This window comes from Vibrio sp. SG41-7 (assembly GCF_014164465.1).
GTDB classification, from domain to species: Bacteria; Pseudomonadota; Gammaproteobacteria; order Enterobacterales; family Vibrionaceae; genus Vibrio; species Vibrio splendidus.
In genome coordinates, this window is the sequence record NZ_JACJFF010000007.1 from 1 (window position 1) to 99,701 (window position 99,701).

93 protein-coding genes and 4 pseudogenes are annotated in these 99,701 nt (G+C 43.6%); 58 read left to right on the forward strand and 39 right to left on the reverse strand.

Going from position 1 to position 99,701, the window contains the following annotated elements:
• Nucleotides 1–137 precede the first annotated feature (137 nt).
• The 4 genes from H5300_RS03030 to H5300_RS03045 all read left to right on the forward strand — a co-directional run bounded on the left by H5300_RS03030 (nt 138) and on the right by H5300_RS03045 (nt 6,058).
• Nucleotides 138–1,607 carry an aerolysin family beta-barrel pore-forming toxin gene (locus H5300_RS03030; protein ID WP_182795373.1) on the forward strand — a complete coding sequence of 490 codons (1,470 nt, stop codon included), beginning with the start codon at nt 138–140 and terminating at the stop codon, nt 1,605–1,607.
• Between the two features lie 176 nt (nt 1,608–1,783).
• A complete protein-coding gene (locus H5300_RS03035) occupies nt 1,784–4,087 on the forward strand; it encodes a hypothetical protein (RefSeq protein WP_182795374.1) in 2,304 nt (767 codons plus the stop codon).
• Entirely contained in the window at nt 4,077–5,696 is a 1,620-nt protein-coding gene (locus H5300_RS03040) for a M91 family zinc metallopeptidase (RefSeq protein ID WP_182795375.1), read from the forward strand. Before H5300_RS03035 ends, H5300_RS03040 begins: the two co-directional genes overlap by 11 nt.
• Before the next feature lie 179 nt (nt 5,697–5,875).
• The gene (locus tag H5300_RS03045; RefSeq protein WP_017077989.1) at nt 5,876–6,058 is read left to right on the forward strand and encodes a hypothetical protein; all 183 of its coding nucleotides are present in this window, start codon (nt 5,876–5,878) and stop codon (nt 6,056–6,058) included.
• Nucleotides 6,059–6,316: 258 nt separating this feature from the next.
• Here H5300_RS03045 and H5300_RS03050 read toward each other — a convergent pair whose 3' ends face one another.
• Nucleotides 6,317–6,838, reverse strand: a complete 522-nt coding sequence (locus tag H5300_RS03050) for a DUF2058 domain-containing protein (protein ID WP_004734880.1) — start codon at nt 6,836–6,838, stop codon at nt 6,317–6,319.
• A 401-nt stretch (nt 6,839–7,239) separates the two neighbouring features.
• On the opposite strand from H5300_RS03050, the gene H5300_RS03055 reads away from it, so the two are divergent.
• Together H5300_RS03055 and H5300_RS03060 are read left to right on the forward strand one after the other, a co-directional pair.
• Nucleotides 7,240–8,574 (forward strand): sphingomyelin phosphodiesterase, encoded by a 1,335-nt coding sequence (locus H5300_RS03055; RefSeq protein ID WP_182795376.1) that lies wholly within the window; start codon nt 7,240–7,242, stop codon nt 8,572–8,574.
• Between the two features lie 39 nt (nt 8,575–8,613).
• On the forward strand, nt 8,614–9,564 hold the full coding sequence (locus H5300_RS03060) for a chromosome partitioning protein ParA (RefSeq protein ID WP_182795424.1): 951 nt from the start codon (nt 8,614–8,616) through the stop codon (nt 9,562–9,564).
• 4 nt (nt 9,565–9,568) lie between these two features.
• Here the strand turns inward: H5300_RS03060 and H5300_RS03065 are convergent, their stop codons facing one another.
• The gene (locus H5300_RS03065; RefSeq protein ID WP_182795377.1) at nt 9,569–10,603 is read right to left on the reverse strand and encodes an AraC family transcriptional regulator; all 1,035 of its coding nucleotides are present in this window, start codon (nt 10,601–10,603) and stop codon (nt 9,569–9,571) included.
• A 169-nt stretch (nt 10,604–10,772) separates the two neighbouring features.
• Between H5300_RS03065 and H5300_RS03070 the strand changes: the two genes are divergently transcribed.
• Together H5300_RS03070 and H5300_RS03075 are read left to right on the forward strand one after the other, a co-directional pair.
• Nucleotides 10,773–11,786, forward strand: a complete 1,014-nt coding sequence (locus H5300_RS03070) for a DUF2804 domain-containing protein (RefSeq protein WP_182795378.1) — start codon at nt 10,773–10,775, stop codon at nt 11,784–11,786.
• A gap of 87 nt (nt 11,787–11,873) precedes the next feature.
• The gene (locus tag H5300_RS03075; RefSeq protein ID WP_182795379.1) at nt 11,874–12,722 is read left to right on the forward strand and encodes a sterol desaturase family protein; all 849 of its coding nucleotides are present in this window, start codon (nt 11,874–11,876) and stop codon (nt 12,720–12,722) included.
• Between the two features lie 15 nt (nt 12,723–12,737).
• Here H5300_RS03075 and H5300_RS03080 read toward each other — a convergent pair whose 3' ends face one another.
• The 4 genes from H5300_RS03080 to H5300_RS03095 are packed head-to-tail and all read right to left on the reverse strand — an operon-like array spanning nt 12,738 to nt 16,855.
• On the reverse strand, nt 12,738–15,176 hold the full coding sequence (locus H5300_RS03080) for a carboxypeptidase-like regulatory domain-containing protein (RefSeq protein WP_182795380.1): 2,439 nt from the start codon (nt 15,174–15,176) through the stop codon (nt 12,738–12,740).
• A gap of 47 nt (nt 15,177–15,223) precedes the next feature.
• Entirely contained in the window at nt 15,224–15,934 is a 711-nt protein-coding gene (locus H5300_RS03085) for a molecular chaperone (RefSeq protein WP_182795381.1), read from the reverse strand.
• On the reverse strand, nt 15,931–16,368 hold the full coding sequence (locus H5300_RS03090; RefSeq protein ID WP_182795382.1) for a DUF4402 domain-containing protein: 438 nt from the start codon (nt 16,366–16,368) through the stop codon (nt 15,931–15,933). The genes H5300_RS03085 and H5300_RS03090 overlap by 4 nt, the downstream gene beginning before the upstream one ends.
• 52 nt (nt 16,369–16,420) lie before the next feature.
• Nucleotides 16,421–16,855: a DUF4402 domain-containing protein gene (locus tag H5300_RS03095; RefSeq protein ID WP_004734871.1), complete on the reverse strand. Its 435-nt coding sequence runs from the start codon at nt 16,853–16,855 to the stop codon at nt 16,421–16,423.
• A gap of 1,060 nt (nt 16,856–17,915) precedes the next feature.
• Between H5300_RS03095 and sbcB the strand changes: the two genes are divergently transcribed.
• From sbcB to purT, 5 genes are all read left to right on the forward strand, one after another.
• Nucleotides 17,916–19,340, forward strand: a complete 1,425-nt coding sequence (gene sbcB / locus H5300_RS03100) for an exodeoxyribonuclease I (RefSeq protein ID WP_017091224.1) — start codon at nt 17,916–17,918, stop codon at nt 19,338–19,340.
• A gap of 25 nt (nt 19,341–19,365) precedes the next feature.
• Nucleotides 19,366–19,737 carry a CidA/LrgA family protein gene (locus tag H5300_RS03105; protein WP_182795383.1) on the forward strand — a complete coding sequence of 124 codons (372 nt, stop codon included), beginning with the start codon at nt 19,366–19,368 and terminating at the stop codon, nt 19,735–19,737.
• 2 nt (nt 19,738–19,739) lie between these two features.
• Entirely contained in the window at nt 19,740–20,417 is a 678-nt protein-coding gene (locus H5300_RS03110) for an LrgB family protein (protein WP_182795384.1), read from the forward strand.
• Between the two features lie 357 nt (nt 20,418–20,774).
• Nucleotides 20,775–21,662: a cytidine deaminase gene (gene cdd, locus H5300_RS03115; protein ID WP_004734864.1), complete on the forward strand. Its 888-nt coding sequence runs from the start codon at nt 20,775–20,777 to the stop codon at nt 21,660–21,662.
• 167 nt (nt 21,663–21,829) lie between these two features.
• Nucleotides 21,830–23,005 (forward strand): formate-dependent phosphoribosylglycinamide formyltransferase, encoded by a 1,176-nt coding sequence (gene purT / locus H5300_RS03120; protein ID WP_182795385.1) that lies wholly within the window; start codon nt 21,830–21,832, stop codon nt 23,003–23,005.
• Nucleotides 23,006–23,134: 129 nt separating this feature from the next.
• Here purT and H5300_RS03125 read toward each other — a convergent pair whose 3' ends face one another.
• Entirely contained in the window at nt 23,135–23,788 is a 654-nt protein-coding gene (locus tag H5300_RS03125; RefSeq protein ID WP_102568915.1) for a thiopurine S-methyltransferase, read from the reverse strand.
• 324 nt (nt 23,789–24,112) lie between these two features.
• Here H5300_RS03125 and H5300_RS03130 point away from each other — a divergent pair, with 324 nt between their 5' ends.
• Nucleotides 24,113–24,889: a RelA/SpoT domain-containing protein gene (locus tag H5300_RS03130; protein WP_048611816.1), complete on the forward strand. Its 777-nt coding sequence runs from the start codon at nt 24,113–24,115 to the stop codon at nt 24,887–24,889.
• 153 nt (nt 24,890–25,042) lie between these two features.
• On the opposite strand, the gene H5300_RS03135 is transcribed toward H5300_RS03130, so the two are convergent.
• From H5300_RS03135 to H5300_RS03150, 4 genes are read right to left on the reverse strand one after another with little or no spacing between them, the layout of a single operon-like run.
• On the reverse strand, nt 25,043–25,627 hold the full coding sequence (locus H5300_RS03135; RefSeq protein WP_182795386.1) for a cytochrome c: 585 nt from the start codon (nt 25,625–25,627) through the stop codon (nt 25,043–25,045).
• Nucleotides 25,624–26,127, reverse strand: coding sequence for a cytochrome C (locus H5300_RS03140; protein WP_182795387.1), 504 nt, complete (start codon nt 26,125–26,127; stop codon nt 25,624–25,626). The genes H5300_RS03135 and H5300_RS03140 overlap by 4 nt, the downstream gene beginning before the upstream one ends.
• Nucleotides 26,127–27,353 (reverse strand): molybdopterin-dependent oxidoreductase, encoded by a 1,227-nt coding sequence (locus tag H5300_RS03145; RefSeq protein WP_182795388.1) that lies wholly within the window; start codon nt 27,351–27,353, stop codon nt 26,127–26,129. Before H5300_RS03145 ends, H5300_RS03140 begins: the two co-directional genes overlap by 1 nt.
• On the reverse strand, nt 27,350–27,655 hold the full coding sequence (locus H5300_RS03150; protein WP_182795389.1) for a c-type cytochrome: 306 nt from the start codon (nt 27,653–27,655) through the stop codon (nt 27,350–27,352). The genes H5300_RS03145 and H5300_RS03150 overlap by 4 nt, the downstream gene beginning before the upstream one ends.
• A gap of 346 nt (nt 27,656–28,001) precedes the next feature.
• Between H5300_RS03150 and H5300_RS03155 the strand changes: the two genes are divergently transcribed.
• The gene (locus H5300_RS03155; RefSeq protein WP_048617330.1) at nt 28,002–28,991 is read left to right on the forward strand and encodes an ABC transporter substrate-binding protein; all 990 of its coding nucleotides are present in this window, start codon (nt 28,002–28,004) and stop codon (nt 28,989–28,991) included.
• Between the two features lie 199 nt (nt 28,992–29,190).
• Here H5300_RS03155 and ihfA read toward each other — a convergent pair whose 3' ends face one another.
• Both ihfA and H5300_RS03165 read right to left on the reverse strand, forming a co-directional pair.
• Nucleotides 29,191–29,487 carry an integration host factor subunit alpha gene (ihfA, locus tag H5300_RS03160; protein ID WP_004734853.1) on the reverse strand — a complete coding sequence of 99 codons (297 nt, stop codon included), beginning with the start codon at nt 29,485–29,487 and terminating at the stop codon, nt 29,191–29,193.
• A gap of 523 nt (nt 29,488–30,010) precedes the next feature.
• Complete coding sequence (locus H5300_RS03165) at nt 30,011–30,742, reverse strand: SDR family NAD(P)-dependent oxidoreductase (RefSeq protein WP_004734852.1); 732 nt, start codon at nt 30,740–30,742, stop codon at nt 30,011–30,013.
• Nucleotides 30,743–30,870: 128 nt separating this feature from the next.
• On the opposite strand from H5300_RS03165, the gene H5300_RS03170 reads away from it, so the two are divergent.
• The 4 genes from H5300_RS03170 to H5300_RS03185 all read left to right on the forward strand — a co-directional run bounded on the left by H5300_RS03170 (nt 30,871) and on the right by H5300_RS03185 (nt 33,926).
• Nucleotides 30,871–31,629: a helix-turn-helix domain-containing protein gene (locus H5300_RS03170; protein WP_004734851.1), complete on the forward strand. Its 759-nt coding sequence runs from the start codon at nt 30,871–30,873 to the stop codon at nt 31,627–31,629.
• 218 nt (nt 31,630–31,847) lie between these two features.
• Nucleotides 31,848–32,303 (forward strand): Fur family transcriptional regulator, encoded by a 456-nt coding sequence (locus H5300_RS03175; RefSeq protein WP_017092537.1) that lies wholly within the window; start codon nt 31,848–31,850, stop codon nt 32,301–32,303.
• Nucleotides 32,304–32,365: 62 nt separating this feature from the next.
• The gene (locus H5300_RS03180) at nt 32,366–32,926 is read left to right on the forward strand and encodes a carbonate dehydratase (protein WP_182795390.1); all 561 of its coding nucleotides are present in this window, start codon (nt 32,366–32,368) and stop codon (nt 32,924–32,926) included.
• Nucleotides 32,916–33,926, forward strand: a complete 1,011-nt coding sequence (locus tag H5300_RS03185; protein WP_182795391.1) for a GTP-binding protein — start codon at nt 32,916–32,918, stop codon at nt 33,924–33,926. The genes H5300_RS03180 and H5300_RS03185 overlap by 11 nt, the downstream gene beginning before the upstream one ends.
• 220 nt (nt 33,927–34,146) lie before the next feature.
• Here H5300_RS03185 and H5300_RS03190 read toward each other — a convergent pair whose 3' ends face one another.
• Nucleotides 34,147–35,043, reverse strand: coding sequence for an EamA family transporter (locus tag H5300_RS03190; RefSeq protein WP_182795392.1), 897 nt, complete (start codon nt 35,041–35,043; stop codon nt 34,147–34,149).
• Between the two features lie 103 nt (nt 35,044–35,146).
• Between H5300_RS03190 and H5300_RS03195 the strand changes: the two genes are divergently transcribed.
• Together H5300_RS03195 and cqsA are read left to right on the forward strand one after the other, a co-directional pair.
• Nucleotides 35,147–36,529: a PLP-dependent aminotransferase family protein gene (locus tag H5300_RS03195; RefSeq protein WP_182795393.1), complete on the forward strand. Its 1,383-nt coding sequence runs from the start codon at nt 35,147–35,149 to the stop codon at nt 36,527–36,529.
• 316 nt (nt 36,530–36,845) lie between these two features.
• The gene (gene cqsA / locus H5300_RS03200; protein WP_182795394.1) at nt 36,846–38,027 is read left to right on the forward strand and encodes an alpha-hydroxyketone-type quorum-sensing autoinducer synthase; all 1,182 of its coding nucleotides are present in this window, start codon (nt 36,846–36,848) and stop codon (nt 38,025–38,027) included.
• A 131-nt stretch (nt 38,028–38,158) separates the two neighbouring features.
• Here cqsA and H5300_RS03205 read toward each other — a convergent pair.
• The 4 genes from H5300_RS03205 to H5300_RS03220 all read right to left on the reverse strand — a co-directional run bounded on the left by H5300_RS03205 (nt 38,159) and on the right by H5300_RS03220 (nt 43,864).
• Nucleotides 38,159–39,363, reverse strand: a protein-coding gene (locus tag H5300_RS03205) for an IS3 family transposase (protein ID WP_182795395.1) whose coding sequence is annotated in 2 segments (ribosomal slippage) — nt 38,159–38,976 and nt 38,976–39,363 — 1,206 coding nt in all. Because the reading frame shifts where the segments join, the coding sequence is not laid out codon by codon here.
• Between the two features lie 170 nt (nt 39,364–39,533).
• Nucleotides 39,534–41,582 (reverse strand): response regulator, encoded by a 2,049-nt coding sequence (locus H5300_RS03210; protein ID WP_182795396.1) that lies wholly within the window; start codon nt 41,580–41,582, stop codon nt 39,534–39,536.
• 255 nt (nt 41,583–41,837) lie between these two features.
• Nucleotides 41,838–42,653, reverse strand: a complete 816-nt coding sequence (locus tag H5300_RS03215) for a TauD/TfdA family dioxygenase (protein ID WP_102498064.1) — start codon at nt 42,651–42,653, stop codon at nt 41,838–41,840.
• Between the two features lie 308 nt (nt 42,654–42,961).
• Entirely contained in the window at nt 42,962–43,864 is a 903-nt protein-coding gene (locus H5300_RS03220; RefSeq protein ID WP_182795397.1) for a Vmh family MBL fold metallo-hydrolase, read from the reverse strand.
• Between the two features lie 176 nt (nt 43,865–44,040).
• Here H5300_RS03220 and H5300_RS03225 point away from each other — a divergent pair, with 176 nt between their 5' ends.
• Nucleotides 44,041–44,934: a LysR family transcriptional regulator gene (locus H5300_RS03225; RefSeq protein WP_182795398.1), complete on the forward strand. Its 894-nt coding sequence runs from the start codon at nt 44,041–44,043 to the stop codon at nt 44,932–44,934.
• A gap of 166 nt (nt 44,935–45,100) precedes the next feature.
• Here the strand turns inward: H5300_RS03225 and H5300_RS03230 are convergent, their stop codons facing one another.
• A complete protein-coding gene (locus H5300_RS03230) occupies nt 45,101–46,693 on the reverse strand; it encodes a S8 family peptidase (RefSeq protein ID WP_182795399.1) in 1,593 nt (530 codons plus the stop codon).
• A 477-nt stretch (nt 46,694–47,170) separates the two neighbouring features.
• On the opposite strand from H5300_RS03230, the gene H5300_RS03235 reads away from it, so the two are divergent.
• Nucleotides 47,171–47,572 carry an ACT domain-containing protein gene (locus tag H5300_RS03235; protein WP_017065494.1) on the forward strand — a complete coding sequence of 134 codons (402 nt, stop codon included), beginning with the start codon at nt 47,171–47,173 and terminating at the stop codon, nt 47,570–47,572.
• 5 nt (nt 47,573–47,577) lie between these two features.
• On the opposite strand, the gene H5300_RS03240 is transcribed toward H5300_RS03235, so the two are convergent.
• Nucleotides 47,578–48,501 (reverse strand): LysR family transcriptional regulator, encoded by a 924-nt coding sequence (locus H5300_RS03240; protein WP_032546918.1) that lies wholly within the window; start codon nt 48,499–48,501, stop codon nt 47,578–47,580.
• A gap of 65 nt (nt 48,502–48,566) precedes the next feature.
• Between H5300_RS03240 and H5300_RS03245 the strand changes: the two genes are divergently transcribed.
• On the forward strand, nt 48,567–49,412 hold the full coding sequence (locus tag H5300_RS03245; protein WP_405055130.1) for an alpha/beta fold hydrolase: 846 nt from the start codon (nt 48,567–48,569) through the stop codon (nt 49,410–49,412).
• A 120-nt stretch (nt 49,413–49,532) separates the two neighbouring features.
• On the opposite strand, the gene H5300_RS03250 is transcribed toward H5300_RS03245, so the two are convergent.
• Together H5300_RS03250 and H5300_RS03255 are read right to left on the reverse strand one after the other, a co-directional pair.
• A complete protein-coding gene (locus H5300_RS03250; RefSeq protein WP_102511326.1) occupies nt 49,533–51,419 on the reverse strand; it encodes a methyl-accepting chemotaxis protein in 1,887 nt (628 codons plus the stop codon).
• A 357-nt stretch (nt 51,420–51,776) separates the two neighbouring features.
• Nucleotides 51,777–52,646 (reverse strand): DMT family transporter, encoded by an 870-nt coding sequence (locus H5300_RS03255; protein WP_004734832.1) that lies wholly within the window; start codon nt 52,644–52,646, stop codon nt 51,777–51,779.
• A 304-nt stretch (nt 52,647–52,950) separates the two neighbouring features.
• Here H5300_RS03255 and H5300_RS03260 point away from each other — a divergent pair, with 304 nt between their 5' ends.
• A complete protein-coding gene (locus tag H5300_RS03260) occupies nt 52,951–53,652 on the forward strand; it encodes a YafY family protein (protein WP_182795401.1) in 702 nt (233 codons plus the stop codon).
• Nucleotides 53,653–53,767: 115 nt separating this feature from the next.
• On the forward strand, nt 53,768–54,127 hold the full coding sequence (locus tag H5300_RS03265; protein ID WP_102513837.1) for a VOC family protein: 360 nt from the start codon (nt 53,768–53,770) through the stop codon (nt 54,125–54,127).
• 68 nt (nt 54,128–54,195) lie between these two features.
• Here H5300_RS03265 and H5300_RS03270 read toward each other — a convergent pair whose 3' ends face one another.
• On the reverse strand, nt 54,196–54,912 hold the full coding sequence (locus H5300_RS03270; RefSeq protein WP_182795425.1) for a DUF1826 domain-containing protein: 717 nt from the start codon (nt 54,910–54,912) through the stop codon (nt 54,196–54,198).
• Between the two features lie 291 nt (nt 54,913–55,203).
• Here H5300_RS03270 and H5300_RS03275 point away from each other — a divergent pair, with 291 nt between their 5' ends.
• The 6 genes from H5300_RS03275 to H5300_RS03300 all read left to right on the forward strand — a co-directional run bounded on the left by H5300_RS03275 (nt 55,204) and on the right by H5300_RS03300 (nt 59,781).
• Nucleotides 55,204–55,776, forward strand: coding sequence for a YceI family protein (locus tag H5300_RS03275; protein ID WP_182795402.1), 573 nt, complete (start codon nt 55,204–55,206; stop codon nt 55,774–55,776).
• A 406-nt stretch (nt 55,777–56,182) separates the two neighbouring features.
• Nucleotides 56,183–57,373 carry a YbfB/YjiJ family MFS transporter gene (locus H5300_RS03280; protein ID WP_182795403.1) on the forward strand — a complete coding sequence of 397 codons (1,191 nt, stop codon included), beginning with the start codon at nt 56,183–56,185 and terminating at the stop codon, nt 57,371–57,373.
• Between the two features lie 50 nt (nt 57,374–57,423).
• Nucleotides 57,424–58,080, forward strand: a complete 657-nt coding sequence (locus H5300_RS03285; protein WP_182795404.1) for a glutathione S-transferase family protein — start codon at nt 57,424–57,426, stop codon at nt 58,078–58,080.
• Between the two features lie 171 nt (nt 58,081–58,251).
• A complete protein-coding gene (locus tag H5300_RS03290; RefSeq protein ID WP_004734825.1) occupies nt 58,252–58,947 on the forward strand; it encodes a VC0807 family protein in 696 nt (231 codons plus the stop codon).
• Between the two features lie 371 nt (nt 58,948–59,318).
• Nucleotides 59,319–59,594, forward strand: a complete 276-nt coding sequence (locus tag H5300_RS03295) for an HU family DNA-binding protein (protein ID WP_004734824.1) — start codon at nt 59,319–59,321, stop codon at nt 59,592–59,594.
• A 40-nt stretch (nt 59,595–59,634) separates the two neighbouring features.
• Nucleotides 59,635–59,781, forward strand: a complete 147-nt coding sequence (locus H5300_RS03300; protein WP_004734823.1) for a hypothetical protein — start codon at nt 59,635–59,637, stop codon at nt 59,779–59,781.
• A gap of 97 nt (nt 59,782–59,878) precedes the next feature.
• On the opposite strand, the gene H5300_RS03305 is transcribed toward H5300_RS03300, so the two are convergent.
• Nucleotides 59,879–61,027 carry an MFS transporter gene (locus tag H5300_RS03305; protein ID WP_182795426.1) on the reverse strand — a complete coding sequence of 383 codons (1,149 nt, stop codon included), beginning with the start codon at nt 61,025–61,027 and terminating at the stop codon, nt 59,879–59,881.
• Nucleotides 61,028–61,462: 435 nt separating this feature from the next.
• Between H5300_RS03305 and H5300_RS03310 the strand changes: the two genes are divergently transcribed.
• The gene (locus H5300_RS03310) at nt 61,463–62,347 is read left to right on the forward strand and encodes a VirK/YbjX family protein (protein ID WP_182795405.1); all 885 of its coding nucleotides are present in this window, start codon (nt 61,463–61,465) and stop codon (nt 62,345–62,347) included.
• A 157-nt stretch (nt 62,348–62,504) separates the two neighbouring features.
• Here the strand turns inward: H5300_RS03310 and H5300_RS03315 are convergent, their stop codons facing one another.
• From H5300_RS03315 to pnuC, 3 genes are all read right to left on the reverse strand, one after another.
• Nucleotides 62,505–63,185 carry a Crp/Fnr family transcriptional regulator gene (locus tag H5300_RS03315; protein ID WP_102537077.1) on the reverse strand — a complete coding sequence of 227 codons (681 nt, stop codon included), beginning with the start codon at nt 63,183–63,185 and terminating at the stop codon, nt 62,505–62,507.
• Between the two features lie 125 nt (nt 63,186–63,310).
• Nucleotides 63,311–64,039: a nucleoside phosphorylase gene (locus tag H5300_RS03320; protein WP_182795406.1), complete on the reverse strand. Its 729-nt coding sequence runs from the start codon at nt 64,037–64,039 to the stop codon at nt 63,311–63,313.
• Between the two features lie 8 nt (nt 64,040–64,047).
• Nucleotides 64,048–64,782 (reverse strand): nicotinamide riboside transporter PnuC, encoded by a 735-nt coding sequence (gene pnuC, locus H5300_RS03325; RefSeq protein WP_182795407.1) that lies wholly within the window; start codon nt 64,780–64,782, stop codon nt 64,048–64,050.
• A gap of 367 nt (nt 64,783–65,149) precedes the next feature.
• Here pnuC and H5300_RS03330 point away from each other — a divergent pair, with 367 nt between their 5' ends.
• A complete protein-coding gene (locus H5300_RS03330) occupies nt 65,150–65,353 on the forward strand; it encodes a hypothetical protein (RefSeq protein WP_004734817.1) in 204 nt (67 codons plus the stop codon).
• A 43-nt stretch (nt 65,354–65,396) separates the two neighbouring features.
• Here H5300_RS03330 and H5300_RS03335 read toward each other — a convergent pair whose 3' ends face one another.
• Nucleotides 65,397–66,488 carry a transporter substrate-binding domain-containing protein gene (locus H5300_RS03335; protein ID WP_017080621.1) on the reverse strand — a complete coding sequence of 364 codons (1,092 nt, stop codon included), beginning with the start codon at nt 66,486–66,488 and terminating at the stop codon, nt 65,397–65,399.
• 217 nt (nt 66,489–66,705) lie between these two features.
• Nucleotides 66,706–67,179, reverse strand: coding sequence for a PaaI family thioesterase (locus H5300_RS03340; protein ID WP_182795408.1), 474 nt, complete (start codon nt 67,177–67,179; stop codon nt 66,706–66,708).
• A gap of 35 nt (nt 67,180–67,214) precedes the next feature.
• Here H5300_RS03340 and H5300_RS03345 point away from each other — a divergent pair, with 35 nt between their 5' ends.
• Nucleotides 67,215–67,493, forward strand: coding sequence for a DUF134 domain-containing protein (locus tag H5300_RS03345; RefSeq protein WP_004734814.1), 279 nt, complete (start codon nt 67,215–67,217; stop codon nt 67,491–67,493).
• A 67-nt stretch (nt 67,494–67,560) separates the two neighbouring features.
• On the opposite strand, the gene nqrM is transcribed toward H5300_RS03345, so the two are convergent.
• The 4 genes from nqrM to H5300_RS03365 form a co-directional block, all read right to left on the reverse strand.
• Nucleotides 67,561–67,758 (reverse strand): (Na+)-NQR maturation NqrM, encoded by a 198-nt coding sequence (nqrM, locus tag H5300_RS03350; protein WP_017094307.1) that lies wholly within the window; start codon nt 67,756–67,758, stop codon nt 67,561–67,563.
• Nucleotides 67,755–68,246 (reverse strand): NifB/NifX family molybdenum-iron cluster-binding protein, encoded by a 492-nt coding sequence (locus tag H5300_RS03355; protein WP_065605584.1) that lies wholly within the window; start codon nt 68,244–68,246, stop codon nt 67,755–67,757. Before H5300_RS03355 ends, nqrM begins: the two co-directional genes overlap by 4 nt.
• A 281-nt stretch (nt 68,247–68,527) precedes the next feature.
• Nucleotides 68,528–69,925, reverse strand: a complete 1,398-nt coding sequence (locus tag H5300_RS03360) for a cell wall metabolism sensor histidine kinase WalK (protein WP_102568893.1) — start codon at nt 69,923–69,925, stop codon at nt 68,528–68,530.
• Nucleotides 69,909–70,583, reverse strand: coding sequence for a response regulator transcription factor (locus tag H5300_RS03365; RefSeq protein ID WP_182795409.1), 675 nt, complete (start codon nt 70,581–70,583; stop codon nt 69,909–69,911). The genes H5300_RS03360 and H5300_RS03365 overlap by 17 nt, the downstream gene beginning before the upstream one ends.
• Nucleotides 70,584–70,826: 243 nt before the next feature.
• Between H5300_RS03365 and H5300_RS03370 the strand changes: the two genes are divergently transcribed.
• The 11 genes from H5300_RS03370 (at nt 70,827) to H5300_RS03420 (ending at nt 83,209) form a co-directional block, all read left to right on the forward strand.
• Nucleotides 70,827–71,324: a heme-binding protein gene (locus H5300_RS03370; RefSeq protein WP_009846975.1), complete on the forward strand. Its 498-nt coding sequence runs from the start codon at nt 70,827–70,829 to the stop codon at nt 71,322–71,324.
• 242 nt (nt 71,325–71,566) lie between these two features.
• Nucleotides 71,567–72,289: a DUF1007 family protein gene (locus tag H5300_RS03375; RefSeq protein WP_182795410.1), complete on the forward strand. Its 723-nt coding sequence runs from the start codon at nt 71,567–71,569 to the stop codon at nt 72,287–72,289.
• A gap of 77 nt (nt 72,290–72,366) precedes the next feature.
• Entirely contained in the window at nt 72,367–73,479 is a 1,113-nt protein-coding gene (locus H5300_RS03380) for a nickel/cobalt transporter (RefSeq protein ID WP_182795411.1), read from the forward strand.
• A gap of 285 nt (nt 73,480–73,764) precedes the next feature.
• Nucleotides 73,765–74,277 carry a YcxB family protein gene (locus H5300_RS03385; protein ID WP_102547839.1) on the forward strand — a complete coding sequence of 171 codons (513 nt, stop codon included), beginning with the start codon at nt 73,765–73,767 and terminating at the stop codon, nt 74,275–74,277.
• A gap of 79 nt (nt 74,278–74,356) precedes the next feature.
• Nucleotides 74,357–75,082: a metallophosphoesterase gene (locus H5300_RS03390; RefSeq protein ID WP_182795412.1), complete on the forward strand. Its 726-nt coding sequence runs from the start codon at nt 74,357–74,359 to the stop codon at nt 75,080–75,082.
• Nucleotides 75,083–75,267: 185 nt separating this feature from the next.
• Nucleotides 75,268–77,328 carry an FUSC family protein gene (locus H5300_RS03395; RefSeq protein WP_182795413.1) on the forward strand — a complete coding sequence of 687 codons (2,061 nt, stop codon included), beginning with the start codon at nt 75,268–75,270 and terminating at the stop codon, nt 77,326–77,328.
• A gap of 189 nt (nt 77,329–77,517) precedes the next feature.
• Nucleotides 77,518–78,426 carry a LysR family transcriptional regulator gene (locus H5300_RS03400; protein WP_182795414.1) on the forward strand — a complete coding sequence of 303 codons (909 nt, stop codon included), beginning with the start codon at nt 77,518–77,520 and terminating at the stop codon, nt 78,424–78,426.
• A 128-nt stretch (nt 78,427–78,554) separates the two neighbouring features.
• A complete protein-coding gene (locus H5300_RS03405; RefSeq protein ID WP_182795415.1) occupies nt 78,555–79,724 on the forward strand; it encodes an MFS transporter in 1,170 nt (389 codons plus the stop codon).
• A 249-nt stretch (nt 79,725–79,973) separates the two neighbouring features.
• Nucleotides 79,974–80,351 (forward strand): hypothetical protein, encoded by a 378-nt coding sequence (locus H5300_RS03410; RefSeq protein WP_259397548.1) that lies wholly within the window; start codon nt 79,974–79,976, stop codon nt 80,349–80,351.
• A gap of 197 nt (nt 80,352–80,548) precedes the next feature.
• Nucleotides 80,549–81,691, forward strand: a complete 1,143-nt coding sequence (locus H5300_RS03415; protein WP_182795416.1) for a diguanylate cyclase — start codon at nt 80,549–80,551, stop codon at nt 81,689–81,691.
• A 96-nt stretch (nt 81,692–81,787) separates the two neighbouring features.
• Nucleotides 81,788–83,209, forward strand: coding sequence for a hypothetical protein (locus H5300_RS03420; RefSeq protein ID WP_182795417.1), 1,422 nt, complete (start codon nt 81,788–81,790; stop codon nt 83,207–83,209).
• Between the two features lie 159 nt (nt 83,210–83,368).
• Here H5300_RS03420 and H5300_RS03425 read toward each other — a convergent pair whose 3' ends face one another.
• Together H5300_RS03425 and H5300_RS03430 are read right to left on the reverse strand one after the other, a co-directional pair.
• Nucleotides 83,369–84,115 carry a nuclear transport factor 2 family protein gene (locus tag H5300_RS03425; RefSeq protein ID WP_182795418.1) on the reverse strand — a complete coding sequence of 249 codons (747 nt, stop codon included), beginning with the start codon at nt 84,113–84,115 and terminating at the stop codon, nt 83,369–83,371.
• 197 nt (nt 84,116–84,312) lie between these two features.
• Nucleotides 84,313–84,813 (reverse strand): nuclear transport factor 2 family protein, encoded by a 501-nt coding sequence (locus H5300_RS03430; RefSeq protein WP_017068568.1) that lies wholly within the window; start codon nt 84,811–84,813, stop codon nt 84,313–84,315.
• Nucleotides 84,814–84,977: 164 nt separating this feature from the next.
• On the opposite strand from H5300_RS03430, the gene H5300_RS03435 reads away from it, so the two are divergent.
• Nucleotides 84,978–85,862 carry a LysR family transcriptional regulator gene (locus tag H5300_RS03435; protein WP_017068567.1) on the forward strand — a complete coding sequence of 295 codons (885 nt, stop codon included), beginning with the start codon at nt 84,978–84,980 and terminating at the stop codon, nt 85,860–85,862.
• Here H5300_RS03435 and H5300_RS03440 read toward each other — a convergent pair.
• Nucleotides 85,859–86,881, reverse strand: coding sequence for a DUF2955 domain-containing protein (locus H5300_RS03440; RefSeq protein ID WP_182795419.1), 1,023 nt, complete (start codon nt 86,879–86,881; stop codon nt 85,859–85,861). The two genes, H5300_RS03435 and H5300_RS03440, sit on opposite strands and share 4 nt — an antisense overlap.
• A 12-nt stretch (nt 86,882–86,893) precedes the next feature.
• Nucleotides 86,894–87,942 (reverse strand): annotated as a pseudogene (locus H5300_RS03445) (HlyD family secretion protein).
• 407 nt (nt 87,943–88,349) lie between these two features.
• Here H5300_RS03445 and H5300_RS03450 point away from each other — a divergent pair.
• From H5300_RS03450 to H5300_RS03460, 3 genes are all read left to right on the forward strand, one after another.
• Nucleotides 88,350–88,592, forward strand: a complete 243-nt coding sequence (locus H5300_RS03450; RefSeq protein WP_182795420.1) for a hypothetical protein — start codon at nt 88,350–88,352, stop codon at nt 88,590–88,592.
• Nucleotides 88,593–88,931: 339 nt separating this feature from the next.
• Entirely contained in the window at nt 88,932–89,798 is an 867-nt protein-coding gene (locus H5300_RS03455; RefSeq protein WP_102534859.1) for a DMT family transporter, read from the forward strand.
• Entirely contained in the window at nt 89,792–90,316 is a 525-nt protein-coding gene (locus H5300_RS03460; RefSeq protein WP_102503424.1) for a MerR family transcriptional regulator, read from the forward strand. Before H5300_RS03455 ends, H5300_RS03460 begins: the two co-directional genes overlap by 7 nt.
• 208 nt (nt 90,317–90,524) lie before the next feature.
• On the opposite strand, the gene H5300_RS03465 is transcribed toward H5300_RS03460, so the two are convergent.
• Complete coding sequence (locus H5300_RS03465; RefSeq protein ID WP_182795421.1) at nt 90,525–92,336, reverse strand: PLP-dependent transferase; 1,812 nt, start codon at nt 92,334–92,336, stop codon at nt 90,525–90,527.
• Nucleotides 92,337–92,478: 142 nt separating this feature from the next.
• On the opposite strand from H5300_RS03465, the gene H5300_RS03470 reads away from it, so the two are divergent.
• The 4 genes and pseudogenes from H5300_RS03470 to H5300_RS03485 form a co-directional block, all read left to right on the forward strand.
• A complete protein-coding gene (locus tag H5300_RS03470) occupies nt 92,479–92,934 on the forward strand; it encodes an Lrp/AsnC family transcriptional regulator (protein ID WP_012604166.1) in 456 nt (151 codons plus the stop codon).
• Nucleotides 92,935–93,386: 452 nt separating this feature from the next.
• On the forward strand, nt 93,387–93,695 hold the full coding sequence (locus tag H5300_RS27835) for a hypothetical protein (RefSeq protein ID WP_259397549.1): 309 nt from the start codon (nt 93,387–93,389) through the stop codon (nt 93,693–93,695).
• 159 nt (nt 93,696–93,854) lie between these two features.
• Nucleotides 93,855–94,862 (forward strand): tetratricopeptide repeat protein, encoded by a 1,008-nt coding sequence (locus H5300_RS03480; protein ID WP_108189165.1) that lies wholly within the window; start codon nt 93,855–93,857, stop codon nt 94,860–94,862.
• Nucleotides 94,863–94,993: 131 nt separating this feature from the next.
• A pseudogene (locus H5300_RS03485) lies at nt 94,994–95,080 on the forward strand (Lrp/AsnC family transcriptional regulator); the annotation flags it as partial.
• 11 nt (nt 95,081–95,091) lie between these two features.
• Here the strand turns inward: H5300_RS03485 and H5300_RS03490 are convergent.
• Nucleotides 95,092–95,718: a type II secretion system protein gene (locus H5300_RS03490; protein WP_182795422.1), complete on the reverse strand. Its 627-nt coding sequence runs from the start codon at nt 95,716–95,718 to the stop codon at nt 95,092–95,094.
• Nucleotides 95,719–96,265: 547 nt separating this feature from the next.
• Here H5300_RS03490 and H5300_RS03495 point away from each other — a divergent pair.
• From H5300_RS03495 to H5300_RS03510, 4 genes and pseudogenes are all read left to right on the forward strand, one after another.
• Nucleotides 96,266–97,021 carry a hypothetical protein gene (locus H5300_RS03495; RefSeq protein ID WP_017077918.1) on the forward strand — a complete coding sequence of 252 codons (756 nt, stop codon included), beginning with the start codon at nt 96,266–96,268 and terminating at the stop codon, nt 97,019–97,021.
• Between the two features lie 343 nt (nt 97,022–97,364).
• Nucleotides 97,365–98,045 (forward strand): haloacid dehalogenase type II, encoded by a 681-nt coding sequence (locus H5300_RS03500; protein ID WP_182795423.1) that lies wholly within the window; start codon nt 97,365–97,367, stop codon nt 98,043–98,045.
• Between the two features lie 79 nt (nt 98,046–98,124).
• A pseudogene (locus H5300_RS03505) lies at nt 98,125–98,217 on the forward strand (Lrp/AsnC family transcriptional regulator); the annotation flags it as partial.
• A gap of 431 nt (nt 98,218–98,648) precedes the next feature.
• Nucleotides 98,649–99,578, forward strand: a pseudogene (locus H5300_RS03510) (carbohydrate binding domain-containing protein); the annotation flags it as partial.
• Nucleotides 99,579–99,701 lie beyond the last annotated feature (123 nt).

A 99,701-nucleotide genomic window follows, 5' to 3' on the forward strand; every position in this document is an offset into this window, starting at 1 on the left:
GTCAACTGCTGATAATTCATGGTAGTACTGCTTGTTTCTTTGGCGAGAAGAGCGTACCACTTTCGGCAGTTGGCTTTCTCTTCTACACCTTTCCATGAATGTCGCAGTTATTATCTGAAATCGGGAGGAACTTATTAATGATTAACGTCAGTAGAACCATTCTATTTAGCACTGCCCTATCGGTAATCTCTTTTACAGCTCATGCGAAGATATACTCAGACCAAATCGTCTTAGACAAACTTGGAGAAGATATCTGTCGTTTCGACTATCGCGCTCTCAACAATTCAGAAGCTCAAGAACATAAAACAGCCCTGATATCCCGCATGAATGTTTGGGACATTGTTGGCCTTCAGCATGATTGGGTGATCATGGGCTCCGGCTATCATGGCCTCATTAAACCAGGTCAACCAAGCGACAAAACCTGGTGCTACCCTAATACACCAGAAGCGGGCTTGCCATACTACGAAGCACAAGCTATTCAAGAGAACAGTAACCTTGAAGTTCAACGAGCTTTAGTCAATGACGACACGAACTTTATCAGGCCGCTAAGTTACTTGGCTCATAGTCTTGGTTACGCTTGGGTTAGCGGCAATAACGGGCGTTACGTCGGTCAAGATATGGCAATAGAGCAACTTAACCATGGTTGGGAGATCAAAGGGAATAACAATGGAAGCTGTACCGGTGAGCGTTGTAATGAGAAGACAACCATCACTGTCGATAACTTCTCTTACGTACTCGATAACACTGCGTTTTGGCACGGCTCGGTAGAAGAAACTGACCAAGAGCTGGTCAACACCCTTACAGCTTATGCTATTAACAAGACTGATCAGCCGAAACAAATCGTCGTTGACCTTCATTTTAAACAATCCACCCAATGGAGAAAAACACAGCGCTTCGACCTTGCTGATTCAGTCGTCATTGATGAGACCTTTCATTGGCCACAAGTTGGAAAAACAGAGGTAAGAGTCGCGCTAGAAGAAGGCCAACGTTTCTCCGATACCAACAGTGGCACTCGTTTTGAGCCGACAGAACTGCAAGCCATCATTACCGTGCCTGCTCACTCCGTGCTGCCTTTTCAAGTCGAGTTCTTACGCTCTACCATCTCTTACCCATACCGCATCAAAACCAACATGAGTTACGACGTGAGCTTCACAGGTTTTCTTCGTTATAGCGGCAATGCGCTGAGCTCACATCCAACAAACCGCCCTACTGTCTCACACACCTTTACCATGGGAACCACCAGCGAAGATCAAGCCAATATCCGCTACCAATGGGACCACCGCTATATTCCTGGAGAGATGAAATGGTGGGACTGGAGTTGGGCAATCAACACCAATGGCTTGAGTAGCATGCAGTACGCCGCAGGAGCAAGTGTCCGTCCGTTCTATTCTCACGTGTCTGGTCAATTCAGTGCTGAATCTCAATATTCAGGGATGATAGATATCGGCGCTGAGCATTCTGTTGATTCATTCGATACAACGACGTTCAACAATCACGAAACCTACTACGCGGGTGATATTAAAATAGTGACTGATTTCGCCCCTGACACCCTCGCTCAACTTGGGTATCAAGATGCTCAACTTGTGATTAACCCTGTGCAGCAGTAAGCAAACTCATATTCCCCAATCTAGGTTCACCACACTGGTGGTGAGCTTTTTGCAACCCCTCAATCAAAAAAGCCAAAACACTCCTGCGTATCGGCACCCAAACGAGACTCTTGTTTATGGGTGAACCTTTATCTCGATAAATACGGCCAGCTATTCACTCCAAGAAAAAGTTAACTATGAAAAACAAAAACACGTTATGGCGGTTTGTCGCCATACTATACAGCCCCATGTCAGCCGCGCTTTGCTTAAGCAATGGAGTTCAGGATACCCAATCACTAGACACAATAAACAATGATCGTGCCTCTTTATGGTCTCGAAATGATCTTTATTTGGAACCACAGTTTGGTACTGCGTTAGGCGAACTTGAACACGATGCGCACACGCAATCTTTCACATCAGCATGGCCACAAACAGAAAAAGCGTTGGCTAACGTCCCACAAACATTCGAAAGCTCGTTGAGCCAAGAAAGCCTAATCAATAGGTTGGGTCAGGCCAGTTCTTCTACTTTGGAAGTCTTAGGGCCAATCGGAGATGCTGTTGCGGTGGGCTTTTGGGTCGACAACATGGTCCAAACATTCTCTCAGGAATCCTCAACTCGGCTCGATAAAGCGGCCTCTATCTTTTCCTTAGTTCCTCTAGTTGGTGATGAGCTAAACCTATTATCGAATGACATTAAGTACTTCGCAGCCAAAGAAAAAATCACCGAATTTGAAAACCAATCACATTACGTGTTTACCAACCACTCATCAGAATTTTCTCGTTTCCACCATAAAAAACAAGATGCAATCTCACTGATTAATAAATACGACAATCATGTGAAGCACTCTGCCTCAATGTATATCGATCACCTACTTCTTGAAGCCGACACTGAGTATCGCCGGTTAGCTTCAGCGTATGACAGGCAGTTATCTAAACAAATGGCACGAATTGATTTAGAACTGTTGAAGTCAATCGGGCATATTTCCCCTAATTCAAATCTACACCAGTCGCTATGCCAAAATGCTCAAGACTCTTTAACAGGGCTCGAACGCTGCATTCGCATTGAAGGACCAGCACGCATCGATGATCTGATTAATAAACTGAACGCAGACAACTATAACGAACTCGCTTTGAATATACATAGCAAGAAAAGAGAACTTGTTGAAATTGCTTTGCGCCGACTATCCACACATAGAGAGAACACAATTAAACGGCTCATAGAAAAGTCAAAGCCTCACGTGGTATCGATCATTACACACAGCAAAATCAACCGAAGTATATTGGAATTTCAAGTAAGACAAAGTGGATTGAGAGAGTATGCGAAAGAAATGTGGGATATCGATTACCTGAGCGAGGAACAACTCAGTACAGCAACTATAGAAGTCCGTCCCGCAAGAACTTGCTGGGGTGTTCCTTCGATTGCCCCAGGCGGTATTCAAGCTTCTCTAGATGCATGTAAAGACTCTGGCCCATTGTACGATACTTACCACCCTAAAAAGGATCCTGAGTTATCCGAATTGTTGCTAAAAAAGGTAGAATTTAATGTCGAACAGCATATTGCATCGAGGGTGGTTAATGGTTGGCCAATAGGCTTATTTAGAACTCAGCTGATCAACACAGCTAGCGCTTATATATCCGGCCAGTCATCGAATAAACTATTTGAAGAGCTAGTGTCCGAGTTAGCGAACATCGAGATTCTTAGCTACCAAACGCCTTTCAGCGAATACTTAGATAGCAAAGGAATTGACAGCTCTGATCCAAATGTTCGTAAAAGTTGGCATCAGATTAGCCGTTGGTATGAACTACTGCTAACAGAGCGACCGAGCGGCGGAGTGTTAGATCAAATCAAACAATATGAAATTTTTAAACATTTTATTCAACCTCAATTCAAGCTCGCTATTTCAATGTCTTACATCCGCTCTCTGAACTACTCGTTACCGTATCCAAGTGTATACTCTGCAGCAAACCTTAGGTTTTATGCCCCTAAAATGGCAGACATACTCGATGACGTGATGTCGCAGCCAAGCGCTCACTTTGAACGAAACTTTCAAAGCGCTATTGAAAGCATCATTGAAGAGGCAATGAAGACGACGAATGCCAACCAACTTCAATATTTATTAGGCGATCTTTCTCTCTACCTTCAAATCGCACAACATCAGCAGTCAGAATTCAATGTATCACCTAACAGCAAGCATCAGCTGTTTAACAGTACGCTTTCAACTCCTCACCTAAACTACCTTTCCAATGAGTATCAAGATGAAATGGAACAGCAGGTAGCTTATGTAGCTTATGTAGCTTCGCATGCGCTATGGAGCCAGCTAGCGGACATAAAAATAGCGTTGAACGAAGGAAGCCTTGAGTCTGCAATTGACCAACTTGGGCGAATCATTAAACAAGAAGAGCTGACTCTGCTTCCACATATCACCCATTTTCTTCTTGTAGAACTCGAAGATTGGATTGAATTACAAATAGCGTTAGAGGAGTCAGTTTATGAAAAATAGTATTATCCTAGCCCTATCAGGGTTTTTAATGCTTGTTAACTCAATAAATGCATACGCAGGAAAAGGGTCAGAATTTGGTCTTTTTTACGATGCTCCGGATGGCGTAAAAGTCATTGCTGGCTACAATTCAGACACCTACGGAAAACTCTATCGCATGTCGAGAAACCTCTATGTACAAACAAAGAGTGACGCCTACCTCTCCGATATGAGCGTATTGATCCGCAAACTGCAGCTATCGCAAACTGGACGAGAAATCTTACGACAAATAGCAACTTACACACCGGTCAATGCGCCGAATGATGGTGTTGCCCCATTAATTGAACACACGATAGGGGTCGATCAGTCTAAAGCTACTATTGTCACTGTGATAAGAGAACCAGAAGGACCAGGAAGACTCTTTGAGACGATACCCTCTATATTTGAAGATCAACAAAAGGCCTCGCTTGCTTGGCAGCGACAATTTAATGGTAAGGGGGTCTCGAATACGGTTTACTTCTCCACCACGGAGATAGTCAATATTCCAGGAACAGAGACACCGTTTGATCAAACCGTCGCATTAGGGCATGAACTCATACACGCGAGAGACTTCTCTTCTGGTGCCGTCCCTCAAGGTAATGCGCCTCTGTATCACCGACACCCAGACACCAATAAAGCGACAGAGTATGTGATTCCAAATTATGAATATCAGACCACAGGAATTACTCACTACAACAATGCTGAACACGGTCGAGATCCCGTTACGGAAATCAGTAGTGCCAGGCAGTCAATCATCAACCTTCGTGAAGAGATGTACTTCCAATGGAAAGCGCTAGGACAAGAAAAACCTAAGGCGTATTTAAAAAATGAAAAGCTCGTGAGTGAATTTCATTTGGCTGACGATTTGGGAAAAGTAAAAAGAAACACCTATTGGCCGAAAGAGCACTACGACTACAAGCCATATACGCTTGAAACAAGACCATCCGCAACACCTCAGCATGCACCGAACTGGGATACTGTAGAAGGGAAAATGGCACATATCGAAGTTAGACAAGCACTAAAGAAATCGTTAAGTGAAGGTAACAAACCTGCGATTGTCATCGTTGATGCTACCGAACAACGCTTATCTCAAAGCTTGCAAAACTCACCAGCGCTGACACGCAGAGGACTCGGAAACCAAAGTTCAATTCTAAAATACGCTGCTCAAAACGATATTAAAGTGGTCAATATTTATAGCAAGCAGAATGAGACTCCACTGAGCTCCTTAAAGAAACGTAAAAAGAGCCTTCTTTATCGTTCAATTTCAGGAAAACAAGCAGATGCAGACCAAGGTTATAGTGATGTGCAATACAGCAAAGACAATCAAAGCTCGTTAGTCTCAGCGCTTGAGGAAAACGACGATGTATTAGTTATGGCCTACTCAGATGGCAAAATGACAACCAACGTTATCGACAGCCTTTCCGAGAGTATGGCTAAGGAAGTAATTGTGTCACGATACGCTAACTTAGATTACCAACCTTCAAACCTCAGTGCGGAAGAAAGTACTGCATGGAAGGCGCTTGATAAAAAAGGGAATGTAAAAATGTTAGGTGGAGGTAGCCGCTCTCGCTTCAATATATGTAGCATCCAATAAACAACATTGTCGAACACGAAGTACTTTATATCGCTGCTCCTTTCTGTGCCCAAGCACAGCAACAAGTAGCGGGGTTATGACAAATAAACCCGCTACTTGACTTAAAAATGAAATCACAACGAAACAAAAGTTTGAGTTAATGGAGTCGGTTATACACTGGGATTCCATCAGGAGGATCTATGAAACATTGCCCATCTTGTTCAACTGAACTGGTCGCAAGAGACGATGTACAAATTTGCCCACGCAATGAAATCGGCGACTGCTATTTTGATGGCTATGAGCAATATCAGCTCGAATACCATCAACTTAAAAACAACCAACAAGACTCAACTTTCGACATCGCAGACATTGTTGCCGATTAGCTGGCCAAAGCCTTAGTAGGTAACCTACCTACTTAGCTACTTAGCTACTTAGCTACTTACCAGTAAAGCGGTCGTAAGTGATACACCGGCAATGAATTATTTCTCAAATATAGAGACATGACCGGTTCAGATGAGCCCGTAAATAATTCTATGCAGTTGCCAACATTGAAAAAGCCCCGACGTAAGGACACATCGGGGCTTTTAATACTTCTTCACGCCACAAGTAATTGACGAATTAGATAGTGGTTTAGTCGAGGACTACCACATTAGATCATCTGGGATCACGAAGTCTTTGTACGGGTCATCTTCGTCAACTTCATCAGAGCTTGAAGCTTGAGTATCAACGATAGATTCTTCGTCACGCATGGCGATCTTGTTCGCTACCGCAGTAGGGATAACAACATAGCTTTCGCCTTGACGCGCGATACTTAGAATACCTTTACTTAGTTGCTTTTGAGTCAGGTCTTCTACGTAAAGGTATTTAACTAGCGTACCATCGGTGAAGTTGTATTTGATCTCACCATTCTTCTGTTCGATCTTGTTCATCTCAATCAGTTGCTTCACTTGAGCTTTAATTTCTTTGCTCAACTGCTGTTCTTTCAACTGTTGGTTTAACTCTTTGTCTTTCGCTTGCTGCGCCAGTTTAGTTTCTTCTGCTGCCGCTTTTGCTTCACGAGACTGAACGCGAGACTTTTTAGAGCCCTTCTTCGCCTTCTTTAATTTTTTCTCATTTACCAAGCCAGCTTTAAGCATTTGCTCTTGGAGTGTTAACTTTGCCATGACTTTCCCAGTTCAGGATTAAAAACGACACTATCATACCTGTTTTTGAGGAATCTGTTTACTGAACAATGGCAAAATTTATGCTGATAGAGCAAGGCGGTTAGCGTTTTCCCTTATCGTGATTCACAGCATCCATTTCTGGTTATTTACCGACCTATGATTTCCACGAAAACAACCAATAGTGACTTACCCTCAAACCCAAATCGTTCCTCTATTTTTTAGCGTGCGCGCGTATCACTTATCATTCAGGCAAAGCAATATGTTAATTTTCAATGAGTAATCTAATTTATAAAACCATGGCATATATCTAATATTTGGATAATTCCCATAGAGTTATAACTCCAATGTCACAACTCTTTACTACGTTATTCTTTAAACCAATCAGTAAGGATAACGTGAAAATGAAAACTCAATGGACTTGCCTGAGTGCAATACTTGCATCAGCTTCATTCATTTCAACCTCGGCTATTGCAGATACCGATGTGTACCTGACCAATAACACGAGCCAAGTAATGACTATTCAAACCAATCACACGGGTACCGACCAGCTTCAATTCGGTGATGAGTGGCAGCAACATGTTGAACAGATTGGCCCTTGGGAGACGAAGAAGCTGATCAGTTTCAATCGCTGGACTGGTGTTAAATCTGGGAAGACCTACGAGTTTGATACTGTGGTATCGAACGCTGTGGGTGAGAGTGTCACGCTCAACCAAACCATGAAGGGTCATTGGTACAACTCGACACTGCAACATGGCTTGAGTGCCGCAGACGTCAACCTAACGTTGCATGACGATCGTAATATTCATCGCAGCACAACCGATGCATTCGGGGTCAATGCAGAGCTAGCACTTAAAGCCGATTCTACGGCGCGCTACGATGATATTTATTACACCATCACCCCGCCCAAAGTGGATGAGCAGCCAGAGCCGGATGCCAATACACTGAAAGTCATGACTTACAACATCTGGGCGCTGCCTGCCATCGCTTCACATATTGGTGACCGCTATGACCTGCTCCCTCAATACGTAAAGGGCTACGACGTGCTGGCGCTTCAAGAGGTGTTTGCCAACGGACGAGATAAGTTCCTACGTGAGCTTGCAAAAGAGTATCCTTATCAAACTAAAATGCTCGATAAAGATGGGATTAACATCTATGACGGCGGCGTGATCATTGTCAGCCGCTACCCTATTGTCAACGAAGCGCAATACGTGTTCCCTGATTGTACAGGCACAGATTGTTTCGCTGATAAGGGCGTGAATTATGCCGAGGTTATCAAGAATGGTCAGGCTTACCATGTTTTCGGCACCCACACGGCATCATTCGATACCGATACCGCTCGTGACTACCGACAGCGCCAATTTAAACAGATGCGTCAGCTTGCTCAATCACTGGAAATACCAACTTCAGAGACGGTTATTTATAGCGGTGACTTCAACGTGAACAAGCTGAAGTTCCCAGGCGACTACCAACAAATGTTCGCTAACCTGCAAGCTGATGAACCAACCTACTCTGGTTACACCGCTTCAACCTTTGACCCACGCATCAACAACTTTGCGGGCGAACCTATGTCGGGTGGTGAAAACGTTGAGTATCTCGATTATGTGGTAGTAAGCTCGGAATATGGCGCCAAAGCGCATAACGACAATCGTGTGGATGTCCCAAGATCAACAAGCAGTGAGCTATGGAAGCACTACAACCTTTCAGACCACTTCCCTGTTAGTGCCGTGATCAAGTAACTCGGTGAACCAATAATGCATCGAGTTATATTAATCATAATGCTCGTCGCGGTGACGAGCATTGTTGGCTACTCATGGTCATCAAAAACGAACGAAACACCGCTATCTTCTGCTCAACACACAGAAGCTAAGCCGCGTGTTTCTGCGACAACTGATGACGATAATTCCACGCCCACTGCAACCGCCAGTTCGGAAAACTCCGCATCGCACAGCAATCAAGCCCAAGCTGGAGCACTGGACGGTAAAATTCTTGCTGAAAACTTGAGTGAATTCGAAGGTAAGGCTTTATTCGATGAACTCGATGGGTTCTGGAAGCTTTGCCAACAACGTGATGACTGCACTGAGCAACTCGCACGATTGAAATCAGAGTTGCCGAGTATATGGTTTGAGTTACTGAGCGACTATCCGCAGCTATCAGTCGACTGGCAATTAGCCCAAAGTACCATCCCACTTGAATCCATAGAGACTCTTGAAGATCGTGTTGCCTTATTCAAACAGTCTGCACAGCAAGTATGGGGAGAGTTGGCCCACCAACTATTCGCAGACCAGTTTGCGCATTTAGATTTTACGCTTGACGCCAATACCCTTGAAGAGAACGAAGCGAACCAGTTTTTGGCCAACTATCAAGATTTGCTTAGCGAATGGCAAAACAATACGGGCACGTTAAACGCCGAAACACAGCTTCAAAAATATGAACTGGCAGTCTCTTTGATACCCAGCAGCTATAGCCCTGCTGAGATAGTCTCAGTCAAAGCCGACCTTCAAGAGGCCTACTTAGATGAAATGCAGGCCAGCAACATTACCGCAAGAGAACAGCAAGTCGCGCAACAGCAACAAACCGTGATGAGTTATCACGAGCAACTGGATCAACTCAAAGCGACCTTAGGCTCTCAGCGAACCTCAAGTTATGCCACTTGGACTCAACAAAATTGGGACAGTTACTATCAGCAGCAAGTCACCGATTTCAGGGAGCAGTTTTTTAGCAAGTAACGCTTTAACTTAAACCGTCACGAAACTGCGCGGGCGTTTTATTGATCCAACCTTTAAACGCCCTTCTGAAATTTGCAGGGTCGCTATAACCGAGCCTTTCACCGATGTCATCGATACTCATGGTTGTGCCGAGTAACAGCTCTTTGGCCAGTTCCACTCGAACTTCAGTAAGCAATATTTGATAACTGGAATCATGGGTCACTAGCTCTCGCCTGAGCGTACGAGAGCTACAACCAAACTCATCCGCGAGTTGCTCTATATTCGGGAAACTACCTGCGGTTTGATAAAAGATCGTTTTGATCTGGTTAGTCAGCAGGTGCTCAGAGTCCAGCGTTTGGACTATCGACTGGCAAGACGCAAGATAGCGCTTCAGTGTCGCGGCATCATGAGTCAATAAGGTTTGTGATAAAACCGAGGCATCAAAACGCAGTTCACAATGGTTTTGCTCAAAAATCACCGGGCACTGGAAGCGGTTGTCATAAAGCTTGGTGTAATTGGGACGAGCGTAAGGCAAAGCCAAAGTATGAATATCCAACTCATGACCAGTCAGTTCTTTGAACAAAGAGACGATTGAACTCAAGAAATACTCACTGCAGAAAGGCAGGAGTTCGCCCACTTCCAAAGTGTTCTCTATCCGAATCACCGCTTGCTCGGAATCTAGAAATAATTTAACCGAGAAAATAGGACCGTTCAGGCGCAGATATTTAAAGCCCGACTTGATGGCCTCCCCGACATTTTGACTGGTCGATAGCGCATAACCCAACACACCAAAGTGACTCAAGCTAGCGTGTTCTCCCAGCCAAAGCCCTAAGCCATCGTGAGGAAAGCTTTGATTAGCCGAGCTAAATAACGCAAGTTTATCAGCGTAAGTCAGCTTTCCATTCGGGTCTCGCCAATCCATGTTCGGCAAACCCACATCATTGAGTAGCCTTTCAATATCGATACCTCGTTGCTCTAACGTATTCAACAGCAGCGCGATATCTAATGTCCCCAACTGATGCCGATGTCCGGCTGGCTTATACTCCGCGATAATCTCCAATAGTCTCTCCTTATATCGAGCCCACTCCCATCAACATGACTACTCAGCTTCAACAACACTACTGACAAAATCGTGATTGGCAACGCGCTCTTGTCCGAATATGACCTCCCAATTCTACGCTACTCATCGCACAATGGCTTTAATTGTTAAATTAATGTGAACCATCGCAATGATAAAAACGAACCCAGCGCCACACAGTTTGATTGATTCTAATGGTCAGCCGAGCATTGGACATTTCGATGGCATCCCAAAGCACCTGAACATCGAGAACTTTGACTACCGAAACTCGATGGATTCAAAAGCAGCCCCTTGGCAGAAGCACTTCCACTACAAGCAATTCCAATTTGTCAGCATTGTCACCGACACGCACATTATTGGTGTCGCTATCGCGGATATTCGCTACTTAGGCTCGGCATTTTGTTATCTGTACGATATTGAAAACAACCATCTAGAAGAGTCATCTTGGTTGAGGCCATTTGGGTTTGATAAACAAGTTACCGCTTCGCCATTTGACGGCACGACAAACATTGCAGGCCAAAGCATCATCTTTAATATTGAAGGCGGGCAATGGCAAGTTCGATTAAATACCAAACTCATCAAGGCCGATATCGCTTTAGAGCCTGAAGCCGACAGCTTGCCCTTGGCGATGTGCAGCCCAACGGGTTATTCAGGTTGGACTTACACCCAAAAGCACAATGCTTTGCGCATCAGCGGTGACATCCAAATCAAAGGAGAATCACTCGTTCTCGAACAAGCTCGTGCCGGTTATGACTTTTCAGCGGGCTACATGAGACGTGAAACCAGTTGGCGCTGGGCAAGTATCAACACGCAATCCCATGGCACAGATATTGGCCTAAACCTCGCGGCGGGCGTGAATGAGACTGGAGGCTGCGAAAACGTATTGTGGGTCAGTGGAACCAGACACTTACTTAACCCGGTACAGTTTACGTTTAGTCGCCAAGACACGAATTTACCTTGGCAGATAACATCACAAGATGGACGTATAAACCTGACCTTTACGCCCTTAAATAATCGCAGCGAAAAGCTCAATTTATGGCTGTTAAAGAGTAACTTTCGTCAGTTCGTTGGTCATTTTTCTGGCTCGACTGAAGACAACAATGGAGTGACACATCGACTCGATGGTGTTCTTGGCCTAACAGAAGATCACTTTGCACGCTGGTAGCGAAATTCTGCTAACTGAATCTCAGACGATCAAGTCTAAGTAAACTTGATACTAAGAACGCGTATGGCGTCTCAACAAGGATAAAACATGAATATCGACGCATTAATCAATCACCCAGAATGGCTACTGTTGGTATTAGCGCCCTTGTTCGTGGTGTGCATGTTGGCTGAGTATTTTATCGGTCAGAAACAAGGTCGACTACCAGATAACTCCAGCTATAAACTTTCAGAGGTGATATGTAACTTCACGCTGGCGGGAATGCATCAACTCTCCGATTTGCTCACCGGGTTATTGGTCGTGCAGCTGTATCTCTGGATGTTCGGTTGGCGCTTGATGGACATTGAAATGGGCGTGCTGAGTTTTGTTGTATTGATAGTGTTACAAGACTTTTGCTATTACTGGTTCCATAGAGCAAGCCATCGTGTTCGCTGGATGTGGGCAGCACACGTCGCGCACCACAGCTCAGAACAGATGAACTTCAGTACGGCTTTCCGTCAAAGCTTAATGTACCCACTTGCTGGGATGTGGCTATTCTGGGTACCGTTGGTCATCATAGGTTTTGACCCTAAATGGGTCATCTTTGTGGTGCTTCTGAATCTAGGTTTGCAGTTCTTTGTCCATACACAATGGATACGAAGCTTGGGACCACTTGAATACATCTTTAACACCCCTTCGCATCATCGAGTACATCACGGCAAAAACCCGCAATACATCGATAAGAACTACGCCGGTGTTTTGATCATTTGGGATAAGTTGTTTGGTACGTTCGAACCTGAAATTGAAACCGTGCGTTACGGCGTCACCAAGCCCGTAAACAGTTTTAACCCGATAGTAGTCACCTTTCAAGAATGGAAGGCCATATTCAAAGATTTGAAGAACCGAGAGCTAACCATGAAACAAAAAGTGCGATTGATACTGTCGCCTCCTTCAGACTAATCAAAACGATCGGATTTAGTACACCTTATGAAAATCAATGAGGTTGAATGTGAGGTCGCTTACCCAGAAATCGCCGTCCAAGTCGGCACCTTGCACGTATCGCTTGTCGCCCATTTCTAAAGTCACAATGTATTTGCCCGCGATGAGCCCCTCTACCATGTAAAAGCCATCGCTCTCAATCTCGCTCGAATACTCGGTGCCTTTCTGGATATGTTTAAAGTGCAGATAAGCACTGTTTTCTAGATCGCCTTCCACTGTGCCATCGACGCCAAATGACACCACCATTTCGATGTGAGCATGAGTTAGCCCGACTTGCTTAGTGTTTACAAACACAGGGTTTTGAATCGGCGTGAGGTTAAGGTCGAGTGCCCCTTCATCGATATAGATAGGTAGATTATCTCGAGCCGGAACACTTGAGAATTCAAATCGGCCCTTTGCATCACTGACCGCTCGTTGGTCCAAGATTTGTAGGCTTACGCCTGGTATGGGTTGTCTGTGGTGATCGTAGACAACGCCCGTCAGCTTAGAATGGTTGTATCGATTCCACTCAACAAACTCACCAATGCTTTCATCAAAGTAAGTTTTAGCACCGAATTCTGTCGTCATCTCGACACCGTATCGGTCTTCGGTTCCTTCTAGCTTAAAGAGTAAATAAGGGTTCACTCGAGCTTCTAAAGAAGCGGAAAACGAAACTTCCTGTTTCTGATAGCGAGCCGATACGTTCGTCGTGAGCTCTTGAAAAACCTCCAACGGATCTAACAGGCACTCTTTGCACGCATTTCTCAGAGACAGCTCCGTTCGTTCATGATGACCAGAGCCATCAACAGTTCCAGAAATATTCCACGACGTATCCGAAAAACCGCTTTTAGCCAAGCCAATCGTATGGAGGTAATCGTCTTGATGAGAAGCTTTGATGTATCGATAGTCACCGGCGTATGAGACAAACAGATTACGAGCCACTTTCGAGTTCAACTTGGGTTCAACGCTCAACTCATCTTCATCATCCCTTACCGTCAAAAAGGCCGTTAGATTGGCAAGCGACAGGTTGTATTTGAAAACATCGTACTCCATCGACTCTAAGTCCAATTCATCGGTTTTATTGAGCTCTATCGATGCCGACTGATCGCCGTTGATCAAGATATCAAACTCCATTGGAAAGCGATTGAACTCAGGTAACCAACCGATATGACCCGCGAACCAATGCGCCGGTAAGTATCGTCCTTGAACACCAATCAAGTCTTTGCCATTTTGCCTCATAAAGGCACTACCCACGGTGAAGTAATCGGCAAGCCCATATTCGAGCGACACAGCGCCAGCTCGGTCTGCACCTTCATTGCCTACCACTTGCACGCCCCACTCATTACTTGGCAGAAATGCATCTTCTAAACCGGCGACGGTGATCTCTTCTTCCTGCCAGACACCTTTCGATAAGTAGTAGCGAAACTTGATGGTGTCACCGGGGGAGATGTTGTCTTCTTCAACCACGAAACGTCCAAACTCATCAGAGCGATAAGTGGTTTGATAAATGCCATTGACCAAAACATCGATACTGATGTTGGGTTGAGTGGTTCGTTCGAGTTGAAGGTTACCGAACTCTGTTTGTCGCTTTCGGTTGGTGTAATAGAGCCCATCTTCGAGGGTTTGATTCACGGTAAAGACACTGCCATCTAATAACACATGGCCGACTTCCAAAGAGCCTTCACCGTCATGAGCTTCTACCGCAATGTTGTAATAAACGATGGGGTTATCTTCTCGTGAATCAATCGACAAGCGAGACAAGGAGTGTTCAGTGCTTAATATGGTGTCTGAAATTGCGTAAACATCACCGCCAGTTTCACTGTCGTGATAAACCGAAGTCGCTAACCGAGTCGCCAAACCCACGGCGGCAACAGGTTCGAAAGCTGGCGTGTTTTCAGCTCGCTTGAGATCCTCGGCCTTTTTACGTGATTCATTTTTCATCTTAGAAATAGCGGCTTCCAGTTCAGTCAATGAACTGAATTCTGGAGTAACGGTGAGCCGATAATCATCAATATCCCAACGCACTTTTGCTGGGATACAAGCTTGCAAGCTGTACCAGTGGATGTAAGTTTCTGAGTCGATGACTTGATATTTGATCGACTGGATATTGGTGTCATCGCGATAACAAATGGCTTGTTCGGTATCTAAAATGTACGGAGGAGATTCTCTTCCCACATCTTGAGGCAAATACAGTTCGCAATATCCGCTTTCATCACACTGACCATTCATTTCGAGCAGATAAAAAGCGGCATTGGATATCGAAATGAAGGGTTCTTCGTAGTCATCCATCATGACACGATAAAAGCTATCCCCGACTTTCCCGACTCGAACTTCAACATGGGCTGGATAGAGTTCACTCGCCTCACTTTCTGCTTTAGATTGCGAATACGCACCAAAAGGAAACAGTGAAGCGAGCAACAAAAGCCGCCAAACCATGCAATTGAACACTGGCTTTTATAGAGTCAGCGACAATGAAACGAGCACTACAGAACACATTCGTACAGAGGCTGTTCGTTCTGAACCAGTGAGATCTTTGAGCCTTTTGGGAAAGGCTTGGTTAATTCAGCATTACGAAGTAGCACCACTTTTTCGCTATGCTCGTCTACATTCAATTTCGCAGTAAACTGAAAGTTACCGTCGTTGCGAATCTTGATGCTTTGGTTGTCACACCCAAACTTAACATCTTGCACCTGCTCACCTTTCTGAACATAAACAGGTACATAACTGTTGATGTGAAAGTTCAGTTGAAAGGCTGAACCATCACTGTTGGTTTTACTTGAAGACAACGCAATGTCTGATAGCTCTGCAGCTTTTGCTATTGGGGAAAACCACAAGTAAGCACGATATTCACCATCAGCCATGTCAGCAGGTAAAGCATTCATACGTAAGCGAACCGTGCGTCTTTGATTGGGTTTAAGTTCACGAATTATTGGTGGTGACACTTTAATCCAACTCGCGATATCTTCTGATTGCGCGATATTAGCGTCAGTTCGAACTAAGCCACTCGCCTTTACCGGGCGATAAATCGGTTTTATCTCCAAGCGAATCGGTTGATCTGAATTGTTTTCGACGACGATTTTTTCAGTCACCGAAGTGTCGGCATCCAGCACAAAACGAGTCGGTGCGATAAGTAACTGAGCATAGGCTTGTGTTGTGAAGATTAAGCCGAGAACACATGAGATAAACAACTTCATTTATAATTAACCTCAAAAGGGATTGTACTGGTGTAAAGGCCTGCTGGGTGGTTAGCGCCGATTTTCACTTTGGCACCAATACACAATAATTTGCTTCTTCCATTCCCGTTGATTTTGGCTCTACCACGCTTTGATAAGCCACAACCAAAATAAAACTTTCTAATACGCAGGCGTTTGGATTTACGAGAATGGTTTAGATATTGCTTGGAAGGGAGAGAAACCACGATTTTTTTACCAGGCTCACCTTCAACATAAAAACGAACCACATAAACCTGACTATTGGATGGGTTTGAATCCGCATTCTGGCCCGACCCAGAGATATACATACCCGGAAATTTCACTTCCATATTCTCAGGAATAATTTCTAGCGCATGAAAAGGGCTGGAGTAAATCATCAGACCAATATAAATCGCGCATTTGAATAGAACACTCATAGTAAAAGCGGCTGCTTTATAGCAGCCACAATATTACACTGGTTTCATTTAATTACTGGTAAGTAACATCTACTGCAACGTTAGCAGTATATGTACCAGCAACTAATGTCGCACTTGAAGTACGTGCAGTACCACCAATATTAAGAGCCGCAGTACCACCGGTAAGAGTAATAGCGTTATTAAAGTCGAATTCAGCTGCAATCGTATTTACGCCGTTAACCAAGTTAGTATCAGAAATACTTACTGTTACTGCATCACCAGATTCTCCAGAAAGAGTAAATGCCGCAGCTCCAGCATCACCTTGAGCGATAACAACGTCCGTTGTATTGTCTGAAGTGATGATACCGAAGTCAAGATCACTTGTTTTTGTCATTGTAATTGCTTGTTTTACTTCTAGTGTTGCATCAAAAGTGTCACTCACAGCGAAAACGTTCGCTGAAGAGATAGAAAGTGCAGATACAGCAACAACCTTAAAGACTTTGTTCATTTCTTTAATCCTTTATATAAAATCGGCTTTATTATTAGGGTTACCTAATAGTCAATCAAAGTTAACAATTAAGTAACAACAATCCTATTTAGAAAATATATATATTGACACTTATTTATAAAGAAATGAGGCGCAGTGAGAATAAGATCACGCAAATTGATATAAATAACACTAACAATAATAATGGTATTGGATCATTTTTACCAATTATATATAAAACTGGTTTTACACTTAATTCCTTTATTTTTGTACGTAATTACTACTATAAAAAGACCTTAATTAAAGTAACCCTAAAATAAAGAACAAGAATAAAGGACAAGAATAAACCCTTATTATATTCAGGTTAATTACTATATAGATCACCGTGTTGCAATACAGTCTCAAAAGTGAAACACTCTGACAATTAAAATAAATTGTAATAAAAATGAAATATTAGAGTTTCATTTATATCCAATTCAAACACGGATTATAGAAAGTATTAAAAATGAGACAGACATAACGCTCCAGTTAAATTAACCCCCGACAATCATAAATACCAAAAAAACAATTAAATCTAAGGGGATTGTATTGCGAAAAACACCTTGATTGGACAGAGCCTAGACAGACAAGTGAAGCAGTTTAAACATTTGCACTAGGGTTTAAACATTTGCACTAGGGTTTAAACATCTGCGCTGCGGTTTAGACATAAGCACAGCGGATTAGCCTCAGGTACAGCAGATTAACCACCAGTCAAAAAAACAACGAGGTGTTTCTAATCACACGGCTTTAGAGTAAAAGACAAACAAACTCATTCGCGGTAAACCTGAAACCCGACTCATCGCCTTACAACAGCTAAGGTGAAAAGATAGGTAAAAAAGAGGTACACAGGCAGAATTGTGACCAGAGAAAAGCCACAATTGGATTCAAAACCTTCCCCACCGACTCGATTGAATAGTAAAGCACCGTTTTCCAGCAATTTATTTGTGATCTGGGTTGCACGCGTACCGCATACTATCAGATACTGAACAAAACTAACCTTCAGCCACAGTAAACGTTCCGCGCTTGCTGTTCAGGAAATTCAATGAGTTCAGATAATCAGCCGACCTACTTCTTTTTCGATTACGAAACGTGGGGCGTTAGCCCAGCAAAAGACCGTCCGAGTCAGTTTGCGGGTGTTCGTACCGACCAAGATTTCAATGTTATTGGAGAGCCTCTGGTTATCTATTGCCAACCTCCCGCTGATTACCTCCCTGCGCCTGAAGCTGCACTGATCACCCGTATCACACCACAAAAAGCGGCTTCACAAGGTCTTCCTGAACCAGAGTTTATCGCTAAGATCCATGCTGAGTTAGCGAAACCAAACACCACAAGCCTTGGCTACAACAGTATTCGATTCGATGATGAGGTAACGCGTTACACCTGTTACCGAAACTTCATCGACCCATATGCGTGGAGTTGGCAGAACGGCAACTCACGTTGGGATCTGTTAGATGTAATGCGCGCTGTTCACGCACTGCGCCCTGAAGGCATTGTTTGGCCAGAGAACGAAGAAGGTTATCCAAGCTTCAAACTGGAACACCTATCTGTGGCAAACGGCATTGAACATGAGAACGCGCACGATGCGATGGCCGATGTTATTGCGACTATCGAGTTAGCGAAGAAGCTGAAAGCAGCACAACCTAAGATGTTCGATTACCTTTACAACATGCGTCATAAGCGTAAGCTGAATGACCTGGTTGATATTGTAAACATGACACCATTGATGCACGTTTCGGGCATGTTTGGCCGTGACTGCAACTACACAAGCTGGATTGTGCCTATGGCTTGGCACCCAACCAATCAAAATGCCGTTATCGTGGTTGATTTAGCCAAAGATCCAAGCCCACTGTTAGAGCTGGACGCTGATGAACTCAGAGACAGACTCTACACCAAACGCAGTGAACTGGGTGAAGACGAGCTACCCGTACCAATCAAATTGGTTCAACTGAACAAGTGCCCTATTCTTGCTCCAGCCAAAACGCTGACGGCTGAAAATGCTGAAACCATCGGTATCGATCGCCAACAATGCTTGAAGAACTTAGCACTGCTGCGCGAACACCCAGAGATTCGCGAAAAACTGATCGGCCTGTACTCACAAGAGCGAGAGTACGAAAAGAGTGATGATGTTGATACACACCTTTACGACGGTTTCTTTTCACCTGCAGATAAAACAGCGATGAACATCATCCGCGAAACTGACCCAAATAACTTGGCAGCTTTAGATATCACCTTCGGTGATGAACGAATTAAACCGTTACTGTTCCGTTACCGTGCTCGTCATTTCCCATGGACGCTCGACGAAGCTGAGCAATTGAAATGGGCGAACCATTGTCGTGAGTTTTATGAGAGCCGTTTAGAAGAGTACATGCTCAACCTTGAAAACCTCGCGCATGAACATGAAAGCGACGAGAAGAAAATGGCTATCTTGAAAGCGGTTTATCAGTACGTAGAAAAGTTAGCTAGCTAATTCCATTATCAAGAGACGTAACACTTTGAAAGAAAGATTGATCCAACTGGTTTACTGCTTAATCTCCTTCACCTTAATCATAGGTGCACTTACAGCAGGTAACGCGTTACAGCACTTTTTGGATACCTCAATCCCAGGCAGTATTTTTGGCATGTTGATTCTGTTTGCCGCCATGGTGATTGGTATTGTTCCTTCGCACTGGGTACAACCCGGTGCAAGCTTGATTATCCGCCTAATGATCTTACTGTTTGTTCCGATCAGTGTTGGGTTGATGGATCACTTCGACATGCTCATCGCGAACGCATTGCCAATTATGGCGAGCGCCGTTGGCGGCACGTTACTGGTGTTGGTGTCCTTATCATGGTTTTTAGACCGCTTGCTTTCGAGAGGTGACTGATCATGTGGATTATACTCACCATCGTGGTATTCCTGTTTGCTCGCTGGGTAAGTCAAAAAATAAACTCGCCGCTGTGTAATCCCCTGCTTATCAGCATTGTTATCATCATTCCGATACTCACGTTCTTCAAAGTACCGTTTGAGACTTACTATGCAGACAACACCTGGATTACCTACATGCTGCAGCCTGCGGTTGTTGCCCTTGCTTACCCGCTTTACGAACAGTTACCTCAAATCAGAGCAAACTGGCGCATCATCACCTTTGCTTGCACGCTAGGCAGTGTGATGTCGATGACAACGACAGCATTAATCGCAGTGGCTTTTAAAGCGGACTTAACTTTGATTGCGAGTTTATTAGGTAAGTCAGTCACCACACCAATTGCGATGGAAGTATCGAGCCATTTAGGTGGTGAAGCAGCAATTGCGGCAATACTGGTATTGATTGTTGGTCTATTTGGGGCAATTTTTGCTTATCCAATCTACAATCTCATTGGTATTAAGAGCCCTATTGCGCGTGGTTTAACCATGGGTACCGTGTCTCACGCTTTAGGTACTGCGACCTGTGCTGAAAAGAATCAGGAAGATGCTGCATTCAGTTCGTTGGCATTGGTTCTTTGTGGGGTTATCACCTCAATCATTGCACCGAGTATATTTTCGCTCGTGGTTTGGTTCTATTCTTAACCACTTTGATTACAGTTTATACGCGCTCTAATAGATGAGTTGGTAAATAGCTAAACTCACTGGTTCGCGACTTTTAGGCGTTACAGATATCAATAAGCCCAAGCATAACCTGATTATTTCAGTGATAGCTTGGGCTTTTTTCTCGCAATTACTCGGCAATAGCAGTCAAATCGCGCCCTGTTTAGGCCAATAAGTGGGATATCAATAGTAGTTTTTACTCTTGCAATCGATTTCATCTGTGACCTCACTCTAATTATGCAAACCAATGTAACAACAACAACTCATTAGTGATCAAAGTCACAGAAAATTCCTGAGCATTGCATAGAATTAAAGCCTAAGGTCAATTAAGGATTCAACATGAACAGTCGTATTACCCTGGCGCTGGAAAGTGCTCCAACAGCAATCAAAGCACTTTTGAGTGACATCGTATTAGCAGACAACTTTGACGCGACATTGTCTCCAGAACAATTTGCTAGCCTACTGCAAGCAAGTGGTTTAGCGGATGACGAGCTACGTATTGCGCTACTTCCTTTTGCCGCAGCCTATTCTTACGCTCCGTTATCTGACTTCTATGTTGGTGCAATCGTGCGTGGTTTATCTGGCACTCTGTATTTTGGTGCAAACCTTGAAATCGCTGGTGCTCAACTTGGCCAAACAGTACACGCTGAGCAATCTGCAATCAGCCACGCTTGGATGAAAGGCGAACAAGGTATCTCTGATATCACAATCAATTTCAGCCCTTGTGGTCACTGTCGTCAATTCATGAACGAACTGACCACAGCGAAAGAGCTTAAGGTTCAGCTGCCACAACGTGATGAAATGTCTCTGCAAGAGTACCTACCAGACTCATTCGGCCCTGCTGATTTAGGTGTGACGACTGGCCTAATGACTAAGCTTGATCATAAACACACGACTGAAGAAACAACGCCTATTGTTGTAGAAGCGCTAGCAGCACTAAACCGCAGCCATGCTCCTTACACCAAAAACCTAAGTGGTGTTTCACTGCAATTGACGTCGGGTGAGATTTTCACCGGTGCTTACGCTGAAAACGCAGCGTTCAACCCGAGCTTACCTCCTCTACAAGTGGCGTTGATTCAACTTAAACTGGCTGGCTTCGATTTTGAACAGATTGAAAGTGCAGCGTTGGTTGAAATTGCCGAAGGTAGCATCAGTCACCTAGCGGATACGCAGTCTACATTAGAAGCGATTAATCCCGACATTCCAGTGACTTACTTAGCAATCTAAGTACATCTAATTAACAAAGTTTTAAATAAGCAGCCCTATTTAACGGGGCTGCTTTTTTTATACCTGCAATTAACGCAACAACTTGCGCAAACGTTTGCTTTTATCATTGAAATAAGTATGATCACCCCGTTTTCAATCAATCGCTCAAAAGATCGGAAGGAATTTCTATGTTTGGTACTGCTACTCGTGAAAATGCTACTCGTGTACTTCTATTAGGTTCAGGTGAACTCGGCAAAGAAGTTGCTATCGAGTGCCAACGTTTAGGCTTGGAAGTTATTGCATGTGACCGTTACGCAGACGCACCCGCAATGCAAGTTGCACATCGTAGTCATGTATTAGACATGTTAGACGGCGATGCACTGCAAGCAGTCATTGAACTTGAAAAACCAGATTATGTGGTTCCTGAAATTGAAGCTATTGCCACCAGCAAGTTGGTAGAGCTGGAAGCGCAAGGCTTAAATGTCGTTCCCACTGCAAATGCGACTAAGCTAACGATGAACCGCGAAGGTATCCGTCGCCTAGCTGCAGAAGAGCTAAAGCTGAGCACTTCTCCTTACCGCTTTGCAGACACCTTTGAAGACTTCGCTGCCGCTGTTGAATTCGTGGGCATGCCTTGCGTTGTTAAGCCAGTAATGAGCTCTTCAGGTAAAGGCCAAAGCGTTATCAAAACAGAGAAAGACATTCAAAAGTCTTGGGACTACGCACAAGAAGGCGGTCGTACTGGCGCGGGTCGCGTAATCGTTGAAGGCTTCATCGACTTTGATTACGAGATCACGCTTCTAACCGTTCGCGCAGTCGACGGTGTGCATTTCTGTGCGCCTATCGGTCACCGCCAAGAAGATGGTGATTACCGTGAATCATGGCAGCCACAAGTCATGTCAGACAACGCACTTAAAACAGCGCAATACACCGCTGAACAAGTGGTTAATGCACTAGGTGGTCACGGTATCTTCGGCGTAGAGCTGTTTGTTAAAGGCGATCACGTTATCTTCAACGAAGTATCCCCTCGCCCACACGATACTGGCTTAGTGACTCTTATGTCTCAAGACTCATCGGAATTCGCACTGCACGTACGCGCCTTTACTGGTATGCCGATCAAATCCATCACGCAATACGGTCCGTGTGCATCAGCGGTTATTCTGGGCCAAGGCACTTCAACCAACATTCGTTTTGAAGGTCTTACAGAGGCGCTAGACGCACCACAGACGCAAGTTCGCTTGTTTGGTAAACCTGATATCGATGGTCGCCGTCGTCTAGGTGTGGCGCTTACTCGTCGCAACAGCACTGAGACTGCGATTGAAGATGCAATTGAGAGTGCTTCTAAAGTAAAAGTAATTTACTAACCAGCTATTCAATTCTGAACAATCACGACTTCAAATCTGAACAACAAAAAGACGGGCTATCGAGCCCGTCTTTTTGTTGGTGTTATCTTTTTTATTGAAGCGGTCTTTTCGCTAGAGAGCTCACTGCGCTTAAGCGTCTGACTCAATCAAGTACACTTCTTCACTAAATCGAGACAAGCCTTTTTTGGCAATCTTCGGATGTTCATCGTCTGCAATATCTTGATTCAACAATGTGATTTTGTATCCCGCGAACAACTGATCAATCTCTAGTTTAGGTACGCTAAACGGAGGCCCTGCCATCTCGTCTTGGTCGTAATCTAGAGTCACCAGAAGGATCTTACCACCCGGTTTCAGCAGTTGTTTCAAACGCTCTACATACTGCACTCGCATCTCTTCAGGCAATGCGACTAAAGACGCGCGATCATAAATGGTATCGACAGGCTGGATTGGCGCTGAGAAGTAATCGCCCGTGTAGATGTTCAGTTCATCGAATTGGTAGAGCTCGTGCTGACCGCTAATTTGAGTCACAGTCGGCGTATAAAGGTGCTCTGCAAAAAATGCGCGAACCGCAATCTGGCTTAACTCGACACCTTGAACATCTTCATGCTTTGAAGCTAGCCAAATCAGATCTTCACTTTTACCACAAAGTGGAACAAACACACTCTTCTCGTAGCTAGGCTCAGTCTTTTCCCAAAATTTAATCAGAAGTGGGTTTACATCTTCGAGGTGGAAACCAATTTGGTTGGCTGCCCATTTATTGTGCCAAAATTCAGGATTATTCATCTTTCGTTCATGTTAAACAGTCATAATGCAAGGGTACAGTATAGAGAGGTAAGAGCAACCTTAGCTTGGTTTAAAGTACCAAATTGCTTTCGATAAAATCAGAAACTGGCTAAGTTCAAAGTTCTGATAATCGCGGAACTAACGCTTGGATTATTTGTCTATATCTTCACATTTTAAAGCAATATTAAACGTTAGAGTTGGTTTCTGTCTTAACTAGCCCCATTTAATATGTAGTAAGTTTAGTTAAGCTGTTTTTACTCTTGTGCGTTACTGGTTACCCCTTTTGACTACCCGTTTTTTGTAACCTTGTATTTTGGAGTTTGAATGAGTGTATTTCTCCGTACGACGGCCCTAATGCTTTTGGTATTGAGCCGAGCGCCTGCATTCGCAGCAGCACCTGTTTCAACAAGTTCAACAGATCAAACGCGCACTCCTGCGCAAAACCAAATATCTTCAAACGTATTCCGTCATAGTTTGAGCGGCCTTTACGGCATCAAAGCCTTCGACTCACGCCCGACTCAGCCTTACACCGACTTCGATATTCTGTACAGCAAAGCGCATCAAGGCCAAGCTGAACTAGAAACTATCTGTAAAAGTACTGCCCTACTCACCAATTCTGAAGCGCTATTTGCTGGCGTTAAATCTCAAGCTCGCGCAGAAGAAAAAATCGCCCTTGAGCTTGATGGTGATGTGACAAAAATTACCGACTTAGCCCGTGCAACTATCATCGCGAACGATGTAGAGAGCTTGGTTGAAGTGTACGAAGCGCTAAGCCGTGAAGCAGACGTTGTTAAGCTGAAAAACAAGTTTAAATCACCAGCTGACTCTGGCTACCGTGACCTTAACTTGTTGGTTCGTTTACCTAAAACCAACATCATTGCAGAGGTTCAACTTCACTTAAAAGCGATTGCTGATGTGAAAAGTGGTCCTGAGCACGAGCTGTACGAAATTATCCAAGGCATTGAGCGTCACGCAATTGCAGAACATCGCCCAATCAACGATATCGAAGCGGCACAAATCAATAGCCTAAGACGCCAATCTTTAGAGCTTTACCAACAAGCATGGCAACCGTACATTACCACGCACATTAAAGCGGCTTAACCACTGGCATAAACGCTTATGACAAACAACAACGACAAAGGGCTGCATAATCGCAGCCCTTTGTTTTATTTACTGTTTTACCTATCGTTATCAACTGTTTTACCTATCGAACCTCGTAAAAACCAACTTAACCAACGTCCCAGAAAGCCTCACCTATTGGCGATAATACTCTTTAGTGCGATTGTATAAATCCAATGGCTTCAACGTGCTATAAAACGCCGCCGCATCTTGTAAGTCTTCATCCGAAAGGTGTTTCACCACCGACTGCATGTACAAATCTTGGCGTTCATCACTTTTAAAATCACGCAGTTGCTTAAGAATATACCCAGCTTTCTGGCCTTTGATATTTGGATAAGATTGTACGAAGGGAATGATTTTGTCGCCATGACACTGACTACATAGATTCTGAACCAACTTCTCACCTGAGACTAAGCTAGGTATGTAATCTTTGGTGATTACCTTGCTATCGACAAGCGTTTCAACCTCAGTTTTAGCTTCCGCTTCAAGCTTCGGCGCGGGTTCCGACTCTATTCCTAATGATTCGACTCGCGAGGCAACTTTATCTTCAATGCTCGGCTGTTCGTCAGTACACGCCGACAGCGACAAAACTATTGCTGCAGCGGCTATCGCAATAGCTCTATTTGCAACAATTCCATTTACAATAGCTCTATTAACAACAGCTCCATTCACAACAATTCCATTTACAAGAGAGGTCCGTTTTAATCGATTGATGATCATTGGCTCTCTCCCGGCATAGGTGGCATCAAGGCGCTATCAATTGGCTTACGACGATACTTGTTCATATCGATGCCTTTGTCTTGATAGTAAGTACTGAGGTAGTCCAATACCGGATCCCAAGTATCCGACAGATCCCACAGCCCTTGAGTGTCGACCATCCACTGAATGGTTTCACGCCATTGCTCTCTGTTGCCGCTGTTCTGAGCAACGATTAAGCTGGTATGGCAGGCGTTACATTGCCCTTTCACTGTCTCCCAACCGGGAGCCATGATCAGACCCGACGCTTTATCTACGCCGTAGTACTCTTTTGGGTTCTCTGGAATGTCTTCAGCATGAACAAGCATCGACGTTAATAAGCTACACACCAATGCCGCTCTCATTATGCCTTTACGGTAACTGCGCTGACTGACAGGAGTTGAGTCTGCATGAAATGAGTGACCATCAATCAAATTGACTTGTTTCGAACGGCCATAATTAGGCTTATTGGAAATAGACGGCATCACGACACTCTTACAGCAATACGGTGACAACCATTGAACAGATAACCTTTAGGGTTCCATTGCGGTTGTACGACTGGCTGGCTATCGCCTTCACTGTCGGTTGCCTTTGCCCAGATCTCGTAATAACCGGTCGTAGGAAGGTCTAAATCGGCTTCCCACTGTTGCCACGCGCCCTTATTTACTGGCTTGTTCAGCTTCGCATCATGCCAAGTAGTACCGTAATCGTAACTCACTTGCAGCTTCTCAACGGTTCTCAAGCCAGCCCAAGCATGACCACTGACTTTAACCTTCTTACCTAACGCAAACTCAGTGCCACTCTTTGGCGAAGTAATTAACGATTTAACAATCATCTCTTCAATGATTCGGAAATCTTTGTTATCCACTTTCTCACCCGGTGCGATTGGGTTCTTAGGAACTTGATAGGCAGGAGCTGCCATCTTGTGCCCATCATGGATCTTATTTCGAATACTGATGCCGGTCGTGCATTTCTGAGAAACAGAAGCCGGTCGGCCGCCAAATACCGTTCGTAGCGGATAACCATGGAGATAAGGGATCGGCTCGCCATTCATTTCCCATGCGATTAACGCGTTATCGTTCATCGCAGCTGCTATGGGAACGCCACGTGAAATCGCCTCACCTTTACCACTCAAGTGTTTATCAAAACCATGGTTACCGACGTAAACCGCATCATCTTTAATGCCACAGTCTTTAAGCACATCGCTCAACAACACACCTGTCCACTGTGAACAATAGACGCCAGCATTGCTCCATTGATTGCCTTTGGTGCTTGGATAAAAGTTATTACGGCTGTTACCACCACACTCTAAAACCAAGCTTTGAGTATGATGCTTAAACTTCGATTTCAACTCTGCGATCGTATAGGTTTTGCTTTGCTTTACCGATTCACCTTTCACCTCGAAGGTCCAAGTATCTGGGTCCATCTCCGTAAAATCTGGCATCAAGCCATTCCAGCGAACAAAGGGAACATCTGCAGGAGTCACAGCAGGCGCAAGCATACTTTCTGGCGGATACGCATTCAAAGGGTTGGTATTTAAAACGGTGTAGTAATCCGGTAGATCTTCTGCTTTTGCCCACGTTAATGCATTGATGTCCAGTGCAGCTAAACCTTCAGGGCGATTCGCAGCAAATACCCACGACACCGGTAATGCAGATACTGCGGTTGCTGAAAGCGCGGCTTTAAGGAACTGTCTTCTATCTAAACTCATTGCGGTGACCCTGTGTTATTCAGTTGGTAAAAGTAATTGGCTAACTTCTTGATGTCTTCTTCTGACAATAGTTGCGCGACTTTAGACATCGTTTTGTCCTCACGCTTACCACTTTTAAAGTCAGTCAGTTGCTCAGTAAGGTAGACTTGGTTTTGCCATTTAAGGTTGGGGGTAGAGGGAAACGAGGTGTCGTTGTTACTGCCATGACAAGCAATGCACATATTGGCGAGTTGCTGGTACTCAGCTGCCGAAGCGACAGTCGATAAAAAGAGTAACATCAAAGCTAAAGCGGACTTATGCAAAGCTTCTCCTTAGATTTAGATCAACAAAATAGATTAACTGGCTGTTTATTGAGCGCATTACAGCAAATCACTCGGGTAATTTAAATTCAATTAGATTTAACCTCTGTTCAATTTCACTGAACGGATTTCAAAAACAAATAAGGTGCGTTGAATACATACTGCCTAGCTGTCCATTTTAAATGTGTGGTTTATCTTTTATTCCAACTCCTCTCATCTAACCTAGAAACAGACCGATCGTAGTCAGTTCAAATAAGTCACAAATATCTGGGTGATTGCTCTTTATCCCTTTAAGTTTTTTTGCTTAGATACAATTTCAACCATCTGACAATTAAAGGGATTTCGTCATATGAAAATCAAAACATCAGCGATTTTCGTGCTCTCCGCTCTAGCGTTACCTTCTCATGCCAATGAGTGTGGTGAGTTCACGATAGCCGATATGAACTGGAACTCGGCAAGCCTAATAGCACACGTAGACCAATTTATTCTTAATGAAGGTTATGGCTGCGACGCACAACTTATCCCCGGAGATAGCGTTCCAACGGGTACCTCTATGATCGAAAAAGGTCAGCCAGATGTCGCGCCCGAACTTTGGACAAACGGAATCAAAGAGGCACTCGACAAAGGCGTAGCGGATAAACGATTACGCTATGCAGGTAAGTCGCTGGTTAATGGGGGTGAAGAAGGGTTTTGGGTCCCGAACTACCTTGTTGAACAGTACCCAGAGCTCACAACCATTGAAGGTGTGATTAAAAACGCAAAGCTATTTGAACACCCAGAAGATGATGAGAAATTTGCGTTTTACAGCTGCCCTGCGGGTTGGACTTGTCAGATTACCTCCGGTCACCTGTTCGATGCGCTTAAGTTAGAAGATCACAATTTTGAAATGGTTGATCCCGGATCTGGTGCCGCTTTAGCAGGTACGATAGCGAAAGCTTACGAACGCAAAAAAGCATGGTTTGGGTATTACTGGTCACCTACGCCTGTGCTAGGTAAGTATGAGATGGTTAAAGTTGATTTTGGTAGCGGTATAGACGTCGAGGAATTTCGAAACTGCACTACTCAGCCTGACTGTGAATCACCTAAAGTGACGATGTTCCCACCAGCGCCGGTTCACACGGTAACAACGGAGAGCTTCGCAACGAGCCAGCCTCTTGCCTACGAATACTTCCAGAAACGTGGTTTCACCAATCAGAAAATGAGCCAGATGTTAGCTTGGATGGAAGACAATCAAGCAGATGCAGAAGAAGCTATGTATTACTTCTTAGAAAGCTCTCCAGAAGTTTGGAAGCCTTGGGTGTCTGAAGAGATCGCAAGTAAGGTTCAACAAGCCCTTTAGATTGAAGATTCAAAGGCAGAGCCCTACTCTCTGTTTTCGCATCTAAAGTAAGATCGTTACGGGGAACAAAAAGAAGATGGAGTTTGAGAGTTTGAGAGTTTGAGAGTTTGAGAAAGATTACTCAAAGTTAAAGAAATGCGTTTAGCTTAGACTCTATGCAGATACAAAAAGACCACGCTAGGCGTGGTCTATTGCTTGGCTACTTCTCGATTTTAATATTCTCGACTCGGGCCTTTAGTTTTTGTCCCGGTCTAAAAGTAACAACACGTCGAGCAGAAATTGGAATGTCTTCACCAGTTTTCGGGTTACGACCAGGTCGCTCGTTTTTCTCACGAAGATCAAAGTTACCAAAACCAGACAGTTTTACCTGTTCGCCATTTTCAAGTGCCTTACGAACTTCTTCGAAAAACACTTCAACCGTTTCCTTGGCATCCCGCTTGCTGTATCCGAGTGTTTCAAACAGGTTCTCAGCCAAATCGGCTTTAGTGAGTGCCATAAAACTTTCCTCAAAGCTATGTTATACATTGCTACCATCGCCAGTAGCGCCAAAGCATTTACCCTATTCAATCAATGAGATAAGGTCGTTTACAAGGAAAGTGTATGCCAAGCTTCTGATTTTCGCCAACTTTTTTATCTCAACTATTTAATTATTCTTTCAAATCAGAAAGATAAGTCGCTTGTAAAGTCACATATATGGCTAAAAAACATCTACCTAACCACCTTCAAATAGAACAACACTCCTATTAATTGAATAAAAAGAGAATTTAATACTTTAGAGACCTAAATGATAATTTTTGAGACTTTTCTCCGATACCCAATAAAATCAGCCACTTGATTTGATATCGAACTCAACAGAGGTTATTAAATAAGCGTTATCAAATATGAGATTTGTATCATTTCAGCATTTAATTCGAATTAGCCTGGATAAAACCTTACTGAGTTACGCTTCCCACGGAGTTACTTGTTTAGAAGTTAACATAATAAAGCTCACCTCTGCATAAACAACCTAGCCGATACAGCTAGTATTGAACATGGCTGGTCGATGCTCCATCTACGTACCAGTTTGCCCCAGAAACAAAACTCGCAGCAGGACTAGAAATAAAGGTCACCACGTTGGCAACTTCATCAGGGTTTGCTAATCGACCCATTGGGTTTCTTTCGAGGACTTTCTGGAAGGTCTCAGGCTTTTCACGCTTACATTTACCCCAAAGGCCGTCAGCAATATAAGTATCTCCAGGTGAAACGGTATTAACCCGTACCTTACGGACGTAGGTCAAAGCCAGAGATTTCATGTAATGGGCTAGTGCGGCCTTCCCTGCCCCATAAGCATTAGCGTGACAAGCGGTATATCCGCTCGCTTTCGATCCAATATAGGTTATTGCTGCGTAATCCGATTCAAGCAATTTGGGTAAAACCAACGTAATGGCATGCTGCGTTGCACTAATGTCCTTTTGCAGTACATCTTCCCACTCATCAGAAAGTGCACTCACGTTAGGAACAAAAACATCTATGCGAGGAATAGACGCAATCCAAGCTTTCATTTGAGCCGGATCATGGGCGTCAACGACCTTGCCAACAACTCGCTCCGCCGTGTTTCCGAGCAGCTCATACAACCTGTCGATTCGATGTTGAGAACGACCACAAAACCAAATGTTCGCTCCTTCGTTGGCAAACCCTTCCACTATTTTCGCCCCAATTCCGCTCGAGCCCCCTGTAACAACAACATTGATATTATCTAATCCCAAATCCATCGTAATCTCTCAAAGTAGTATTAACCATCTAAATTAGTATCGCTAATAGTCTCTTCCCATTCAAAACAAATAACAAAAGTGACACTATGTGATACCTTGAGGGTATAAATAAGTAACAGGATAAAGTGATGGATACGCTCAACCGAGAAATTTGTAGCGCTATAAAACGGCATTTAAAGAAGACAGGCATCTCTTATAAAGAGATTTCAGAGTTCACTGAAATGTCTGAAGTGAGTATCAAACGGCTTCTTAATGGCCACCAATCGCTTTCCATTCTAAAGTTACAAAAGATATGCGAATTAATTCAACGCCCTCTATCCGCAATTCTCTCTGAGGCAGAAGAATCATTGGCCTCAACCTCACTATTTACTGATGAACAAGATGCGGCCTTTTGTGAAGAGCCTGCGTTGTTTACTATTTTTCAAGAGATCGTTAATGAAGGGACAAATGCTCAACAGTTAATGGCTCGTTTTGACTTAAACAAACCTTCACTGCATATCTACCTAAGAAAGCTTGAACAGCTAAAACTGATTGCGATGTTATTCGACTTAAAGTTCCATGTCATTGTGCCTTCAAATACGGCTTTCTCTGAACACGCTCGATTTAGCGCGACGTTCAAGAATCAAGTCATCGATGCACTGAAACAAGCGGTGCAATATATTAGTGCTGACAACAAACAAGCGTACTTTATTACGACCAAATTTAGGCTGACCGAAGAAGAATTTAAAGACTACAACCTTAAACTTGAAAAATTAATGTTAAAGACCGTAAAACTCAGCCAATCACGCAGTCGAATGACCGAAGGGTTAAACGACTATGCCATTGTCGATATGGGTGCCAAGGGTATTTTCCACCCAACACTCAAAAAGCCAGTAAACTTGGTTTAGGAACAGCTCAACACGCTTATTATCCCGCAGTAATCTCTTCCCTATTACTGCTTGGTGAACCTCCCCACCGCGTACCTAACCCAGAATATATCGAACACCCTGAGTAGTACCCCTAAACAACGACAAAGCAAAAAGTTTTTTTTCCGTAACTAGTTTGTTTTCCATAATTAATTGTTATGTTATAACATATCTATATTATCACTGATTTTGTGGATTGAATGAGAGACATCGAAGCGATCATCGAGCACGTAAAACATGGCTGTAAAACAAACGGAAAACAGTTTACCGCTAAGAGACTGTTGATACTGCGTGCACTGGTTCATGCCGACAGAGCGCTGTCTGCGTATGAACTCGTTGAATATTGTAAGGAACACTTTGATCAACACGTTCAAGCGATGTCGGTTTACCGGGTATTAGAATTTCTCGAAGAGCAGCACTTAGCGCACAAACTAAAAGTCTCCAATAAGTACATACTTTGCGACCATATCCTTTGCGATCATGAACACGGTATCCCGCAATTTTTGATTTGCTCTAAGTGCGACAAAATCAGCGAGCAAACCATCGCCCCTTCCATTATTCGCGATCTTCAATCTCACGCAAAGCAAGAAGGCTTCACCGTAATAAGCCCGCAGTTAGAGATCAGCTGCGTATGCGATGAATGCGTCGATACATAAATGCCCAGAGCCATCAATGGTGGTATGCCCAGTGGCATTACGAAAAAATAAAAGAGCTCAATATGTTAAGAAGAAACCCTAGCGGCCATATGCCAAACGTGTCCGAAACCGCCTTCATTGATCCGACCGCCATCATCTGTGGCAAAGTCATCATTGAAGATAACGTGTTTATCGGCCCCTACGTCGTCATTCGTGCCGACGAGGTTAACGAACAAGGTGACATGGAAGCGATTGTGATTAAGCGCGACACCAATATTCAAGATGGCGTGGTTATTCACTCTAAAGCAGGAGCAGCGGTTACCATCGGAGAACGCTCTTCTATCGCTCACCGCTCCATCATTCATGGTCCTTGTGAAGTCTGTGACGATGTCTTTATTGGCTTCAACTCGGTGGTATTTAATGCTGTGATTGGTAAAGGTTGCGTAATTCGCCACAACTGTGTGGTAGATGGGATCGATTTACCGGAAAGCTTCCATGTGCCACCAATGACCAATATAGGCTCAGGGTTTGATTTAAATAGCATCTCCAAAGTGCCACCCGAATACTCTGCATTTTCAGAGTCTGTGGTTTCAGCCAACCACACCCTAGTTCAAGGCTATAGGAGAATTGCCAATGAGCTCTGATAAGTCACCTATGTTAGGTATTCCAACCAGCATTATTACCGGATTCCTGGGAGTAGGAAAAACCTCTGCGATTCTCAACTTAATGAAGAACAAGCCAGTAAATGAACGCTGGGCTGTCTTGGTGAACGAATTTGGAGAAATTGGCGTTGATGGCAGTTTGATCCGAGGGAACGACAGCAAAAAACACGTATTTATTCGTGAAGTACCTGGCGGCTGTATGTGTTGCGCGGCAGGTTTACCGATGCAAATCGCGCTCAACCAATTGCTATCAGAAGCAAAACCAGACCGACTATTGATCGAACCAACAGGGCTTGGGCACCCTAAAGAAGTGCTGCAAGTTTTGTCTTCTGAGCACTACCGTAAAGTCCTGTCACTACAGAAGAACGTCACCTTAGTCGATGCGCGTAAGCTCTCTGATTTTCGCTACTCAAATCACGATACCTTCAATCAGCAAATCTCTATTGCCGATACGGTGGTTGGTAACAAGGTCGACTTATATCAAGATGGCGACGCCGAAGCACTGGCTGATTACGTCACCGAGATTTGTCACCCGAATACCAAGTTGGTCTTCGCTCATCATGGAAAGATCCCTTTTGAAGAGTTCGAAGGAGACACTAGTTTCTTCGGTCAACAAGTACATCACCATCATCAACACCACGCCCATAAACAAGAAAAGCCGCTCGCCTCAGAACTACCCATGCCAGATAGCGGCATGATCAAAGCGACCAACCAAGGTGAAGGTTTTGAAAGTGTTGGTTGGCGATTCTCAGCAGAGAAACTGTTTGACCACCAGCGTTTGAGACACTTTTTAATGGGATTGGAAGCTGAGCGAATGAAAGCGGTGTTCATTACCCCAAGTGGTATCTTCGGCTACAACTTAACAGAAGATGGCTTGACGGAATCAGAGCTCGATGAGTGTGCCGAAACCAGAATTGAAGTGATCGGGCACCAAATAGATGAAGACCTAGAGTGCCAATTGCTCAAATGTATGGTGACTTGATCGCTTAGTTACTTGATCGCCTAGTTTCCTGATCGTTTAGTTAATAGAGTTCTTAATTAAGAGCTAGTCAATTGATAGCAAGTAAATAGAGTGCTGTTAATTGATTCTTTAAGTAACTTCACTTCTTCAACATAGAGTAAGACCTCGCAAGTGCGAGGCCTTATTTTTATTCAAAGCATTTGAAGTCTATCCGTTTCATTGAATGCTGCCCGCTTATCAATCACTTTTGTTCTGCGAGTTTCGTTGTAGCTTGAGTATTAGAAGCCTTAGCAGGCTTCACAATCAAACCGATACCGATTAGAAACAGTACAGATGCAACAACTTGAGCGACTGACAATACTTCGTCATACATAAAGTAACCACTTATCAACGCGAATATTGGCACTAGCAAGGTTAACGGCGCTGTCGTGCTTAACGGGTATTGGATTAGCAGCTTATTCCACACCCAATAACCAAATAGCGTGGTTGGATAGGCCTGAAACAGCACCGCAATCGTCGTGTTCCAATCCCATTGTTCAATACCCTGCCAGATAATTTGGTCACCGTGTAACATCACGGCAAACAACACCAATGGCACCGGAGCAAACAGCATCCCCCACACATTAAATGCAAAAGCCTGAGTGGTTTTAGATGCCTTAACAATCACGCCCATCAAGGTCCAGCTGCATGCCGCTATCATAATCAAGATAACACCATTGAGTGTCACGTTGCCCGTTGCTGCGGAAACCAACACCGCTAACGCACACATGGCTAGCATCGCACCCATTAATTTACGAACGGAAGCATTCTCCTTGAACACCCACACGCCAACCGCCATGCCAATTAATACGTTGGTTGAAAGCAAGACTGATGAAAGCCCCGAAGACAAACCCGCTGTAATCGACCATGAAGCCATACCCCAAATTCCCACACCGAACACAAAGCCATAACTGACTAAGTAACGCCAAGCGACATTAGGTCTCGCCACAAAAAATATCACCGGAATCACCGCTAGCGAAAAGCGTGCTGCAGTGGCCAATAATGGATGAACGTTGGTCACACCCATTTTGATCATCGAGAAATTGAACCCCCAAATTGCCATAACGAATACCGCTAACAACAAATCATTTCTTTTCATACTCACCCCTCCTTTGTTTTGAATGAGTATCCCTTGAACAATAAAACCAGTACAGATACAATTTTCATAATAAAAACCAGTACAGTTAATAACGGTCGTGACAATGAGCATTTACAGAAAGCTAGCCAATCAATTTATCGATGAAATAGAAACAGGCAAAAGACCGGAAGGCGGACGCATGCCTTCGCTTCGTCAATTGGCCAAGCAACAGGCGATCAGCATGTCGACCGTGGTGAGCTGCTACCAAGAATTAGAATCACAAGGTTGGATCCATTCTCGACCGCAAGCAGGGTATTTTGTTTCTCCTCATAAACCTGCTCACTCAACCCCAGAGTGGGCACAGTTTGAGAGTAAGGTGTCCAGCGTTAGGCAAACTTCTTCGACTCACAACTCAATCAATGGGCCTTTAGGGGTCTCTAGCACCACCAATGATGAACAATCGATTGTAGAACTGGAGCGTAGTTTCCGCCGCGCTATTAGGCGTATGAGCAACAGGCTCAACCATTACCCAGATACACAAGGTGAGCCGATGTTACGACAGGCATTATCCACTCATTTTGCCAAGCTCGATGTTCACTTTTCACCTGAAGAGATGGTGATTACGGCTGGCTGCATGTCGGCGATTAAAGCTGCACTTGAATCGTGTACCAAAGAAGGCGACACCATTGCGATTAGCTCTCCTTGTTTCAACGGTATTCTGGAATTGCTCGGACAAATGTCGCGAAAAATCATCGAGATCCCGTCTCTAGATGATGGTGTCGACTTGCAACAACTGGAAGCACATTTGAAGAATAAACGAGTGGATGCCGCGATCTTTTGTACCTCTCATATGAACCCTCAAGGGATCAATATGTCAGCCACTCAAAAGCAGAAACTGGCTGAATTAGCGAATCACTATCGAGTGCCGATCATTGAAGATGATGTGTATCTGGAGCTTTCTTATTCCTCACACACGCCACTGCCAGCAAAATACTATGACAAAGGCGGCTATGTATTATGGTGTGGATCAGTATCGAAAAGCCTGTCACCGAGCTACCGATTAGGATGGTGCTTACCGGGCAGGTTTATCAACGAATACAAAGCTCAGTTTTCTGCAGCAAGCTATGGCGTTGCCCTGCCGACTCAGCTTGCGGTTGCTGACTTTATCGAATCTGGTCAATACGCAAAACACGTTCGAAGAAGGTGTGCTCAAATCCTTTCATTACGCCAGCAGTATCTAAGCTATTTGGCTCAGCATCTTCCTCAAGATGTGAAGATAAGTAACCCACAAGGTGGCATGGTACTTTGGCTGCAAATACCTAACTTGAACCAATCAACCTTTGCTAAGGCAGTTGCCGACCAGAACATTGATATCAGGCTTGGACACCTGTTCAGCACTCTCGACCTTTACAGCAATTGCTTACGCATCAATATTGGTTACTCGTTAGAGGGGAAAGCCAAACAACAATTGGACGACTTAATAGAACTGATTCACATTCATAGGTAATACGTTCTAATTCATAGGCAATACGTGCTAGTTAATAAACAAAGCTAGCACACCGTAGCTTTTCATAATCGACCTTTTCATAGCCATTCGAACACCGAATTTTAATAGCCTTTTATCATAAAAAAGAAGGCTATTATTCCCATCTGAACTAGGTTAAAGCCCCGAACCGTAAGGAAAACCACTCGCCTCAAAACCCTTAAATACTGAGTTTGCAAGCACGCACAAAAATATGCAACTTGGCTAATGACACCTCACTTTTAATCGTCAATATACAGCCGTCAGCGCTGGCGTTTTCCTGTATTTGAAGAGAACTATTATGAGTGATAAAACAAAAACCAAACCACTACCTTCCTTTATCGAAGAACGCTTGAACTTCTATATTCAAGACCTAATTACCCAGAACCAAAGCCAAAAGCATTTGGTATTGGGCAAACGACCTAAGCCCAACGCTGTTGTCATGCAGAGCAATGATTACTTAGCACTTTCACATAACAAACCGATCCAAGAGGCCCATCAAGCGGCGATTGTCGAACAAGATGACAACGTAGTGATGTCTGCAATTTTCTTACAAGATGAGCAGTCTAAACCTGTGTTCGAAACTGAGCTCGCGAACTATGTCGGAATGGAGAGCTGTTTGCTTTCTCAGTCTGGCTGGGCTGCTAATATTGGGCTATTGCAAACCATCTGCCCACCGGGCACACCTGTGTACATTGACTTCTTTGCACACATGTCGTTATGGGAAGGCATTCGCGCTGCAGGCGCCCTCGCCCACCCGTTTATGCATAACAATATGAATCACCTGCGCAAACAGCTAGAGCGCCACGGCTCAGGCGTTATTGTGGTCGATTCAATTTACAGCACCATTGGGACAATCGCCCCACTACGCGACATCTACGAAATGGCGCAAGAGTTTGATTGTGCCGTTGTCGTTGATGAATCGCATTCACTGGGTACGCATGGGGAAAATGGTGCTGGCTTAGTTCACGCATTGGGTCTCACTAACCAAGTCGACTTCATTACCGTCAGCTTGGCTAAAACCTTTGCCTATCGTGCAGGTGCTATCCTTGGGCCGAAGCAGCTTTCAGAAACCTTACCTTTTGTCGCGTATCCAGCTATTTTCAGCTCGACCGTGTTACCACAAGAGGTGGTTCGTTTAGAGAAAACATTAGAGGTAATAAAAGGCGCAGAAGACAAACGAGAAGCCTTATTCAAAAGCGCTAAGTCGCTTACTACCGGCCTCAAGCGGATTGGCTTTAATATCCGCAGCGAGTCTCAAATTGTGGCACTAGAGTGTGGTAGTGAAAAAAACACCGAACGGGTTCGTGATTTCCTCGAAGAACGAGATGTATTCGGTGCGGTTTTCTGCCGCCCCGCGACGGGCAAGAACAAAAACATCATCCGATTTTCGGTCAATGCCGACATGACACCAAGAGATATTGACCATGTGCTCACCGTTTGTCATGAAGCGTACAATCATCCGGAATTAGAGTTCGTGTGATTGTAAGGGTAATTCACACAACAGGATTCTTTGAAAGATAAGACCCCTTCCGATAAACAATATAAACGGCAGGACTGAATGGACGCTATCATGTCGCTGACCCGTCCTGATATGGGTTGACACTTGATTGACTAAAACGCTCGATGTACTTCATCGGGCGTTTTGTATTTTAGAGCTGTGTGAGGCCTATATTCATTATAGATTTTTACTGATTCGGCGACCATTTTCTTTGCTTCATCTAAATCTTTAGGCTTATTCAACAGATACTCCATCTTCAGTATTCCGTTGATCCTCTCTGCCAACGCATTCTGATAACAGTCATAGCCATCAGTCATTGAGCAAGATACATCATACTGTCGATGCAACTCTTGGTATTCAACAGAGCAGTACTGAACACCTCGATCTGAGTGATGTACAAGCTCACCTGTATTCTTCCGTTCTTTCAACGCGTTTAAAAAGGCCTGCTTGACCGTTCGAGCTTTCATATCATCACCTATGTGATAGCCCACGATTTTTCTTGAGTAAGCGTCCGTCACTAAACTGAGATAAGTACTACCACGCCGCGTTGCTAGATAAGTAATATCAGCAACCCATAATTGCTCTGGTCTTTCCGGTATTAAGCCTTCTTTGACACGATTCGGATGGCAGTAAAAGCGATGATTACTGTTTGTGGTTCGATGATAAGCCCTTCGATTCTGCACTAATAATCGATTCATTCTCAGCAGAGAGAATAAGCGGTCTCGCCCGATTTCAATATCGTTCTGAGCAAGTAAATACTTGATCTTACGAGTCCCTATACGAGGGTGCATCATCCTTTGTTCCTTCACAAAACCGAGTACTGATTCATCTTTCTTTGTCTGATGAATTTCTGCAACACAGCGCTTGTAGAAAGCTTGTCGTGTAATACCTATGAAGTGACAAGCTTTAGTGACGGTCAACTTTCTGACCGTTTTTTCCTTAATAACTCGGCCTTGCGCTTCTTTGAGATTCGGACACCGAAATCTCGATCCATGACTTTTACAACCGCTTCAAAGAACTCAGCTTTGAGCTGAGTCTCTTCTAATTGCTGCTCGAGTTCTTTGATTCGTTGCTCTGGGGTTTGAGTTGAGGAAGAGTTTGACATAGTCGCTCCTAACGCTCTCGATTGTTCTATTCCTTTAGACCAATCTAGTTGACCATGTTTGCGAAGCCAAACTAAAACGGTAGAGCGACCTTGGATCCCATAACGTTCTTGAGCTTGCTTATAAGTCATTTCGCCTTTTTCAACTTGGCTTACGACTGCCAATTTAAAGGCAAGAGAATAATCTCGTTGAGTACTTCTACTTGTTGTTTTCATGACACTCTCCAATTTCATGTTGGAAATGTGTCAACCATATTTAGGACGGTACACGCGATACAAAAAGAGCCCAGCGAATTGCTGAGCTCTTTTCTTGTGTTCATCTATTCATCTATTCATCTATTCATCTATTCATCTAGTTCAGCTGGATAACCGGACGGTACAACAAATCAAATCCAGTGAGCAATTTTGTCGAACAGTCGGTTTTTGTCTGCCGGTTTCACAATAAAATCTGACATGCCTGATGATTCCATTTTTTCCAATGTCACAGGAGAACTGTCACCCGTGTGAGCAATAATTGGCACTGAAGAGTATGCTTTGTTAGCACTTCGAATTCGACGAGAAGCTTCAACACCGTCCATGATTGGCATCTCGATATCCATCAGAATTAAATCGATATCATCGCTGTCCAACGCGTCTAAGGCTTGTTGCCCATCTTCTTTCTGCACGACATCAAAACCCTGTTTTTCCAATAACATCGCGGTAAATCGGCGCAGAGATTCGTTATCATCGACCACCATGATCGTGCGCTTATTGGTAGCTTCTAACGGTTTTACAGAAACTGATGGCATCACATAGTTGGAGTCGAAAAGTAAGCGTTCAATGGTCGCCTTAGTATTCAGTAGCCAAACTTGTGTTTCCACCCAAATAGGTTCAAAAGCAAGGTTTCGGACACGTTTAATTGGGTGATGTTCATACAAATAGATGATTCGAGCTTCAGTGAATGAAAGTAAAGATTCAATCCTATCGAGGCAACTTGCTCTTAAATCCAAGCTCTCCATGTCAACGAATATCAAGTCGAATTCGAACTGGTATTCCTTATTTTTAAGCGCTGATGCTACATCCAACACCGTGAGCTCAAAACCCATAACACGGGCTACCTCAGTCATTTTATTGGTGAGAACTTTCTGGTCACTCACCATTAGCACAGTCTTAAGTTTAGTCAGTTCGTTCTTGATTTCTTTCACCGAATGGGAAGACAACGATGGAAAAGTCATCGTGAACTGTGTCCATTGATCCACTTCAGACTGACATTTAATTTCACCACCAAACGAGCGCATTACCTTCTGACAAAATGGCAAACCTAAGCCGTAATTACCCGATTGGCCAGTAGTATAAAAGTCCTGAAAAATGCGTCGAATCACATCATTTGAGATGCCTGATCCGTTATCGGTAACCATTATTTGATTGGCCACTTCATCACTACACATAGTGACATGAATATGAAAATCTTCAGGGCTGCGATGGTGGAATGCGTTCTTGAACAAGTTATACATCACGTACTTCAACAAAGTGTCGCTACCCAAGAAATCAAAGTTACTCTGTACGTCTAAAGAGATTGCTGATTTATCGGCTGAACGCTTGTAGTTAAAGCTGTCTATCGCACCCTCAATCACCGCTTGAGCTGAATGCTTCTTGAAGGTAGATCGAGATACTCGGTTTTCATCAATTGAAGTCAGTAACAGGTCAATCGTCTCGTTACCTGAGTGAATGATCTCCATCGCTTCATCGCCCACTTCACGTAACTGTATGACTTCTTCGTTGCTTAAAGCATATTGCCCTTTGTGATCACCACTTTTAGGGTTCGGCAATATGGACTGCATAACATCAATAGAGGTCAACAAACCGCTCAGGGGGTTTCGCATCTCGTGCGCGATACCGGCTCCAAAAGATTTCGCCAACGACACCTTATTCTCGTGTTCCATCTGATTGCGGAAGTAGAACAAGTTGCCAAATAAGTAGATAAACAAAAAGATTGGCACATGCGTCCAATCCATTGTGAGTTCTAGGTAGAAACCTTGTGCAATCCAAGCGCACAAGGTCGCTATCCCAATACCGGCAAAGGTTTGTGCAAACATCACTCTCGTCACGTGCACTAATAAAATATGGAGAAAAATGGCCGACATAAATGACATAACCCAAACGTTGGACCAATTATTCATGAGTAGCATGTAGAAGAAGAAACCTGGCAAACAGATAGTTACAGCAACTTGATAATAAGCCGGAAGGTATTTTCGCCATTCAAATGGGACACGATTGCGATAGATAATGCCGAAAAATAACACTGAGCAAAACAGACGCAGCATTAAGTTTTCATAAGGTTGAGGAAACAAGAACTCCCACACTATGTAGTAAATTGGGAAGCCGACAAAGCCCATCCAACCCACGAGAGTAAGGTTTGGTTCTGCGTACTGATAAACTTTACGAATAGCGTTCATACGAAATTCTTTATTCTCTAAGCCCTAACGTTTACTAATTCTATGGTTTGATTTTTATTCTTATATTTTGGCCTCGATTATATTACACATCACCTCCGAGCAGTGAGGTTTCAATCAAATATGTATCAACGCTTTTGTTTTAATTATTGACTTAGATGAATGAAGTCTCAGTTTTATACTCTAATTCAGACACTAAACCTGAGTTCCTAAGATTTGTCCGTTAGCGCTTACACCAATTACCCCTCTTACTTACCATTATGTCACTGTAACGCGATGCATCTTTCTTGGGGTATCGCTGTAGTCGATCACAGCATAGTGCTGAGTTACTCGATTATCCCATATCGCTATTGATCCCTTGTCCCATTTGAAACGAACTTGAAACTCAGGGCGTCGTGCAATTGCGAACAACTGGCTGAGCAACTCATCGCTCTCTTGGCGGTCTATTTCGTTGATATAACGGGTAAACTGCTCATTGATATAAAGTGTTTCTTTACCTGTTTCCGGATGGCTCTGAACAACAGGATGGATTACTGGTGGATTTTCCTGTGCGGTTTTAATTAACGACTTATGCCAATCAAGCTCAATCTGATCCGACTCTATACCCTCAAAAGCCACCAGCGAATGAGTCGCCGATAAGCATCTCAGCTTTGCTTTCATACCTTCATCTAATGAATCAAACACTGCGGTCATCGAACACCAAATCGTATCCCCGCCTACGCTTGGAATATGTTGGGCATGCAACAAAGAAGCTTTAGATGGCAGGCTACGCCACGTTAAATCGGTATGCCAATAACTTTCCATCGGAGCATTGCCCCGCGTTGTTTCAATCACACTGACCTGAGGTGCACTTTCCACGCGAGGAAAGAAAGGATGCGCAGGTTCGAGTTGTCCAAATCGCTCTGCAATCATCAAGTGTTGTTCTGGTGAGAGTACTTGATCACCTAGGAAGATGACTTGATGGGTAATCAGTGCCTGATACACCTTATCGAGTTCATCAGCACTGCATGTGGCGAGATCGACTCCATGGATTCGCGCACCGATATGAGGGGTAATGGGTTCTATTTTCAACATACTTTCGCTTATTGGGGATTTTGAGTTGCAGGACAGATCTGGCTACTAGGCTAATCTGACTACTAACAGTAAACCGGGAAAATGCAGATTTTCTTTCCCACTTGAAATAAAAAATCGCCTCTCCGAAACAAAAAAAGAGCCCCTAAGCTGGAGCTCTTTTCGTTTTTTGATACTTCCTGTATCCATAGACAAGTCCAATCTGTAGTACTTTCACTGAAAGCCAGATCATCGATATCTCCAGTTGTGTATCAACTTAAATCTAGCACACAATCTTCAAGCTTTTCTGAGATACAACCGAGATAATGAACTTAGTGCCACTCCATCTCACCACTTAACACTTTGGCACCCAGTTCTAGGTCGCCTTCCGTCGCCTGAAGTTGTGGGTATGCTTTCTTCATGTAATCACTGATACCAACAGACGTTGGCTTACTTGTACTTGCCAGCGCATCTTCGATGTCAGCAACGTAATCTAATGTAAATTGCACGCCATTTGTACCCGTTGGCATTTCACCTAAGTAGTGACCCGGAATGACCACTTCAGGCTCAAGTTCTTTCATACGCTCTAATGATTGTGACCACTGGCTACGAATCTCTTTTGATGCAGTATCTGCCATCCATACATGCACACCGCTATACACCGACACGCCACCAAACACCGTTTTTTCAGATGGAACCCACAGATAAGCTTGGTGTGTATTGATTTCTCTCACTTCGATAGTTTCACCTTCTATGCTCAGCGTGGTGTCGTTAAGCACGGTTGGAACAATGACTTTAGACGGTGCGTTGTCTTCTAAGATTGGGCCCCAGTATTCGAGCTTTGCATCTTTAGTGCGTTTGATATGTGCAACAACCGCTTCACTGGCAACGATCTCGACGTTTGGAAATGCCTTTACTATAGGTTCTAAGCCAAAATAAAAATCTGGGTCGCCGCTGCTGATGTAAACCATCGACAACTCTTTGCCAGTCGCTTTGATTTGATCCACCAACTTTTGCCCATCTGCGACGCTAAATTGCGCATCAAACAAAATCACTTCCTTCTCACCCGCGACCAACACAGAGCTTGCGGGGAATATCGCGTTTTCACCCGGATTGTAATGAGTGATGTTTAGTTCAACAGCAGAGACAACACTCGATGCTGCCAACATTGCTCCTAGGCTCATCGTTCCTAAAAGCGCGGTTCTCGATAGAAGGATTTTAGATAACTTTTTCATAGCTTGATTCCGTTATTTCGAGCTGAACGCCTGCCAACTCATTGAGTGTGCAAACATCTTATTTGATTGGATTTAGATGAAATAGACATCAAATTAACTTTCACTGTTGCGATTTTCGGACATATACTAATTTTCCGGTAGCTATTAGATTCAAAAATCATTGGGTAATTAGAACAATGGATAAACTCGAGGCAATGAACGTCTTTGTCACCATCGTTGAACGTGGCAGTTTGAGTGCAGCAGCAGAGCACCTTGAGCTCTCTCGAACCAAAGTCACTCGCTATTTGGGGGAACTCGAAAGCTGGATGGACACACGCTTGCTTCATAGAACCACTCGAAGCTTGAGCTTAACCAGTGCTGGGAAAGAAACACTAGAAGTCGCAAGAGAACTGCTTGCCCTTGAAGCGTCGTTAGCGGGTATTCGAAACCAAAGCCGCGAACACTTAAAAGGCCAACTGCGTATCACCGCGAGCTATTCCATTGTTGATAGTTTCCTGATGGGCGTGATCAGTCGCTTCATCGCTAAATGGCCAGAGGTCTCAATTGATATCGTTTCTACTGATCAAACAGTCAATCTTGTTGAATCACGCATCGATTTGGCAATTCGCATTACCAACGAACTAACACCGAATATTGTCGCGAAGCAGCTAGGTGAATGTCGCTCGGTGATTTGCGCATCTCCTCAATATCTAAAAGAGAAAGGTACGCCATCAAACGCTCAAGATTTAGCGCACCACAACTGTCTGTCATTCAGTTACTTTGGTAAAACCGCGTGGACGTTTAATGGTCCTAATGGATTGGAATCTGTGCCGATTAAAGGAAATATCAGTGCCAACACCTCTGAGGTATTGTTGTCTGCCACACTTAAAGGCAATGGGATCAGCATATTACCCTTTCCTTCCGTGGAAGGCTTGATACGAGATGGGCTATTAGTGTCATTACTTCCTGAGTGGCAACCTAAAACACTTGGAGTGCACGCGGTTTACGGAACGCGAAAGCAAGTCACTCCGCTGTTAAGAGCCTTTATTGATCACCTATCTGACGATATGGAACAGTCTAAGATCTGGTAATGTCGCAACTCAACGTCCTCATAAATAACACGGCGACACAGTAGTAAGAATTACATTAGGACTCAAAAATAAAGCCCACAACAAGGTGGGCTTTAGCTACCAGTCTTTTGAACTGACTAAACTAGTGAGTAACTTGGCTTCCTTAAGCTGTGATTCAAACCTAAAGTTAAAAGTTTGCTTGGAGCGTCAAGCCACTGTAAGCCGAGTAAGCGTTCAACATCACATGATATCTGCCGCTTTGGGTGACATTCACAGTACAAGTCTCACTATTACCCGAACGATAAGGTCGACAGTCCCAAGTATTGAGCGTTGGTTTGTCTCCAAAACGTAGATACAGATCCGCGTCGCCTGTGCCACCAATGGTGACCACTGTTAGCTGCTGGCCCTGTTGTAAGTCCATGTAGAAGTAATCCTTTTGTCCTCGGCTGCCACTTAATCCATTAACCGGCACGCCAGAGACTAGCTTTCCATCTGGATCCGGTCCAGGTGTTGGACCACCGCAATCCGGCTCACAACCACTGTCTGCCAAGCTATATAGCAGTTTATTGGTGGTGCCTCTTGTGTCAGAAACCTTATTCTCCGAGCCTCTTGAGTTCAGTAACCCTGTAAGCTGAAGCGGAGTTAAGCCGTTGTTTTCTTGTAAGTACAAGGCTGCAACGCCGGCAACATGTGGCGTCGCCATGGAGGTTCCGCTAATCGTTTTATAGCCGCCATCATACCAAGCTGACTTAATTTGAGACCCAGGTGCGAATAGGTCAACACAACTGCCCCAGTTCGAGAAACTTGAACGCGAATCAGAGCTGGTCGTTGAGCCTACCGTTACACCACTTGGTACACGAGCTGGTGATGTATTACACGCATCGGCATTTGAGTTACCTGCCGCCAACATAAAACTCACTCCAGATTGAATCGCGCCTTGCACCGCGCTATCTAATGCAGTGGATTGACCTCCACCTAAACTCATGTTGGCGACCGAAGGCCCTGATGCATTTTGTGCTACCCAATCCACACCAGAAATCACGCCGGATGTGGTTCCTGAACCCGAACAGCTAAGTACTCTTACCCCAACAATATTAACGTTTTTAGCCACACCATACTGGCTGCCGCCAATCGTTCCTGCAACGTGGGTACCATGCCCATTACAGTCACTCGAATCAGCATCATTATCTACGAAATCATAGCCAGAAACCGAGCGCCCGCCGAATTCCTCATGGTTGTTATTAACTCCCGTATCAATCACGTATGCTGTGACGCCAGAGCCATCAAAGTTAGCATTATAGTTTCGGTCCAAAGGAAGGTTTCTCTGATCTATTCGGTCTAGCCCCCAAATCGCGTTGCTTTGAACGGCTTCATTCGAAACAACAGGATCGATACTGAGTATTTGGTCTTGTTCAATGTATTCCACCCGAGAATCACGTCTGAGTTGCTTTAATTGAAGTGCGTCTAGATTTGCCACAAAGCCAATAATGGAACTATCAAAAACATCGTCTGTTTTGATTGAAAACGAATTGGCCATGAGGCCTACCGTTTGTTGAGTGAACTGCTGTAATCCAGCCGCGTCATTCATTAGCATCTGCGGTTGTTTCAATACAACAATATAGCGATCAGTGATCGCATCATCTGATGAAGCCAACACCAGTGGAGCAATAGGTTGTTGTGAGTTTTCAGTAGAATTTATAACAGAACTTTGAGCCAGACTTGATGCGGAATAAATACCAAATGTGGCTGTAATACAACAACTTAATACTTTCTTTAACATAGCTTGTTCCTTGATATTTTAGGTTTGTTGGTTGTTACCTACGACAAACACGAAAATGCAGACAGCTAGCGTTATACGCTCAATACGTGAAGCAACAGTGTTACAAATTCAACCTAAGACAATACCAATGAGGTTGCTTATTAATTTATATTCATCTCACTAGGAACTTCGAGTTGGAACAAATTATTTTGAAAAGCTTATGCAAGCGCAATTTATATAATTTGATCAAAAGCTCTAATTTCAATAAAAGTTGAATGCATAGATAAAAATGGTGTATGAAAGCGGAATGATCTTCACTATTGACACATAACACACCAAAACGCTGCAAAAACCGGAAAATACAGAATTAAAATTACGGACGATTAGTCGTGCTTATAGTGAATAAATATTATTAATTGTACTCGCCGACAGCTTACCTCTATCTTGGCTGCACTATCCAACACCATAAACAAACGCGATTACGCAGGGAAAAAGACGATGACCGCCATTACCGATTTAGACATTTTGTTAAAGTCCATGTCACCAGAACTCATTGAAGGCAACTATGTTTTCTGTACTGTCGATGGAGCGTTGGCAGACTATATTCAACTCGACCCAATCGCGACCTTTCGAGAAAGAGAAGGGTTAACTTTGGTGCTGACAGAAAAAGTGGCGACTCAAGCGCAGTTAAGTTTCGACGGTGTGTTTAGCATGATCACTTTATCGGTACACTCGAGCCTAGAAGCGGTTGGACTAACCGCAGCCTTTGCCACCAAGCTAGGCTCATATGGCATTAGCGCCAACGTGATTGCTGGCTTTTATCACGACCACATCTTCGTTCAGAAAGACAAAGCTGAAGCCGCAATGAGCGCGCTTAGAGAGTTTTCAGAAGCCGAATAACTCGATCAGTTTACTCGTTCACGTATGAAGTTGACTAACAGCTTAGTTAGATGTGTGTGATAACTCATCGAACGGTAATGAATATATATCGTCAAGGGCGCTAATTGGTGATCCAAGTGCTGTTCAACCAATGTGCCCCGCTCTATTTCCTCACGACAAAACTCTCTTGGTAAAGCAACAAAACCAAGCCCGCGGATCGCAGCGGCTTTCGCGATAAACCCACCATCGACATTAATATTGGACTTGATATCCAAGCCCTTCGAGTCGTCTTTTGTCCCGCTAAAGACCCAAGGGTTGCCACCAAAAGCTTTAAAGCTAGAGATACATGGCAACACTCTTAACTCTTCAATTTTACTTGGTGAACCGTGTTCCTCCAAACAAGTTGGAGAAGCCAAAACAGCACTCTCCCATTGGCATAAAGGACGAGAAATCCAATCCCTATCATCCAGCGATCCTCGCTCAAAGCTAATCATGATATCTGGATCACTGTTGAGTGCACTTTCGATGGACGTACTGTGTTCACAGAACAGAGATATATTAGGATAGTCGACCACAAAATCAGCAAGAACATCGCCAATGAACGGAACGTCTGGCGTGCTTAAGCGAATAGTTCCTTTTACTGATTCAGTTGAAATGGTTAGGCTTTGCAACGTCTGACTCAGGCGACGGAGCGGCTCTCTTATCTCGTTATACAGAATCTCGCCCGCTGAGGTTGGCGTAACCTTGCGGGTAGTCCGATAAAACAGTTTATTGCCAATCTCATTTTCAAGTTGTTGAACATGACGACTTACCGTAGAGCTCGGAATTAACAAGCGCTCCGAAGCCTTGATGAAGCTGTTCTGTTCATACACACAAAGGAATGAGTTTAACCAAGCGTTATCGATCCTTTCCAATCTTATTATCCCAAAATCACCAACACTGAATCTCATATTAGCCTATTTATCAGGATTATCTATCGCGATAAGGTTCAAAAAAACGATGTGAGTGAATAATGATGAAAAGTAAGAACCAGACAACCTTCGAGCGCGATGGGTATCAGCTTAAAGCCGAACAACACGGCGGAGGACCAAACTTATTGATTATTGGTAGTGTTGATTACTACAAGCGAGTAATACCGAAAGCGCTACACGACCACTTTACCTGCCTATATCTAGACCATCGTGGCTTTGCTTTAACGGGAAAAGATAATCAGACAATTAATTGGGATATTATCTCTGACGATATCGAAGCTATCTGCGAGAGTTTTAATATACGAAAAGCCTCTGTTCTTGGTCATTCAGGGCATGCTTACATGGCGCTTCACTTCGCCAGTTCTGCCAATATTCATATTGAGAAGGTTATGATTTTTGGAGCATCACCAAGCTTATCTGAAGAGATGAAAGCCAAACAGTTTTCACACTGGGAAAGTCATGCGTCAGGTGAACGAAAGCGCCTATTTAAACAAAGTATTGGAAAGCTCGAAAACGACATAAACAAAGAACCACATAAAAAGTTTGTCCATCTATGTAATCGGTTAAGCCCAATGCGCTGGGCAGATCCGAACTTTAATGAACTTCCACTTTGGGAGCGAGTACACACCAATACAGCACTACTTGACGCACTATGGGGGGATATTTTTAACAGTATAGATGTAACGACTCTGCCTATGGCTAATCAGCTAGAAGTTATTGTTGCTATTGGCGAACTCGATTTCAGTATCGCACCTTTGAGCACTTGGCTGGATTTAGGAGGGGCGTTTAAATCAATAGAACTCATTGAGCTTGAAGGCGTGTCGCATACCCCAATGCTTGAATCGCCAGTCAGTTTTATTGAACTGATGTGCCATCATCTACTCGATTAATTCAGCGGCTTATTTTGTTCCACCAGCTAGCAATAGACACAAAAAAAGCGACGTAATCTACGTCGCTTTGGCTTATTGCTTACTGTTCATTCACTGATCAGGCATCAGCAAATGAAACAGTTAAGCAAGCTTAAAAGTCGCCACTTTATCACTTAAACCAGCGGCTTGGCTCTTAAGTTCGTTCGACTCAGTTAAGCTGTCCTGTGCGCCCACAACTAGGTGGTCGGTAACATCTTTAATGGTCGTCACGTTCTGGGTAATTTCACCCGTCACATGTGTTTGCTCTTCAGCAGCCGTCGCGATTTGAGTCGCCATATCGCTGATCAAAGCAACTGCCGTGTTGATCTCTTCAAGCGCATGCGAAGCTCTGTCTGCATCTTCTACTGAATGTATCGCCAGTTTAGAACTGCTCTCCATAAGCTCAACCGCTTGCGCCGTTGTGCGCTGCAGGATATCAATTGTTGATTTGATCTCTTCCGTTGAAGAGTGGGTACGCTGCGAAAGCACACGTACTTCATCCGCTACCACAGCAAATCCACGACCTTGTTCACCAGCACGAGCCGCTTCAATCGCCGCATTCAAAGCAAGCAAGTTGGTTTGCTCAGCAATACCTTGAATCGTGGCGAGTACTGTCGAGATCTCTTGAGCGTGCTTGTTAAGTTCGCTGATCACGTTACCCGCTTCGTTGACTTCATTGGCTAGGTTATTGATAGAACCTTTAGTGTCGACTACCAGAGCGTGACCACTGTTAGTGCTTGTCGCTGAGTCTTGTGCCGCTTTTGCTGTTTGCTCAGCATGCGATGCAATCTCTTGAGTTGCACAGGCCATTTCCGTTACAGCCGTTGCCACCATTGTGATTTCTTGTTGTTGATGGTTAAGCTCATCCACAGAACGGTTCGCACGTTGAGTACTTTGCTCTGACTGGCTATTTAGCTGTTCTGACTGCCCTCGGATATGGCCAATCAACTGCTGTAAGCTTCCAACAAAGGTATTGAAGTTATGAGCCAACTCGCCCACTTCATCTTGGTTTTCTACATGAATGCGTTGAGTCAAATCACCGCTACCATTCGCGATTTGCGCCAATGCTTGAGATACGTGGTTCAACGGACGAAATAGAATAGTACACAAAAGGTTAAACAGTATGGTACATACAATGACGACCAGCAGTGTCACTAAAACTTGACCAATCACGGCATCAAATAACGGTGCAACCAGAGAGTCATGATTAACAACACTCACTGTAATCAGGCTCGTTCCGTCAATAGCACGTGCGTACAGAACATAGTCGCTGCCATTCAGATCGATAGAAGTGTCTTTACCGCTAGTCAGAGCCTTTTGTACATCGGAGAAATTTAACCCAAGTGAACTGATATTCTTGTTCAGTAACTTAGTGTCAGGGTGCGTATAAACCGTGCCTTTGTTGGTCGCGATGAACATGTAACCTTCACCTGGAAGAATCACCTGCTCTAGACTGTTTAAGATGTCTGTAATTTCTACATCAGCACCCAACACAACCTGTTGCCCATGCAATTGCATTGCGGTGCCCAGTGACACAACGTTAGCACCCGTTGCCGCCGCAACCGTTGGGTTGTCCATGAACACTTTACTTGGGTTTGCTACCGCATTGGTGTACCAACCCCATAGACGTGGGTCATCATTACCCGGTGGCAACACAACACCATTCGCATTCTTTTGTGAACCATCAGGGAATGCCAAGAAGACATTATCAAAAGAAGCTGAGTCACGAACCTGTTTTAGATGAGTCACCAAGCTTTCTTGTTTGGATTCTTTCGAAAGAGAAGTAAGCGCACGCTCTTTGGATAAGATCCAATCCGATACATATTGATTGTAAGAAGCCGATGCGCCCTCTAAACGCTGTTCAACTTCTGTATCCAACCTTTGCAATGAAGCACGAAAAGACAATGCCTCGACCAAAATCCCCCCCAGGATAATGGCCATACTGGCTGAAATCGCCAGCTTATTTTTAAGCGAGAGTTTCTTGAACATAGGAAACCTATAATTTGGAAGTAAAAAACCGTGGCGAACAAATTGGTTGCCAAAGCGGTTTGCAAGCGGGATATATTTTACGCTTTAAAATAAATAATATAACGGGCTAACTTATTGTATTATCGATATATGTGAACCAATAGCAGATCCAGATCAATTCACAATCGAAAGAATGATATACGTTAAGTTACGCCATCAAAGTCCAAACAAAAATGCCGAGCCTTTTGTTTCATTAACAATAATCAACTAAACAGAAAAAGGCCTCGTAATTACGAGGCCTTTGATGAATGTCTAGGGCAAATCTCCTGATAAATTATCCACATTAATGACATGAATAGAGGAGTCACCGAATAGCAGCTAGCGACTCTTAGCTAAAGTTTGGTTGATAAACAATGCAGACAAAATGACCACCAACGCTAACCACGTTGTTATTTGAACAGACTCATCCGCAAGTAGTACACCAATCAAAACACCCACTGCAGGTACAAGGTAGTTAGTCATCGAAGTGAATACCGCACCAGCATTTTTTATACTCATCATATAAAGATAATAAACAACTCCTGCACACAGAACTCCTAGGTAAATCAATGAAAACATTGACGACGCTGACGGTTTTACATTGGTGATAGGGGCAGTTAAAAATGCGATAAACAGTAGTTGAATACTCGCCATACAAAGTACATTTCGAGCAACAACCAGTGGATGCACATCTCGTACACGATTAAGCAAGAGAAGCGCAATAGCGAAACATACGGCTGCAACGATAATTGCAGCAGAACTCACTAAGTTAATAGCGCCAGTATTCGATGACAGCTCTGGGGAAAACAAGATCAATAACCCACTAAATCCAACTATGACACTAACGGTGTTCCCTTTACTTATCGTCGCACCTTTAATAAACACAGGTGAAAGTAGTAAAGCGTAAAAAGGCAGTGTGCCCATCAATATAGCCGCGATTGAACTCGTTAGATTTTGCTGAGCCCAAGGAACCAGAACAAAAGGAATAGCGGCTTCTAGCAAACCAATCAGAGCAAAAAGGCCCCATTGCTTACTTGCACTTTTAATTCCCATTATTTTGCATATAACAACAAGGGTAAGTGCCCCCAGTATTGCTCGAAGCGTCCCTACCCAAACAGGAGAAAAACCCTCAAGCGAAATTTCCTGAAAAACAAACTGTGATCCCCAAATAAGCCCTATTGCGATTAACGTTAAATAATTTTTTAGCATGTTTATGTTGCCTAGAAGATTGAATCTCATTGAAAGTACAAGGTTTAATATAATGAAAATTTTTCTTTATTCTTTGCCTCCTCTATTAAGTTATGTTTTTGAACGTTAGAAAGTGTAAAACTTCAAGCTAACTTTAAGTCAATAGGTATATTTGATAATTACAACAAAGAAAATAAGTACTTATAAATCAGTAACTAATGATAAAATCAATCCCTCTTCCTAACACGCTAATTCATGAAGTAACGTAGCTTTCACCTTACCAATGCATTAATCTTATAAGCTATTAAGTACTCAGAGTTTTCCTATGTCCCGAAGCCAACGCCTCTTCGACCTGCTCCAATTATTACGCTGTCATAAATACCCCGTGTCTGCCGATCATCTCGCTAAAGAACTAAACGTGAGTACTCGCACCATTTATAGAGACATCGTGACACTGCAAGCACAAGGTGCTGAAATTGATGGTGAAGCGGGAGTGGGTTATCAATTGAAACCTACCTTCACTCTCCCACCGATGATGTTTTCAACGGAAGAATTGGAAGCATTAAGGCTTGGCGCGGAATGGGTCGCCAAGCAAGCCAATGGTGAATTCAGTGAATCGGCTAGAAATGCCATTGCCAAGATTTCTGCGGTGTTACCTGCCGACCATCAAGCCAAACGCAGTGAAGATGTTGTGCGTGTTGCTTCAATCATTGAAGTCGCAGAGTTATCCATCGAACTATCAGATATCAAGTTAGCGATTAAGCAACAGAACAAAGCTGAGATTCATTACACAGACGCAAAAGCTAATGTGAGTTCAAGAATCGTTTGGCCAATGTTGATTGGCTTATTCGAACAGCACTATGTTTTGGTTGCTTGGTGTGAAGTACGAAGTGCGTATCGTAACTTCAGGCTCGACAGGATTGCCGAATGGACAATACTTGAGGAAAAGTATCAGCGTACGCGTCATGACTTGATCAAAGACTGGCAGAACATGGAAGGCATTGCAGATAAAGTGATTCGCTACTGACAAAAACTGTCACAGGGTTTCGATACATTGCTGTGTTCCCAAATCGGGTTCAACACAAAAGCCGAGTTGACTGAAACCAACACGGCAAATCCAATTGAACAGTTCAGGAGCTATTATGTTTACCATTGATTCATTTGTTCTTTATGTTGCAGACATTCATCGCAGCATGGACTTTTATGCCAAAGCATTTGATTGCGAGCCAAAGCTTCTATCACCGACCTTTGCTGCCCTAGACTTTGCAGACAATGTTAAAATCACCCTCAAGCAAGCAGATGTTCTAACCCCAGTAAGTAACATCAAGGGTGGTGGCACAGAGCTCTCCATGCCTGTTGCAGACAAAGAGACACTAGAAAGTCTTTACCAAACATGGGAAGAAAAAGGCATTCAGTTTGAACAAGAACCAGAAGAGTCGGTTTACGGCATCAACTTCCTTGCTGTTGATCCAGACGGACACCGTATCCGCGTCTTCGCTTAAATGAATAAGAGCAAGCTGCACTTAGCCGCTTGCTCATCTCATCTCATCTCATCTCATAAAAAAGCTTATTAGCCGAAATCTAACGTCAGCAATAATCGTGTCTCGTCAGATGAAGTAACGGGAGAACGATGTACAAGACCCGCATTTTCATTACCACTCCAACTTTCTCCTTTCAGCAACGCCACATCACCACTCGCCATTTGTTGAATATCAGATTCATGAGTGTATAAGCCTGAAGCAGAATCTGGCTGTCCGTTGGCTCCTCGTGCTAACTTCGAACGGTCGACCGCGTAGTTAGGTAACCATTGCGTCGCGACACCATGATAAGTCGTCACTAAGCGGCAAGGTACTTGGTCAAAATGGAAACGAGGACACATCGCCTTATTCAGAACCGCGAGACGCAGCCCTACTTCTTCAAGCTCGAACAAACAACAGAACATATCCACCAGCTCAGCCATATTTTCTAATAGCGCTTTAGAAGCCGTTCCGTCAGTCGCAAACTCTAATTTCTCAAAAGCGTTGTCAGGTGACAGACTAATAGACTTACTAAAGTTTGGATTCGACGCGATAAACTCACCAATGGCACTTGTTAAGTCAGCATCAAATGTACGCTGCCAAATCGCGATGTTGATGTCGCTTTGATAGATGTCGGCTAATACCGTGGGCTGCTCAGAAGCGCTAAGTCCAGGCTTATGATTCGCCTGATCCTTGATACTCACAACGGAACTAATGTTAAGTGGCTGATTGCTATTCGTTATCAAAGGCTTGGTTAACACGGCATTCATTACGTCATCTCCTTGATGCATGCTTATCGTTTCTCTTTTAATACTGCAAACGTCGTTCACAGTAATAGTGACCTTTAGTTATGTTATAACATAACTAAATTTGCACAAGTAACTTTGCCGATCATGGTTCCAATAATATTGTGATGCTCTACCTTCGTCAGGTAATTTAATGAATGCTGAACTAAGCTTCTATCTATCTTTTTCTAATTTATCTTTAGTTCAAATAAAGACTCCAAAAATGCACGACTCGAGAACGTTAAACTGGTGAATTCATCAATCTGGTGACAACTTATGAAAAAACTAATCTCTACACTCGGCCTCCTATGCACCGTTATCTCCGTTCAATCTTTCGCGGAAACGGGCTACACGTTAGATCCCAAGTTATCGAACGTTACATTCGCAACCATTAAGAAGCAGTTTGTTGTTGAGCCCGCATCCATCAAGCCTTTATCTGGTGGTCTTACCGAAGCGGGTCAGTTTTCCATATTGTTAGACTTGAAGAGCATCAGTACGGGAGTATCGATTCGCGATCAGAGGCTCAATGAGCTCTACTTTGAATCGATGACTTTCCCTGAAGTGAAGATATCTGGAAAAGTTGAACCGTCAATGTTGTCCGGTGACCCAAAAAGAACAACCATTGCAGCGGAGGTTACCTTGCACGGCGTAACAAAAACGATTGATTTTCCCGTTTTAATCGTTCCATCAGAAGAGTTAGTGATGGTTAGTTCAGCCTCGACAATCATCGTCAATGGCGCTGATTTTGAAATATCGACAGACAACTTGAACAAGCTATCAGCTACCGTTGGTGGGTTAGCGATTTCCGACAAAATCCCTTTAAGCTTCAATCTGCTCTTCGATAAATAATGGGTTCACACCTACCCAGTTAGATCTTTCTTAATTCACATTCATCTATCGTTTAAGGTGGGTGAATGTGAGTTTAGAGCCGGCAAGTCAGTACACAGATCTAGATAAACAAATCACTCATGTTCAATTAAAGCGGTCGGTCGTCCAACTTTAGTCTAACCATTAATCACTCAAATCTGCGGTGATTAAAACAATCGCTTATTGCCTTATCCTCGGCAGAACAACACATCCACCTAAGTGTTTAAACACACTCGCTATTTACCTATCTCAAACCGGTTTTAAATGAGCAAATTATATGACTAACCGCCTAGTGATATTGATGGTGAATGATGTCAATATGCAAAACTAAACAAAGATCTTGTCCTAGTGCTAGAACATCTAGCTGAACCTAAAAAGAGCCCTTTTCATGCTGAATAAACACATCGTTAATCAAGACAGCTTGGCTGGAATGGGGGCGACTCTAATAGGCAACGGGATCGGTAGGTTTGCCTATATAGCATTAATGCCGGCTCTCATTCAAAGTGGTTGGTTTAGCGAAAGTGATGCATCTTACCTTGGTGTCGCAACCCTTCTTGGGTACATATTGGGTGCACCTGCTGCCAACATACTGCTGCGTTACTTTAGTGCTGGGCAGTTAATTCGATTCGCTATGTTGATAAGCAGTTTTAGTTACTTAGGCTGTGCGCTACAAGAGGCGCCCTTAACATGGTTCTATGTTTGGCGAACGTTGGCTGGAATTACGGGAGCCTTATTAATGGTTGTCGCCCCACCAGTGATTGTCCGAAAGTTTAATCCCGATGTGAAGGCGCGTGTCAGCGGTGTCATATTTTCAGGCATTGGACTTGGTGCGATGTTATCAGGCACATTAATCCCAGTACTGATCTATTTTAGTGTGGTGTCGGCTTGGATTGGCATGGGAGTCATCGCATTAGTCACAACGATACTGACTTGGAATACATGGCAAACCCAACCTAACACGTCTAAAGCGCCTTATATAAAATCCTCCTTCTCTCAGCTCTCAAAGCCAAAACTAATCAGCGTTGCGCTTATTCTAGCGGCGTATACCTTCGATGCTATTGGCTACTTACCCCATACCTTGTTTTGGGTTGATTACATCGTGCGAGAACTGGGTATGTCGTTCAGCAGCGGTGGTTTGTTCTGGGCAACCTTTGGTATTGGCGCCGCCATTGGACCATTGATTACAGGCATCTTAGGAGACAAGTTAGGGCTTAAAAAATCCCTCTGCATTGCATTTAGCCTCAAGGCTCTAGGCGTCGCATTACCGCTTGTTAGCACACACCCTATCGCGCTGTTAATTTCTTCATTACTGGTTGGTATTTTCACGCCGGGAACTGTAACTCTAGTGTCGACTTACACGTTGGAGATTGTAGGCTATGAACTGCATACCAAAGCGTGGGCAGGAATGACACTCTCTTTTGCTGTATCACAAGGTGTGGTTGGGCTTTTGATGGCGTACTACTTAAATCATATGGCTTCATACGACGTGTTGTTCACCGTTAGTACTGCTGCTCTGATGCTGTCTGCGGTGTGTACCTTAATGACTGCAACTCACTCTAAGCCTGAATACTTGACCTAGATCTAAGCTAACTTCCTCAGTTCATCTGACGAATACAATAAAGGATTATCATGCAACTCTACTTAAATGAAACCTCCCCGTTTTCGCGCGTAGTCGCAGCAACTGCGCTTCTATCACGCTGCTCTCCTTTGTCTTTTGTTTGGATTGATCCATGGAGTTCCCCGGCCAATCTAAAAAGCGTCAATCCGTTTTGTTTAATTCCAGCACTCAAACTTGAAGACGGAACAGCACTAACGGAAAGCTTGTGCATTTGCCAATACCTAATTGAAACGTACCAGCCTCAAACGCTACGTCAGGTAACGTTAAGTCGTGCCAATGAAATGCAAACGTTAGGAACAGCAAAGACGTTAATGGAGATCGCGTTTAGAACCGCGGCATTGATTCGCTATGCCGACAGTGACAATGCGCTTATCCATAGAGGGCAAGAAGGTATGGTTGCCGCCCTAGAGCAACTTGACCAAGAGATAAAAGAACAAGGACTAGAATCCCTTTTGAGCGACAACTTGGCCACCTTGTATCTCCATGTCGCTTTAGATTACGTCCAGTTTCGACATACTGAATTGTTTGATGAAGTGGACAGCCGCAACATCATCGATTTTTTACACCTTTCTCCATTCGCAGACGTACTGACACTTATAAGCATTGAGAGTTTGGCAAACAAGCCTGATTATGAAACGTTGCTTGATTCGTTCGGTCGGAATACCTAAAAGCATCCAGAACTAGAATGCGTAAAGTCTTGAATTCAACGTGAGATAGGCTCAGAGATGTCGTTGATGTCACATGTCGTTACACAGCATGACGTGTTAAGGCTTTACATCTTGGGCGAGGTAAACAACAATCCCTGAGAATAAATCCATAACATAATGTATTTAGAAATTATGAGTAGTACAGAAAATAAAAAATCGAGTCCTCTTTTCGAAGTCGTATTTAACGTCCTTCTTCCTTCATTCATCTTAATGAAGTTCAGTGGAGAGGAGCATCTCGGAACAGGCTTAGCATTACTTGTCGCCCTTGCCTTCCCTATTGCTTACGGTGGCATGGAGTTAATCCGCAACAAGAAGTTCAACTTCATCGCGGCGCTTGGCTTCGTCAGCGTCCTATTAACGGGCGGTATTGGTTTCTTCGAACTAGACACTCGTTGGTTAGCGCTAAAAGAAGCATTAATTCCTGGCTTAATTGGTTTAGCGGTTCTTGGATCGACCTTCACTCGCTACCCGTTTATCCAAAAAGTTATCTTTACGCCAGCTCTGTTAAACATCTCTCTTATTGAAGAGCGTTTAAGACAGTTCGGTAACCAAGCAAAGTTTGATCGTTGTCTAATGACATCGAACTACCTATTCGCAAGTACCTTCGCTTTCTCTTCTGCGATGAACTATTTCCTAGCGACTTGGATTGTGACAAGCCCTGCCGGCACTGCAGCCTTTAATGAAGAGTTGGGTAAGCTCACGCTATACAGCTACCCAGCCATAGCTATCCCTAGCATGCTGATGATGTTAGGTATTTTCTATTACATTTGGCGCCAAGTTCGCGCTATGACGTCACTAGAAACAGAGAAAATCTTTATTACTAAGTAGATCTTACCGAACTAACTTAGTGTCTCGTCCTAAAATAGAAACACACACCAAAAGCTCAGCACATTCGCTGGGCTTTTTTGTTTCTGCTCTCTCATTTATCCGACAAGTGATACGCTGAATTATGATTAGCTTTCTCAAAAATGAGAGATAACGTTCACCTTTCCCATACTAGCTTGATAGCTAGCATTTAAATTACCGATAGCTAAAGAACTGCATTCGGTTATACTGAAAGATGATTTAACGCTCAATCTTGTTGATTACTTTACAAAACCCTGCCTAGGTGTTAACACTATTTCAGCCCTTATTGCTAAGATAGAACAAGCTTGGCCTTAAAGTTAAGCGCCAGCCGTACTCAATAAGGAATATAGAATATGAACAAATCTCAGTTGGTTGAACACATCGCAACTTCAGCAGACATCTCAAAAGATCAAGCAGGTTCAGCGTTAAACGCACTTGTTGAAGGTATCTCTAACACATTGGCTAAGGGTGATGATGTTGCCATCCTTGGTTTCGGTAGTTTCAAAGTTAATTCTCGTGCTGCTCGCACTGGTCGTAACCCAAGAACCGGAGAAGAGATTCAAATCTCAGCATCAAAAACACCTGCGTTTAAAGCAGGTAAAGCACTAAAAGAGTCATGTAACGCTTAGAGTAAATACGATCTCAAAGCAGAATCCAAGGAAGATTACTATGTCTATAACCAAAGAAAAAGTTAAAGCTAGCCGCAGTAAAAAAGCAGGCAAGTCAACCAAAGCACAAGCCGAAACGCCCAAGACTCGTCAGCGCATTGAAGAGCTTATGGAAGAGCGTGAATTGGCAAAACTGTTAGAGTTATAGTTTGTTATTCTTCTAATGCCACTGCAGCCTTGCAGTGGCATTTTTGATTTAAGAAACAGCGCTTCACTAATACAAGTGCTTATACCGATTAACCCTTTCAAACGACCTCTTTCTGCAATTCAGTCACCCCATTAAGGCGTTGATGCAATTTGGTATCGATAGTCAACGAGATTAGAAAACTCAGCAATGCAATAATAGCCCCTGCAACAAACACCCATTGATAGCCAGACATCCACACCACTCCCAATAAGAATGGCAGAAATACTGCCGCTATATGATTGATAGTAAACGAAAGACTCGCCGTGGACGCCACTTCGTTTGACCGGACGGTTTTCTTAAAATAAGTAGTCAGCGCTATCGCAAAACTGAAAATGATGCTGTCGACAACGTATAACCCACCTGCCAGATAATGATTATCAACAAAAGCATACGATAAGAACACCAACATCAACGCTGCATACTCAATCAGTAGAGATCTCTTTTCTCCTACTCGGTCAATAAAACGACCCACCACAGGTAATGCAACAGTAGCGGACAAGCTAGATAACATAAATAGAGCGGCCATCATTGCGATCGTATAATGGAATTTGGTGACCATGAGTAAACCTGCAAACACGACAAAGATCTGTCTTCTTGCCCCGCTTAGAAAGGTCAACATGTAATATGTGGTGTATTCACGACGTACAATAAGCTTGGTGTGCTGTCGTTCACCGCAGCTAGCATTTTTGAATGTGAGTAGATAAAAAGCTAACCAGAAGCACGCCGTGCCACTAGCAAAAAATATAACCTTATCTGATACACCAAATACATAATTGGCGACAATAATACATATGAAAGTCACCATGGAGAAAAAGGATGCCGCGGCTCGAATCCTCCCCATGGATTCACTAAAGTTTTCCGTACCTAGAAGTTGTGTAGACAGTGATTTATTCACTGCTTCTAGATAATGAAAACCAACAGACATCAGGGTTGTGCTGAAATAGAAGCCATAGATTGAGGGTAAGTAACCCGTTATGGCAACGCCTAATCCCAGCGCGGCGACAGAGAGCACCGCAACTTGTTGTTCAGAAATAATAAGTAATAGAAACAGCACTGTAAATGAGAGTAAACCAGGGATCTCCCTTACACTCTGAAGCAGACCAACATCCGCTCCTGTCATTCCCACGGTATCGACAGCGAAATTGTTCATGACAACTCGCCACCCCGTATTCGCTATCGCGGAGGCAATAGCGATGATCACTAACATCGAAAATGAACTTCTCGATGTTAACAAGCGTACCCAACCAATCATTTATACCACCGATTCCATCGGCTTCGCCTCAAACGACCGTAACTGCGTGGTGATATGCTTCCTGCCATATTTAATTCCTCAAAAGTATCTTTACTCCGAAAAAACAGTCATATGAAACTCAGCTTCGGAATTAGGAAGAATACTACTCGCCAGTCAATTGTTACACGATCGTTTTGTAAATGTTACTTTTTGCATTTGTCAATCTGCGTTAAGCGTAAAGGCCGCCCAAAATTTGAACGTTAAGTAACTGACTTAATTACATTGTCATACATACCCATACATACCCAAATCGCATTTTTCACTATCATCATTTTCATTGTTAGTTATGAGAGTCAGGGAAATGTTCGCAACACTAATGTGTTGGTGCAGCGTTTCTTTTTTGAGGTGATTATGAATGTCGTTCGCATGGGAATAGAAGCCAATACCCATAAAAATAAGGGTAAGTACAAGGCGATAATTAAGTTTACTATTCGAGCCCTGTTTTACTATTCAGCCACTAGAAAAATGAGTGAAAATTTCAACTCTGAAGAGAGAAAGCTGTTATTTATCAAACAGCCTAACTTCTTATCTAAATTTGTAACTCCCTACTTATGTACTGGCTTTAGCAATAAAGAAAAGATAGAAATCTTATCCAAGCACTACGACTGGTTTGAAGAAACCTTCGCAACAGAAGCTAGACACCAAATCTATAATGAAAGACTCAATCTTTTAAAACTAGAGATAGATGACAACGTTTATCTGGTTAATCTCAGCTTTGAAAGAAACGCGAGAAAAGAGGGTGAACTGACAATTTCATTGACCAATTCTCTACTCGAAAAAATGTATAGCATCTCGTTCACTGTTTTCGACAACAGCATCTACATTGGTGGTATTCAGGGTGGAGCCAATGACAATGGATTTAGCCGTACATTCACAAAAGCTTTCTACGGTTTAAGACCTAAATCCTTCATGGTAGAAACACTACGACTGTTAGCCATTAGCTTAGGTATCGAAAATATCTATGCGGTAAAAGAATCTGGCCATGTGTCGAACTCATTACGCTACGGCAAGAAAAACAAAGACATCAGCCTTAAGTACGATAGTTTATGGGAAGAGCACGATGGACACGTACACGATGACTATTTTTATCGTCTACCGATCAACCCAAACAGGAAAGACCTTGAGGCTCTAAAACGCCAAAAACGTAAATTATATCGTGAGCGTTACGCTTGGTTAGACCAATATGAACAAGATCTAAAGAACGAAATGCGCCACCACATCCACGGTTCCATTTAACTAACAACTGCCTTTAAACCAGCACAAGTTGGCTAATACTTTCTGCTGACAAAAACACGAAGCCTCGTAATACGGGGCCTTAGAATCGAGAGGCAGCTCTGCACTTACCTTTCTGATTTCACTCAAATTTCCCTTTCAACTTGAGTCATTCTTTTTCTTACTCATACGAATCAATAAAGGCTCGGAGTGCTTGCTGGTCAACAATTTCCAACCCTTGGTCTCCTTTTCTAATGAAACCTTTGTCTAATAGGTCTTTAACCGCTCTTCGATACACTCTGCTCGATGTGCCAAAACGTTCCGCTTCTTGGTTCACTTTATCGAAACCGCCTAACACAGTATTTGTCTGGCTTTGAACCAATAAGTCGTAGGCAATGTTGTAGGTAATTGAGTGTAAAAGACGGTTAGTGTAAATACCCATAGAGTCTTGATAATCTTCCGCTAATGCAGAGGAAAAGAAGAACATCATCTCCGGATTTTCATGTAGTGCTTCGGCTAGTTTCTGAATGCAAATGACATCAACTTGCATGTGTTCGTCAGCCACTACGTTCCACTGACAAGGTGTCTGAGTGAAAAACTCCATCTCACCGAAGATATGGTAATCGCAATTCACCTCACCCAATTGAAAGCGTCGCCCATTAGCCGCAGAAATACTCATAGAGACTCTCCCTGCGGGCACTACATAAAGATACTGAAGCTGCTCACCTTGACGTAGGATTTCATCGTTTTGATTGAAGTAACGAGAGTTAACTTGGTGTTGGTAGATGAGATCTCTAAACTCAGAGCTTTTTTGTTCTAAGTAGTTTTTAAAGCGTCCGCTTGAGTATGGTGCAATCTTCATACTTACTCTCTCATTGCATTACTGCTGTTTATATTCAAACGATTGTAACCACTTAAACCACAGGAGAGAACCCAATAAAAAAGCGACGGTCTCCCATCGCTTTCGTCTTGCATTTATTCAGGCTCTTATTGAGTAATTAATGCTTCCAGTGCCGCTAATGATGCTAGCCGCTCTCCTTGCATCATTGCCTCTGCCTCATCGACATATTGCCCAACGCCCTCCTTTACATCTTGTTCGTACAAGACAACATTGTTCAAGATAGAAGCGACATTAAGCCCTCTCAAGCGTCCCACGGTAAACAGCGCGGATGTTTCCATGTCTGCCCCTAAAATGCCTTTGCCATTCCAGTACTGACAAAGCGCCTGCTCGTCATCGGTATAGAAACTGTCGTGTGAGCGTACCGTGCCCAAATAGTAAGGTGTTGTTTGCTGCTGCAAGAACTTGTCTAGCTCTTTAAGCAGAGAGAAGCTTGCATAGGCGGGATACGACGGCTTAACGTAAGCGGTAGAACCACCCTCATCGCGAACCGCGCCCTCTGCAATAATTAGCTCACCAAGCCCGATATGTGACTGCATCGCACCTGCAGACCCTACTCGGATGATATGAGTCACACCACAAAACTTAAGTTCTTCTACCGCAATTATCATTGAAGGTGCGCCAATACCAGTGCTGCAAACTGATATCGCTTTCCCTTGATGAGCTCCAGTGAAGATTCGATACTCTCGGTTCTCAGAAACCATCTCGACATCTTCAAGCAAGCTCGCGATTCGATTCGCTCTATCAGGCTCGCCACAAACAATGACTAACGGAGCAATTTGCGTTTCATCAACGCCGATATGAGGTTGCTTTGCCATCTTCACTCCTAAGAAGCCGTTGCTTGAGTTAACGATTTATCACTGTTTCGTTTAGCTGTGCGTGCCCACTCACGAGTACCGTTTGCCGCAATAAACATTAAGATTGCGTATTGAACAGACATTGCGTAAACACCCTGCGTCGCATAAATACCAACACTGATAATGTTAATCACAATCCACAGTATCCAGTTTTCAACATACTTACGTGTCATAAGAACTTGAGCAACAATAGATAGAATGGTCATCGTGGCATCCCAGAATGGGAACGCATCAGGTTCAAGTACTGGTTCCGTTAAATCAGCACCAAATAGATTCAAGCTATCAACCGCGATGTTTGCCAACGCAAAGAAGAATGGGTCGATATACATTGTGAGCAGTGCAATCGAAATCGCACACGCTGCAGCCGTTGCCACCAGCTTATTTTGACTCAACCAGCGAACTTCTATCGTTTCACCTTGCTCATTAGGGCGTGTCCATGCGTACCAGCCGTAAATGTTGGCGCAGAAGAAAAAGAGTTGAAGCAGTAACAGTCCGTATAACTGAATTTGGAAAAAGATAACCGCAAATAAGGTGACATTCAGTAATCCGAACAGGTAGTTAATGGTTTTTTCTTGGCTTGCAAACCAAATACACAACAGGCCAAATACAGTGCCAAAAGCTTCAATCCAGCTCATGGCATAGCCATCCCCTATTGGGATGTTGACTAAGGTATTATTGATATCAAGTAGGGCGAATAGGTCCATAAAAGTGTCCTTTATTATTTGTTTTTTAGTAGCACTTATCTTATTGCGCCTTCAGAAACAAATAGGAGGACATTTGTCCCCCCTAGATTGCATGCGATCATAAATCAGAATAATAATTCCGGAAAATCAAATTCACAGAAAGGTGTCATCGACCTCACAACAGTCTTGAACTCGAAACTCCAACAGCAGAACAAATCACTTCCAAAAACGAAACTTTAGCTTACTGGCTTTAAGCTGATATCGCGTTGACGGTTACGTTTGAGAAGCGCATGATTTTATCTCGAGCAGAATCGTTGTCTGGCGTGTTAACCGTGTAATCGCCCCATAACTCATTCTGTGCAACGTACTCAATTGAATGGCAGGTCACATGAATAAGATTGTTATGTTAGTAATGGGGCTGTTTTTTACCAGTCGATTGTTTGCCAGTATTGTGCCGCATGTTGGTCAACTTGAGCATGATGCGCCGATTCTCCTTCGCTCTGCATTGATTGTGGGCGTTGCGGCTTATGTCGTTTGGACAGCGTTTAAATATTTCAAAAAGAACAAAGCCTCTGGTTCAGAACAACTCTAGGGAGAGGCATTAGAAATGCCTGATAGTCAGCAGTTAAACTCGGTTACTTATCTGCAAAATAGTCGACCAAGATTTTACGCCACTTTCGCGACTCACGAATTTTCAGCAGAGCGCGGTTAATTTCTTCTTCATACGAGTTGTTTTCAGTGATGATAAAGCCATAATTCTGCTTTTCGAGTTGATACGGCAACACCTCTAGATCATCGAACTGCCCGCTTATTCTGCCATTACCGATCATATATTTAAGCACCACATCATCAGCGACAATCGCTTCCACTTCGCCTTCCTCTAAAGCCGCCAACAGTCTTGGCATATCGATATAACTCTTGTGTCGAATACCAAAACTGGTGAGCATCAAAGAAGAAGTCGTCGCGACTTTTGCCCCTACTTCAACATCCGCAAGATCATTCACGCCTTTAATATGGGAAGAGCCTTGGCTGAGCGTAAGCTTGCTGGCTAATACCGCAGTAATACTGGCGATGAAAAGCATACTCAGCACACCAATGAACACCGTAGCAATTCGTCCGGTTAAGCTCTTAAACTCAAAATAATTGAATGGGCCTCGAGTGATAAAAAGCAAACCCAGTATGAAACTTTCTAACCAACGGCCCGTTCGGCTTTTCATCGAATAGAGCTTTTCATTTTCACCGTGCTCCAATACATAGAAAAAGGCACCAATCACACCAGAGATAAAGACGATAACGCCAATGATCAGCCACAATGCAGGGTTTAAGAAAATGGCGTGTAAGGTATGAAGGTAACCTTGCTTCTTCACTGCGATAGCGAGGTGAGTTTCATAAAAGGAATGGGAAAAGTCAGCAAACAACTCACGCTCTGGGGTGATTGAAATACAAGAGACACCGATGTCGATTTGCTCTGTTTCAATCGCATTGAGTAATTCATCCAAACGGTGATTCTCTATCGTGTACTCAACGTCCATTTCTTTAGCGATCTGTTCCCAAAGCTCGACACTCAGGCCATTCCATTGACTTTCCATCGAACTGATCACAAAAGGAGGACACGGGTACACTCCGACTTTAAGTGGAGAAGAAGAGGCAAAAGTACTGAAGAATAGAAAAAGAGAAACGATTGAAGTGACACCGTATCGGAGTGTCGATTTGAAGTATTTGTGCATCAGCAGCCCTCCAGAAGAAGGCAGCAATGAATTGAATCGAGTACGAAGGCTCGACTAATGAACACACATCAGCGCGATCAGAAGTGAAGAAAGATTATGATAAATTCAATACTGCCCTAGCTTTATTCGTTATTACCTTAACTATAGAAAAACTATATTTATTGTGCAAAACAATGGGCGTAACAAACTAACGGCATAGGGAACATCAGATCGATAACTAGTGGGATGACATAAACTGGCTTTGTGCCGACGAACATAACTTTCCGCACTGCGTAATTTGGCTTTCAAGGAAGTAGATATTACGTCTGCTTTTGACCCATTGGGCACGAACTTCCAGTTCTTGACCAATAGAAATAGGATGATGAAAGCGAGACGCCAAACTCACCGTCATTGCAGTGATGTTATTTTGGAACAAACAATGCAGCATCGCACTGTCGTGTAACGCGGTGACAATACCACCCTGCATGATGCCATCGTAGCCCTCAGCTTTATCTGTTGGTACAATCTTGGCCCGGGTTTTATATTTAGCTAAAGCTTCACTCTTAATTGAAGCTTCATGATTGGCCAAGGCTTTATGATTGACTAAAGTCTCGCGCTCGCCAATAGCTTCAAATATTGTTGGATTGTCTGAAAAAAAACCTTGGCTGCACACTTGGCAACGCCGATGGTTGTGTGGAATGAAAACCTTCATACTTACCTTTTAACCTTAAATACCTAGAGATTGATATGGCTCGACCAAAAAAACATCGCCAGTTATGCACCCGAGCGGCTTACTCTTGTTTTAAGCCTAATGGTGTTCCTATGGACGAGCTTCATAAAGAAGAATTGCTATTAGAAGAGTTAGAAGCCTTACGCTTGGCTGATCAAGAAGGATTGAGCCAACTTGAAGCCGCTGAACAAATGCAGGTGTCTCGCCAAACGTTCGGCAACATCATCAAGCGTGCAAGAGCCAAAGTCGCCAAGTGCATCGTCAACGGTCACGCGTTGGTGATTCAAAGCGCTTAACTCGCGAACTAGCCCAACGTTAGTTAACCCAACGTTAGCTAGCTCAACGACAGTGAATTCTCGATACTTAGCTTGATGGCTCAGAGATCTGATACAGCTTTCGATTCTGCCCTTCACACACATCTTTGCAATTGCATTCACGCTCAATATCTAACTGCGCAAGCCCTCCACAGCTGCCTTTGATTGGCTTGCGAGAAAAAATCACACCTATCGCCATCAACGCGACGATTCCGACAAACCCCAATAGCGTCAACAAAAAGGTCATTTTCGGAACCCTCGAATACCCCCTAAGTGATTCGGCTGTGCCATAAGAATCGCGGCGTCTTTCTTACGCCCTTCCTCACCGCACCCTTTCTTACTACTCCCTTTATTACTGCACTCTCTCTGACTGTGCCCTTTTTTACTGTGACAAACGTTGCGAGGCTCGCGACCGTAATCGAGATCGGTCACTTCCCGTAGATTGTCAAAATCCAAAGTCCCGATTTCTGCCTTACCTGTTGATGCCAAGACTCTAATATCGTGGTTGAACAAGTGCGCTAGCATCTTCTTCCCTATGTGACGGACGACTACAGATTTCACATCGTAAGAACGGAGGACAGAGATCCATTGCTTCTTTTTATTGCAAGCTGTGTCGGAATCAACCAAAGGAACAATCTGCTTTATTTGTCGTTGCTCATCGACAATCGCGATCTGTGGGGAACGAGCAAAATGGTTGCCGACATGAAGGTCGCGACAAGGTACTGCGTATAACATAGTAACTTCCTGTTATTGATGATCAGAAGTTCAGCATACGCCCCATTATTAGCATATGCCAATAACTATCATGTGAAAAATAAGATTTACTGGATCGATAACTAAGATCAAAAGCTACAAGCTACAAGCAGCCAATAGGGTTGGCGCAGGTTACTCTACCTCCCGCACCTGTTCATGGAGAGCCTCCCTTCCCCAAAAACAAGAATGCCCCACTAGTGCGGGGCCTTCTTTGTACGTAAGAGTTGAAATTTCAAAGACAGAAGTGACGATATAAATCGTTGTTACAACGAAAGAGTAAAAGTACTCCCCACACCCAGTTCAGATTCAACCACTAGCGTTCCTTCGAGATTCTCGACCATGGCAAGCGCTAAAGATAACCCAAGACCATATCCCTCGATATTGCTGCGGCTGCTGTCGACTCGGTAAAGTCGTTCAAAAATCAAGTCCTGATATTTCTGTTCAATGCCAACACCAGTATCTTGGATGGTTATCGCGATCTTACCCTCTGAACTTTGCTCGGCTTTGACCGTCACTCTTCCTTCGGGCTCGGTGTACTTAATCGCGTTATCAACAAGGTTAACCAACACCTGAGTCAACTTGTCAGGGTCGGACTGAATCACAAGACCATCAGCGCTCTCAACCTCAAGCTCGACTTGTTTATCTTCTGCGACATCTTCATACCAGCTCACCACATTGGCAATCACATCAGAGACCTGAGTCGGCACTTTCTGTGGTATGCGCTTTCCGGTCAGCTCGTCGTTCAGCTTCATCAAGGCGGTTAACATATTACTGGCCTGCATGGCGTGTTCAGAACAATCTGCCAATGCGTCTTTCATCGCTTGTTGGTCGGCGTTATTGAGCAAGGCCGTTTGGGAAGCCAACGTAATACGCGACAAAGGAGTTCGAATATCATGAGCGATCGCATCGACGGTCGTATTCAAGGTTGTCGTCACGTGCTGTAACTTGGCAACCGCAGTATGGACACTAGAGCTGATCACGTTGAGCCCTTGCGGTAAATCAGATTCGGCTTCATTTTTAGTGCTAGGAAATTCTAACTGCCCTTTTTTCAGCTTATCGAGCAGGTCGCCAAAGGTCACTAACGGAGACATCGCACTCTGGATGATGTTACGAGTGAATACTGCGGTCACGGCCACGAGAGCAAGCAACGCATATAAGGTCATTAGCCATTGATTGTAGGCGATAAAGTCTCTTGCTCGGTTATCCAAAACCAACCAGAAATCATATTGCTCCCCTTCAATAGGCAACGACATATAGGGACTCAAGATGAAGCTCTCCAGCCATGAACGATTGTCATCAATTTGGTAGCTAGAAAAAGGCTGTTCTGTCGATAAATGTTGAACACCAGCGATAAACACGCCATCAGATGAAGCGCCCTTCTCAAGCTTATACGCCGCAATGTTGTTTTCGAGTAGCCGATGAGGATTCGCCTCTAAAACATGAATCAGTCGCTCACTCGAATCGTAAGTCAAAATACGCTGATACTCGGTCGACATAGACGTAAGGATCTTCTTTTCCGTTTGGTAAAGGTCGAAAAAGAAGATAGCCCCAACAATCAGTTCCACCAGCAGCAAGCAGAGCAGTAAGGTCGACATAAAGCGAACCAACAAATGTCTCTGCGTTTTAGCAAGTGCCTGTTCAATACTACGACTTGAGGACATAGCCAACACCTCGAAGTGTGTGAATTAATGGCTTAGAAAAACCCTTATCAACTTTGCTGCGAAGTCTACAAACCAAAACATCGACCACGTTGGTTTGCGGATCAAACTGATGCCCCCAAACATGCTCAAGAATCGCGGTTTTAGACATCACAGCCTCTCGGTTTTCGAGCAGTAATTTCATCAACATAAACTCGCGCTGATTAATGGTGATCGTTTGTTGATCTCTTTGCAGCATGTGTTTAAGTAGGTCTAGGCTAAGCGGACCATAATGCAGTTCTAATGGCTGAGTTGTCGGTTGCTTGCCTCGACGCACCAAGGTTTGGCAACGAGCCAATAACTCAGGAAATGCAAAAGGTTTTACCAAATAATCATCAGCACCTGACTGTAGCCCTTGCACTCGTTCTTCCACTGAGTGTTTGGCACTTAATATGATGACAGGCGTCGCGTAGCCTTGCCCTCGCAGCTCGGCAAGCACTTCAAACCCATCTTTCTTTGGCAACATAATATCGAGAATGATCACGTCATACTCTTCGGTTACGGCCTCGTGTAATCCATCAACACCATCTGTTGCGTGCTTCACCGTTATCCCTTCTTGCTGAAAACCATTCACCAAAAATCTCGCTATATGAATGTCATCTTCAATCAATAGTATTTTCATTAACGTCCATTTATTTATTTGCCGCGGTCTGAATACACTCTATCAATATCCTTTCTCGAATATAACCAACATTGCAACTTTGTAATGTTCAAGAAAGCCAGTCGTAATCATGCATTCGTTAGTATGAATCTGTTGATTAAAACACCCTTTCTAAACAAACAAAAAATAGAATTCGGAATTTGAAAAACGAATATTTTTTGAAAACAGATTCTTTTTGAAAACAGATGCTTTAACGGAGTAAACATGAAAACGACAAAACTAACAGTACTAGCAGCAACCCTTGGTTTCCTTAGCCTTTCTCACAATGCAATGGCAGCAGAAACACAAACTGTCTCTTTCACTCAAATCTCATCAGAAGCGGCCTTCAAGCTTGCCCATGAAGCCGTTAATCAATGCGAGGCCGATGGTTACAAGGTTTCTGCTACTGTTGTCGACTTGTCGGGCAATGTGATTGCTCAGCTACGCTCTGACGGCGCAGGCATCCACACTCTTGATAGCTCACGCAAAAAAGCGTTCACAGTGGCAAGCATGAAGCAGCCGTCAGGTAACCTGATGAAACTCATCGCCGACAAACCTATCATGCAACCCTTGCAGAATATGGACGACAACTTGTTGTTCCTAGCGGGTGGTGTTCCGGTACAACTGAACAATGCCATGATTGGCGCGATTGGTGTGGGTGGCGCTCCGGGTGGCCACTTAGATGTCGCTTGTGCTGAAAAAGCGATTAAGAAGTTCTTCTAAGCAAGTCCATTCACTCGCCTAATTTGGTTATACCTTTGCCCACCCCAACAATAAATGCCTCGCACTTGCGGGGCATTGCTGCAAATTAAAGCAGTTGCAAATAAAAGCAGTTGCGAATAAAAGCAACTCCGAATTGAAACCGATAGTAGAAACGTAAACAGGCAAAACATGACACAAATTTGATGTGAACAACCCACTCATTTGTTACATTATAACATTACACTTAATAACCATCATTTCTCATGAAACAGCTATTTATTCTAATCGGTGTCATCAATCGCCTCTCCTCACGCTTTGTAAGCCGTTTCGCGACATACTTTCGCTCTATCAAGGGCTTGACTGTTGGCCTAGCACTCTTGTTTTTTGCGCCAAATCTATATGCCCACCCTCACTCTTGGATAGAGATGAAAACTCATATTGAGGGGGAGAATGGCATGATCACTGGTCTCTCTATGGAGTGGTCTTTTGATGCTATGACATCCATGTACATGTTGGATGGCGAAAATGTCTCTGCCGATACAGAAGCTGAAACATTCAAAAAGCTCGCTGCGTCTGTTATTGAAAACATGAAGTATGAGCACTACTTCACGTACTTTTATGATGGTGAAGAGCCCATCAAATATCAGGTTGCTGAACACGCTAAGTTTGAACGTGATAAAGCCAAGATGGTTCTAACATTTGACCTACCACTTTCCAAACCTAAACCAGTGACACGAGGCTCGCTTCGCGTATTGATTTTTGACCCTAGTTACTTCGTCGACATGTCGTGGCTATCGAATAGCGACGTGACCTTGTCACCTGAACTAGCGAGACAATGTCAGTTGGAATTAATCGAGCCCAACCCGACGCCAGAACAGATGAGTTATGCGATGTCTTTACCAGCCGACGCTGATCCAGATAACACGTTAGGCCAACTGTTTACTCAATCGGTCAAGCTTCATTGTGCGGCTGTTCCTACACCCTAATAAAGCAACTCTTTACCGCCATTACGTAAGCTTCTCAATTCATTTAGAGAAAAATATCTGATATAGGTTCTTGTGAAATGCAGAAAAATCAACTTAAAACAAACTATTACCTCATTGGTATCTGCGCTTTATTGCTTGTTGCTGTAGGTGCATATCAACTGTGGTCCATGTGGCCATCGTTAGTTATCTCTAGTATCCAATGGCAAAGAGAAGTCAATTCAGAGCTAGCCGACCTACTCTATGAAGCCAAATCTAATCCTTGGGGCGCAGGCAGTTACCTTATCGGATTCAGCTTTATCTACGGCATGCTCCACTCTCTGGGGCCTGGGCACGGCAAGGTTATTGTATCTACCTACTTAGCCACTCACCCAACCAAAGCAAAAGCGAGTTTGGTACTTACGGTCGTCTCCGCTTTTTTACAAGCACTGGTCGCAATCTTACTAGTAAGCGTGTTGCTGTGGGGCTTTAGTGCTTCCATGCGAGTCGTGAATGACAAAGCGAATATGTTTGTTTCATTAAGCTTTGCATTAGTGGCCGTGGTAGGTACGTTGATTTGCTGGAAAGCTCTGAAAAACATCTACTCAACTATGCGTAAACCGCAACCAACTCTGAGAGTGAAAGCCATCACTCCATTAGCAACAGGCGCAATTTCGTCAGTGTCAGTTCGTTCATCAGCGCCAGTTCGTACGCCAGTGGCGCTTCGTTCATCTGGTTCAATGATTATGGGCGCTACCAATGCATTACAAGCCGCTGACCACACTCATGCAGATCATTCTCATGCCGACTGTGGATGTGGCCACCAACACGTCGCTGATCCAGAAGCCATCAATAAAGCTTCAACATTTCGAGAGTACGCGGGAATAATAGTGACGATTGGTATCAGGCCATGCACCGGAGCAATCATGGTTCTGCTTTTCGCAAACATGGTTGGCCTATATTGGATGGGCGTTCTGAGTGCCTTTACAATGGCAGTAGGCACAGCATTAACAACCTCATTGATTGCAATGATGACGCTAACAGGCAAGCATCTAGTGAAGCGCTATTTGGCAGCAGGTAACAAGAACAGTAGTGAATCATTGAAAGCCGCAGGTCATTACTTGCAACTCTTTGGCGGCATTTTACTTGTGTTGATTGGCTTGTTGTTAATGAACAGCCAAGACAGTGGCATGTCGCCTGTTTTCACCATGTAGAGCGCAAGAACGTAGCAATATATCTGAGGTTCTTTCCACCCGCTCCGCACATATCAAGGCCTCGCAAACGTGAGGCCTTAGTTTTAGTCATTATTTAATATCAATTCAGGTAAACAAGTAAGCTATGCCAAGAGTAAACCCCGTCAGTATTATTGATTTACAAAAGAGCATCAAAACCGCTAAAGAAAAGTACCGACAAGCGATACAATGCTGGAGTTACTAGATTGCAGCGTAGTAGCCCCTTTATAGAAAGCTCATTCACAGAAAACATTAAAGTAGCCAGACATGTCTAAAGATCCCGGTTTCACCACAGAATACATCCTCGATAAGACGTTTTTCACAGAGTGTTATGATCAAACTAGCCTTCCGACTCAATTTCCAAAAGCCTATTTAAAAGGAATACTGTTTCTTATTTTTGGTGTGGTTTTATTAGAGTTTGAGCTACTACCTAACGGTTACGTTGGCTGGTTCTTTATTGTATTAAGTGTGATTGAAGCGTTCAGCGTTTACTGCAAGAGAACCTGGTGGATATGGCGACAAAAAATCAGCTCAGGTGCTGGCAGCAAAGTAGTCTTTCAAGGGGATGTTAACGGCGTAAGTTATAAAAACGCTAAAAACACCAATACTATCGCTTGGACTGACATCTCCCAGCTGCAACAAACCGATTTAGGTTTTATCCTTCATATTGGAAAACAGCGCCAATACGTCAGTAAGTCTTGTTTAAGCGATGAGGCCATTGCGTTCATGGTTGAGCAACACGAAGCGTCCAAAGCACCCAAAGCACCCAAAGCAAATTAGCATTAATAAATGCCTGCCAATTTGGCAGGCATTTTTCTATCATCTTTAACAATGCATATGGCACAACCGGACAACAACAATGAACACCGTTTACCAAATCAGTGATTGTCACCTTTCCGATAAATCCAGCTATGAGAACCTGCGTAGAGCCCTGGAATACGTCAGCAAAGACACAGCATGCAAGACCATTTTTCTGACTGGTGACATCTGTTGTAACCCAAAATCGGGAGACTACATTCAGTTAGAGTCGTTCATTAGACAACACGTTGGTGATAAGTCCATTTACGCGATTGCGGGCAATCATGATGACTCTCGCTTAATGCGTACAGAGTTTAAAGGATCGTCGATTTTCGTCACCGATAAAGCAATGATCAATGAACGAGAGTTTGTGTTCCTAGACTCAAGCTTCAAGCCGCTGGATAAACGTCATCCACTCGGTTCTGGGCGCATTGATAACCGCGGCATGGTTCAGCTAAAACGACAATTAAGAAAGGCCAATGATCCTATCGTGGTTGTTCACCACCCTGTCATTCCAGTCGGTGCTGATTGGATGAAAGCTATCTGTCTAGAGAACGATGCTGATGTGATGAGCGTACTTCGAAAATATCGCGTTCGTGATGTGATCTGCGGTCATGGCCACGATGGAATAACGGCGACACAACAAGGCGTAACCCAATACATGGCGCCTTCGACAGCCTATGGCTTTGACCACTCGATCAATGAATACAATCGCAGCGAGAAGATAGGATTAAGTCGAATTTCGTTCTCTGCTGATTCCATCGACTACCAAGCTGTCTATTTTTGAACCCTCTATCTTGAATATTGCTGTCTTAAACCTTGTGGATTCGCTTTCGAATAAACCAAGCTATATAGCGTTCTATGCCAATAGAAGAGGCTTGCAGCGATTCAATTTATCAATCTGTGATTGAAGACAGCACGCGAAGAAGTTTGGCGTTACACTCATTAAGGTCAAACAAATAACGAGGGTCTATGACGTTTTCTCCTGCCATTTTGCGTAAAGTCTGGTACTCCCCTTCTATTAACCTTGGGCTTCGCGCCACCAGTGCCATTGTGCTGTTTCTCGGTTTAGGGGTTTTGTCGAATCAAACCACTATCGCCATGACCGCTCTCATGACTATGCCAGCCGCCCTGATTAGTGGCCTCGATACAGCAGGGCCAAGGCGGTGGACACGTTTTGCGATCACCGCAACCGCTTGGGGCATGACTCTGGCCATCAGTTACGCTCTGCTGAAAAGCGGACTGCCTTTATGGGTAACTTATGGTGCTATGGGTGCTTTGCTTGCCAGTGCTGCGGTCAATGGTCCTTTTTGGGCACGGCTCGGTATGTCGAGCCTATTGATAGCAGTCGTCACTCTCTCACTTCACAATTCCAACACAGCGCTAAGCTTGTACCCTATGTTGGTACTCGGGCCTCTTACTTTTGCACTGTTTAGCTGGCTTTGGTTTGCGTTGTGGAAGCACTATGCATTGCGTGTGTGTCTGTCCGCGATTTACGAAACGTTGGCAGACTACATCCAATATCGCCAAGCATTCCTGCTAGGTAGCGAAAGTGATGCACCGAAAAGACGCATCAAATACCAACTCATCGAGTTGTTCCAACAGGCTCTTCAATCTGAATCTTTTCGATCTAAACAAGAAGATGCTAACTCGCTTCGACAAGCCTTGTTCCTCGCTCTTGATACGTTTGAAGTGATACTCAGCAGCCACACAACGAATCCCGATCTATTGAACCAATTTCAGTCCAGCAAACACAAACGAGGCTTGCTATTGGTTTGGAGCCAACATTGTCAGCAAAGACTAAGACACAAAGCCAAACAGCTTCTACACAACACAAACGAAGAGGTGAAGCACTTAAGCTCATTAGAGCAAGAAGCTACTGACTTGATTGAAGCGGTCAAGCTCGAAGACCAACCCCGCTTTCGTTATTGGGCATACGCAGTGAAGCACATTTCCCGTCGTATTGAGCTTAATGAACCCGCTTATGAACGTTCTTTTGAAGTGCAGCCGTTCGAGTTGTCTTTTCGCCTACCAAGCCGAGGCAATCCGATTTGGCGTCATGTTACCCGTGTCGGTTTGATGTTCGCACTTGGTGCTGGAATTGCGGAATACTTTGAATTGATTCGCCCTGATTGGGTTCTGATTTCGATGTTAATGGTGATTCAGCCAAGCTTCTTGGCGACACGAAGTAAAACGTGGCAACGCTGTTTAGGTACGGCGCTTGGTGTGCTGTTCGCGACCTCTTTAATTCACATTGGCGTACCAACGACCGCGATGTATACGCTTATCGTTATCCTCTTGCCTGTCGCAATGCTTAATATCATGCGCCATTACTCGCTAGCCATTGGTTGCATTACAGCGCTATTGATTTTGGTGTATCAGACCATGGCGCATCAAGGGCTCGATTTTGCAGCACCACGTTTGATCGACAACATAGTCGGGGGCGCGATTGTCCTGCTCGGATACAGCTTGTTATGGCCGCAATGGCGAGGCAAAGAGATCCACACTCAAGCGTTAAAGGCGCTTAATAGTTCAAAAAGCTTGTTTGTGTATTGCTACGAACAGCTGCAAATTGGCACCGAACAACATGACCATATTGCGCTAACCAAGCAACGTGCCGCTATGCTAACCGCCGAAAGCGACCTTGAGCTGATTTACAACGAGATGCAGCAAGAGCCAAAACACACTCGCGCCGATCCTCACTATTATGAAGATATGCTGAGTCACTATCGATTATTAAGCCATTATCTCTGCTTGCTGATTCCGCTGGTCAGGAAAGGCACACAATACCAAGGTTCACAACAAGTCGAACGCTTAATTCATGATGCGATGGATGCGTTAATCAATACCATTCGTGATAACCGCGTCCATGAGCTACCCGCGCTCACCAATCAAACTGACGCCGACCACCCAATGTCTGCAGCTGGGCAACGTTCAGTAGAAGAAATCATCTGGTTAGCACTGATGACAGTAAAACAAATGCACGATTTAGTTCGGCACAATCTCGAACACGAAAAGTTTGACAACGAATAAGCTAGAAACAGAAAGCTTGAACGCGTGAAAGCTGAATACGTAGGATTATCGCCCCACTCTCACAAGTGACCAAAGTCTTGCAAGTGTTGTTACCCTAAGGTTTGCTAGTAAGGTCTTTGTGATTGATAATAAAAGCAATATAGGCGCAGGTTAGCGCTTTTTTATCACCTAGGTTTATATTGAGGCTATATGGAAATCAAAGTACTAAAAAGCTTTGTGGCTGTCGCGACACATCGCAGTTTTTCAAAAGCTGCAAAAGAGTTGAATACCGTTCAACCTGCCATTAGCCGCCATATCACAAGCCTTGAACACGAACTTGGAGTGAGCCTATTTTTCCGTACATCTCGCGAAGTCGTCATTAGCGCCGCAGGGCAGCACTTACTTAAAGATGCGATTAGACTCATCGAACAAACGGAACAAGCAAAACAGTCCGCGATTCGAGCTTCTTCTGGTTGTATTGGTACTTTAACGATTGGTTATCTTGGAGGCGCAACTCTGAGCTTTTTGCCTCGTTTAGTTCGACAGTATATTGCTGAAAACCCCAATATTGATGTTGATCTTGTTGAGATGACGGCTTCTGAACAGATCGAAGCTCTGGACAAAAGAGAGATCGATATTAGCTTCTCTCGCCCACTGCCGAACCTGCTTGTGGATGATTACACCTCGGTGACGATTTACACAGATAAGCTTGTTGCTGTTTTACCCGTCACCCACGAACTGGCTCAACACTCCACCATTCAAATAAAACAACTGCAGCAAGATCCTTTCATCTTATTTGAACGTGAACAAGCGGTAGGATTATTTGACTCGATCATTACTCAATGTGACCTATCTGGCTTCTCTCCAAATATAAAAAAACAACCCAACAACATGCAAACCGTGTTGACCCAAGTATCTTCTGGCTTAGGTGTCTCTATCGCTCCGCATGCAATTCGCGACCTACGCAGTGAGGGCTGTGTATTTGTTAACCTTGAATCTGTGGATGTAGAAATGCCATTAGTGATGACACACCATTCGCATACTCTATCCCCCACGGCCAGTATATTTGTTGCTGTCGTACAGAGTGAAATTAAGGCGATTCAACAAAACATGGCTTAGAAATTCATCTATACCAGATTCGTATAGAATTTAAATCAAATGGTTATTTTTGTTATTCAATCGTTAACCTTAGACTTAGCTCATCGAAATCATTCATTAAAACGATGAACCAAAGTTAAGGTGTCACCATGTCAAAAGCGACTAAAGAAGTGTTGAGCACAGGACGTTTGTTACTGATGTCGAGCGCTGTCTCGGCAACTGCTGCGAACCTCTATTATAACCAACCCATCTTACCTAAGATCGGCGCAGAGCTCGGGTTAACAAGCGAACAGCTAGGCACAGTGCCAGCTGCCGGTCAGATTGGTTATGCCGTGGCACTGCTGTTCTTATCGCCCTTAGGAGACACGTTACCCCGCAGACGCCTAATAGCGATCTTATCTGTCATGTTGGTGTTGTCATCTTTTGTCGCGTTTACTGCATCTAGCTTAGTGGCTTTGGTTGTTGCGTGTTTTGCGATTGGTTTGAGTGCCAACATCACTCAGCAGCTGATTCCATTTGCAGCGTCACTAAGTACTCCAGAAACGAAAGGAAAAGTCATTGGCACGTTAATGACTGGCCTAACTGTGGGCATCTTGCTTTCGCGTACACTCAGTGGATTCATCGGTGAGCAATTTGGATGGCGCGCGGTATTTATGATGTCAGCAAGTATTGCGATGGTCTTTGGTGTGTTGCTGTATGCTTTTTTACCGACGAACACACCGACAACTAAAATACCTTACCTTAAACTGGTTGCGAGCATGGCCACGTTAATTAAGCAGCATGCGACACTGCGTACTTCCGCTTTAACTGGTGCGCTTTGGTTTGCTTCGTTCAATGCGCTGTGGGCGACGTTAGCTCTGCATGTCAGTGAATCTCCGTTTAACTACAATGCACAACAGGCAGGGATGTTTGGTGTTATTGCACTTGCCGGGGTAATTGGAGCCAAAGTTTCAGGGTCACTGGTGAGCAAGTTTGGCTCTCGAAATATGATCAGCATGGCGTTAGTTATTATTACTGCTGGTTTTGTTATATCGGGGCTTTTCGCTGACACATTGGCTGGATTGATCGTCGGTATCATTCTCATCGACCTTGGCGTATTCAGCGCTCAAGTATCGAACCAAGTACGCGTATTCTCAATTGACCCACAAGCTCAAAGTCGTATCAACGGAATCTATATGCTTGGCTACTATCTCGGTGGTGCGTTTGGTTCATTTATGGGAATTCAGGCATTTGAACGTGCGGGTTGGATGGGTGTTGTGGGCTTTAGTATTGCAGTTGTGATATTGAGTTTTATCGTTAACCGTTCAAATAAGCAATAAGTCACCTCGTCTTAATTCTTGAACTTACCAATATGCACAACGGATATTCACTCTGTAATTGATAGCAAATTACCTCCCAGTGATTTGCTATCGTTCTAGATCTAATAAGGCAGTAGTAACTCTACTCTCTCAAGTTTTGAATATCATGATTCTCAAACAAGCTTTCCCGACTAGAGAGCGGTTATGCCTTTGCGAGATGATCTTGGTCTATCCTTATCATTTAGACGACTGAGTTCCGAGGCTTTGAGTATGAATAAACTGTTTTTAATCTTATTGGTTTTTATTTTGTCCGGATGCGGAACAAGTGATAGTGCTTTGATTGAGAGTGGTCACAACACCTCTTACATACAAGGTTTTCATGACGGTAGGCATAGCGGCATGCAAGAAAGCGGCAATAGCTTCGAAAACTACATAAAAGATGGAAAGCGTTTTGAATCAGACAGTGACTACAAGCAAGGCTGGATCGCGGGTGAGTCTGAGGGGAAAAAGCTACAAGCAGAAGCAACAGCGATCGGTAAAGGTGCCGCTGCTGGTTATCCTCAAAAATCGACAACGACAGATTTAGATGAAGTAGCAAAAGACACCTTAAAAAGCGTCGATACATCAGGCTTAGAGAATTTAAAATAAAAGTATAACAAAGCCAAGGTTGGGCTCTGGAATAGCTCGTACATTGCCCAGCGCTTGCCCGATACTTGCCAATGCACCTGAGCAAAAATTGATCTGCATAAGCATATAGTTTAATAATGATTAACTACTAAATATTCATAATACAAATTGCGCAATACTGAATTGAGAGAGTTCATTTTTACGTTGTTGGTGATTTCATGGATGTCCACACCTTAGCTATATATACCTCTTTGTTAGCAGCCACGGTTGCGAGCGCTATGTTGTTAACGCATAAATATATACTCGCAGGCACCACGTTAGGGGTGAATTATATTGCTTATGCTGCTTTGCTGTTAGGAGCCAGTGTTACCCCACTTTCGTTCGGCGTTACTCAATCTTCAGAATCCATCGTTTTTCTTTCCAATGGTGCATACGCAACGGCTTTTGGTTTACTACTCGTCGGCATAACCGTGTTACGAGGAGCAAGTCGGTCTTTTCTCGTAATATCAATCATCATTAGCTCCCTTGGCATTAGCTTCTTCCTTTATAGCGCCCTAATTGCGCCTTCTGTAACTTCTAGGATCGAGGCTCGAAGTATTCTCGTTGTGACGATATGTATCTTAGCCCTCTGTGCAAACTATTCAGGGGGAAAGCACGATAACAGAGAAGCAAAGTGCCTGTTGAACCTGACCCTGTTCATCAACATTCTCTATATGGCAATTCGGGGCGTACTTGCTCATACCAAAGGAACGAACTCGAACTATTACCTGATATCAGATATTCATAAATTGTCTTTCGTTATCATGACAATCACAATTATTAGCCTCGCATTTTCAGTGTTTTGGATCTTAACTGATCGTTTATTAAAGCAAACCTATCGTTCATCGATCACTGATGAACAAACCGGCCTTTATAACCGTAGAGGCCTAGCAGAGCTGATACCCAAGCTTGTTCAACCAGGTCGAGAGAGTGACATTTCTGTGCTGATGGCCGACCTCGAACACTTCAAAAAAATTAATGATACCTATGGTCATGACAAGGGAGATGATGTGATTAAGCACTTTGGTCAAATTCTTGAAGATACATGCCGAACAAGCGATTTCTGCTTCCGCGATGGTGGAGAAGAGTTTGTGGTCATGTTACCTAGAGCGAATAAAGTTCAAGCAATGCAGATAGCTGAAAGAATAAGGAACCACGCAAAACACAACTCCAATCAAGAGCTCTCTTCTGGCACGTATACTGTCAGCATTGGAGTGACTCAAGCTCTCATAAACGATGACTGGAATTCATTAATTAAAAGAGCGGATAACGCCCTCTACGACGCAAAATCTCAAGGGCGCGATTGCATTGTTGAGCGTTAAGGCGAGTTGTAAAACAGTGTAAATATTCTTCCATCACCATACATGTTGGCTAAGATTCAAGAAGTTAAACACACACAACAAGTAAGGTTAGCAAGGATGCGCATTTTTCGGTTTGTTTTAGCGATAGCATTATTGGCGTCGTCGTCCGTAGTGATGGCAAAAGATAGCGACATGATTCGTGATATCACTCGGGAGCAAGTCGATGAAAAAGCGCTCACCGATGCAATCGCTTCAAGAACATTGTCTTGGCTAACGGGAAGCTCATCTAATAATGACTATATGTCTGTTGGTCGCATGGCTAACTATTTTGGTTTTGTTGGCTTGCGCGTGGCAAGTGGACATAGCCTTTCTCGAAGCCAAGTTGCCAAGCAAACTTTATCTGTCCTCGACTCTCAGCAACGAAACACTTTGCTAGCGTTGCTTGAACAACAAAAAGCTCCTTTTGAGCAAGTTGCAAAAAGTCGATTTGCCATGAACAGAGCATTAGAAGGGTTATTAATCGGAGAGAGCATCTCGGAAAAAGAATTCCTCGAACTTGGCCAGCGCTATGGTCAGCATGAAGCCCAACTCGGCGAAATAATCGCTGAAGCCTTTGGCAAGATTATCCAAACTTTAACGGAAGAACAGAAACAGCAGCTCGACGCTATTCGACATGCTCACCTCAACGGAAAAGGTCAAGAGCTAGCAAAAGGTAACTCTAAGCCAAAGATTAAACTCAATAAAAATGACAAAAAAGAGCTAACTAACCTCGCCGCTCGCTTCTTAAGCTGGTCTACAGGTAGTGAAGCGTTTAATGACTTTGAAGTAGTGGGAAAACCTAGCCAGCACTTTGGTTTTGTAAGCTTAAGAATGGCTTCTAATCACGGGGTTAAACGAGGCCAAGTATCTAAAGAGGTAATGTCATTACTCACTGCAGATCAACGAAAGGTACTGGAACAGGCTGCCAAAAGAAATATTGATGAGTTTAATCGTTTTATCGAGCAACGCGGAAAGCTAATGCGCAACTTAGAAGTCGCACAAAATGGTCAATCGATTGAGACCGAAAATGTACTCAGATATGGTCGTGAGGTCGGAAAGGTTGAAGCCAGCATGACCTGGAGCCAAGCGATGGCCATGCTCAAAGTACGAGCATCATTAACAGATGAACAGTCTCAATCTCTACTCAGTATTCGCAACAAATATACCGCAGTTGGCGATCAAAACTTACCGAAAAATAGTGTAGAGCGAGGTCGCCAGCTTTATTCACAATGTAGCTTGTGTCATTCAGACAGCTCAACCACGGCTCCCAATTTGAATTCAATTGTTGGTCGTAAAGTGGCTTCAGATGACAGCTATAACAATTACTCTAAAGCCATCATCGATTTTTCTGGCAGCCATAATGTTTGGACGGAAGCCTTGCTAAAGCAATTTATTGCATCACCTAAGGCTTTGATTCCGGGTACATATATGGGGTTCTCAGGCTTGCGAAATACTCAGGACCAACAAGCGTTAGTCGACTATCTAAGTTCGTTAAATTAGCCGTTTGGGGCGAATTCAAAGAGCCAAACTCATTGAAGATCCGATAGCGAATACGCCAAAGTGTGCGGCGTATTCGCTTAACTATTTTGGCGGTATGTGAAGGTCTTTCACACTCACCACTCATAAACCGAAAACCGAGCCATCCCCCTTAAAACGACTCTAGAACTTCCCACCATTTACCCATTCTGCTTTTGGTGGCACGGGCTCTTGGTTTACCCATATCTCTTTAATTTGACCTCCCTCAACTCGGAATAGATCAAAACGCGCAACCTCGAGACCATGTTCAATAACTCGGCTGTAAGCTGCTACGAAGTTACCTTGACCGACAATCTTGAACACTTGGTCATAGCCACCAATATAACTCTCCAAAGGGCTCACATCTGAGGCTTGATAAACGGCTAGCTCTTCGTGCTGGAGATACTTTGATAGCTTGTCTTTCTGCCCTAGTACCATGACATCACATAAAAAATCACGGATAAGGTTCTTATTCTCTTCTGTTTTATCTAAGTCAGTATGATTGATTGGCCCTTGCAGTCGACCTTCCCCTTCCGTCGGTTGAGCTTCGAAGGCAGAAATCACATCCCAATGTTCAATAATTTTATCGTCATTATCGGTATCGAATAGATCCGTAGTCACCCACTTATATTCGCCATTATTAATATCTTGGAATGCTTGAACAAACACGAATTGGCCATCGACGATTGAACGTATGATCTTTATGTCTCTAACAGGGCAGCGTTTTAAGAACGGTTCGAAGAACTCAACAAAACCATCAATACCGTTGCGAACCCCAGTGCTATGTTGAGTATAACGTTGACCGGTGTACTTCGTTACCGCCTCTAATGCATGACCATCTCGGATACCTTCCATATACAGATTAGTCGCATTCGCTAGCTTATTGCTCATAAATAGTTTCTCCAAACTTAATAGTGCCAAAGTACGTTATTTGGCTCGTACACTGAAACTCAGAACTAGATTGTCTCAGGTGTCCTTTTAACTGTCGGATTGTTGAATAGGCTCTTCGCGTCGCTATTCAAAACCAAGTTAAGCTCGATATACGTCTACAGCATATCGAGCCTTTACAACCTAATTGGTCACTGTGGTTACTGTTTGGCGTGATAAGCTTTAGATACTGCGTAGCTATCCTCAAACCAGTTCCAACTCTTCACTTTGCCATCTTCAACCTGAACTCGAACCGCCCAGCTGAATTTACCCGTGTCTACACCAGATTCATTCGCAATGGCACTCATGCTGCCCATGAACACTGCTTGGTCGCCGTTTACAAAACTATAGTCTGTTGACCAGCTTGTGACTTTCAAACCTGCGCCAAATAGAGGAAAGAAAGTGTTGAGCACTTTTTCTTTTGACTCCCAGTTACCGATCCAAGGGATGTCGGCGTCACCTTCGTTGTGCCAGACAAAATCATCGGCCATTAATGACTCGAGTTTTGCCATATCACCTGAGCCTGCCGCCCATAAGAATGCTTGAGCCGTTTCTAATGTCTTTGCTGAATCGACTGCTTTTGTTTCATCTGCAAAGGCTGGAGTGAATTGAAAGAAAGCCAGAAGACTCGCTAGACCGATAAGTAGATTTTTCTTTAACATTTTCTTTCTCCTGATTGTCAATTTTGAAGCTCAATGCGTGGGAGATTAAAAGTGCCATCAGTGCATGCTTTGAACTTCAGTTCTGTTTGTTGCCTTGTTGAGATAACTATAGCTGTGCTAAATTTTTGGTAAACTCACTAATTGAACACGTTGGATATGCGCAAATGCACAACATAAGATGGGATGACCTGCAATATGTTCTAACAGTGGCGAATGAAGGATCCCTGTCGGCCGCGGCAAGAGCACTTGGTGTAAACCACAGCACCGTTTTACGTCGTATTGACACCTTTGAGTATCGTCACAAATTACGGATTTTCCACAAACTTCCTACCGGATACAAACTAACGGTTGAAGGACAAAAGCTTCTGGAGTCAGCTCTCGCTATCGAATCCACAGTAAGAGAATTGGAACACAAGGTTTTTGGACAGGAATTGAAGCTAGAAGGAACGCTAAGAATAACGACGACCGATGCGTTATCTCGTCTCATTCTGGGTACTCATTTGGCTGCTTTTCATCGGCTTTATCCAAAAATTCAGTTAGAACTCAGCCTCACATCTCGTCAATTGGATATTTCGCACCTAGATGCAGATATCGCGATTCGCCCGGCAAATGAGTTGCCAGCCCATTTGGTTGGGACCAAGTTAAGTAAAATTGCGTTTGGTGTTTACGGATCGCCAGAATATATAAATGGCCTTAAGAGTAAGCACCCCTTAAAGTCTGCTTCTTGGTTAATGATGCATAGAGGCAGTGCTTCGCTACAGGTTTCTGAACTGATTTCAGAAGACAAAATTGTCATGAAAGCCGACTCTTTTGAGCCCCTGATCATCGCGGCTGAAAATCAGATGGGGTTAGCCTACTTACCCTGCTTTTTAGGTAACAGTGAGGGAACTCTGCAAAGAGTAGATATGGAAGTGATGCACCAAAATACAGACCTATGGATGATGACTCATAAAGATTTAGAAGATTCAGCCAGAGTAAAAGCATTTTTTAATTTTATGAAAGGCGCAATCAAATCAGACCATAATCGGTTGGCCGGATTTGATTATTAGCGAACGAGTGCCGGCTCTTCACCATTAGGCTTACGAACAAAATGACACAAAGCCCACAGCACAAACAAAGTCACAGCCAGCTCCCAAGCGCGTAGGAAGGTACTTTCCAACCCTAAGTTGCTACTGGTCATATACAACTGAATCGGCAGCATGGTCGCTAATAATGCATCGGCATGAACGTCTCTGGCTGAACCTTTCGCTTTGGCCATTGATGCGGTGATCATAAACGCAAAGAAACCCAACACTATGGTGTAGTAACCAAATGTAGACTGATGCCCTGCCATCAACAAGGTGAACACCACGGCTACTGCACAGCCGCCTACTTGAGTTTGAAAACGGCGGTCAACCACGTCTATAAAGCTTTTGTGTGTGGTTTGGGTTGCAGCAGCAATCACTGGAACCATGCAGAACGTTGCTGAGATGATGTCAACGATCATCAAGAATGCTAAACCAAGACCAATCAATGCGAGTGAAATGGCTCTGCTCTCAAATGTGACAGGCTGTTCTTTAAATACAGGAGGCTTATTTCCTTGCTCAACAGGGAACAAAGCCACCATAGTTTTTGCTACTACCATGGTAATCAGCATGGATACCAAAATTTCATGAATGCGCATCGGCATATCCATGGTGGTGTGCTGAGCAAACACCACAATCAAAATCCAGTTGAAGGTTGGCATCAACATTTTACCTTTCTTCGCTGGCGTAGTGGCTCGACGACGCATAAAGTCGAAGAAGAACAGGCTGATGGTCCACACCACAAACGGATGCTGTGAAAATACCTCAGTCACCACCAGCGCTGTACTTGCTGCCAATAAAGTGGGTGACAAGGTACGGATAAGGCCAAGCCAAGAGTAATCTTTATTCTTGGTCATGATGATGGTTGGATACAACGCCAGATAAACAGGAGAGTCTAGGTTTAGTAGCTTTCCCAACACCATACAAATCGTCACAGTAAGTGCGACACGCAGCGCTTCATTACGTTGAGAATGACCCTGTGCGGTGTTTTCGAATGTCCACATAGTCATCTCCTACTAGTAGATGTAGCGAAATATTGAAACCAAGTGAATCCAAGCCGAACCAATAACGTGCATTATTGGGTTACCGCTTTCTACGATCACACTCGCTCTTGAACCTGAGATCATCGAAGGATCCAATTCATTAACGCTAATGCGGGTACGTACTTTCTGTTGCTCACGGATCCAACGCGTATCATTGGTCACGCTAGACAGCTTGCCATTGGCATTATTGGTGTCGTAAATCGCACGCTCTTGGCTACTCACTTCCCCCGTAAAGACTTTGCCCGGTAGCGCATCAAAAGAGACAAAACTTCGCGCCCATTTGTTAGCTTATCAATGCCTTTCTCATTGAAGTCCGCACTGATCCACGCATGAGCTTCATCCACCAGCAGCAATGATGAAGTACCTTGAGTGATATAACTGCCCGATTGCAATTGTAAGTTGGTCACGACACCTTCCGTTTGCGCGACGACTTGTGTGTGGCCTAAATCCAGTTCCGCACTGGCAAGTTTTGCTTCTGCTAATTCAATGGCCGCTGTGCGGTCTTGGGTCGATAACTCAACTTCAATACGTTTCACTTCTGCGTTCGCAGCTTCAACCGCACTACTCGCAACTTGTGTATTGGTGATTGCGTCATCAAGATCTTGTTCAGTCGCGAGCCCTTTGTTACGCAGTTTTTGGTTACGTGCGAGTTTCTGTTTCGCATTGTGGTATTCAAACTCTCGTTGGCTTTGTGTTTGTTTCGCTGCTGCTAATTGCTGCCATTTCGCTGAGTCAGAATCACGCGCTTGATGCAGTTCGGCTTGCGCTTGTGCCACTTTCAATTGGTAGCTACTGGCATCGATAGCAAATAATGGCTGATCTTTTTCAACCAACTCGCCATTACTAACCATGACATCGGTAATCACACCGGACACTTCTGGCGCAATGGTCGCCACGTTACGATACAAAGTCGCTTGAGTGGTGAAAGGGGAAACATTATCTGAGGTGACTAAAAAAGCGGAGAACAATGCTGCCGCCGACAAAACAGTGTAAATCGCGTATCCATCACAATTTTTGTTCATGCTTGTGCCTAGTTTTCATTCATTATGACGCGCCGCGCTCACGGCTTATTCGATTCTCTTTTCTACGAAAACTAGGGTATAACCATGCACAATTGGAAAATAGAGACAATAAAAGAAGTGTGGATTCCACATTTGGAAAGGTTGATAATTTGTACCGATTTCGCTCAATGGTTGAGCGAAAATCTCAAATTGGGATGTGTTGAAACGTTAGAATTCCGTTCCTACCCGTTCCTTCCCTACGATCAATAGGAGATTGAAGAAGTAAACCGTACCCAGTTACATTCCATTAGATTACTGAATTTGCACTAGCTTCTTATGGTTAAAATGCCTATTGTACAAACCATAAAGTTATAAAGACTCGCGGCCTTTGCCACAGAGACTCTCCATTTAAAGCGAAAATACTTACTATGAATTTTGATATCAATGCACTGAAACACCACCAACTGGTCGAAGATGGTCAATTAGAAGGGTGTTACATTCATCAGCCTGTGCAAGGCAGTCAACCAGATGACAAAGCGGTTTTAGCAGAGCGCAAAGCACTGGAAAGCCAAGGATATAAGGTGGTTCAGGTTAAAGCGAAGGGCGGAACAACTACATTTGCCGAAGCTATGCAAGAGCTTGCGAAAAAGACAGGCCACCAGCCAAAATAGTAAACGAGTGGATAGAGGGAGTTACAAAGTTCGCTAACAACAGTCCTTCGAGAACCCCTACCGCGCGATCTCAATATGCGCCATTTCATACTGACAACAAGGGCTGTAACTGGTGCTTTTTTGAGTTAGTTAGCCCTTATTGTCATAGCCTCCCCTTTCATGTTTCAAAGGGATTGCTTTTCCGCTGATGACTCATATCACTTGACCTGTCTACAGGTAACGACTTTAGAATGATTAGCCTTATGCTTATCATGACTAAAGAGGCACATTTCGTTGCACCAATTACGAGACTTACAGCAGTCAAAGCTATTTCAGCTCTTCGACCATCTACCATCGACAATGAAAGGGATCACTCTTGCCCTTATATCTACAGCACTGTTTACGATCGTTGGGGTATTTGTTCGACAGCTCAGCACAGACTATGACACCTTTCAGATCCTGTTCTTTCGCCAGTTCATTTTTATGTTATTGCTCATGCCTGCGATCAGCAAAAATATCGGTGTGCTACTTAAGCCCAACAAAATATCGCTTCACCTACTAAGAATACTAGGCGCTTTTACCGCTCTATATTTTGGCTTTATTTCAGTGAGCAATATTCCATTTGCTGACGCAACAGCACTCGGTTTCTTGCAGGTACTTTTTGTGGCTCTAATCGCTCATTTCGTGTTGGCAGAGCAGATCACCGGCAGTCGAATTTTCACAATTGTAGTTGGCTTTATCGGGGTAATGACGGTTGTTCGACCGACCTTTGCAGCAAGCCATAGCCTTTATGTTTTATCTGGCGTAATTGCCGCACTAGGCGCGTCGGTAGCGGTAGTGTGTGTTAGGAAAGTGGCACAGAGCGAACCCAAGATAACATTAATGGCATACCAAGCTCTGGCAATTGGTTTGATGACATTAATACCAACCCTTTACTTATGGCGCACACCAACAGTCGAAGACTTCATGTTACTGCTGTTAGTTGGCCTCATCTCTTCGTTTGCTCAGTATGTTGGTATCTCTGCATATAAATGGGCGCAAGCCAACATCATTGCCAATGTTGAGTATGTAAAGATTATCTATTCACTTATTATTGGCTTAGTTGTCTTTGCTGAAATTCCTGATTTATGGTCAATGATTGGCGCACTGATTATTCTTATTAGTGCATTGATTCCATTGATTTGGTCTCACTATCAAACCACCAAAGAGGGTAGCCCTAAGTGTTGAGCATCAAACAATTTTGTGAACAACTAGAGGTATCTCGAACAACGGTTCTCTATTACGAGCGAAAGGGGCTAATCACTCCCGCAGCTAGAACACCTAACGGTTATCGCCAATATGGCGAACGAGAACTTGAAAGGTTTAGAGCAATACTTGCCTATCGCTCTTATGGTATTCCCGTCAATGAGATTGAGAGCCTGCTACACCAATCTCAGGATGAAGACCGAGATACGGTACTAAGACAACAGTTTGCAGCTCTCGATCTAGAAATTCAAAAGTTGCGCCAGCAGCAACAATCCATAATGGCTTTACTCAAAGAGCCTGAACTTCTAAATCAAGGCCTACTCACCAAAGAGCGTTGGACAGAAATACTTAAAGAATCAGGAATGGATGAACAGGGTATGATCAATTGGCACAAACGCTTTGAGCAGATGGAGCCACTAGGACATCTCAAATTCCTTCAATCTTTAAATATCGATGAAGATGAAATTGAGCAGATAAGGGCGTGGTCACGAAAGCCATGAGGTATTGATATAAATTACCCACATTCCACGAGTTAAAGGCTATTAGGTGATTCATCGACGCGTTTTTCTAGGATTGGTTCTAGATTGGTTTATGCCGCTACCTTGAACCCAAAAGGCCTCGCACACGCGAGGCCTTACGTTTTTCATTTAACGTTTACAGCTCCCTACTTCACTGATTTCTTTTGTTAACTTTCCTTACTGACCTAAGTTACTGACTCAGCTGACTGAACTTCGGCAAGCTCTTCACAAACCTCTGGTGTACATCCATATAGGTTTGCATATAAATTTCATCGATACTGTCACCACTCGGGAAACTCGATGAGAAGTCTGCGTGTTTGCGGTCAATCGACAATTTAGCGGCCTCGATAATGTGAGCGATGAACATTCGAGGATCTTCTAAGCCGATAGAGATACGCATTGTGGTCGGTTTAATACCTGCTTCATTAAGCGCTTCACCGCTGAGTTCTGAGTGCGTGGTCAGTGCTGGACACAAGGCCACGGTGTTGGTTTGCCCTAAGCTCACTTGCATGCCGATTGCTGGCTCAAGCATGTCGAAGAACTGTTTAAACCCATCTCGATTGATTGGGGCACGGTCGCCGTTACCTTCCATATCGATTGTGAAAAGCGCCGCTGGTAAACCCAAGTACATGTTGTTCTGGCAGTGTTCATAGTTATCGCTGTCTGGCAAAGCTGGACACGACACATTGATGTCTGGGTGAGCATCAAAAATCTTCGCCAGAGTCAGGGTGTTAATCGTTTTCTGCACCACTCGCATCTCATACGTTTTCATACCATTGAGCACTTCAAACGCTTTGTCTGCGTCTAGGAATGCGCCCTTAATGTAGTACACATTCCAAAACAGCGTTTCGTTCCATGGAATGGTGACCTCATCGCCGTTGGACTTGTTGAAAGTGACTTCCTCTCCTTTTGGAATAAACATGGTCTCGTTGCGGCCAATCACAACTCCAGCGGTTGTGGTGCCAGAACCCGCCAGTTCTTTGGTGTAAGAGTGAATGACATAATCTGGCCTTTCCATAACGTCATCACGTTTTAGTACTGGGTGCAGTAATGGAGTCCCCACTGTCGAATCAACAATCACATCCCAACCACGAGAGTGACCAGCTTTACTGATGCTAGCAACATCCAACACGTATCCATGCGGGTTACACGGTGACTCTAGGTAAACATAGATCTTCTTACCACCAGCGAGACGGTCTGCGTATTTGTCGGCAACTTCATCAAGGCGCGTCGCGAACTCATCACCGGAGTAACCATCCACCCACTCTACTGCAACATTCAGGTTAGACGGTTTGCCAAACCAATCTTCCAACAGCTGGTAAGAACCACCATAGATATTACGTGAAGCCAAGACAATGTCTTCATGACCAAGTAAATGGCTCAACAACCCATCAATAGCCGCCATACCCGAGTTAAAGTTCCATGCGAGGTACTCATTGGCTCTAGAGCCTACCTCAATATCAACCATGTGATTAGCCAGTGAAATCGATGTTGGATTAAGCAGTCGAGAGTAAATATCGTGCAGCGGCTCTTTACCGTTAAACGCATCTTCAATCCATTCTGTACATGCAAACAAATACGTGGCTGTGCGCGTAATAACCGGGCTTGCCGAGAAGATAGCCGCCACATTATCGAAGATAGGATACGCACCTTTAGACGCAAAATTGCCATTATTGGTAGCAATAGATTGGTAATTAGCACGCATTGGGTTTTGCAGGTTGTCGAGGATCTTAGCGATCTGGAATGACAAGAAACGTTTGGCGTTAAACCAAGCGATTCGGTCACTCTTGTCGAGTTCTGAAAGTCCATCAACCGTCAATGCCCAAAGATCGTGAGTCTTGGTATTGGCTTGGTACAGTGTCGTCGCCAGTTCAATCAGCGTGACGCCGTAATCACTGTTTGGGTCGATACCAAAATGCTTTGCTTGTTCAATGGCAAGGGCTTCTGCTTGTTCATGTTTGGTTGTTTTACGCAGCGGGCTAAGTTGAGTTGATGTATTCATAATTCCTAAGTCATTCCATGCTTATTGTTCCTCCTTTAATTTTAGTTTTGTGCAGATGCTAAAAATTGCTATTTGCGAAGTAAGACATACACTTTGAGCAATAATATTGCCAAATAAACTTGAATATTGATGGGATATGCCAATGGATGAGATCGACAAGAAAATACTGGCTGAACTGCAAAGCAACGCCCGCCTGACTAATCAAGAGTTAGCCGATCGCGTGGCACTGTCGCCCTCACCTTGCTTACGCCGAGTTCGAGCATTAGAGAAACAAGGGATTATTCGCGGCTATCACGCCAGTGTCGACCAAGAAGCATGCGGCTTGCCTGTGAATGTATTTGTGTTGGTGAAACTTGAAAAGCCAACTGAAGAGAATATGCGAGACTTTGAGCAGCACATTGAAGTGATTGATGAAGTATTAGAGTGCTTTCTGATGACGGGCAATCATGACTACCTGTTGCACGTGGTGAGTGAATCGCTCAAAAGCTACGAGCAGTTCATCCGCAAGCAACTAACCCGCCTGCCCAATATTGCTTCTATTGAATCCAGCTTCGCCTTTGGTCAGGTAAAAACAAAGACTAAGCTGCCCGTGAGGTAAATGGGGGGCGTTGCTGTTTGGGTTTGAGGAGTTCTTGAGGCTGACCTGAAGTAACGTAAGCAGGAGTTACATATTTTCATTGTGACCTATAAGCTTACTAACTAATTGATTTAAATTTAAAATGAAAGGTCTCATAATATCTATATAAAGCCCATCCCCCCAATCCTTAAACGCGATAGCTAGAAATGAATTTTGTGCATTTAGTAGTGATACTTTTTTTCTTGTGTTTTGGTAGTTCAACGATGGCTATAACCAGTAATGACTATATCGTTGTTAGCCAGCCTGATTTAGAAAACAGTCTTTCATGTGAAAAAGTCGAAGGAAGGAGCTCGATTTGCTTAGCTTCTATTTTATGGCATCCATCTCCAGAAGCCTATGTTATCAAGTTCAAAGTTAACCGCACCTCCGACTCGAAAGATATAGAATGAATAACAATAGAGTCTGCTAGATTAATGTCTGTATATTTAAATCCACTAACCGCAAAATTTTATGAAACAAAGCCTGCTTTAATAGATATGTTGGATGTAACTGAGTTTCATGCTGAGAATATCATTGTTGAAATTGAGTTTGATAATAATGGCAGTTACTACTCAGCATACTTTTATCCAAAACTGACAAATGAGAGTTTGAGTTTAATACATGACTTTTTTGAAGGGAAAGTTGACACCTACAAGCACCTGTTCGATGTATGTGAAAAAATGAACAGAGCTCAAGAAGATCATGTTTTTCAAGAATATTGTGTGTTTACTAATGTTCCATAGAAAGTAGTTTTGCTAAACGATTCTGGCTGCTCTAGCATTCGGAAAAGCCCTAGATCTCATTGTAGTAAATCAAGAGACCTACATTTATAAAAAACCTTTATTTTCAAAGCTACCTTGTTATATTCATGTGAAACTTAACTAATATAATAAATGGCTTAAATGATGAAACAAAGTTGTACTTTTTTAACGTCACTGTCGTTGCTGTTGTCAGCTAATACTTTTGCATACGATCTTGAGATTGAAGCTTTTGAAGGTAAAGAGCTCGCATTATTAAAGACCGCAGAAAACTCTAGCGATAACGAATTGCTAATGCAGGCTGCTAACCTTTTGATTGAAGATTCAATGTATGAAGAAAACCTAGAACGCGGTTATGAGTACATGAATCAACTCGCGGAGTCTGGTGAGGTGAAAGCAATCATTACCTTGGCAGATAAGTATTACTACGACGAGCAGTACGAAAAAGCACTGGCTTGGTACCATAAAGCCGAATCCAGCAAAGACGCTTATGCGCTCTACTCATTAGGCGTGATGTATTTTGATGGCGAAGGTACACCTGTCGACCTTAAGAAAGGCAACGATTATTACCTCGCTTCTGCACAAGCTGGTTATTCTGACGCTATGTATCAACTCGCATTTTCATACGATGAAGGTCAAGGCGTCACTCAGGATTTCACTAAGTCTGCTTATTGGTTTGAGCAATCGGCAAACTTAGGCGATGCAAGTGCCATGTACAACTTGGGTATTTCTTACCTAAATGGACAAGGCGTTGAAAAGAGTTGCTCTAAAGCGATGCAATTATTTAGCAACGCCATTGAAGAAGATGAACATACACTTTCCTATGTGAAGATGGGTGATATTTACTCTTCTACTCGATACAAAAAACCGTGTGGTTTCAAAACTACAGACGCAAAAAAAGCATTAGAGTATTACACTAGCGCCGCTATGCAGGGCAACGATTATGGTCAGTATTCCGTTGGTTACGCCTACCGTAATGGTCACGGAACATGGAGTGATTTTGTTAAAGCGTTAGCATGGTTTGAAGTCGCGCAGGAATACGGAAACTCGGATGCAGAGAAAGAGATAATCGACGTTAAACAGTACATGACAAAAGAAAACATTGCCGCTGCTGAGCAACTCAAAGACTCTTTAATTGAAGATATCTGGTAAGGATAATAACGACTCTAATTTACATGGATTAAAACGCTTCTGCCCAATAACCTGTTAGAGATCGGTTTATTGTAATCGCCCCAAAACTAAGGCCTCGAAAATGCGAGGCCTTAATTGTATCTACAGAGTGACTAACCCGCCTGCCCAATATCGCTTCTATTGAATCCAGCTTCGCCTTCGGTCAGGTAAAAACAAAGACCAAGTTGCCCGTGAGATAATTAGAAACGACTTAATTTAGCTGTGCTGATGGCATTGGATAGTCATCTCCAATCATACAGATAAGTGCGCCACCAAAAGCTTTGTCGTAACGTATTTTTCCTGTCGAATCAGAGCTTTCGATACTCGAACTGCCGTCCACAATGTGATTAATTTCTTGTGCGATTTTTGTTGGTACCAACCAGATACAAGCCGCAACAGAGCAAGTGGATGATGACGATTCGCAACCTGTCTCGGTGCTTCCTCGTGCCCACTGGCTATCCTTTTCCTTAAGCAGTAATTGCGTTGCTATGTAATCCGGGTGGTCGATGTACTGATCACCACCTATCCATGTATCGTCATAAGGTAGGTATGGTCCTTTCCATGTTGATAAGCCCGGATTTTCGATTAAGTGATTGATGTTTAAGTAGCCGAAGTTCGTGTCGGTATCGGAAGTGATGGGAGGCAAAGAACCATTATCACGAGAATATTGCTCAGCAGCATCCAAAACAATATTAAGTTGCCCGATTAGAAATTTAGCCTCGTCGGCACGGGACATACGGTTCCCGAACTGGTTGTAGATAAAAAAAGCGGCAATGAGCATGAGTAAACTAAACGCGGAAAGTTTCCATTTTTTTATCTGACGCAAAAGTTTCAACATCTATTTTTATCTCTCATAAAGAAGGTTCTGATAACGCTAAGGCTGCTCTTATAGGAAAGATTATACCAGAGTAAAATCAAGCGTTTTGCATTGAAACATTCTGCCCGATTGACCGTAAATATACCTAGCTCTTAAAGACCATTTATAACTAGAGCCTCCCCAAAAACGAATAGTCAAAACCACTCTACTTCACTGATTTACTTGCTGTCATCTGCAAAACATTAATTGATAGCTGAACTACATTGCAGACATCGAACTAATTATTTATTTCAACCTAGTAAAGGGCGAGAAATTGCACATACGTTGAAATAAGATTGCTACTTGATAGAAAGCTAAATCTAATGATAAATTTCTAAGGTAACATGCTGAAATTTAATTGACATCATCATATTAAATAGCGCAAAATGGCAATGGCTTTTCATGAACGCCAGCCCACCCCAAGGCAAATCTCTATAGAGAATCACTTGTTTGTATTTTTAAATTGTTTTCGTGCCTATTGGGTACAGTGAGGGGTGCGCTGTTTGCTCGATGGCTATAGGAAAGCATCATGTTAAATAACAAACAAAACTTAGTATCTCACGTAAAAAAACAAGCCAAACTCCTCAGTAAATCAGAACCTGATAAATGTTATAACGACTGTTTGAACATCATCGCTAAACAGTTAGGCTATCAGGATTACCATAATATTTTACAGAAAAATAAACTTTCAGTTGAACAAGCGCATCCACTTGAATCCTATTCTTTATATATTAAAACTGTATTGTTGAGGAGTGTAGACGAAAGCCAACACTATCACGATCTTTCTTACGAAGAACCTGAGTTTCCTGAGAGCTTATATATTACGCAAATAGAGAGGAATAACCTCCCTGGAATTCACAAGTTCAGTAAGGAAGAAATTGCCGAAGAACTTTTTTCTTTGTTATTTTTTCAGATTAATACTAAATCTGATTTACACAAAATTGAGTGGCTTACACGGTGGGCGGTTTATAAAGATGGAATAAAAGACATCGGATATAATTTACTAAAATCCGACAAGACTAATGATTGTGAACTGGGCTATTTGCTAGTTTCTCTCGGGCATTACTATCGTTCTTTAATGGATAATTGTTCATACAAAATTGGAGAACATATCGATTTCAAGTCTTATTTTGGTTACTGGTTACATTCTGTGTATTCTAATGATGAAAGTAACCCAACCATCAAATCATTACGGCTTAATTTTTCTGTCGCTTCTCCTGAATTAATCAATAGCGCAACAAGTTGGGCACCTAAATGGTGGCTAAAACAAGCTGGCCGCATTTAATACACACTCAAAAGTGTAACCAAAAACGCCACCGTTCTAAACGGTGGCATTTCGATTTTTGAAATATAAGAAGTGATGCGAAAACAAAGAATACCCTCCTCTGCTAAATTCAGACTTAGAGTCATTTCCTCAAATGAAATAAAGCTAATCATCATTTCAGATTTGGCGTTGCATGATACCTATGAAGCAACGCCAGACTTGAGTTGGCGGGTTTATCGCTGACGCATTCCGGCCCCTTTTCAAATTAGAGAGCAAAGCTCAAGTTACTTAAATCGAGGTTGTAAACCGTATCGTCAGAGCGGATTATGTAAGCATGAAATTCAATTAAATCTGGGTTCTTCGCATGGAAAAAGAAGTGATACTGTTTGATATAAACGAAACGGTTTTAAATTTGGAGTCATTACAGCCTAAATTTAAAGCGGTATTTGGCAGTGAGGATGCACTATCGCTTTGGTTTTCAAAGCTTTTACATTCCTCAACGGTTTGCATCGCAACAAACGTAAAATCTACTTTTTCTGAATTAGCGAATGCAGCGCTCGACGCTATTGCACAGCGGTACAATTGTGATTTAACGGCGGAAAGCAAAGATGCCTTGTTAACTTCCTTTGCCAATCTACCAGCGCACACTGATATCAAAGCATCTTTACTTAAATTGCGTAACAACGGTTTTAAAACCGTCGCTTTTTCCAACTCATCCCTCGACCTCATCGCTTCTCAAATCAAGAACTCGGGCTTAGAAGATTATTTCGACACAATCATTTCTGTTGAAGAAACAGGCAGTTTCAAACCAAATTCAGATGTGTATAACTTTGCAGCAGACACTTTAAAAGAACCTGTCGAAAACCTTCGTCTTGTCGCTACTCATGATTGGGACACTCATGGTGCGCTATCCGCTGGCTTGCAAGCAGCCTATATAGACCGTACAGGCGTTGAGTATCATTCCTTGTATTTGAAGCCGGAGATTAGCTCAAAGACGATGGATGGTGTGGTAGAACAGATAATTAAGCACAATTTAGACAAGTAAAACCTCAAGAGGCTTTTGCTACTCCCGCTCGGTACAAACAAAAAGGCCTCGCACACGCGAGGCCTTAATTCTATCTACAGAGCAATTAACACGCCTGCCCAATATTGCTTCTATTGAATCCAGCTTCGCCTTCGGTCTGGTAAAAACTAAGACCAAGCTTTCCGTGAGATAAATGTGTGACGCTGTTGTTTGGGTTTATGGGGCGCTAGAGGCTGATCTTCATCATGCCTTGAATCGGAAGCAATATGTGCTTGCACGGTCTTCAACTAGAAATCAGAACCAAACTGAATTGTGCGCATAATTTTCAGTTGGTTAGGTAAGGGCTGGATCGAACTTTAGTAGAGGTTACATTTACTATAGGCAGGGCTTGTGAATAAGTGCTTATTTTGGGTTCATCGCGGCTTTCCCCTGAAAGCCGAGATGAACTTTTTTCAATAATCTAGCGTGTGAAAGCATTTGACAGGTCGATATCACATTGCTTTACATCACATATGTTAATAAAAGTAATGTTACTTACATTTATAAATGTGATGTTTATCTCCATTCATCTTTTGATTACTTTCTAAGCTTAGTTGGTTTTTATCCGATTAAACAGAAGGTTATATGATAAATAGAATAATAACACTAAGTGGCGTTGCATTACTTTGTTCAGCGAGTGCGCATGCGCAAATGCAAAATGGAAGTTTCGAAAACTGGGAAGGAAACGTACCATCTGGATGGAGTGTAATTGATTCCGGCATTGCGGTATCACCCTCTACCGACCCTGTCAATAACGGCAGTTTCTCTGCACAAGTCACAGTGAATACAAGTACTCAAAGTAATACCGATTTTCTTCAAACGATAAGTGTTGAACAAGGGAAAACTTATGATTTCTCTGTCGATGTTTATCACACTGAAGGTAACGTGAAAGCTCGCCTTTTTGTTGATGGCTATTTAGGCTACTCGAATAATGGTTTAACGAATCAGTGGCAAGCATTGACTCACTCGTACAGCGCTACGAACACTAAAGATATCGTTGTGGGCATACGATTTTATGATGATGCAGGTTTTGATGGTTCGGAAGTGGTGTATTTAGATAACTTTCAGCCTACGGAGGCTCCACCAACACAAAGCTGCAATGACACAAGTGCCGCACTCACGCTAGTGACGGATAACTATGGCTCTGAAACCAGTTGGTCTCTCAAAAACTCAGTTTCTCAAACTCTTTATTCTGGTTCAGACTATCAAAGTAACACCAACAATGAAGTGGAAATGTGTTTAGCAGATGGTAGCTACACCCTAGAAGTCTCAGACTCTTATGGAGATGGAATGTGCTGCAGTGTGGGGAGTGGTTCATACAGTTTGTCGGTAAACGGAACCGTTGTGGCATCTGGTGGTGATTTCCAAGCAAGTCAGAGTACAGAATTTACGATTGGTGGCTCAACGACTACACCACCAACTGAACCACCAGTGTTAGGTGAGTATTACAAAGACGCTGAAGGCAAAGTGGGCTTTGCGTTAAAAACGGCCTTATATCAAATTATTGATAATCATATACCCGTGATCAATGAAGGTGCTTGATTTTCGATAAAATCAGGATCATGCTAAGACCCATGAAAATTACACTGACTCCTCAACAAAAGCTGCAACTCGAGCAGATGCACGATTCTACTCGTG

Coding starts and splice junctions, on each gene's coding strand:
- H5300_RS03455 (WP_102534859.1), top strand. CDS start 88,932: ATGAAAGGGATCACTCTTGCCCTTATATCTACAGCACTGTTTACGATC.
- H5300_RS03255 (WP_004734832.1), bottom strand. CDS start 52,646: ATGCTAAAAAATTATTTAACGTTAATCGCAATAGGGCTTATTTGGGGA.
- H5300_RS03360 (WP_102568893.1), bottom strand. CDS start 69,925: ATGTCCTCAAGTCGTAGTATTGAACAGGCACTTGCTAAAACGCAGAGA.
- H5300_RS03430 (WP_017068568.1), bottom strand. CDS start 84,813: ATGTTAAAGAAAAATCTACTTATCGGTCTAGCGAGTCTTCTGGCTTTC.
- H5300_RS03235 (WP_017065494.1), top strand. CDS start 47,171: ATGACCGCCATTACCGATTTAGACATTTTGTTAAAGTCCATGTCACCA.
- purT (WP_182795385.1), top strand. CDS start 21,830: ATGTTTGGTACTGCTACTCGTGAAAATGCTACTCGTGTACTTCTATTA.
- cdd (WP_004734864.1), top strand. CDS start 20,775: ATGAACAGTCGTATTACCCTGGCGCTGGAAAGTGCTCCAACAGCAATC.
- H5300_RS03310 (WP_182795405.1), top strand. CDS start 61,463: ATGAATGTCGTTCGCATGGGAATAGAAGCCAATACCCATAAAAATAAG.
- H5300_RS03175 (WP_017092537.1), top strand. CDS start 31,848: ATGAGAGACATCGAAGCGATCATCGAGCACGTAAAACATGGCTGTAAA.
- H5300_RS03390 (WP_182795412.1), top strand. CDS start 74,357: ATGAACACCGTTTACCAAATCAGTGATTGTCACCTTTCCGATAAATCC.
- H5300_RS03495 (WP_017077918.1), top strand. CDS start 96,266: ATGTTAAATAACAAACAAAACTTAGTATCTCACGTAAAAAAACAAGCC.
- H5300_RS03265 (WP_102513837.1), top strand. CDS start 53,768: ATGTTTACCATTGATTCATTTGTTCTTTATGTTGCAGACATTCATCGC.
- H5300_RS03195 (WP_182795393.1), top strand. CDS start 35,147: ATGAGCATTTACAGAAAGCTAGCCAATCAATTTATCGATGAAATAGAA.
- H5300_RS03465 (WP_182795421.1), bottom strand. CDS start 92,336: ATGAATACATCAACTCAACTTAGCCCGCTGCGTAAAACAACCAAACAT.
- H5300_RS03045 (WP_017077989.1), top strand. CDS start 5,876: ATGAAACATTGCCCATCTTGTTCAACTGAACTGGTCGCAAGAGACGAT.
- H5300_RS03285 (WP_182795404.1), top strand. CDS start 57,424: ATGCAACTCTACTTAAATGAAACCTCCCCGTTTTCGCGCGTAGTCGCA.
- H5300_RS03410 (WP_259397548.1), top strand. CDS start 79,974: ATGAATAAACTGTTTTTAATCTTATTGGTTTTTATTTTGTCCGGATGC.
- H5300_RS03300 (WP_004734823.1), top strand. CDS start 59,635: ATGTCTATAACCAAAGAAAAAGTTAAAGCTAGCCGCAGTAAAAAAGCA.
- H5300_RS03035 (WP_182795374.1), top strand. CDS start 1,784: ATGAAAAACAAAAACACGTTATGGCGGTTTGTCGCCATACTATACAGC.
- H5300_RS03215 (WP_102498064.1), bottom strand. CDS start 42,653: ATGTTGAAAATAGAACCCATTACCCCTCATATCGGTGCGCGAATCCAT.
- H5300_RS03275 (WP_182795402.1), top strand. CDS start 55,204: ATGAAAAAACTAATCTCTACACTCGGCCTCCTATGCACCGTTATCTCC.
- H5300_RS03400 (WP_182795414.1), top strand. CDS start 77,518: ATGGAAATCAAAGTACTAAAAAGCTTTGTGGCTGTCGCGACACATCGC.
- pnuC (WP_182795407.1), bottom strand. CDS start 64,782: ATGGACCTATTCGCCCTACTTGATATCAATAATACCTTAGTCAACATC.
- H5300_RS03075 (WP_182795379.1), top strand. CDS start 11,874: ATGAATATCGACGCATTAATCAATCACCCAGAATGGCTACTGTTGGTA.
- H5300_RS03090 (WP_182795382.1), bottom strand. CDS start 16,368: ATGAGTGTTCTATTCAAATGCGCGATTTATATTGGTCTGATGATTTAC.
- H5300_RS03335 (WP_017080621.1), bottom strand. CDS start 66,488: ATGCACAAATACTTCAAATCGACACTCCGATACGGTGTCACTTCAATC.
- H5300_RS03040 (WP_182795375.1), top strand. CDS start 4,077: ATGAAAAATAGTATTATCCTAGCCCTATCAGGGTTTTTAATGCTTGTT.
- H5300_RS03070 (WP_182795378.1), top strand. CDS start 10,773: ATGATAAAAACGAACCCAGCGCCACACAGTTTGATTGATTCTAATGGT.
- H5300_RS03290 (WP_004734825.1), top strand. CDS start 58,252: ATGAGTAGTACAGAAAATAAAAAATCGAGTCCTCTTTTCGAAGTCGTA.
- cqsA (WP_182795394.1), top strand. CDS start 36,846: ATGAGTGATAAAACAAAAACCAAACCACTACCTTCCTTTATCGAAGAA.
- H5300_RS03340 (WP_182795408.1), bottom strand. CDS start 67,179: ATGAAGGTTTTCATTCCACACAACCATCGGCGTTGCCAAGTGTGCAGC.
- H5300_RS03450 (WP_182795420.1), top strand. CDS start 88,350: ATGAATTTTGATATCAATGCACTGAAACACCACCAACTGGTCGAAGAT.
- H5300_RS27835 (WP_259397549.1), top strand. CDS start 93,387: ATGTCTGTATATTTAAATCCACTAACCGCAAAATTTTATGAAACAAAG.
- H5300_RS03470 (WP_012604166.1), top strand. CDS start 92,479: ATGGATGAGATCGACAAGAAAATACTGGCTGAACTGCAAAGCAACGCC.
- H5300_RS03435 (WP_017068567.1), top strand. CDS start 84,978: ATGCACAACATAAGATGGGATGACCTGCAATATGTTCTAACAGTGGCG.
- H5300_RS03210 (WP_182795396.1), bottom strand. CDS start 41,582: ATGAACGCTATTCGTAAAGTTTATCAGTACGCAGAACCAAACCTTACT.
- H5300_RS03490 (WP_182795422.1), bottom strand. CDS start 95,718: ATGTTGAAACTTTTGCGTCAGATAAAAAAATGGAAACTTTCCGCGTTT.
- H5300_RS03165 (WP_004734852.1), bottom strand. CDS start 30,742: ATGGATTTGGGATTAGATAATATCAATGTTGTTGTTACAGGGGGCTCG.
- H5300_RS03320 (WP_182795406.1), bottom strand. CDS start 64,039: ATGGCAAAGCAACCTCATATCGGCGTTGATGAAACGCAAATTGCTCCG.
- H5300_RS03155 (WP_048617330.1), top strand. CDS start 28,002: ATGAAAATCAAAACATCAGCGATTTTCGTGCTCTCCGCTCTAGCGTTA.
- H5300_RS03110 (WP_182795384.1), top strand. CDS start 19,740: ATGTGGATTATACTCACCATCGTGGTATTCCTGTTTGCTCGCTGGGTA.
- H5300_RS03225 (WP_182795398.1), top strand. CDS start 44,041: ATGGATAAACTCGAGGCAATGAACGTCTTTGTCACCATCGTTGAACGT.
- H5300_RS03480 (WP_108189165.1), top strand. CDS start 93,855: ATGATGAAACAAAGTTGTACTTTTTTAACGTCACTGTCGTTGCTGTTG.
- H5300_RS03425 (WP_182795418.1), bottom strand. CDS start 84,115: ATGAGCAATAAGCTAGCGAATGCGACTAATCTGTATATGGAAGGTATC.
- nqrM (WP_017094307.1), bottom strand. CDS start 67,758: ATGACCTTTTTGTTGACGCTATTGGGGTTTGTCGGAATCGTCGCGTTG.
- H5300_RS03145 (WP_182795388.1), bottom strand. CDS start 27,353: ATGAGTTTAGATAGAAGACAGTTCCTTAAAGCCGCGCTTTCAGCAACC.
- H5300_RS03245 (WP_405055130.1), top strand. CDS start 48,567: ATGAAAAGTAAGAACCAGACAACCTTCGAGCGCGATGGGTATCAGCTT.
- H5300_RS03190 (WP_182795392.1), bottom strand. CDS start 35,043: ATGAAAAGAAATGATTTGTTGTTAGCGGTATTCGTTATGGCAATTTGG.
- H5300_RS03240 (WP_032546918.1), bottom strand. CDS start 48,501: ATGAGATTCAGTGTTGGTGATTTTGGGATAATAAGATTGGAAAGGATC.
- H5300_RS03180 (WP_182795390.1), top strand. CDS start 32,366: ATGTTAAGAAGAAACCCTAGCGGCCATATGCCAAACGTGTCCGAAACC.
- H5300_RS03440 (WP_182795419.1), bottom strand. CDS start 86,881: ATGTGGACATTCGAAAACACCGCACAGGGTCATTCTCAACGTAATGAA.
- H5300_RS03395 (WP_182795413.1), top strand. CDS start 75,268: ATGACGTTTTCTCCTGCCATTTTGCGTAAAGTCTGGTACTCCCCTTCT.
- H5300_RS03370 (WP_009846975.1), top strand. CDS start 70,827: ATGAAAACGACAAAACTAACAGTACTAGCAGCAACCCTTGGTTTCCTT.
- H5300_RS03500 (WP_182795423.1), top strand. CDS start 97,365: ATGGAAAAAGAAGTGATACTGTTTGATATAAACGAAACGGTTTTAAAT.
- H5300_RS03295 (WP_004734824.1), top strand. CDS start 59,319: ATGAACAAATCTCAGTTGGTTGAACACATCGCAACTTCAGCAGACATC.
- H5300_RS03220 (WP_182795397.1), bottom strand. CDS start 43,864: ATGAAAAAGTTATCTAAAATCCTTCTATCGAGAACCGCGCTTTTAGGA.
- sbcB (WP_017091224.1), top strand. CDS start 17,916: ATGAGTTCAGATAATCAGCCGACCTACTTCTTTTTCGATTACGAAACG.
- H5300_RS03135 (WP_182795386.1), bottom strand. CDS start 25,627: ATGATCATCAATCGATTAAAACGGACCTCTCTTGTAAATGGAATTGTT.
- H5300_RS03405 (WP_182795415.1), top strand. CDS start 78,555: ATGTCAAAAGCGACTAAAGAAGTGTTGAGCACAGGACGTTTGTTACTG.
- H5300_RS03365 (WP_182795409.1), bottom strand. CDS start 70,583: ATGAAAATACTATTGATTGAAGATGACATTCATATAGCGAGATTTTTG.
- H5300_RS03250 (WP_102511326.1), bottom strand. CDS start 51,419: ATGTTCAAGAAACTCTCGCTTAAAAATAAGCTGGCGATTTCAGCCAGT.
- H5300_RS03185 (WP_182795391.1), top strand. CDS start 32,916: ATGAGCTCTGATAAGTCACCTATGTTAGGTATTCCAACCAGCATTATT.
- H5300_RS03130 (WP_048611816.1), top strand. CDS start 24,113: ATGAGTGTATTTCTCCGTACGACGGCCCTAATGCTTTTGGTATTGAGC.
- H5300_RS03420 (WP_182795417.1), top strand. CDS start 81,788: ATGCGCATTTTTCGGTTTGTTTTAGCGATAGCATTATTGGCGTCGTCG.
- H5300_RS03355 (WP_065605584.1), bottom strand. CDS start 68,246: ATGTTATACGCAGTACCTTGTCGCGACCTTCATGTCGGCAACCATTTT.
- H5300_RS03030 (WP_182795373.1), top strand. CDS start 138: ATGATTAACGTCAGTAGAACCATTCTATTTAGCACTGCCCTATCGGTA.
- H5300_RS03095 (WP_004734871.1), bottom strand. CDS start 16,855: ATGAACAAAGTCTTTAAGGTTGTTGCTGTATCTGCACTTTCTATCTCT.
- H5300_RS03230 (WP_182795399.1), bottom strand. CDS start 46,693: ATGTTAAAGAAAGTATTAAGTTGTTGTATTACAGCCACATTTGGTATT.
- H5300_RS03055 (WP_182795376.1), top strand. CDS start 7,240: ATGAAAACTCAATGGACTTGCCTGAGTGCAATACTTGCATCAGCTTCA.
- H5300_RS03125 (WP_102568915.1), bottom strand. CDS start 23,788: ATGAATAATCCTGAATTTTGGCACAATAAATGGGCAGCCAACCAAATT.
- H5300_RS03170 (WP_004734851.1), top strand. CDS start 30,871: ATGGATACGCTCAACCGAGAAATTTGTAGCGCTATAAAACGGCATTTA.
- H5300_RS03315 (WP_102537077.1), bottom strand. CDS start 63,185: ATGAAGATTGCACCATACTCAAGCGGACGCTTTAAAAACTACTTAGAA.
- H5300_RS03345 (WP_004734814.1), top strand. CDS start 67,215: ATGGCTCGACCAAAAAAACATCGCCAGTTATGCACCCGAGCGGCTTAC.
- H5300_RS03260 (WP_182795401.1), top strand. CDS start 52,951: ATGTCCCGAAGCCAACGCCTCTTCGACCTGCTCCAATTATTACGCTGT.
- H5300_RS03060 (WP_182795424.1), top strand. CDS start 8,614: ATGCTCGTCGCGGTGACGAGCATTGTTGGCTACTCATGGTCATCAAAA.
- H5300_RS03330 (WP_004734817.1), top strand. CDS start 65,150: ATGAATAAGATTGTTATGTTAGTAATGGGGCTGTTTTTTACCAGTCGA.
- H5300_RS03385 (WP_102547839.1), top strand. CDS start 73,765: ATGTCTAAAGATCCCGGTTTCACCACAGAATACATCCTCGATAAGACG.
- H5300_RS03380 (WP_182795411.1), top strand. CDS start 72,367: ATGCAGAAAAATCAACTTAAAACAAACTATTACCTCATTGGTATCTGC.
- H5300_RS03305 (WP_182795426.1), bottom strand. CDS start 61,027: ATGTTAGTGATCATCGCTATTGCCTCCGCGATAGCGAATACGGGGTGG.
- ihfA (WP_004734853.1), bottom strand. CDS start 29,487: ATGGCACTCACTAAAGCCGATTTGGCTGAGAACCTGTTTGAAACACTC.
- H5300_RS03140 (WP_182795387.1), bottom strand. CDS start 26,127: ATGCCGTCTATTTCCAATAAGCCTAATTATGGCCGTTCGAAACAAGTC.
- H5300_RS03415 (WP_182795416.1), top strand. CDS start 80,549: ATGGATGTCCACACCTTAGCTATATATACCTCTTTGTTAGCAGCCACG.
- H5300_RS03080 (WP_182795380.1), bottom strand. CDS start 15,176: ATGGTTTGGCGGCTTTTGTTGCTCGCTTCACTGTTTCCTTTTGGTGCG.
- H5300_RS03280 (WP_182795403.1), top strand. CDS start 56,183: ATGCTGAATAAACACATCGTTAATCAAGACAGCTTGGCTGGAATGGGG.
- H5300_RS03085 (WP_182795381.1), bottom strand. CDS start 15,934: ATGAAGTTGTTTATCTCATGTGTTCTCGGCTTAATCTTCACAACACAA.
- H5300_RS03270 (WP_182795425.1), bottom strand. CDS start 54,912: ATGAATGCCGTGTTAACCAAGCCTTTGATAACGAATAGCAATCAGCCA.
- H5300_RS03375 (WP_182795410.1), top strand. CDS start 71,567: ATGAAACAGCTATTTATTCTAATCGGTGTCATCAATCGCCTCTCCTCA.
- H5300_RS03050 (WP_004734880.1), bottom strand. CDS start 6,838: ATGGCAAAGTTAACACTCCAAGAGCAAATGCTTAAAGCTGGCTTGGTA.